The 113,277-nt window shown below is 71.2% G+C and carries 106 protein-coding genes and 2 tRNA genes (2 of these 108 cut by a window edge); 51 read left to right on the top strand and 57 right to left on the bottom strand.

Annotated elements, in window-relative coordinates:
* Positions 1-767, bottom strand: partial view of a sensor histidine kinase gene (locus tag EDD29_RS03365; RefSeq protein ID WP_123662156.1) — the 5' portion only. Its footprint begins 766 nt before the window's first position; only the first 767 of its 1,533 coding nucleotides appear in the window; its start codon is at positions 765-767; its stop codon lies off the left edge, out of view.
* A 41-nt stretch (positions 768-808) separates the two neighbouring features.
* Here EDD29_RS03365 and EDD29_RS03360 point away from each other — a divergent pair, with 41 nt between their 5' ends.
* Together EDD29_RS03360 and EDD29_RS03355 are read left to right on the top strand one after the other, a co-directional pair.
* Positions 809-1,984, top strand: a complete 1,176-nt coding sequence (locus tag EDD29_RS03360; RefSeq protein WP_123662154.1) for an 8-amino-7-oxononanoate synthase — start codon at positions 809-811, stop codon at positions 1,982-1,984.
* Positions 1,985-2,092: 108 nt separating this feature from the next.
* Positions 2,093-2,830: a GntR family transcriptional regulator gene (locus EDD29_RS03355; RefSeq protein WP_123670248.1), complete on the top strand. Its 738-nt coding sequence runs from the start codon at positions 2,093-2,095 to the stop codon at positions 2,828-2,830.
* Between the two features lie 267 nt (positions 2,831-3,097).
* On the opposite strand, the gene bioB is transcribed toward EDD29_RS03355, so the two are convergent.
* The 5 genes from bioB to EDD29_RS03330 all read right to left on the bottom strand — a co-directional run bounded on the left by bioB (position 3,098) and on the right by EDD29_RS03330 (position 6,172).
* Complete coding sequence (bioB, locus tag EDD29_RS03350) at positions 3,098-4,093, bottom strand: biotin synthase BioB (protein WP_123662152.1); 996 nt, start codon at positions 4,091-4,093, stop codon at positions 3,098-3,100.
* Position 4,094: 1 nt separating this feature from the next.
* Positions 4,095-4,817 (bottom strand): dethiobiotin synthase, encoded by a 723-nt coding sequence (gene bioD, locus EDD29_RS03345; protein WP_123662150.1) that lies wholly within the window; start codon positions 4,815-4,817, stop codon positions 4,095-4,097.
* Positions 4,818-4,893: 76 nt separating this feature from the next.
* Positions 4,894-5,091 (bottom strand): biotin synthase auxiliary protein BsaP, encoded by a 198-nt coding sequence (bsaP, locus tag EDD29_RS03340; RefSeq protein ID WP_246052486.1) that lies wholly within the window; start codon positions 5,089-5,091, stop codon positions 4,894-4,896.
* A 32-nt stretch (positions 5,092-5,123) separates the two neighbouring features.
* A complete protein-coding gene (locus EDD29_RS03335; protein WP_123662146.1) occupies positions 5,124-5,336 on the bottom strand; it encodes a biotin/lipoyl-binding carrier protein in 213 nt (70 codons plus the stop codon).
* A gap of 89 nt (positions 5,337-5,425) precedes the next feature.
* Positions 5,426-6,172 carry a class I SAM-dependent methyltransferase gene (locus tag EDD29_RS03330; RefSeq protein ID WP_123670247.1) on the bottom strand — a complete coding sequence of 249 codons (747 nt, stop codon included), beginning with the start codon at positions 6,170-6,172 and terminating at the stop codon, positions 5,426-5,428.
* Between the two features lie 292 nt (positions 6,173-6,464).
* Here EDD29_RS03330 and EDD29_RS03325 point away from each other — a divergent pair, with 292 nt between their 5' ends.
* The 5 genes from EDD29_RS03325 (at position 6,465) to EDD29_RS03305 (ending at position 11,273) form a co-directional block, all read left to right on the top strand.
* On the top strand, positions 6,465-7,082 hold the full coding sequence (locus EDD29_RS03325; protein ID WP_281281014.1) for a sigma-70 family RNA polymerase sigma factor: 618 nt from the start codon (positions 6,465-6,467) through the stop codon (positions 7,080-7,082).
* Positions 7,079-7,345, top strand: a complete 267-nt coding sequence (gene rsrA / locus EDD29_RS03320; RefSeq protein ID WP_123662142.1) for a mycothiol system anti-sigma-R factor — start codon at positions 7,079-7,081, stop codon at positions 7,343-7,345. Before EDD29_RS03325 ends, rsrA begins: the two co-directional genes overlap by 4 nt.
* 68 nt (positions 7,346-7,413) lie before the next feature.
* Positions 7,414-8,328, top strand: a complete 915-nt coding sequence (locus EDD29_RS03315; RefSeq protein ID WP_123662140.1) for an NAD-dependent epimerase/dehydratase family protein — start codon at positions 7,414-7,416, stop codon at positions 8,326-8,328.
* 315 nt (positions 8,329-8,643) lie between these two features.
* Positions 8,644-9,969: an HD-GYP domain-containing protein gene (locus EDD29_RS03310; RefSeq protein WP_123662138.1), complete on the top strand. Its 1,326-nt coding sequence runs from the start codon at positions 8,644-8,646 to the stop codon at positions 9,967-9,969.
* Positions 9,963-11,273, top strand: a complete 1,311-nt coding sequence (locus EDD29_RS03305; protein WP_246052485.1) for an HD domain-containing protein — start codon at positions 9,963-9,965, stop codon at positions 11,271-11,273. Before EDD29_RS03310 ends, EDD29_RS03305 begins: the two co-directional genes overlap by 7 nt.
* Positions 11,274-11,280: 7 nt before the next feature.
* On the opposite strand, the gene EDD29_RS03300 is transcribed toward EDD29_RS03305, so the two are convergent.
* Genes EDD29_RS03300 through cydB form a run of 4 tightly spaced genes read right to left on the bottom strand, consistent with a single transcriptional unit; the run spans position 11,281 to position 16,396 of the window.
* Positions 11,281-12,090: an SOS response-associated peptidase gene (locus EDD29_RS03300; protein ID WP_123662137.1), complete on the bottom strand. Its 810-nt coding sequence runs from the start codon at positions 12,088-12,090 to the stop codon at positions 11,281-11,283.
* Between the two features lie 9 nt (positions 12,091-12,099).
* Complete coding sequence (cydC, locus tag EDD29_RS03295) at positions 12,100-13,761, bottom strand: thiol reductant ABC exporter subunit CydC (protein ID WP_170201276.1); 1,662 nt, start codon at positions 13,759-13,761, stop codon at positions 12,100-12,102.
* Positions 13,758-15,371: a thiol reductant ABC exporter subunit CydD gene (gene cydD / locus EDD29_RS03290; protein ID WP_123662135.1), complete on the bottom strand. Its 1,614-nt coding sequence runs from the start codon at positions 15,369-15,371 to the stop codon at positions 13,758-13,760. The genes cydC and cydD overlap by 4 nt, the downstream gene beginning before the upstream one ends.
* Positions 15,368-16,396 (bottom strand): cytochrome d ubiquinol oxidase subunit II, encoded by a 1,029-nt coding sequence (gene cydB, locus EDD29_RS03285; protein ID WP_123662133.1) that lies wholly within the window; start codon positions 16,394-16,396, stop codon positions 15,368-15,370. Before cydB ends, cydD begins: the two co-directional genes overlap by 4 nt.
* A 202-nt stretch (positions 16,397-16,598) precedes the next feature.
* On the opposite strand from cydB, the gene EDD29_RS03280 reads away from it, so the two are divergent.
* Both EDD29_RS03280 and EDD29_RS03275 read left to right on the top strand, forming a co-directional pair.
* Complete coding sequence (locus EDD29_RS03280; protein WP_123662131.1) at positions 16,599-16,931, top strand: helix-turn-helix domain-containing protein; 333 nt, start codon at positions 16,599-16,601, stop codon at positions 16,929-16,931.
* Between the two features lie 24 nt (positions 16,932-16,955).
* On the top strand, positions 16,956-18,014 hold the full coding sequence (locus tag EDD29_RS03275; protein WP_123662129.1) for an RNA-guided endonuclease InsQ/TnpB family protein: 1,059 nt from the start codon (positions 16,956-16,958) through the stop codon (positions 18,012-18,014).
* A 73-nt stretch (positions 18,015-18,087) separates the two neighbouring features.
* Here EDD29_RS03275 and EDD29_RS03270 read toward each other — a convergent pair whose 3' ends face one another.
* The gene (locus tag EDD29_RS03270) at positions 18,088-19,470 is read right to left on the bottom strand and encodes a cytochrome ubiquinol oxidase subunit I (protein ID WP_123662127.1); all 1,383 of its coding nucleotides are present in this window, start codon (positions 19,468-19,470) and stop codon (positions 18,088-18,090) included.
* 144 nt (positions 19,471-19,614) lie between these two features.
* Here EDD29_RS03270 and aroA point away from each other — a divergent pair, with 144 nt between their 5' ends.
* Both aroA and rsgA read left to right on the top strand, forming a co-directional pair.
* Entirely contained in the window at positions 19,615-20,895 is a 1,281-nt protein-coding gene (aroA, locus tag EDD29_RS03265) for a 3-phosphoshikimate 1-carboxyvinyltransferase (protein ID WP_123662125.1), read from the top strand.
* The gene (rsgA, locus tag EDD29_RS03260; protein ID WP_246052484.1) at positions 20,868-21,917 is read left to right on the top strand and encodes a ribosome small subunit-dependent GTPase A; all 1,050 of its coding nucleotides are present in this window, start codon (positions 20,868-20,870) and stop codon (positions 21,915-21,917) included. Before aroA ends, rsgA begins: the two co-directional genes overlap by 28 nt.
* A gap of 3 nt (positions 21,918-21,920) precedes the next feature.
* Here rsgA and EDD29_RS03255 read toward each other — a convergent pair whose 3' ends face one another.
* Together EDD29_RS03255 and EDD29_RS03250 are read right to left on the bottom strand one after the other, a co-directional pair.
* Positions 21,921-22,706 (bottom strand): MHYT domain-containing protein, encoded by a 786-nt coding sequence (locus EDD29_RS03255; RefSeq protein ID WP_246052483.1) that lies wholly within the window; start codon positions 22,704-22,706, stop codon positions 21,921-21,923.
* A 46-nt stretch (positions 22,707-22,752) separates the two neighbouring features.
* Positions 22,753-23,589 carry a hypothetical protein gene (locus tag EDD29_RS03250; protein WP_123662123.1) on the bottom strand — a complete coding sequence of 279 codons (837 nt, stop codon included), beginning with the start codon at positions 23,587-23,589 and terminating at the stop codon, positions 22,753-22,755.
* Positions 23,590-23,741: 152 nt separating this feature from the next.
* Here EDD29_RS03250 and hisN point away from each other — a divergent pair, with 152 nt between their 5' ends.
* The 3 genes from hisN (at position 23,742) to EDD29_RS03235 (ending at position 25,646) form a co-directional block, all read left to right on the top strand.
* Positions 23,742-24,524, top strand: a complete 783-nt coding sequence (gene hisN, locus EDD29_RS03245) for a histidinol-phosphatase (protein WP_246052482.1) — start codon at positions 23,742-23,744, stop codon at positions 24,522-24,524.
* Between the two features lie 62 nt (positions 24,525-24,586).
* Positions 24,587-24,778: a hypothetical protein gene (locus EDD29_RS03240; protein ID WP_123662119.1), complete on the top strand. Its 192-nt coding sequence runs from the start codon at positions 24,587-24,589 to the stop codon at positions 24,776-24,778.
* 100 nt (positions 24,779-24,878) lie between these two features.
* Positions 24,879-25,646, top strand: coding sequence for a VOC family protein (locus tag EDD29_RS03235; protein ID WP_123662117.1), 768 nt, complete (start codon positions 24,879-24,881; stop codon positions 25,644-25,646).
* A gap of 61 nt (positions 25,647-25,707) precedes the next feature.
* On the opposite strand, the gene EDD29_RS03230 is transcribed toward EDD29_RS03235, so the two are convergent.
* The 7 genes from EDD29_RS03230 to EDD29_RS03200 all read right to left on the bottom strand — a co-directional run bounded on the left by EDD29_RS03230 (position 25,708) and on the right by EDD29_RS03200 (position 36,282).
* Positions 25,708-28,848, bottom strand: a complete 3,141-nt coding sequence (locus EDD29_RS03230) for a polysaccharide deacetylase family protein (RefSeq protein ID WP_211359544.1) — start codon at positions 28,846-28,848, stop codon at positions 25,708-25,710.
* Positions 28,845-29,351 carry a hypothetical protein gene (locus tag EDD29_RS03225; RefSeq protein ID WP_148085865.1) on the bottom strand — a complete coding sequence of 169 codons (507 nt, stop codon included), beginning with the start codon at positions 29,349-29,351 and terminating at the stop codon, positions 28,845-28,847. The genes EDD29_RS03230 and EDD29_RS03225 overlap by 4 nt, the downstream gene beginning before the upstream one ends.
* Before the next feature lie 295 nt (positions 29,352-29,646).
* Positions 29,647-30,432 (bottom strand): SDR family oxidoreductase, encoded by a 786-nt coding sequence (locus EDD29_RS03220; protein ID WP_123662114.1) that lies wholly within the window; start codon positions 30,430-30,432, stop codon positions 29,647-29,649.
* Positions 30,429-31,772 (bottom strand): cytochrome P450, encoded by a 1,344-nt coding sequence (locus EDD29_RS03215; protein WP_123662112.1) that lies wholly within the window; start codon positions 31,770-31,772, stop codon positions 30,429-30,431. The genes EDD29_RS03220 and EDD29_RS03215 overlap by 4 nt, the downstream gene beginning before the upstream one ends.
* Positions 31,773-31,943: 171 nt before the next feature.
* On the bottom strand, positions 31,944-33,593 hold the full coding sequence (locus tag EDD29_RS03210; RefSeq protein WP_123662111.1) for an AMP-binding protein: 1,650 nt from the start codon (positions 33,591-33,593) through the stop codon (positions 31,944-31,946).
* Positions 33,594-33,702: 109 nt separating this feature from the next.
* Positions 33,703-34,887 (bottom strand): winged helix-turn-helix domain-containing protein, encoded by a 1,185-nt coding sequence (locus EDD29_RS03205; protein WP_123662109.1) that lies wholly within the window; start codon positions 34,885-34,887, stop codon positions 33,703-33,705.
* A gap of 309 nt (positions 34,888-35,196) precedes the next feature.
* Positions 35,197-36,282, bottom strand: a complete 1,086-nt coding sequence (locus EDD29_RS03200) for a VldE C-terminal domain-containing protein (RefSeq protein ID WP_123662107.1) — start codon at positions 36,280-36,282, stop codon at positions 35,197-35,199.
* A gap of 44 nt (positions 36,283-36,326) precedes the next feature.
* On the opposite strand from EDD29_RS03200, the gene EDD29_RS03195 reads away from it, so the two are divergent.
* The 3 genes from EDD29_RS03195 to EDD29_RS03185 all read left to right on the top strand — a co-directional run bounded on the left by EDD29_RS03195 (position 36,327) and on the right by EDD29_RS03185 (position 39,706).
* Complete coding sequence (locus EDD29_RS03195) at positions 36,327-37,697, top strand: MFS transporter (protein WP_123662105.1); 1,371 nt, start codon at positions 36,327-36,329, stop codon at positions 37,695-37,697.
* A gap of 59 nt (positions 37,698-37,756) precedes the next feature.
* Positions 37,757-38,779, top strand: a complete 1,023-nt coding sequence (locus EDD29_RS03190) for a glycosyl hydrolase (RefSeq protein WP_211359543.1) — start codon at positions 37,757-37,759, stop codon at positions 38,777-38,779.
* A 357-nt stretch (positions 38,780-39,136) separates the two neighbouring features.
* Positions 39,137-39,706 (top strand): hypothetical protein, encoded by a 570-nt coding sequence (locus EDD29_RS03185; RefSeq protein ID WP_123662103.1) that lies wholly within the window; start codon positions 39,137-39,139, stop codon positions 39,704-39,706.
* Positions 39,707-40,279: 573 nt separating this feature from the next.
* Here EDD29_RS03185 and EDD29_RS03180 read toward each other — a convergent pair.
* The 5 genes from EDD29_RS03180 to EDD29_RS03160 all read right to left on the bottom strand — a co-directional run bounded on the left by EDD29_RS03180 (position 40,280) and on the right by EDD29_RS03160 (position 45,453).
* A tRNA-Met gene (locus EDD29_RS03180) sits at positions 40,280-40,356 on the bottom strand.
* A gap of 83 nt (positions 40,357-40,439) precedes the next feature.
* A complete protein-coding gene (locus EDD29_RS03175; RefSeq protein WP_123662101.1) occupies positions 40,440-41,204 on the bottom strand; it encodes a 3-oxoacyl-ACP reductase in 765 nt (254 codons plus the stop codon).
* A gap of 44 nt (positions 41,205-41,248) precedes the next feature.
* Complete coding sequence (locus EDD29_RS03170; protein ID WP_123662099.1) at positions 41,249-42,607, bottom strand: aldehyde dehydrogenase family protein; 1,359 nt, start codon at positions 42,605-42,607, stop codon at positions 41,249-41,251.
* Positions 42,608-43,951: a glutamine synthetase family protein gene (locus EDD29_RS03165; RefSeq protein ID WP_246052481.1), complete on the bottom strand. Its 1,344-nt coding sequence runs from the start codon at positions 43,949-43,951 to the stop codon at positions 42,608-42,610.
* A complete protein-coding gene (locus tag EDD29_RS03160; RefSeq protein ID WP_211359542.1) occupies positions 43,948-45,453 on the bottom strand; it encodes an amino acid permease in 1,506 nt (501 codons plus the stop codon). Before EDD29_RS03160 ends, EDD29_RS03165 begins: the two co-directional genes overlap by 4 nt.
* Before the next feature lie 168 nt (positions 45,454-45,621).
* Between EDD29_RS03160 and EDD29_RS03155 the strand changes: the two genes are divergently transcribed.
* Positions 45,622-46,326, top strand: a complete 705-nt coding sequence (locus EDD29_RS03155; protein ID WP_425455006.1) for a FadR/GntR family transcriptional regulator — start codon at positions 45,622-45,624, stop codon at positions 46,324-46,326.
* A gap of 103 nt (positions 46,327-46,429) precedes the next feature.
* Positions 46,430-48,097 carry a carotenoid oxygenase family protein gene (locus tag EDD29_RS03150; RefSeq protein ID WP_123662094.1) on the top strand — a complete coding sequence of 556 codons (1,668 nt, stop codon included), beginning with the start codon at positions 46,430-46,432 and terminating at the stop codon, positions 48,095-48,097.
* A 297-nt stretch (positions 48,098-48,394) separates the two neighbouring features.
* On the opposite strand, the gene EDD29_RS46670 is transcribed toward EDD29_RS03150, so the two are convergent.
* Positions 48,395-48,544 (bottom strand): GPGG-motif small membrane protein, encoded by a 150-nt coding sequence (locus EDD29_RS46670; protein ID WP_281280837.1) that lies wholly within the window; start codon positions 48,542-48,544, stop codon positions 48,395-48,397.
* Between the two features lie 129 nt (positions 48,545-48,673).
* Between EDD29_RS46670 and EDD29_RS03145 the strand changes: the two genes are divergently transcribed.
* Both EDD29_RS03145 and EDD29_RS03140 read left to right on the top strand, forming a co-directional pair.
* Positions 48,674-49,108 (top strand): nitroreductase family deazaflavin-dependent oxidoreductase, encoded by a 435-nt coding sequence (locus EDD29_RS03145; protein ID WP_123662093.1) that lies wholly within the window; start codon positions 48,674-48,676, stop codon positions 49,106-49,108.
* 105 nt (positions 49,109-49,213) lie between these two features.
* Positions 49,214-50,047 (top strand): siderophore-interacting protein, encoded by an 834-nt coding sequence (locus EDD29_RS03140; RefSeq protein WP_123670239.1) that lies wholly within the window; start codon positions 49,214-49,216, stop codon positions 50,045-50,047.
* A gap of 495 nt (positions 50,048-50,542) precedes the next feature.
* Here the strand turns inward: EDD29_RS03140 and EDD29_RS03135 are convergent.
* Together EDD29_RS03135 and EDD29_RS03130 are read right to left on the bottom strand one after the other, a co-directional pair.
* A tRNA-Met gene (locus EDD29_RS03135) sits at positions 50,543-50,619 on the bottom strand.
* A gap of 43 nt (positions 50,620-50,662) precedes the next feature.
* Positions 50,663-53,515, bottom strand: a complete 2,853-nt coding sequence (locus EDD29_RS03130; protein WP_425454940.1) for a UPF0182 family membrane protein — start codon at positions 53,513-53,515, stop codon at positions 50,663-50,665.
* A gap of 176 nt (positions 53,516-53,691) precedes the next feature.
* Between EDD29_RS03130 and EDD29_RS03125 the strand changes: the two genes are divergently transcribed.
* Positions 53,692-54,186: a PPA1309 family protein gene (locus EDD29_RS03125; RefSeq protein WP_246052478.1), complete on the top strand. Its 495-nt coding sequence runs from the start codon at positions 53,692-53,694 to the stop codon at positions 54,184-54,186.
* Positions 54,187-54,239: 53 nt separating this feature from the next.
* On the opposite strand, the gene EDD29_RS03120 is transcribed toward EDD29_RS03125, so the two are convergent.
* The 3 genes from EDD29_RS03120 to EDD29_RS03110 are packed head-to-tail and all read right to left on the bottom strand — an operon-like array spanning position 54,240 to position 56,868.
* Positions 54,240-55,331 (bottom strand): YlbL family protein, encoded by a 1,092-nt coding sequence (locus EDD29_RS03120; protein WP_123662087.1) that lies wholly within the window; start codon positions 55,329-55,331, stop codon positions 54,240-54,242.
* A gap of 21 nt (positions 55,332-55,352) precedes the next feature.
* A complete protein-coding gene (locus EDD29_RS03115; protein WP_123662086.1) occupies positions 55,353-55,793 on the bottom strand; it encodes a molybdenum cofactor biosynthesis protein MoaE in 441 nt (146 codons plus the stop codon).
* Between the two features lie 16 nt (positions 55,794-55,809).
* On the bottom strand, positions 55,810-56,868 hold the full coding sequence (locus EDD29_RS03110) for an NAD-dependent epimerase/dehydratase family protein (RefSeq protein WP_123662084.1): 1,059 nt from the start codon (positions 56,866-56,868) through the stop codon (positions 55,810-55,812).
* 90 nt (positions 56,869-56,958) lie between these two features.
* Here EDD29_RS03110 and EDD29_RS03105 point away from each other — a divergent pair, with 90 nt between their 5' ends.
* On the top strand, positions 56,959-58,317 hold the full coding sequence (locus EDD29_RS03105; protein ID WP_123662082.1) for a zinc-dependent metalloprotease: 1,359 nt from the start codon (positions 56,959-56,961) through the stop codon (positions 58,315-58,317).
* Positions 58,314-58,853: an NUDIX hydrolase gene (locus EDD29_RS03100; RefSeq protein WP_246052477.1), complete on the top strand. Its 540-nt coding sequence runs from the start codon at positions 58,314-58,316 to the stop codon at positions 58,851-58,853. Before EDD29_RS03105 ends, EDD29_RS03100 begins: the two co-directional genes overlap by 4 nt.
* 6 nt (positions 58,854-58,859) lie before the next feature.
* Here EDD29_RS03100 and EDD29_RS03095 read toward each other — a convergent pair whose 3' ends face one another.
* Positions 58,860-59,294, bottom strand: a complete 435-nt coding sequence (locus EDD29_RS03095; protein ID WP_342774383.1) for a M48 metallopeptidase family protein — start codon at positions 59,292-59,294, stop codon at positions 58,860-58,862.
* 306 nt (positions 59,295-59,600) lie between these two features.
* On the opposite strand from EDD29_RS03095, the gene EDD29_RS03090 reads away from it, so the two are divergent.
* Positions 59,601-60,950, top strand: coding sequence for an ABC1 kinase family protein (locus tag EDD29_RS03090; RefSeq protein ID WP_123662078.1), 1,350 nt, complete (start codon positions 59,601-59,603; stop codon positions 60,948-60,950).
* A gap of 89 nt (positions 60,951-61,039) precedes the next feature.
* Here EDD29_RS03090 and EDD29_RS03085 read toward each other — a convergent pair whose 3' ends face one another.
* The 5 genes from EDD29_RS03085 to EDD29_RS03065 form a co-directional block, all read right to left on the bottom strand.
* Positions 61,040-61,237, bottom strand: a complete 198-nt coding sequence (locus EDD29_RS03085; protein WP_123662076.1) for a hypothetical protein — start codon at positions 61,235-61,237, stop codon at positions 61,040-61,042.
* 98 nt (positions 61,238-61,335) lie between these two features.
* Complete coding sequence (locus EDD29_RS03080) at positions 61,336-61,614, bottom strand: WhiB family transcriptional regulator (protein ID WP_123670237.1); 279 nt, start codon at positions 61,612-61,614, stop codon at positions 61,336-61,338.
* A 152-nt stretch (positions 61,615-61,766) separates the two neighbouring features.
* Entirely contained in the window at positions 61,767-62,012 is a 246-nt protein-coding gene (locus tag EDD29_RS03075; RefSeq protein ID WP_123662074.1) for a hypothetical protein, read from the bottom strand.
* Positions 62,013-62,168: 156 nt separating this feature from the next.
* On the bottom strand, positions 62,169-63,032 hold the full coding sequence (tesB, locus tag EDD29_RS03070) for an acyl-CoA thioesterase II (RefSeq protein ID WP_123662072.1): 864 nt from the start codon (positions 63,030-63,032) through the stop codon (positions 62,169-62,171).
* A gap of 37 nt (positions 63,033-63,069) precedes the next feature.
* A complete protein-coding gene (locus tag EDD29_RS03065) occupies positions 63,070-65,166 on the bottom strand; it encodes an ATP-dependent DNA helicase UvrD2 (protein ID WP_123662070.1) in 2,097 nt (698 codons plus the stop codon).
* Positions 65,167-65,325: 159 nt separating this feature from the next.
* Between EDD29_RS03065 and EDD29_RS03060 the strand changes: the two genes are divergently transcribed.
* On the top strand, positions 65,326-65,589 hold the full coding sequence (locus tag EDD29_RS03060; protein ID WP_123662069.1) for a glutaredoxin domain-containing protein: 264 nt from the start codon (positions 65,326-65,328) through the stop codon (positions 65,587-65,589).
* 42 nt (positions 65,590-65,631) lie between these two features.
* On the opposite strand, the gene nudC is transcribed toward EDD29_RS03060, so the two are convergent.
* On the bottom strand, positions 65,632-66,534 hold the full coding sequence (gene nudC, locus EDD29_RS03055; RefSeq protein ID WP_123662068.1) for an NAD(+) diphosphatase: 903 nt from the start codon (positions 66,532-66,534) through the stop codon (positions 65,632-65,634).
* Positions 66,535-66,597: 63 nt separating this feature from the next.
* Here nudC and EDD29_RS03050 point away from each other — a divergent pair, with 63 nt between their 5' ends.
* Positions 66,598-66,864: a DUF4031 domain-containing protein gene (locus tag EDD29_RS03050; protein ID WP_123662067.1), complete on the top strand. Its 267-nt coding sequence runs from the start codon at positions 66,598-66,600 to the stop codon at positions 66,862-66,864.
* An 8-nt stretch (positions 66,865-66,872) separates the two neighbouring features.
* Here the strand turns inward: EDD29_RS03050 and EDD29_RS03045 are convergent, their stop codons facing one another.
* On the bottom strand, positions 66,873-67,475 hold the full coding sequence (locus EDD29_RS03045; protein ID WP_123662066.1) for an HD domain-containing protein: 603 nt from the start codon (positions 67,473-67,475) through the stop codon (positions 66,873-66,875).
* A gap of 114 nt (positions 67,476-67,589) precedes the next feature.
* Here EDD29_RS03045 and EDD29_RS03040 point away from each other — a divergent pair, with 114 nt between their 5' ends.
* The 5 genes from EDD29_RS03040 (at position 67,590) to EDD29_RS03020 (ending at position 73,809) form a co-directional block, all read left to right on the top strand.
* Entirely contained in the window at positions 67,590-68,672 is a 1,083-nt protein-coding gene (locus EDD29_RS03040; protein ID WP_123662065.1) for an ATP-grasp domain-containing protein, read from the top strand.
* Positions 68,665-70,056, top strand: a complete 1,392-nt coding sequence (locus EDD29_RS03035) for an IucA/IucC family protein (RefSeq protein WP_123662064.1) — start codon at positions 68,665-68,667, stop codon at positions 70,054-70,056. The genes EDD29_RS03040 and EDD29_RS03035 overlap by 8 nt, the downstream gene beginning before the upstream one ends.
* Positions 70,047-71,561, top strand: coding sequence for an IucA/IucC family protein (locus EDD29_RS03030; RefSeq protein WP_123662063.1), 1,515 nt, complete (start codon positions 70,047-70,049; stop codon positions 71,559-71,561). Before EDD29_RS03035 ends, EDD29_RS03030 begins: the two co-directional genes overlap by 10 nt.
* An 87-nt stretch (positions 71,562-71,648) precedes the next feature.
* Complete coding sequence (locus EDD29_RS03025; RefSeq protein ID WP_246052476.1) at positions 71,649-73,247, top strand: AMP-binding protein; 1,599 nt, start codon at positions 71,649-71,651, stop codon at positions 73,245-73,247.
* Between the two features lie 40 nt (positions 73,248-73,287).
* A complete protein-coding gene (locus tag EDD29_RS03020) occupies positions 73,288-73,809 on the top strand; it encodes a hypothetical protein (protein WP_123662062.1) in 522 nt (173 codons plus the stop codon).
* 68 nt (positions 73,810-73,877) lie between these two features.
* Here EDD29_RS03020 and EDD29_RS03015 read toward each other — a convergent pair whose 3' ends face one another.
* The 6 genes from EDD29_RS03015 to EDD29_RS02990 form a co-directional block, all read right to left on the bottom strand.
* The gene (locus EDD29_RS03015) at positions 73,878-74,543 is read right to left on the bottom strand and encodes a hypothetical protein (RefSeq protein WP_148085864.1); all 666 of its coding nucleotides are present in this window, start codon (positions 74,541-74,543) and stop codon (positions 73,878-73,880) included.
* An 891-nt stretch (positions 74,544-75,434) separates the two neighbouring features.
* Positions 75,435-75,737 carry a hypothetical protein gene (locus EDD29_RS03010; RefSeq protein WP_246052475.1) on the bottom strand — a complete coding sequence of 101 codons (303 nt, stop codon included), beginning with the start codon at positions 75,735-75,737 and terminating at the stop codon, positions 75,435-75,437.
* A gap of 52 nt (positions 75,738-75,789) precedes the next feature.
* Positions 75,790-76,308, bottom strand: a complete 519-nt coding sequence (locus tag EDD29_RS03005; RefSeq protein ID WP_123662059.1) for a class I SAM-dependent methyltransferase — start codon at positions 76,306-76,308, stop codon at positions 75,790-75,792.
* Positions 76,309-76,757: 449 nt separating this feature from the next.
* Positions 76,758-80,018: an ATP-dependent helicase gene (locus EDD29_RS03000; protein WP_123662058.1), complete on the bottom strand. Its 3,261-nt coding sequence runs from the start codon at positions 80,016-80,018 to the stop codon at positions 76,758-76,760.
* Between the two features lie 171 nt (positions 80,019-80,189).
* Positions 80,190-83,327, bottom strand: coding sequence for an ATP-dependent helicase (locus EDD29_RS02995; RefSeq protein WP_246052474.1), 3,138 nt, complete (start codon positions 83,325-83,327; stop codon positions 80,190-80,192).
* A gap of 195 nt (positions 83,328-83,522) precedes the next feature.
* A complete protein-coding gene (locus EDD29_RS02990; RefSeq protein WP_170201275.1) occupies positions 83,523-85,181 on the bottom strand; it encodes a serine/threonine-protein kinase in 1,659 nt (552 codons plus the stop codon).
* 252 nt (positions 85,182-85,433) lie between these two features.
* On the opposite strand from EDD29_RS02990, the gene EDD29_RS02985 reads away from it, so the two are divergent.
* Together EDD29_RS02985 and moeZ are read left to right on the top strand one after the other, a co-directional pair.
* Positions 85,434-86,360 carry an ROK family protein gene (locus tag EDD29_RS02985; protein ID WP_123662055.1) on the top strand — a complete coding sequence of 309 codons (927 nt, stop codon included), beginning with the start codon at positions 85,434-85,436 and terminating at the stop codon, positions 86,358-86,360.
* Positions 86,361-86,435: 75 nt separating this feature from the next.
* Positions 86,436-87,617 (top strand): adenylyltransferase/sulfurtransferase MoeZ, encoded by a 1,182-nt coding sequence (gene moeZ / locus EDD29_RS02980; protein WP_123662054.1) that lies wholly within the window; start codon positions 86,436-86,438, stop codon positions 87,615-87,617.
* Positions 87,618-87,713: 96 nt separating this feature from the next.
* Here moeZ and EDD29_RS02975 read toward each other — a convergent pair whose 3' ends face one another.
* A complete protein-coding gene (locus EDD29_RS02975) occupies positions 87,714-88,025 on the bottom strand; it encodes a winged helix-turn-helix domain-containing protein (protein WP_123662053.1) in 312 nt (103 codons plus the stop codon).
* Entirely contained in the window at positions 88,022-88,483 is a 462-nt protein-coding gene (locus tag EDD29_RS02970; protein ID WP_123662052.1) for a hypothetical protein, read from the bottom strand. Before EDD29_RS02970 ends, EDD29_RS02975 begins: the two co-directional genes overlap by 4 nt.
* Before the next feature lie 156 nt (positions 88,484-88,639).
* On the opposite strand from EDD29_RS02970, the gene EDD29_RS02965 reads away from it, so the two are divergent.
* A complete protein-coding gene (locus EDD29_RS02965; RefSeq protein WP_123662051.1) occupies positions 88,640-88,984 on the top strand; it encodes an MGMT family protein in 345 nt (114 codons plus the stop codon).
* Between the two features lie 39 nt (positions 88,985-89,023).
* Positions 89,024-90,085, top strand: coding sequence for a serine hydrolase (locus EDD29_RS02960; protein WP_123662050.1), 1,062 nt, complete (start codon positions 89,024-89,026; stop codon positions 90,083-90,085).
* On the opposite strand, the gene EDD29_RS02955 is transcribed toward EDD29_RS02960, so the two are convergent.
* Together EDD29_RS02955 and ku are read right to left on the bottom strand one after the other, a co-directional pair.
* Positions 90,007-92,184, bottom strand: a complete 2,178-nt coding sequence (locus EDD29_RS02955) for an MMPL family transporter (RefSeq protein WP_246052473.1) — start codon at positions 92,182-92,184, stop codon at positions 90,007-90,009. The two genes, EDD29_RS02960 and EDD29_RS02955, sit on opposite strands and share 79 nt — an antisense overlap.
* Positions 92,185-92,361: 177 nt before the next feature.
* On the bottom strand, positions 92,362-93,261 hold the full coding sequence (ku, locus tag EDD29_RS02945; RefSeq protein ID WP_123662048.1) for a non-homologous end joining protein Ku: 900 nt from the start codon (positions 93,259-93,261) through the stop codon (positions 92,362-92,364).
* 40 nt (positions 93,262-93,301) lie between these two features.
* Here ku and ligD (EDD29_RS02940) point away from each other — a divergent pair, with 40 nt between their 5' ends.
* From ligD (EDD29_RS02940) to EDD29_RS02920, 5 genes are all read left to right on the top strand, one after another.
* Positions 93,302-94,276, top strand: coding sequence for a non-homologous end-joining DNA ligase (gene ligD / locus EDD29_RS02940; protein ID WP_246052472.1), 975 nt, complete (start codon positions 93,302-93,304; stop codon positions 94,274-94,276).
* Positions 94,269-95,123 carry a non-homologous end-joining DNA ligase gene (gene ligD, locus EDD29_RS02935; protein ID WP_123662047.1) on the top strand — a complete coding sequence of 285 codons (855 nt, stop codon included), beginning with the start codon at positions 94,269-94,271 and terminating at the stop codon, positions 95,121-95,123. The genes ligD (EDD29_RS02940) and ligD (EDD29_RS02935) overlap by 8 nt, the downstream gene beginning before the upstream one ends.
* 73 nt (positions 95,124-95,196) lie before the next feature.
* Entirely contained in the window at positions 95,197-96,432 is a 1,236-nt protein-coding gene (locus tag EDD29_RS02930; RefSeq protein ID WP_246052471.1) for an FAD-dependent oxidoreductase, read from the top strand.
* A 20-nt stretch (positions 96,433-96,452) separates the two neighbouring features.
* Entirely contained in the window at positions 96,453-96,632 is a 180-nt protein-coding gene (locus EDD29_RS02925; protein WP_123662046.1) for a hypothetical protein, read from the top strand.
* A 183-nt stretch (positions 96,633-96,815) separates the two neighbouring features.
* Positions 96,816-97,445: a TetR/AcrR family transcriptional regulator gene (locus EDD29_RS02920; RefSeq protein ID WP_123670233.1), complete on the top strand. Its 630-nt coding sequence runs from the start codon at positions 96,816-96,818 to the stop codon at positions 97,443-97,445.
* 31 nt (positions 97,446-97,476) lie between these two features.
* Here EDD29_RS02920 and EDD29_RS02915 read toward each other — a convergent pair whose 3' ends face one another.
* Complete coding sequence (locus EDD29_RS02915; protein WP_170201274.1) at positions 97,477-99,147, bottom strand: serine/threonine-protein kinase; 1,671 nt, start codon at positions 99,145-99,147, stop codon at positions 97,477-97,479.
* Between the two features lie 142 nt (positions 99,148-99,289).
* Here EDD29_RS02915 and EDD29_RS02910 point away from each other — a divergent pair, with 142 nt between their 5' ends.
* Both EDD29_RS02910 and EDD29_RS02905 read left to right on the top strand, forming a co-directional pair.
* Positions 99,290-100,117: an alpha/beta fold hydrolase gene (locus EDD29_RS02910; protein ID WP_123662044.1), complete on the top strand. Its 828-nt coding sequence runs from the start codon at positions 99,290-99,292 to the stop codon at positions 100,115-100,117.
* A complete protein-coding gene (locus EDD29_RS02905) occupies positions 100,110-100,673 on the top strand; it encodes a TetR-like C-terminal domain-containing protein (RefSeq protein ID WP_123662043.1) in 564 nt (187 codons plus the stop codon). The genes EDD29_RS02910 and EDD29_RS02905 overlap by 8 nt, the downstream gene beginning before the upstream one ends.
* A gap of 265 nt (positions 100,674-100,938) precedes the next feature.
* Here EDD29_RS02905 and EDD29_RS46665 read toward each other — a convergent pair whose 3' ends face one another.
* Positions 100,939-101,154 carry a hypothetical protein gene (locus EDD29_RS46665; RefSeq protein ID WP_246052470.1) on the bottom strand — a complete coding sequence of 72 codons (216 nt, stop codon included), beginning with the start codon at positions 101,152-101,154 and terminating at the stop codon, positions 100,939-100,941.
* On the opposite strand from EDD29_RS46665, the gene EDD29_RS02900 reads away from it, so the two are divergent.
* The 3 genes from EDD29_RS02900 to EDD29_RS02890 all read left to right on the top strand — a co-directional run bounded on the left by EDD29_RS02900 (position 101,080) and on the right by EDD29_RS02890 (position 104,566).
* The gene (locus tag EDD29_RS02900) at positions 101,080-102,471 is read left to right on the top strand and encodes a DEAD/DEAH box helicase (RefSeq protein WP_425455005.1); all 1,392 of its coding nucleotides are present in this window, start codon (positions 101,080-101,082) and stop codon (positions 102,469-102,471) included. The genes EDD29_RS46665 and EDD29_RS02900 overlap by 75 nt on opposite strands.
* A 360-nt stretch (positions 102,472-102,831) precedes the next feature.
* Positions 102,832-103,524 carry an alpha/beta fold hydrolase gene (locus EDD29_RS02895; RefSeq protein WP_425454937.1) on the top strand — a complete coding sequence of 231 codons (693 nt, stop codon included), beginning with the start codon at positions 102,832-102,834 and terminating at the stop codon, positions 103,522-103,524.
* A gap of 136 nt (positions 103,525-103,660) precedes the next feature.
* A complete protein-coding gene (locus EDD29_RS02890; RefSeq protein WP_123662040.1) occupies positions 103,661-104,566 on the top strand; it encodes an oxygenase MpaB family protein in 906 nt (301 codons plus the stop codon).
* Here EDD29_RS02890 and EDD29_RS02885 read toward each other — a convergent pair.
* From EDD29_RS02885 to EDD29_RS02875, 3 genes are all read right to left on the bottom strand, one after another.
* Positions 104,563-105,450: a RecB family exonuclease gene (locus EDD29_RS02885; protein WP_123662039.1), complete on the bottom strand. Its 888-nt coding sequence runs from the start codon at positions 105,448-105,450 to the stop codon at positions 104,563-104,565. The genes EDD29_RS02890 and EDD29_RS02885 overlap by 4 nt on opposite strands.
* Before the next feature lie 3 nt (positions 105,451-105,453).
* Positions 105,454-106,152 (bottom strand): MBL fold metallo-hydrolase, encoded by a 699-nt coding sequence (locus EDD29_RS02880; RefSeq protein WP_123662038.1) that lies wholly within the window; start codon positions 106,150-106,152, stop codon positions 105,454-105,456.
* Between the two features lie 61 nt (positions 106,153-106,213).
* Positions 106,214-106,864 (bottom strand): DUF6758 family protein, encoded by a 651-nt coding sequence (locus EDD29_RS02875; protein WP_123662037.1) that lies wholly within the window; start codon positions 106,862-106,864, stop codon positions 106,214-106,216.
* Between the two features lie 80 nt (positions 106,865-106,944).
* On the opposite strand from EDD29_RS02875, the gene EDD29_RS02870 reads away from it, so the two are divergent.
* Both EDD29_RS02870 and EDD29_RS02865 read left to right on the top strand, forming a co-directional pair.
* Positions 106,945-107,316, top strand: a complete 372-nt coding sequence (locus EDD29_RS02870) for an NUDIX hydrolase (protein WP_123662036.1) — start codon at positions 106,945-106,947, stop codon at positions 107,314-107,316.
* A gap of 44 nt (positions 107,317-107,360) precedes the next feature.
* Positions 107,361-108,056, top strand: coding sequence for a hypothetical protein (locus EDD29_RS02865; RefSeq protein WP_148085863.1), 696 nt, complete (start codon positions 107,361-107,363; stop codon positions 108,054-108,056).
* A gap of 15 nt (positions 108,057-108,071) precedes the next feature.
* Here EDD29_RS02865 and EDD29_RS02860 read toward each other — a convergent pair whose 3' ends face one another.
* Both EDD29_RS02860 and EDD29_RS02855 read right to left on the bottom strand, forming a co-directional pair.
* On the bottom strand, positions 108,072-109,730 hold the full coding sequence (locus EDD29_RS02860; protein ID WP_170201273.1) for a CPBP family intramembrane glutamic endopeptidase: 1,659 nt from the start codon (positions 109,728-109,730) through the stop codon (positions 108,072-108,074).
* 34 nt (positions 109,731-109,764) lie between these two features.
* Positions 109,765-110,709 carry an HpcH/HpaI aldolase/citrate lyase family protein gene (locus tag EDD29_RS02855; protein ID WP_123662033.1) on the bottom strand — a complete coding sequence of 315 codons (945 nt, stop codon included), beginning with the start codon at positions 110,707-110,709 and terminating at the stop codon, positions 109,765-109,767.
* Positions 110,710-110,789: 80 nt separating this feature from the next.
* Between EDD29_RS02855 and EDD29_RS02850 the strand changes: the two genes are divergently transcribed.
* From EDD29_RS02850 to EDD29_RS02840, 3 genes are read left to right on the top strand one after another with little or no spacing between them, the layout of a single operon-like run.
* On the top strand, positions 110,790-111,305 hold the full coding sequence (locus tag EDD29_RS02850) for a hypothetical protein (protein WP_123662032.1): 516 nt from the start codon (positions 110,790-110,792) through the stop codon (positions 111,303-111,305).
* 33 nt (positions 111,306-111,338) lie between these two features.
* Positions 111,339-112,607 (top strand): magnesium transporter MgtE N-terminal domain-containing protein, encoded by a 1,269-nt coding sequence (locus EDD29_RS02845; protein ID WP_123662031.1) that lies wholly within the window; start codon positions 111,339-111,341, stop codon positions 112,605-112,607.
* Entirely contained in the window at positions 112,604-113,104 is a 501-nt protein-coding gene (locus EDD29_RS02840) for a DUF1003 domain-containing protein (protein WP_123662030.1), read from the top strand. Before EDD29_RS02845 ends, EDD29_RS02840 begins: the two co-directional genes overlap by 4 nt.
* Here the strand turns inward: EDD29_RS02840 and EDD29_RS02835 are convergent.
* A protein-coding gene (locus EDD29_RS02835; RefSeq protein WP_246052469.1) for a MarR family winged helix-turn-helix transcriptional regulator crosses the window boundary here: on the bottom strand, positions 113,080-113,277 show its 3' portion. It continues 285 nt past the right edge of the window; the window shows 198 of its 483 coding nt (coding positions 286-483); its start codon lies beyond the right edge, outside the window; it ends in the stop codon at positions 113,080-113,082. The genes EDD29_RS02840 and EDD29_RS02835 overlap by 25 nt on opposite strands.

Raw genomic sequence — 113,277 nt, 5'->3', positions numbered from 1 at the left:
TCCCGGTGGGCCTTGCCGCTGAGCATCCCGACGAACGACTCGTCTATCGGCTGGCGCGTCTCCGACAGCGCGGCGGTCGTCTCCCCCAGGTGGTCACCCACGAGGTCGGTGGCCAGGCCGAGCCGCCGGTAGGCCGACAGCGCGTTCGGGCTGGCGTACACCACACGTCCGGTGCGGTCCACCCGCAGCAGGCCGTCGCCGACGCGCGGGGACCTGATGAGGTTCGCCTCCGCCCCCGGCACCGGGAAACGGCCCTCGGCGATCATCTGGGCGAGGTCACTGGCGCTCTGGAGATAGGTCAGCTCCAGCCGCGACGGGGTCCGCGCCGAACTGAGGTTGGTGCTGCGCTGGATGACGCCGAGCATCTTGGACTGGCTGCCGTGCCTGGACAGGATCGGAATCGACTCCTCCCGGACGGGGATGCCGCTCCCCCACTCGGGATCGCCTTCGCGCACTATGCGCCGCTCCCGCCAGGCGACGTCGATGAGACCGCGCTTGCCCGTCCGGACGACCTTGCCGACGAGGTCGTCGGGATAGGCGGTCGGGCCGGTGGTCGGGCGCATCTGGGCGACGCACACCCACTCCTCGACCGCCTTGGGCGGCCAGTTCCCACCCCCGTCGGCGCGTTTCTGCGGTACCCACAGGACCAGGTCGGCGAACGACAGGTCGGCCAGCAGCTGCCAGTCCGAGACCAGCGCGTGCAGCCATTCGAGGTCGCGCTGATCCAGATCGGTCTGCTTGCGGACGAGGTCGGGCAAGGTAGGCACCTGCCCATCATTCCAGCCCGGCCTCCTGCGAGGATGGGCAGGTGAGCGCGACCGACCGCACAGACCGTCCCGGCCCCCTTCTCCGGCTGACCGAGGCGACCGCGCGGCGCGACGCCGCCGGCCTGCGCCGCCATCTGCGGCCCCGTACCGGCGACTTCGACGGGCTCGTCGACCTCGCCTCCAACGACTACCTGGGCCTCTCCCGGGACCCGCGCCTCATCGACGGGGCGGTCCGCGCGCTGCACGGCTACGGCACCGGATCGACCGGCTCCCGGCTGGTCACCGGCACGACCCGGCTGCACGACGAACTCGACAGCAGGCTCGCCGCCTTCTGCGGCGCCCCCTCCGGGCTGACCTTCTCCTCCGGCTACCTCGCCAACCTCGGGGCGGTGACCGCGCTGTCCGGCGCCGGCGCCCTGGTGATCTCCGACCAGGTCAACCACGCCTCGATCGTCGACGCCTGCCGGCTGTCCCGCGCCCGGGTGAAGATCGTCCCGCACCGGGACGTCGCCGCGGTGAAGAGGGCGCTCGCCGAACGGGAGGAGGAGACCGCGGTCGTCGTCACCGACGCGGTGTTCTCCGTGGACGGGGACGTCGCGCCGCTCGCGGAGCTGCACCGGGCCGTCCGGGCGCACGGGGCGCTGCTCGTCGTGGACGAGGCGCACGCCCTGGGCGTCGTCGGGGAGCACGGGCGCGGGGCCTCCTGGGCCGCGGGCATCGCGGGCGAACCGGACGTGGTCCTCACCCTCACCCTGTCGAAGTCCCTGGCCTCCCAGGGCGGGGCCGTCCTCGGCGCCCCCGAGGTCCGCGAGACGCTCATCGACACCGCGCGCAGCATGATCTTCGACACCGGGCTGAACCCCGCGGCGCTCGGCTCCGCCCTCGCCGCCCTCGATGTGATCGAGAACTCACCCGAGCTGCCGGGACGGGCCAGGGCCGTCGCGCGGCGGGTCGTGAAGATCGCCGAAGCGCACGGGCTGGAGACCAGGATTCCGGACGCCGCGGTCGTCCCGGTCTTTCTCGGACAGCCCCAAAAGGCCCTTCGTGCTGCGGAGATCTGCCTCGAGCACGGATTGCGGGTTGGCTGTTTCCGGCCACCCTCGGTGCCCGAAGGACGCGCGTGCCTGAGAATCACGGCGCGGGCGAGTCTCGGCGAGGCGGAACTCACACGCCTCGACCAGGCACTCGCGGCGGTCGCCCGCACTGTGGCCCCGTAACCTGCTCGCGTAACATCGAGCCAAACCGGCGGTGAACAAGGAGCTTCGTTGACAGCCGAACACGCACTGGGCGACTTCGGGCTCGCGTCCCCTCCCGGCAGGCCGCAGATGCCCGGGAACCCCCTCGCGAGCTCGCCCCGCGTGCCCAAGTACTACCGGCTGAAGGAACTGCTCGTCGAGCTGATCACCTCACTGCCGGCCGGCAGCCCGCTCCCGCCCGAGCGGACCCTCGCCGAGCGGTACGGCACCTCCCGTACGACCGTGCGCCAGGCGCTCGCCGAGCTCGTCGTCGAGGGACGGCTCCAGCGGATCCAGGGCAAGGGCACCTTCGTGGCCAAGCCGAAGGTCCCGCACCAGCTCCAGCTCGTCGGCTACACCGAGGACATGCGGCACCACGGCCTCCTCCCGGAGACCCGGATGCTCGACGTGGCCTACCTGACCGCCGACGAACGGCTCGCGACGCTCCTCGGCATCCGCCCCGGCGGCCGGGTCCTGCGCATCCACCGGCTCCGCCTCGCCGACGGCGACCCGATGTCGATCGACTACACCCACCTGCCCGCACGGCGCTTTCCCGGCCTCCGCAAGGAACTGTCCCGGAACCTGTCGCTGTACGAGACCCTCGCCGCCGCCTACGACGTCCACCTCGCCGAGGCCGAGGAGACCATAGAGACGGTCCTGGCCACCCCCTACGACGCCCAGATCCTCGGCGTCGACGTGGGCCTCCCCCTCATGCTGATCTCCCGCCAGTCCTTCGACACCACCGGCGAACCCGTCGAATGGGCCCAGTCCTTCTACCGCGGCGACCGCTACAAGTTCGTCACGCGCCTGCGACGACCCGGCAATTAGATCGCTCGGGACAGCCCAGGATTCCGGGGAAAAGGACACTCGTCGCAGGCGCTGGTTTTGCATTGCCGCGCCTCCGGCGCGGCGTGATCGGGCGCTTGAAATCCCTGGACTGCCCCTGCGGCCCTAGGGGCCTACGGGGCGGCCCAGGGGTGCCCGATCACCGGTCCTCGGCCCCAGGGGGCCTGCGGCGTGCGAATTGCCCGATGCGGTCTCTCTTGGGCGCTGCCCGGGTTCCGCCGATACGGATCTCGGCCGAGCTCCCGAGGATCAGAGCGTTTGCGACAGGGCCTTGATCGGCATCTGGAGTTCCGTGAGGAGGTCCAGGTCCTTGGTGGCGGTGCGGCCGAGGGTCGTCAGGTAGTTGCCGACGATCATGGCGTTGATGCCGCCGAGGAGGCCGTCCTTGGTGCCGAGGTCGCCGAGGGTGAGCTCGCGGCCGCCGGCGTAGCGGAGGATCGTGCGGGGGAGCACGAGGCGGAACGTGGCGATGGTCTTCAGGGCCTCGGGGCCCTCGACCAGGGGGAAGCTCTCGAAGGGGGTGCCGGGGCGGGGGTTGAGGAAGTTCAGGGGGACCTCGTGCGGGTCCAGCTCGGCGAGCTGCGCGGCGAACTCGGCGCGCTGCTCCAGCGTCTCGCCCATGCCGATGAGGCCGCCGCAGCACACCTCCATCCCGGCGTCGCGCACCATCTGGAGGGTGTCCCAGCGCTCTTCCCAGGTGTGGGTGGTGACCACGTTGGGGAAGTGGGAACGGGCCGTCTCCAGGTTGTGGTTGTAGCGGTGGATCCCCCAGGACGCCAGGTCGTCGACCTGCTCCTGGGTGAGCATGCCGAGCGAGCAGGCGATCTGGATGTCGACCGCCGCGTTGATCGCCTCGACACCCTGCTTGACCTGGTCCATCAGCCGCTTGTCCGGGCCGCGGACCGCGGCGACGATGCAGAACTCCGTCGCGCCGGTCTTGGCCGTCTCCCTGGCCGCCTCGACGAGCGACGGGATGTCCAGCCACGCGGCCCGCACCGGGGAGGAGAACTGGCCGGACTGCGAGCAGAAGTGGCAGTCCTCGGGGCAGCCGCCGGTCTTGACCGAGACGATGCCCTCGACCTCGACCTCCGGCCCGCAGTGCCGCATCCGCACCTCGTGGGCGAGGCCGAGCAGCTCCTCAAGCCGTTCGTCGGGGAGGGACAGGCATTCAAGAGCCTGCGCGGCGTCCAGGCCCCTGCCCTCTTCGAGCACCTGCTGCCTGGCTATCGCAAGGATGTCAGTCACGCTATGCGCCTCTCGCTTGAGTCTGACGGAACGTACCAGCGTCGAAAATCCCGCCGAACACCGGGGAGAGCCCGGTTCTGGCGGCGAGCAGGAACTCGGGGGCGTCCATCCGGCCGGCCCCGGCGGGCAGGACTCCGCCGAGCGGGCGGGCGGCGAGCGTCTCCAGGTCGCGCAGGTTGCTGCGCATCGCCAGGTCGGGCTCGTCCGGCCACGATCCGACGACGAGCCCGGCGAGCTGGACCCCGCGGTGCGCCAGCGCCTCAAGGGTGAGCGCGGTGTGGTTCAGGGTGCCGAGGTCGGGCCGCACCGTGACGACGACGGGCGCGCCGAGCCAGCGCGCCAGATCCGCGATCGTGTTGCCCTCTTCGTCGAACCTGACGAGCAGGCCGCCGGCGCCCTCGACCAGGACGAGGTCCCGGGATCCCGCGAGATCGCGGATCAGCGGCACGGCCTGCGGCAGCTGCGCGGGCGGCAGCCCGCTCGCCCGTGCGGCGGCGGCCGGCGACAGCGGATCGGGGAACCGCGCCCCCTCGTGCAGATCGGTGATCCCGGCGAGCCGGCCCACCTCGAAAAGATCACCTGGTTCGTCCGGGGCGACACCGGTCTGCGCGGGTTTGACCACGGCGACCTTCGCTCCCCGCGCCGCCGCGAGCGCCGCCAGCGCCGCCGTCACAACGGTCTTCCCCACACCGGTGTCAGTACCGGTGACCACGAGCACACTCACGACACCCGACCCTAGCGCCGCCCCCTCGGCCCGCCCGCTCGCGGAATCCCACAGAAAAAGGCGGGCGCCTTTGTTCTCAGGGGGAGGTCAGGGCGCCGTGCTGGGAGCAGGTGGCGCGCCAGCCGAGCGGGGTCACCTGGACGACCATCCGGCGGCGGCACGCGGTGCAGTAGCGGGGCGGCTCCATCCGGAGGGCGGTCCGGCAGGCCGCGTGATCGCCGCCGGACTCCGTACCGCAGTGCGCGCAGAACACGTCGATGACCCGATCTTCCACGGCCCGATTCTCCATGGCCGAGAACCTATCCGCTAGGCGATGACGGCGATGAGGTCGCCCTCCTGGATGACGTCCCCCTCGGCGACGTCGAGGCTCGCCACGACCCCGGGCCCCTCCGCCAGCACCGGGATCTCCATCTTCATCGACTCGAGGATCACCAGCGCGTCCCCCTCCGCGACCTGATCCCCGGCGGCGACCAGCACTTTCCACACATTCGACACGATCTCCGCCCGTACCTCACCCACAGCAGCCCCCTTCAGGCCCGCACCCCGCTGACCTCCCGAACCTACCGAGCGCCCCTCCCCCGGTCCCCGAGACGCGCTGGGACCGGAGATCAGAAGGTCTTGATCGCACTCGCCAGGAGGTGGATGCCGACGGATTCGTCTTCGACGCGGGTGTCGTAGGGGGTCTGGAGCTCGGTGCGGACGAGGCGGTTCAGGGCGTCGGGGTCCTTGGTGAGGACGTGTTCCGCGGTGGAGGGGGAGACGACGGTGCGGGGGCGGATCCACTCGACCTCCAGCCCGGCGTCGGCGAGGAACTCGCGGAGCTGGTCGGACCAGAAGCAGCGGGTGATCGTCCCGTCGGGCCAGGGCACGAGGACGACCTCGGCCTGGGTCACGTCGGACAGGTGGGGCCACAGGTTCTGTTCGGCGAGCACGGCGAGGCCGAGCGTCAGGGAGTCGACGCACAGCAGGACGCGGCCGCCGGGCCGCAGGACCCGGGCGATCTCGTGGACGGTCTGCTCGGTGGCGAGGCTGCGGGACAGCACCCCGTCCTCGGCGATGACGGCGTCCATGCCGCCGTCGACGAGGAAGTCGAGCGCGAACGGGTCGGCGACGACCCGCTGATGGGCGGCCGGCCCCGAGGGCCGCGCGACGACCTCGAGCACATGGTGCCCGGCCGCGGCGGCCTGCTCGGCGGACCGGCTCACCCCGCCGGAGACGTCGAGGATCACCGAACTGTGCCGTGGCAGCCAGCGTGCCAGCTGGGCGTGCGCGACGGCCCGGTAGAACTTCCAGTAGCCGACGTGGGGATCGTCGGCGGGCGAGCGCAGCGTGTGTGGCCTGCCCGGGAGCGGCAGCAAGGCGGGAACTCCTTAGAAAAGCGTGCCGCTACATCTTCCCCCCTCCAGCCACCAAAGTAACCCTCCGTAAGAGAAGGGATTACTTTGTCGCCTGATCATCACCGCCGCGACACCTCCGCGGGGCCCCGCGCGACCGCGCCGGGAATGCCCGGCCCCCCTCCGATGTTGCCCCAACACGTACATCGAGGAGGGGGATGGCATGCCGGTGCTGACCGGGGCCGCCGACACGTTCGGTAAGGGCGTACCGCTATTGTCGTACAGACCGAAAGTGGGTCTGGATCATCCGATGATGGTCCCTGCACAGGGGGTGGGTACCGTACCGGGCACCGCGGAGACCGGAGCGCAGCGCCAAGAGCGCTTCCAGCGTGATGTGCTTCCGTTCCTGGACCAGCTGTATCCGGCGGCGCTGCGGATGACCCGCAACCCCGCCGACGCCGAGGATCTCGTGCAGGAGACGTTCGCGAAGGCGTTCGCGTCGTTCCACCAGTTCAAAGAGGGCACGAACCTCAAGGCGTGGCTGTACCGGATCCTCACCAACACCTTCATCAACTCCTACCGCAAGAAGCAGCGGGAGCCGAAGAACTCCGGCACGGAGGAGATCGAGGACTGGCAGCTCGCGCGGGCGGAGTCGCACACCTCGTCGGGGCTCAAGTCGGCCGAGGCCGAGGCGCTGGAGCACCTTCCCGACTCCGATGTGAAGCAGGCCCTGCAGGATCTGCCCGAGGATTTCCGCATCGCCGTCTATCTCGCCGACGTCGAGGGCTTCTCCTATAAGGAGATCGCCGACATCATGAACACGCCTATCGGTACCGTGATGTCCCGGCTCCACCGCGGCCGGCGGCAGCTCCGTTCCATGCTGGAGGACTACGCTGCCGATCGCGGCCTCACGCGGGAGGGTTCGAAATGAGCTGCGGCAACGAGCACGCGACGCCATGTAGCGAGGTGCTCGCGAAGGTCTACACCTACATCGACGGCGAGCTGGCCGACGCGAGCTGCGCCGAGGTGACCGAGCACCTCGACGAGTGCGGGCCGTGCCTGCGCGAGTACGGCCTCGAAGAGGTGGTGAAGAAGCTGGTGAGCAAGTCCTGCGGCTGCGATCCGGTGCCCACCGACCTCAAGGCCAAGGTGCTGGGCCGCATCGAGAGCGTCTTGGCGGGCGAAGAAGGCTAGTCCCCGCCCAGGGCGCGCCCGGCGCGCGGAGCAGGGGTCGCCTGCCCGTCGCGGGGTAGGGTGAATCGGTGCGCATCCTCGTCACCGGCGCCGCCGGGTTCATCGGATCTCATCTCGTCGATCGTCTGCTCGGCGACGGGCATGAGGTCGTGGCGGTCGACACCCTGGTGTCGGGGCACCGTGCGAACCTCGCCGACTCCGTCGAACTGCACGAGGTCGACGTCGCCGATCCGGCGTTCACCGCCCTGGCCGTCAAGACCGAACCCGAGGCCATCTGCCATCTCGCCGCGCAGGTGAGCGTCCGGGTGAGCGTGTCCGATCCGCTGCTGGACGCCCGCACGAACGTGCTCGGCACCATCAACGTGCTGGAGGCGGCCCGCACGGCGGGTTCCCGCAAGACGGTCTTCACCTCTTCCTGCGCCGTGTACGGCGTCCCGGACTCCCTGCCCGTCGGGCCGGACGCCCCGCTGCGCCCACGCTCCCCCTACGCGGCCTCCAAGACGACGGGCGAGACCTATATGCAGGCCTACCGCGACCTGCACGGCCTGGACTTCACGACGCTGACCCTCGCCAACGTGTACGGGCCGCGCCAGACCCCGGAGGGCGAGGCGGGCGTCATCTCCATCTTCACCGCGGCGCTGCTCAAGGGCGAGCCGACCATCGTGTTCGGCGACGGGAGCCACACCCGCGACTACGTGTACGTGCTCGACGTCGTCGACGCCTACGCCCGCGCCCTGGCCGGCGGCCCTTCCGGACGCTTCAACATCGGCACAGGTGTTCAGACGTCGGACCGTGCGCTGCACACGCTCGTCGCGCGGGCGGCGGGCGCGCCCGACGCCCCGGGCTCCGCGCCCTTCAGGCTGGGCGACCTGCCCGCGATGGCCCTCGACCCGGCTCCGGCCCGCGAGGAGCTCGGCTGGCGCCCCACGACGGCGCTGGCGGACGGCCTGGAGGCCACCGTGGAGTGGGCGCGCTCGCACTGAGCCCGTCACACCCGGCCCGCCCATACCACGAACACAGAGTGACGCAGAGTTCACGCTTTGCTCTCGATTTCCTTTGTTCCTGTAGGACGATCACCGGGTTGGCTAGTCTTGTCATTGGCCAGTGGCCGGGAGCAAGGACGGAATCCGGGGAAGACTCCCCGGATTCACTTCGGGGGGAGTACATCGCCATGCTCAGGTACTTGATGGTCGCCGTCACTACAGCGGCGTCCGCGATGGTGCTGCTGACCGATCCCGCGGGCGTTTCCTGGGTCTGACCCCGGCGGCGTCGGTCACCTCGTCACACCGGAGGCGGCATTGCCGGTCGCAGGTCTTCCCCTCGCTGCCTGGACGTACGTGGGCACCGTGGTCGCGCTCGCCGCGACCCTCGTGGCCACCGCGTCCTACACCGACGTCCGATGGACGACGCTGGCGGCGATGGCGGTCCTCTTCCTGATCTGCGACTCCGTGCCCGCACTGCTCAGTCTGGAGCGGGCACGGGTCTCCCTCAGTTTCTCCGCCTGCCTCGCCTCGGTCGTGCTGCTCGGCCCGGCCGGCGCGGGGCTGGTCGGCGCCTGCGCGCTGTTCACGTGGCAGCGGGCCGCGCTCGTCAAGCGGGTCTACAACGGCGCGCAGTTCGCGCTGTGCGGATTCGTCGCCGGGTTCGTCTTCGACGCGCTCAGCCCGGGCCCGGACACCGAGACCGCCGACCAGATCCTGCCGTTCGCCGTCTCGCTGCTCGTCTACGTCACCTGCAACCTGACGCTGGTGTGGGGCATCCTGCTGCTCACCAAGTCCGCGACCGTCCGGGAGCTGCGCGCCGAGACCCGGCTGCTCGCGCCCGGCCTGCTCGGATACGGCTCGTTCGGGCTGCTCATCGCCGAGCTCTACACCACGATCGGGGCGTTCGCCGCGGTGCTGGTGCTGCTGCCGCTGCTGGTCGCGCGGTGGGCGTTCGCGCAGGCCCTCGCCCAGCAGCGCGCGCACGAGGCGACCCTCGCCACGCTGTGCCAGGCGGTGGAGACCAAGGACTACTACACCCGCGGCCACAGCGAGCGGGTGTCGCGCGGCTCGGTGATGATCGCCGAGGAGATCGGGATGAGCCGGGCCAGGGTCGACGCGATCAGGTTCGCCGGGATGCTGCACGACGTCGGCAAGCTCGGCGTGCCGACGAAGGTCCTCCAGAAGGAGGGGCCGCTGAGCGAAGAGGAGTTCGCCGCCATTCAGCTCCACCCGATGCGCGGGCTGGAGATCATCAGCGAGATCGGCTTCCTCGACGAGGCCCTGGCGGGGATCATGCACCACCACGAGAAGCTCAACGGGCGCGGCTACCCGAACGGCCTGGCCGGGGACGAGATCCCCGAGTTCGCCCGCATCATCGGGGTCGCCGACGCCTTCGACGCGATGACGTCCACCCGGTCCTACCGGCCCGCCAAGTCCCTCGCCGACGGGGTCGCGGAATTGGAGCGGTGTAGCGGCGTCGATTTCGACCCCGAGATGGTCACGGCGTTCCTGCGCGCGCTGGACAAGGCCGGGTGGGTCTCCCCCGACCAGATCGTCCCGCCCGCCGAGGCGCAGACGACCCGGCAGGACCACGACGACCCCAGCACGCCGATCCAGGTCTCCGGGGAGGGCGCGTGGTAGCGGGCAGCAGGCTCCAGGCGACCCGGGAGAAGTCCGCCTGGCAGCATCTCGACTCGGCCCAGCTCGTCGTCATGGGCGCGGCCGCCGCGCTGGTCGTCGCCGCGCTGGCGTGGCTCGCCGCCAACGGCGGGGTCGACGACCTGGAGCCCGCCATCATCTTCGGCGTGCTCATCGCGCTCGGCGAGCTGTTCCGGATGAACATGCCGGGCGGCCGGGAGGTCGCCCCGATCAGCCGGGCGGGCGCGCTGGCGTACGGGATGCTGCTGAGCGTGGGCGGGGAGCCCGTCGTGCACTCTCCGTTCCAGGTCGTCGCGGTGACGGCGTGCGGCATGGCCGCGGGAACGCTCCCGCACGTCGCGGTGAACCGCTCGCCGAAGATCGACGCGATGGCGCGGCGGCTGGTGGCCGCCGCGGTCGTGGCGATCCTCTTCCGGCCGCTCACCGACGTGCTGTTCACCGGCGAGCCGCTGACCCACCGCGAGTGGCTGACGGCGCTCGGGCTGATGACCGCGATCTCGGCGGCGGCGGCGCTGGCGGACATGACGGTGGCCGCGCTCATCCGGTCCGAGGCGGTGCGGGCCAGGTTCGGCATCGCGTTCGTCGACGAGTTCCGCGCGAGCGCGCTGCTGTGCGCGGCGTCGTCGGCGACGGGCATGCTCATCGCGGTCGCGACCTCGGTGATGGGGCTCGCGGCGCTGCTGCTGTTCACCGCGCCGATCCTCACCACCCAGTTCGCGTTCCGCCGCTACGCCGCGGTACGCACCACCTACCTCCAGACCGTCCGGGCGCTCTCGCGGGTGACGGAGGTCGGCGGCTACGTCGAGGCCGAGCACTCGCTGCGGGTGAGCAAGCTGTCGGTGGCGATGGGCCGGGAGCTCGGCATGGCCGAGGCGGAGCTGCTGGAGCTGGAGTACGCGGCGCTCATGCACGACATCGGGCAGCTGTCCCTGCCCGACCCGATCCCCGGCGGCGCGACGGTGCTCGCCGCGCCGGAGGACCAGCGCCGGATCGCCGACCTCGGCGCGGGCGTCATCGAGCAGACCGGCGTGCTGGACATGGTCGCCCGGATCGTCCGCGCCCAGTGCGACCCGTACCGGGACCCCGCGGGGGTCCGGCCGGGGCCGCCCCTGGCGAGCCGGATCATCAAGGCCGCCAACGCCTACGACGACCTCATGGGCGACTCCCGCGACCGGGACCGGGCGGCCGCGGTGCTGGACAGGCTGCGCGCCGACTCGGCGTTCCAGTACGACCCGGCCGTCGTCGAGGCGCTGGCGCGGGTGCTGGACCGCAGGGTCCTGCGCTGAACGACGGTCAGAAGAGCGTGTCGCCCTCGGCCGGGTCCGGGTCGTCGGAGGCGTCTCCGGCGGGGACGCCGGGTTCGGCGATCGGGCGGATGAGCTGAGGGCCGCTGCTGCGCACGTTGCCGACCTCCTTGCCGACGGGGTAGGCCTCGAGTCTCCGTGACATCGCGGGCACGAGGAGGCGGCCCGCCGCCGCGGTGTCGGTGCGCGCCGGGTCGAGCCAGGCGTCGGGGTCGGTGACGGTCATCGGCATCCGGTCGTGGATGTGGCCGAGTTCGTCGGCGGCCTGGGCGGTGATGACGGTGCAGGTGAACAGCCACTCGCCCTCAGGGGACTTCCACAGCTCGTACAGGCCCGCCATGGGCAGGACGCCGCCGTCGTCCGGCCGGATGAAGAAGGGCTGCTTCTTGCCGTCCTCGCCCTTGTACCACTCGTAGTAGCCGTCGGCGGGCAGCAGGCAGCGGCGGCGGGCGAAGGCGCGGCGGTACGCGGGCTTCTCGGCGAGGGTCTCGACCCTCGCGTTGATCATCCGGTTGCCGATCCCGGGATCCTTCGCCCAGGACGGGACGAGGCCCCACCTGACCATGCGCAGGGTGCGCAGGGCCTCTTCGGGGGTGTCCTGAGCGCCCGGACCTTGGCCGCCGTGGCCGTGGCCGTGCGGTGGACGGACCAGGACGGCCGGGACGTCCTTGGTCGGGGCCGCGTTGTAGTCCGGCTGGAGGAGGTCCCTGCCGTCGTCGGCCACGGTCTCGTCGACCTCGATCCGGAACTCGTCCAGGAGTTCCTGGCGCGCCCGCGCCGTCGCGTATCGCCCGCACATGCCGTCAGCCTACGCAGCGGCGCCGACAGGATCGGCGGGTTCCGGCTCGGGCGCGGTGAGGGTGACGACCTCGTCGACGTGGCGCAGCACCGGATCCGCGCCGGGCGCGCCGGGCCGGTGGGTGATGAGCAGGACGGTCCGGTCGCCCGCGGCGTTGAGCAGGTCGGTGAGCACCTTGTCGGCGGTGTCCTCGTCCAGGTGGGCGTCGGGCTCGTCGAGGATGAGGACGGGGAAGTCGGCGAGCAGGGCGCGGGCCAGGGCGATGCGCTGGCGCTCCCCGCCGGAGACCGCGGCGCCGTGCTCCCCGACCCGGCGGTCGAGCGGCAGGTCGAGGCCCGCGCGGCGGAGCACCGCGGCGACCTCGGCGTCCGACGACCCGGGCCTGGCCAGCCTGACGTTCTGGGCGACCGTGGTGTCGAAGACGTGGGCGTCCTGGGCGCACAGGCCGATGACGCGCCGGACGTCGTCGCCCGCGAGGTCGGCGAGTTCGACCCCGTCGAGGGTGATCGACCCCTCGTACCCGGTGAAGCGCAGGAGTGCCGCGGCGAGGGTGGACTTGCCCGCGCCGCTCGCGCCGAAGACGGCGACCTTCCTTCCGGGAGGGAGATCGAGGTCCAGCCCGGCGAGGGCGTCGTGGTCGGCGTCCGCCCAGCGCACCCGCAGGTCCCGGACGCGCACCGCGACGCCCTTCGGGAGGGGCGCGGGGGTCTCGGGGTCGCGCACCGGCGGCTCGGCCTCCAGGACGCGGGCGAGGATCGTGTCCTCGGCGCGGGAGCGCAGCAGTTGCTGGGCCGAGGCCGACAGCGCCGAGATCGCCTCGAAGGCGGCCAGCGGGGTGAGCGTGAGCACCGCGACGAGCAACGGGTCGAGGGTGCCCGCGCGGGCCGCCGGGACGGCCAGGGCCAGCGCGCCGAAGACCGCTGCCCCGCAGGACAGGACGGTCATGCCGTCGGCGACGCCGAGGGACCAGGCCGATCTGCCGCTCGCCCGGTTCAGGTCCGCGTCGGCCTCCTCCAGCTCCGCGAGCCGCTCGGGCACCGCCCCGTAGGCGACGAGTTCAGGCAGCCCGTGCAGGGTGCGGGTGGCGACCTCGGACATGCGGTCCCGGCCGCGCGCCTCGCGGACCGCGGCCCGCCGGGTGGCGGCCGCCGCGACGAGCGGGGCGGCGACGCCGCCGAGGGCGAGCGCGGCCAGCAGGACGAGCCCGGCCCGGGGCAGCAGCCAGGTCTGGAGCACCAGGGCGGCGAGGCCCGCCGCGGCCGCGGAGAACATCGGGATCCTGCCGCGCAGCCACCGGTCGGCGACCCCGTCGACCCCGGAGACGACGAGGCCGAGGGTGCGGGAGGCGCCGAGCCGCCCGGGGGCGAGGTCGGCGAGCCGGTCGAAGACCGCGACGCGGGTGCGGGTGAGCAGCCGCAGCGCCGCGTCGTGGGAGGCGAGCCGCTCGCTGTAACGCAGGACGCCGCGGCCGACGCCGAAGGCGCGGACCGAGGTGATGGCGACCATCAGGTAGAGCACGGGCGGCTGCTGCTCGGCCCGCGAGATCAGCCAGCCGGAGGTGGCCATGAGGCCGATCCCGCAGATGAGGGCGCCGGCGCCCAGGCCGGCGCCCAGGGTGAGCCGGGACCGCACGGTGTCCGTTCGTGCGGTGTCCGTTCGCGCGGTGGTCACAGGAACGCTCCCGTCTTGGTGTTCTCGTTCGCCTGGGCCGCGGCGTCCCAGACGACGGTCCGGTCGGCGTGGTCGGCGAGGCCGCGCCGGTGGGTGATGAGCATGGCGGTGCGCCCTTCGGCGAGCCGCTCGATCCCGTGGGCGAGGTCGAGCTCGGTGCCGGTGTCGAGGTGGGCGGTGGGCTCGTCTAGCAGCAGCAGGGTGATCGGCAGGAGCGCGCAGCGCAGGTGCACCCGGGCGAGGGCGACGCGCTGGCGCTGTCCCGCCGACAGCCCGTGGCCGTTCTCGCCCAGCACCTTGTCCGGGTCCGCGCCGGTGGCCAGGGCCGCGGCCCGGACGGCGTCGGCGGGCGCGCCCGGCACGGCGAGCGCGATGTTCTCCGCGACGGTCCCGGGGAACAGGTAGGGCCGCTGCGGCATCCAGGCGACGGTCCTGCGCAGCCCTTCCCAGTCGGTGCCCTCCCCCAGCTCCACGCCGTCGAGGCGGACTCGTCCGGCGTGCGGGACGAGCAGCCCGAGCAGGACCGCGGCGACGCTCGACTTGCCCGTCCCGGACGGGGCCATGAGCGCGGTGCCCGTCCCCGCCTCCAGGACTAGGTCGAGCGGCGGCAGCCCCGGCCGGGCGACGAGCCCCTCGACGGCGACGCGCGGCGGCCCGTCCTGGACCGGGAACGGCACGGGCGCGGCCTGCCCCCCGGCGCCGTCGGGCAGGGCCGCGAAGATCTCCTCCGCGGCGGCCAGGCCCTCCTGAGCGGCGTGGAAGTGGGTGCCGACCTGGCGCAGCGGAAGGTACGCCTCGGGCGCGAGGATCAGCACGAACAGGGCGGTCTCGAACGGCAGGCCGCCGTGCACGAGCCGCAGGCCGATGGAGACCGCGACGACCGCCACCGACAGCGTCGCGGCGAGTTCCAGCACCAGCGCGGAGCTGAAGGCGATCCGCAGTGACGACATGGTCGCCTTGCGGTGCTCCTCCGACACCCGCTCGATCTCGCGGAGCTGGGCGCGGGCCCGGCCGAAGACCTTCAGCGTGGCCAGCCCCGCGACGACGTCGCCGAAGTGCCCGGCCAGCAGGCTGAGCGTGCGCCACTGCCGCCGGGTCCGCGCGGCGGTGTAGGTGCCGATGAGGAAGCCGAACATCGGGATGAGCGGCAGCGTCACCGCGACGATGACGGCCGAGGCCGGGTCCAGGGTGAACAGCGCGGCGACCACCGCGACGGGCACGACCAGGGCCAGCACGAGCTGCGGGAGGTAGCGGGAGAAGTACGGGTCGAGGGCGTCGACGCCGCGCGTCACCAGGGCGGCGAGCGCACCCGACGGGCCGGGCGCGCTCCCCTCGCGGGTGACCGCGCGCAGCACCGCCGCGCGCAGCTGCGCCTTGACCCCCGCCGACGCGCGGTGCGCGGCGACCTCCTGGAGCCAGGCGAGCACGGCCCGCCCGGCGAACACCGCGAGCAGCGCCGCCGGGACGGTGAAGGCCGCGATCGCGTGCGCGAGCAGCCACGACTGGGCGATGACGAGCGCCGCGGCGGCGGCGCCCAGCACGACGCAGACCAGGAGGTAGGGGACGGTGGCCCGGGCGTACCGCGCCAGCCTCGGATCGAAGGGCCTCATGACGTCGCCGGGTGCGTCGCGGGTTCGGCAGCCGGGATCTGGTCGACGTGGATGCGCTTGCGGAACACCCAGTACGTCCAGCCCTGGTAGATGAGCACGATGGGCAGGAAGATGCCCGCGACCCACGTCATGATGCCGAGCGTCTTGGCCGTGGACGAGGCGTTCTGCACCGTCAGGCTGTTGGACGCCTCCGCGATCGTCGAGGGCATCACGTACGGGTAGAGCGACAGGAACAGCGTCGCCACCGCGAAGACGATCGCGAGGCCCGAGAGCAGGAACGCCCAGCCCTCGCGGACCCGCAGCGACACGAGGATCGCCGCGGCGAGGAACACCGCGGCGAGGACCGCGGCGACGACGGTCCAGCCGTCGGAGCGGTGCAGCAGGGTCCACAGCAGGAAGACCCCGGCCAGGACGAGGGCCGCCACGCCGATGCCGATGGAGAACCGGTTGGCGCGCGCCCGGATCTCGCCATCGGTCTTCAGCGCGGTGAAGACCGCCCCGTGGAAGGTGAACAGCACGAGGGTGACGACGCCGCCGAGCAGCGCGTACGGGTTGAGCAGGTCCCAGAAGGACCCGACGTAGTCGTGGTTCTCGTTGAGCTTCACGCCGCGCACGATGTTGGCGAACGCCACGCCCCACAGGAAGGCCGGGACGAGCGAGCCCCAGAAGATGGCCCGGTCCCAGTTGGCGCGCCACCGGTCGGTGTGCCCCTTGCCGCGGTAGTCGAAGGCGATGGCGCGGAAGATGAGCGCGACGAGGATGATCAGCAGCGGAATGTAGAAGCCGCTGAACAGCGTCGCGTACCACTCGGGGAACGCCGCGAAGGTCGCGCCGCCCGCGGTGATGAACCAGACCTCGTTCCCGTCCCAGACGGGCCCGATCGTGTTGATCATCACGCGGCGCTCCCGCTCGTCGCGCGCGAGGAACCTGGTGAGGACGCCGACCCCGAAGTCGAACCCCTCCAGGAAGAAGTAACCGATCCACAGCACCGCGATGGCGATGAACCAGAGGTCGTACAGATGCATGTCCCCGTCCTCAGTGCCTGTTGCCGAAGGGCTTCTGTCGCCAGATCGGCCACGCCCTGGAATTCACCTGTCCGTGCCGCCACCGCGCGTCGGCGGGTTCCCCCGCCGGATGCAGACACGCCGCCGAAAACGCTTGGCGGTGGGCGTGGATTATTCGAAGTTTCGCTGACACGTTCGACTCCATCGACTTAAGGTCACTGTCATGTCGCGGATGGTGGCGTTCCGGTTCACACTGGAGCCTTCTGGAGAGCAGGAGGCTCTGTTGCGCACGGCCGCGGGGGCCTCCCGCGCCGCTTACAACATGCTGCTCTCGTTGGTGAAGGACCGCGTGACCGCCAGGCAGAGTGACCCCGGTGTCGTGGTGCCGTGGTCGGCGTTCGATCTGATCAACGCGGTGAACGCGTGGAAACGCCAGGTGCTGGACGCCGCCGGAGCATCGTGGCACCGGACGATCCCTGCCGTGGTGTTCGAGGAGGCAGCGGTCGATCTCGCCCGGGGACTGGCGGCGTTCACCGAATCCCGATCCGGCGAGTAGAGCGGGCCCCGAGTCCGGTTTCCGGTGTTCAAGAAGAAGAACCGCACCCCCTACGCGTTCCGGGTCCGCGCCCAGAAAGGCAGCGTCCGCCTCGGCGCCCCTGGCCGCCCTCGGACCGTCAGGATTCCGAAGGTCGGTGTGGTGCGGGTACGGGAGGACACCCGCGGGCTGCGCAGGATGCTGCGTCCTTGTTCGGATGGCACCACCAGAGCCAGGATCACCGCCGTCACAGTCCGCACGCATCGAGGCAGGTGGATCGCCTCGATCACCGTGCAGGCCGCCGACCTGCACCCCTCCCTCCGGCACCCGAGCTCTTCCCCGCGAGGCGCAGGTGATACCGCCGACTGGGTCGGCATCGACCGGGGCCTGATCGATCTGGTCGTGGCCGCCACCGGCGACGGCAGGCCAGTCGCCCGGGTCTCGGCGGGCCGCACCTACCAGCGCCGCCAGGACGGTTTGGCCGCCCGGCAGCGCCGCCTGACCCGCGAACAGTCCGGCTCCAAGCGCCGCGCGCGGGCTGTCGAGCAAGTGCGGGAGTTTCAAGCGCGCACGGCGGCGATCCGGGAACACCGACTGCATCAGGTGACGAACCTGCTGGTCAAGAACCACGACCGGCTGGTGATCGAAAATCTGCACGTCGTCGGGATGCTCGCCGACCACCGCCTTGCGAAAGCCCTGACCGACGCGTCGTTCGGGAACCTTGCCCGAATGCTCACGTACGAGAGCGAGTGGCGCGGCGGCGTACTCGTCGAGGCCGACCGGTGGTTCCCCTCCAGCAAAATCTGCTCGGCCTGCGGGCACCGTGCCAACAGGCTCGGCCTGGCCGAGCGGACCTACCGATGCGGCGAATGCGGCCTGCACATCGACCGGGATCTGAACGCCGCGATCAACCTCGCCGCACAAGGACCACACCTCCTTCGCACTCCACATCGAACGTCCGGGCCGAATCCCGGGCCCCGGACCCGCAAGCAGCGGGCCGGGTCACCAACGCGCGCCCAGGTCCCGGAGCGCCGCCGGCCCCGCCCCACGGGTGGGGCCGCCGCCAAGGGACCGTCCACGGCGCGAACCGGACTCCCCACCTGAATGCTGTTCAGGCGGGAGGAACGGACTCCCGAGAAGGGAGCTGTCCGCAAGCCAGACCCTTGTGAGCAGGTTGTTAGTACGCGAACTCGAGCTTGGATTCGTCGGGTGTCTTCGGTTCCTCTGGGGGGTCCTTGCGGGCGAACTTGATCATCAGGCCGAGTTCGACGACGGCGAGGATCCCGTAGAGGGCGGTGAAGACGAGGAACGAGGCGAGGACCGTCCCGCCGGGCACGGTCGGGGACACTCCGTCCTCGGTCTTGAGCAGGCCGAACACCAGCCACGGCTGGCGGCCCATCTCGGTGAAGATCCAGCCGAAGGAGTTGCCGATGAAGGGCAGCACCACGGCCCAGATGGCGAGGGTCCACACCCACTTGCGCTGCGGCAGGCGGCCCCGCCTGGTGAGCCAGAGCCCGACGACCGAGACGAGGCCGATCAGCAGGCCGGCGGTGATCATGATCCGGAATCCCCAGTAGGTGATGGGAATGTAGGGGCGGTAGTCACCGGGACCGAACTCGGCCTCGTACTGCGCCTGGAGGTCGTTGATGCCCTTGACCTCGCCGTCGAGGGTGCCCGTCGCCAGGAACGACAGCAGGTCGGGGATCTCGATCGAGAACGTCGGCGCGGTCCCGTCCAGAGTGCCGATGGTGAACAGCGAGAACGAGGCGGGCTGGCTGGTCTCGTAGAGCGCCTCGGCGGCGGCCATCTTCATCGGCTGCGTCTCGGTCATCGCCTTGCCGAGCCCGTCACCGGTGAACAGGAAGCCGAAGGTGCCGATGAGGGTGACGACCAGGCCGAGCCGCAGCGACGGTCGCATCGTGTCGAGGTTGCGGCCCCGCTTGAGATGCCAGGCGGAGATCGCGGCCATCAGGATGCCGCCGGTGACGAGGCAGCCGGTGAGCGTGTGCGGGAACGCCCAGACCAGCACCTGGTTGGTCAGGACGTCGGTGAAGCTGGTGAGTTCGGCGCGCTGGGCCTGCTCGTTGAAGGTGTAGCCGACCGGGTTCTGCATCCAGGAGTTGGCGGCGAGGATGAAGTACGCCGAGAGCATCGTGCCGATCGACACGAGCCAGATGCACGCCAGGTGGACGAGCTTGGGAAGCCTGTCCCAGCCGAAGATCCAGATCCCCAGGAACGTGGACTCAAGAAAGAAGGCGAGCAGCGCCTCAATGGCGAGCGGTGCCCCGAAGATATCCCCGACAAACCTTGAATAGTCACTCCAGTTCATCCCGAACTGGAACTCCTGCGTGATCCCCGTCGCCAGGCCGAGGGCGAAGTTGATGAGGAACAGCTTTCCCCAGAACTTCGTGGCCCGCTTGTAATGTTCCCGTCCCGTGCGCACCCAGGCAGTCTGGAGCAGCGCGATCAGGAGCGAGAGGCCGATCGTGACCGGCACGAACAGGAAGTGGTACACCGTCGTCACGCCGAACTGAAGGCGCGCGAGGAGTAGCTCATCCATTGAAGCACCCTTCCCCAAAAGTGGTCAGGACAAGCGTTTACCCGATCCACTCCAAAAAGGTGAGGACCTAAGTTCTCTTCGACCCTACATTGGTCCTTTCAACACCCCGATCCACCCCCGTCTCCACCCCGATAGGCTTGCGGTATGACCACCAGCACGGCCCCCTGGGCCGCTCCGGCCGCCGAAGGCCCGGTCTCCGCGGTCGTGGAGCTGCCCGGCTCCAAGTCCATGACGAACCGTGCCCTGATCTTGGCCGCGCACGCGCGGGAGGGCGCGGTCCTCACCGGCGCTTTGCGCTCGCGCGACACGCTGCTGATGGCGGCGGCCCTGCGCGGGCTCGGCATCGGCGTGGAAGAGGACGGCACCACCTGGCGGGTCCTGCCGGGTGAGCCGGCCGCCCCCGCGGCGGTCGACTGCGGGCTGTCGGGCAACGTCATGCGCTTCGTCCCGCCGCTGGCCGCCCTCGCCGACGGGCCCGTCGCCTTCGACGGCGACCCGCACGCCCGCACCCGGCCGATGGGCCCGCTGCTGGGCGCGCTGCGCGACCTCGGCGTGCGGATCGAGGACGACGGCCGCGGCCTCCTTCCCTTCACCCTGCACGGCACGGGCGCGGTGGCGGGCGGCACCGTGGTGCTGGACGCCTCGAGCTCGTCCCAGCTGGTCTCCGGGCTGCTGCTGAGCGCGCCGTCCTTCGGCAAGGGCGTCGAGCTGCGGCACGAGGGGCCGCCCGTGCCGTCGGCGCCGCATCTGGAGATGACGGTGCGGATGCTGCGCGAGGCCGGCGCCGAGGTGGAGACCGGGCAGGACGTGTGGCGGGTGGCGCCCGGCGCGCTGCGCGGCGGCGAGTGGCGGATCGAACCCGATCTCTCCAACGCCGCCCAGTTCCTCGCCGCGGCCCTGGTCACCGGCGGCGAGGTGACCGTGCGGCACTGGCCGGAGCACACCACCCAGCCGGGAGACAGGCTGCGCGATCTGCTGGCCCGGATGGGCGGCGAGGTGTCCTGGTCGGCCGAGCGCGGGCTGACGGTCCGCGGCACCGGCGTGATCCACGGCATCGAGGCCGACCTCAGCGCGTGCTCGGAGCTGGCCCAGGTGCTGGCGATGGTCGCCGCGCTCGCCGACTCCCCGTCCCGGTTCACCGGCATCGCGCACATCCGCGGCCACGAGACCGACCGGCTCGCCGCGCTCGTCGCGGAGCTCACCCGGCTCGGCGGCGACGCCGAGGAGACGCCCGACGGCCTGGTGATCCGGCCCCGCCCGCTGCGCGGCGGCCTGTTCCACACCTACGACGACCACCGGATGGTGATGGCCGCGGCCACGCTCGGCCTCGCCGTTCCGGGAATCGAGGTGGAGAACCCCGCGACCGTGGGCAAGACCCTCCCGACGTTCACCGAACTGTGGACCCGGATGTTGGAGCGGTCATAGCGCGCGACTGGAAGCATCTCGACGAGGACGACGTCCGGGTCAGGCCCGGCCGCGGCTCCCGTCCGCGTACCCGTCAGCGCCCCGCCCACGAGGACGCCGTGGAAGGGCTGGTCGTCGCGGTCGACCGCGGCCGCTACCGGGTCCTGGTCCGGCACTCGCGGCGCAAGCAGACCGCGGTCACCGCGATGCGGGCCCGCGAACTGGGCCGCAAGGGCGTCGTGGTGGGCGACCGGGTGGGCCTGGTCGGCGACACCTCCGGGCAGCCGGACGCGCTCGCCAGGGTCGTCCGGGTGGAGCCGCGCACTTCGGTGCTGCGCCGGACCGCCGACGACACCGAGGACGTCGAGCGGGTGATCGTCGCGAACGCCGAGCAGCTCGTGATCGTCACCGCGCTGGCCGATCCGGAGCCGCGCATCGGCATGATCGACCGCTGTCTCGTCGCCGCGCGGGACGCGGGCATGGAGGCGCTGCTCTGCCTTACCAAGGCCGACCTCGCCTCCCCCGAGAAGCTGCTGTCCATCTATGAGCCGCTGGGCGTACGGTCGTTCTCCACCCAGAGGGGCGGGGAGCTCACCGGGCTGCGCGAACTGCTCGCCGATCGGATGAGCGTGCTCGTCGGGCACTCCGGCGTCGGCAAGTCGACCCTGGTCAACGCGCTGGTCCCGGAAGCGGACCGGGCCGTCGGCCATGTCAACGCGGTCACCGGCCGGGGCAGGCACACCTCGTCGTCGGCGCTCGCGCTGGAGCTGCCGGAAGGCGGCTGGATCATCGACACGCCGGGCGTGCGCAGCTTCGGGCTCGCGCACATCCCGCCCGCCGATCTCATCCTCGGCTTCCCCGACCTCGTCGAGGGCTCCGTGCGCTGCCCGCCGCAGTGCTCGCACCTGGAGGAGGCGTGCGCGCTGGACGCCTGGATCGCCTCGGGGCACTCCTCCCCCGAGCGGCTCGAGTCGTTCCGGCGGCTGCTGACCAACCGGGACGAGACGGTCCGCGAGGACAACCGGGATGAGACGGGCGCCTGACCGTCAGTCGAGCAGCCGCATCTGCCGGTCGAGGCGGTCCCTGAACTCCTTGTCGCGTTCGCGTTCGCGCTTGCTGGCCGAGCCGCCGACGGCGACGAGCAGCACCGCGGTCACCAGGCCGACGCTGGCGATCAGCGGCAGCAGCACGTGGGACATGCCGGTGCCCTCGACGGCGGCGTCGGTGACGTCCGAGACGCGCAGCGCCGCCATGCCGGTGTAGTGCATGCCGCTGATGGCGAGGCCCATGATCAGCGACGCGCCGAGCATCGTCGGCCAGCCGTTGAGCCGAACCGCGCACCACAGCGCGGCGGTGGCCGCGGCGATGGCGATGAGGACCGAGACGATCACGAGGTCGAGCGCGTACTCGATGGTGGCCCCGGTGTTCATAGCGGCCATGCCGGTGTAGTGCATGACCGCGATGCCGCAGCCCGCGAGCACGCCGCCCGGCAGCAGCGGCCGGTCGAACCCGACGAGGAAGAGGCCCGCCCCGACGACGGCGATGGCGAACAACGCGCTGAAGATGGTGAGCGGGACGTCGAAGCCGATGCGGGCGCCGGGAATGCTGAACCCCAGCATGCCGACGAAGTGCATCACCCAGATGCCCGTTCCCCCGAGGGCGACCGCGGCCCCGGCCAGCCACGCGCAGCGCTCCTGAAGGCTCCGCACGGCCCGCGCGCGGGCGGTGCACTGGAGGCCGAGCATCGAGCCGAGCACGGAGAACAGGTAACCGAGGACCGGGGTGACCGGGCCGTAGGTGAAGTGGGTGACATGGGCGACGTGATCATGCACGAACGGGCCACCGACCTTATGTCTCGGAAATCGGGACCATGGTCCCTTACCGGACTGATTCCGGCAAATCGCCCGACGATTCCGTGGTGAAACGCTCAAGAATGCGATGTTCCAGGTCGCCGAGCACCCTGATGTGCTCCGGTGCCAGCTCCGCGACCTCCCCGGCGAGGGCCCCGGTGACCTCACTGAACGCCGCCTCCTCCGCCGCCCGCAGGGCGGTGCGCGCCGCCGCCGCGCGCGCCCCCGCCATCGACCACTCCAGCTCCAGCCTGGCCAGGGTCTCGTCGGCGACCGCCGCGAGCCCGGCGGCCTCGGCGAGCACCCACGCGGGAACCTCACCGCGTCCTTGCGCGCGCACCCGTCCGGTGAGGCCGGAGATCCGCCCCGCGAGCGCGAGCCCTTCCTGCGCCGCGGGCAGCACCTGCCGGACCAGCACCGCGACCGATCCGGCCAGCTCCGCGGTCCGGTCGAGCAGGAGCTTGGCCGCGCTCTGCACGGCGGCCCCCGTGCACGCGCCGAGCCGCTCGGCGACCACCTGCTGCTGCGCCGTCAGCGCCGGGACGAGTTCGGCCCGGAGCGCCTCGCGCGCCTCCGGCGTCTCCCTGGCCAGCAGCCGCGTGAGGCGGGTCCGCGCGGTGCCCTCGATCTCGGCGTTCACCTCCGTGAACGCGGTCTCCGATCTGTGCTGGAGTCCATCGACGAGGGCGCGCAGCGCGTCGGTCTCGAAGGGCGCGTTGAGGTCGGCGAGCTGCTCCTGGAGGCGGCGCGAGACGTCGATGGCCTGCTCGGCGAGCGGGACGAGCCGATCGGCCAGCTCCTCGAGGGTCCGCGCGCGGCGGGGATCGGTGAGCTCGGCCACCCAGGCGGGGAAAACGTGCGGCATGCCGCCATCGTCCCACCGCGGCCCGGCCCTCACCCCGTTACTCACAAGTAGACAGCGTTTGCATTACAAGTGCTGATATGTCTCACCGCTTGACTGAGAGTCAGGTACCCGACCCCCCTCCCAAGGTCCCCGATACAGTAGGTTTTCCAGACGTGGCCGATGGATACTCAGATGATCTCCGCCTCGCCCACGTCCTGGCGGACGCGGCCGACGACCTGACCACGCGCCGGTTCAAGGCACTCGACCTGCGCGTGGAGACCAAACCCGACCTCACCCCGGTGAGCGACGCCGACCGCGCGGTCGAGGAGCAGATCCGCGGCACCCTCAAGCGCGCCCGTCCCCGCGACGCGGTGATCGGCGAGGAATACGGCAAGAGCGGCTTCAGCCAGCGCGTCTGGGTGATCGACCCCATCGACGCGACCAAGAACTTCGTGCGCGGGGTACCCGCCTGGGCGACCCTCATCGCCCTCATGGAGGACGGCGAGGTCGTGGTGGGCCTCGTGTCCGCGCCCGCCCTCGGCAAGCGCTGGTGGGCCGCCAAGGGCGGCGGAGCGTGGACCGGGCGGAGCCTGACCAAGGCCCAGCGCCTCCAGGTCTCCAAGGTCGGTTCCCTCGAGGACGCCTCCTTCTCCTACTCCAGCCTCAGCGGCTGGGAGGACCGCGGCAAGCTCGACGGCTTCCTCGACCTCACCCGGAACGTGTGGCGCACCCGGGCGTTCGGCGACTTCTGGTCGCACATGATGGTCGCCGAAGGCGCCGTCGAGATCTCGGCCGAGCCCGAGGTCAGCCTCTGGGACATCGCGCCGCTCAAGGTGATCGTCGAAGAGGCGGGCGGGACCTTCACCTCCCTGTCCGGCGAGCACACCGCGGAGGGCGGGAGCGTGGTCTGCTCCAACGGCCTCCTCCATCAGGAGGTCCTCGGCTACCTCTCGTGAGGGAGGACTTCGCCTCGGGGCCGACATAGTGTGGAGGGGACCCCGCGGGAAAGGCGGAGCACATGGCACCCCGTACCAAGGCAGTCGTCATCGGCGGCGCGACCGCGATCATCCTGTGGTGGATCCTGCCCACCTGGCTGGCCGTGCTGATCATCCTCGGCGTCATCGCGGTCCCCGCGGTCGCCTACCTCATGCTCGACCCCACCCAGAAGCGCAAGCTCCGCGAGCAGGGCCGCCGCCGCCTGGGCCCATGACGGCTCGGGCTCCGGGCCGCCGGGCCCGATGACGGACAGGGGCGGTAAAGCTTCTGAATAGCCCGGTTTCGCCCGGGGGCCCCGGTGCGACGATTGGGGTATGTCGCAACGTCACGGATTCGACCCGGGAACGCCCTGCTGGGTGGACGTGTCGGTGCCGGACACCGACGCCGCCGCGCGCTTCTACGACGCGCTGCTCGGCTGGCGCGCGGGGTTCGACGCCAGCCCGGAGGCGCAGGGGTACGGGCAGTTCCATCTCAACGGCAAGGTCGTCGCGGGCGTCGGGCCCACCATGAGCCCCGACTCACCGCCCCACTGGACCACCTACGTGGCGACCGACGACATCGAGGCCACCACCGCCCGGGTCCGGGAGGCCGGCGGCACCGTCGTGGTCCCGCCCATGCAGGTGCTCCAGGCGGGCAGGCTCGCCGGGTACACCGACCTCGAAGGCGTGTTCTTCATGGCCTGGCAGTCACTGGACCACCGGGGCGCCGAAGTCGTCAACGAGCCGGGCGCCTGGGCGTGGAACGAGCTCAACACCCGCGACCCCGCCGCCGCCCGCGAGTTCTACCCCAAGGTCTTCGGCTGGGAGCACGGCGGCAACGCCTACTACACCGAGTGGAAGACCGCCGACAAGACCATCGCCGGCATGATGCCGATCCCCCCGGATCTCCCCCCGGACGTGCCACCCCATTGGCTGGTCTACTTCGCCGTCGACGACGTGGACGCCTCGGTGAAGCTCGCCAAGGAACTGGGCGCCGAACAGACCGGTCCCTTCGTCGACAGCCCCGCAGGCCGCCTGGCCACCGTCCGCGACCCCCAGGGCGCCCTCTTCGCCCTGATCTCCGGCCTCCAAGAACACCACTGACCACCACCGCGGGTCGGGCCGCGAGCCCCGCCTGCCCGGAGACTCGGGCCGGGGCGGTGCGTCAGCGGGTTCGGGCGGGGTCGTCGTCCCGGTCCGGGTCGTCGGCGGGCGGGTCCGGCTCGTGGCGCTCTGCGGGAGCCTGGCGGACCGCTGCGGCCATCATGACGACCGAGGCCTGGCGCGGGGCGGGCTCGGCACGCAGGGCGGGCGGCTCCGGTGCCTCCTCGGCCTCGTCTTCGAAGAGCTCGGCGGCCGGCTCGTCCGGCTTCTCGGCCTCTACCGGCTTCTCGGCCTCTACCGGCTCGGCCACGCCGAGCACCTCGTCCGAGTCGTCGGACTCAGCGGTGTCGTCGGACTCGGCCTTGTCGTCCGGCTCGGCGAGTTCGAGCGGTTCGGTCGAACCGTCCGGCTCGGTCCTGGTGAAGTCGGGGAGGGGGAGGGCCATGGTGGCGTCGGAGAGGCGAGGGGAGGACGGGGTCAAGGGGGACCAGTCGGTGTCCTCGGCCTCCTCGTCGCTCTCGGCCGCCTCGTCGTTCTCGGCCGGGTCGGGGTCCGGTGCCGGGTCGTCGTCCTCCCACCAGGGCCTGGGTTCGGCGGGCGGGTCGGCGGGGTCTTCGGGGACGTCCTCCCACCACGGGCGGGCGACGGGCTCGTCAACGTCCACGTCGAAGCCGTCGGCGTGGGTGTCGTCCGTGTCGGTGACGTAAGGGGCGTCCGTGACCGTAAAGGTCGGGGCGGCGTCGTCGGGGGTCTCGGCGGGGCCGGGGAGGTCGACCGACGTGGCCAGGACCGGGGTGTCGGACGCGGACGACCGCGGGTTTCGCAGCGGGAGGAGCGAGGTCGCGTCGAGGAGGGTGCGGGTCGGATCGTCGCCGTCGCGCGGGGCGGGCACCGGGAGGGTGTGCTCCGCGGGCTCGACGGGCTCGGGCCGCTGCGGAGCGTCGGCGAAACCCGCGGCCTCGATGAACCGCTCCGCGGTCAAGGGCTCGACGGGCGCGACGGGCGTGCCGGCGACCTTGACCTCGACCGTGTCGGAGTCCTTCTTCGGCTTCCGGAACTCGGCGGGCACCGCGATCGGGCCGGTGTCGGTGACGACCATCGGCACGACCGCGCCCGGCTCGTTGAACGTGCCGGCCCGCTGGATGGTCTGCCAGCGCATCCGCGAGCCGAGCACCGCGGTGACCAGCGATTGGATGACGATCAGGTACATCAGCTGCCGGTAGACGAGCTGCTGGAGCGGCAGCGTCCACAGCGGGGTCAGCTTCTCCTTGTCCAGGATCAGCGCGAGCGCGCCGCCGAGCGCCTGCACGCCGACGAAGACCACCCAGATCAGCGCGATCTGCTTGCGGTCGCCGAACAGCAGCGTGTGCACGGCGAACACGTCGACGGCCGGGGCGAGCAGCGGGAAGAAGACCTGGAAGAGCGTGAGGTAGGACAGGCAGAGCCTGCCGTTCTTCTCGCGGAACCACGACTTGTGCTTCCACATCGCCTGCATGGTGCCGTAGCACCACCGGTACCGCTGCCGCCAGAGCTGGCCGAGGGACCCGGGCGCCTCGGTCCACGCGATCGCGGACTCCTCGTAGGCCACCCGGTAGCCGGCCCGGTTGATGGCCATGGTGAGGTCGGTGTCCTCGGCGAGGGTGTCCTCGCTGACGCCGCCGACCTGCTGGAGCGCGGCCCTGCGGAACGCGCCGATGGCGCCGGGGACCGTCGGCATGCAGTCGAACACGTCGAACATGCGCCGGTCGAGGTTGAAGCCGATGACGTACTCGATGTGCTGCCAGCGGCCGAGGATGCCGCGCCGGTTGGCGACCTTGGCGTTGCCGCTGACCGCGCCGACCTTCGCGTCCCGGAAGGGGCGGACGATCTTGCGCAGGGTGTCGCGCTGGAAGACCGTGTCGCCGTCGACCATGACCACGATCTCGCTGGTCGCGTGCGCGATGCCCGCGTTGAGCGCGGACGGCTTGCCGCCGTTGGCCTTGGTGATGAGCGTCAGGCCGGGGGCGGCGAGCTCCCGGACGATCTCCGAGGTCCGGTCGGTGGATCCGTCGTCGACCACGATGATGCGCAGGTCGCCCGCGAAGTCGGTGTCGCGCAGCGAGGTGATCGTCGCGGCGATCCCGACCGCCTCGTTGTACGCCGGGACGATGACCGTGAGCGAAGGCGGATCGTCGTCTATGCCCGGCGCCTTGCGGGCCTTCCGTGTCGCCCTGGCGTGCCGGACCGCGATGACCATGAGAAGGAAGAGGCGGAGCAGACCGAGCGCGCCGCCGATGAGGAAGAGGATGCCGAGGACGTCGACGGCGAAGTGCGCCACCCGCTGGCTGTTGACGACGAGTTTGCCCGCCGCCTGGCTGCGCACGGAGGCGGGCACCTCGGCGCGGGGCAGTTCGAGCGCCTCGGCGAGGGTGGTGAAGCGGTAGCCCTTGGCCTGGAGGAGCGGGATGAACTCCTTCAGTGCCTGCACGGTCTGCGTCCGGTCGCCGCCGGAGTCGTGCAGCATGATGATGGCGCCTTCACCGGATTCGGTGTTCTTGAGCGCCTCGTCGACCATGAACTTGACGCCGGGGCGCTCCCAGTCCCGGGTGTCGCGGTCGGTGTAGACCACGATGTAGCCCTCTTCGCCCGCGATCTGGGTGGCCCGCCACTGGCCCTCGGTCGCGCCGCCCGCGCTGCCGGAGTACGGCATGCGCATGAGCCGGGTCTTCACGCCGATCGCCCCGGCGAGCGCGCGCTGGGTGAGGCTCAGCTCCAGCTTGATCCGCCACTCGGGGGACGTGGCGAGGTCGACGTGCGAGTAGGTGTGGTTGCCGATCTCGTGGCCCTCGTCGAGGACCCTCCGCGCGAGATCAGGGTATTTGGCGACATGGCCGCCGATCATGAAGAAGCTCGCCTTGGCGTCGTGCTCGGCGAGGACGTCGAGGATCTGCGGGGTCCAGGTCGGGTCGGGCCCGTCGTCGAACGTCAGGGCGATGGTCTTGGCGGGCATCCGGGCCGACTGGGTGCTGCCCTGCCCTGTGTTGACGACCGGGCCGCCCTCGGTGACCTCGGCCGGGCCGAGCAGGCCGCCGCCGGCCGCCTCGGTGTCCTTGGTCTCGCCGACGACGCCCTGGACGAACCCGTCGAAGAGCAGGAGAAGGGCGAGCAGGAAGGAACCGAGCCCGATGACGATCCAATGGGCTCGGGGATCGCGGTGCTTCATCTCTCAGCGCCCACCGGGGGTTCTTCGACGGGGTCGACGGGGTCGACCGGTTCGGGTTCTGGCTCGGGTTCCGGTTCCGGTTCTTGCTCCGGTTCGGTTTCCGGCTCGGTCTCGGGTTCCGTCTCGGACGCGGTGGTGACGGGTCGTGGGCTGACCGGCTTGGTCGAGCCCTCGTCCGTGGGCGCCGTCGTGGACGGCTCGGGGCCGTCGGGTTCTGCGGGCTGCTGCACGGACCCTCCGGGGTTCTGCCGCCCCTGGCCGGGCTGCGCCTTGCGGGCGTCCTGGCTCCGCTCGGCGCCTGGGGTCTCGTCCGTGGGGCTCGCGGTCGGCTCGTCCTTGGGCAGTATCCAGGTCTTCATCGGCACATCGGAGCCCGCGACGACGCTCACCGCGAGCACGGCGACATAGCCGCACACCAGGACGCTCAGGATGATGCCCCCGATGCGCAGGAGGCGTCCCCGTCTGCCGCTGCCGTCAACGAAAACCGGCCGATCTTCACTCACGTTGCGAGTTTAGGGCGAATCCCTACCCAATCAGACTCCACTATTGGGATGAAAGGCATGTTGCCGACAGGGACGATCTTGACCACGACGACAATTCGTTAACACGGGCGTGCACACCGGAACGACAGAGACCGACAGAACAGGCGTCAGCGCGGGAAACCACCGCGGTGAAGCCGGTGATCACAGCCCCGCGGGCTGAAAATTAAGCTGTCGTAACGATCCTGGACGACCGAATCCGGCCGTCCGAATCCGGGCCCGCTCGGCGGAACGGGCCCGGTCGCCCGGCCGGGACGGATCAGGAGCGGATACGCGCGTCGTAGCCCTTGCGGGCGCTCTCGTCGAAGTCCAGGAAGATGGTGTCGAGCCCGAGCCTGGCGTTCAGCCTGTCCTGGACCGCCTGCGGCAGCAGGCTCGCCAGCTTGAGCTGTGCCCCGAACTTCGCGGGCACGGTGACCCGCGGCCGCGGCTTGGCGATGATCTTGACGATGGCCTGGGCGATGTCCTCGGGCTCGGCGTTCTTCTGCCCCTTCGGGCTGCGCGTCCCGGCCACCAGTTCGGTGTTGGTGAACGTCGGCAGCACCGCGCTCACCTGCACCCCGTGCTTGGCGACCTCCTGGCGGGCCGCCTCGGTGAACATGACGACGGCGCCCTTGCTGCCGTTGTACAGGGCGAGCCCCGGCGTCGGGAGGATGCCCGCGATGGACCCGACGTTGACGACGTGGCCGCGCCCTTCGGGGACGAACTTCGCCAGCGCGAGCTTGGTGCCGAGCATGACGCCGTGCACGTTGATGTCGATGCAGCGGCGGGCGTCGGCGTCGGACTCGTCGAGGATCGAGCCGATCGGCATGATGCCCGCGTTGTTCACCAGGACGCGGTAGTCCCCGGCCTCGGCGAGGAACGCCTCGAACGAGGCCCGGTCGGTGACGTCGAGGCGGACGCCCTTCAGGCCGTGCTCCTCGGCGGCCTTGCGCACCGCCTCCTCGTCGATGTCGCCGATGACGACGGTGGCGCCCTTGGCCTTGAACGCCTTGGCGGTGGCGAGTCCGATGCCGCGCGCGGCCCCGGTGATGGCGACGATCACTGCACACGCTCCAGAGTCACGGGGAGCCCGTCCTTCGGGACGGGGAGGGTCGACATGTCGAGCGGCCAGGTGTAGCCGTCCGGCACGGTCCAGGAGTACTTGAGCAGCACCTGGTGGAGGATCGACTTGACCTGCATGCCGGCGAAGTACAGCCCGATGCACTTGTGCACGCCGCCGCCGAACGGGTGCCAGGCGTACTGGTGCACCTTGTCCTCGCGGCGCTCGGGGGAGAACCGCTCGGGGTCGAATCGCTGCGGGTCGGGCCAGTACTCGTCGATGTAGTGGTTGGTGAAGGTCGCGAGGTTCACCATCGTGCCCTTCGGGATGTGGAACCCGAGTACCTGGGCGTCCTTGACGGCGATGCGCGGCAGGCCGGGCACCGGCGAGCAGAGCCGGAGCGCCTCCTTCATCACCAGGTCGAGGTCGGTGAGCGCGTCGAGGTCGGCGAACTCCAGCCGGTCCTTGCCGAGGGCGCGGGACTGCTCGCGGCAGCGCTCCTGCCACTCGGGGTGCTTGGCCAGGTAGTAGGCCATCGACGTCATGGTGATGGTCGTGGTGTCGTGCGCGGCCATCAACGCGAAGATCATGTGGTTGACGACGTCGGTGTCGGTGAAGCGGTGGCCGTCGTCGGTCTCGGCGGCGCAGAGCGCCGCGAAGAGGTCGTCGCCGCCTTCGGCGCGCTTGGCGGCGATGTTGCGGTAGAAGAACGTCTCGAGCTTCTTGCGCGCCTTGAGGCCGCGGCTCCAGCGCAGGCCGGGGACGGGGAAGCGGACGATCGACAGGCCGGCGCGGACCGAGTCGACGAACGCGGTGTTCACCTCGTCGCGTTCGCGGGGGTCGAGCTGGACGCCGACGAAGACCTCGAGGGCGAGGTCGAGCGTCAGCTTCTTCATCTGCGGCAGCACCTGGAACGGGCCGGGCCGCCAGGCGTCGATGCCGCGCGCGACCTCGGGGGCCATCATGTCGAGGTAGGTGACGAGCCTGTCGCGGGTGAAGGCCTGCTGCATGATCCTGCGGTGGTGCAGGTGCTCCTCGAAGTCCAGCAGCATGATGCCGCGCTCGAAGAACGGGCCGATGAAGAATCCCCAGGCCGGGCCGTTGGCGAACGCCTTGTCCTTGTTGGCGAGGACCTCGCGGACGGCGTCGGGGCCTTGGAGGGTCACCACGCGGCGGCCCAGGAAGTTGTTCCAGGAGACGTCGCCGAACTTCTCCCGGCGGTTCTTGGCGAACCCGACGGGGTCGCGCATCTGCTGGAGGATGAACCCCAGGTAGGGCAGCCCGGGTTCCCCGGGAACCGGCTTGAGGCCGGTGCCCTCGGGTGCGGGCGCGAGCAAGGCCATCGTCTTCCTACCTCCTGCCGACGTACGTCGTACGTGGGTAAGTCTCGACTTACGGCGTACGCCCGGTCAAGTGCCGGTGGAGGCTCATTCCCCACTCTAGGCTTCGTACCGCGAAAGAGCGCCCGGCCGCTTCACGCCGCCGGGCGCCCCTTTCGTGCGGGTGGTGCGGGGTCAGACCAGGACGCGGATGCCGCTGAGGGTGCCCGCCTGGAGGCGCTCGTACATGTGGCGGCGGCGCGGCTTGCCCGAGGAGGTCCGCTCGATGAGGCCGCGCGGGCCGGTGACGATGGTCAGGCTCGCGTCGTCGAGGCGGCGGGCGAGGAACCTGCGGGCCTCGGCGGTCCAGTCGCCCTCGTCGGCCTCGACGAACAGGGCGACGCCGCTGCTGCCGACCCCCGGCACCGCGACCACGGTGATCCGGCCCTTGTGCAGGCCGGTCAGCTCCGAGAGCTTGGCCTCCAGGTCCTCCACGTAGACCGAGCGGCCGCGCACCTTGAGGCTGTCGCCCATCCGGCCGAGCACGAACAGCTGCCCCTTGTAGAGGAAGCCCGCGTCGCCCGTCCAGACCTCGCCGTCGACGAAGCGGGTGGACTTGCCTTCGGCGCCCGCGTAGTACCCGTCGCACGCCGACGCGCCGCCCGCGACGATCTCGCCGAGGTGGCCGTCGGGCAGCGGCTTGCCGTACTCGTCGCAGATGCGGACGGGCAGGGCGGGGTCGGGCGCGCCGCAGCCGACCATCCAGCCCGACTCGTACTCCACCGCCGCGAGCCCGACCCGATGCTCCTCGGTGACCCGGACCCGCTCGCCGAAGTTCAGCGACTCCGGGTCCGGCCGGACCGCCAGCGGCGGCTCGCTGCCGTCGAACATGGTGACGCACAGGGTCGTCTCGGCCATGCCGTAAGCGGGCCGGAAGACCGTCGGCTTGAAGCCGGTGTCCTTGAGCAGCTCCGCGAACGCCGACAGCCCCGCGGGGTCGACGGGCTCGGCCCCGACGATCACGCTCTTCCAGCCCGTGAGGTCGAGCCCTTCGAGCTGGTCCTTCTTGAGCCGCCTGGCCATGTAGGTGAACGCGAACGGCGGGCAGCCGGCGAACTGGGCGCGGCTGAACCTGTCGAGCCAGCGCTTCGGGTCGCGGATCCACTGGTCGGGACGCATCAGGTGCAGCGTGCCCTGCCGGGTGACCGGGGTGAGGAACGCGCCGATGAGGCCCATGTCGTGATAGAGCGGCAGCCAGGAGTTGACCTCGTCGCCGTCCCCGAACTCCGCGAAGCGCGCGATGAGATCGGTGTTGGCCTCCAGGTTCTCCCAGGTGACCCGCACGCCGCGCGGCTCACCGCTGGACCCGGAGGTGAACTGGAGCAGCGCGAGTTCCGAGGCGGGCTTCACCGCGGCCTCGGTCTCGGCCTCGCGCGGCAGCCATGGCTCGCCCTCGATCCCGGCACGTTCCATGCACTGCTTGGTGAGCGGCGCGAGATCGGCGGAGGCGATGGTGAGCTTCGGCTCGGCCTGCCGCAGGATCGCCGCGACGTGGTCGACGTACTCCTCGCCGGTCTGGAACAGCGGCGGGGTGATGAGGCACATGACCGCGCCGGACGCCCACACCCCGAAGTAGGTGGAGATGAGCTGGTAGTCCGTCGGGATGATGGCGCACACGACGTCGCCCGTACCGACGCCCTCGGCCTCCAGCGCCGCGGCGACCCGCTTCGCGGACGAGGCGATCTCCGGGTAGGAGCGGTAGTCCCAGTCGCCCTCCTCGGTCGCCAGGTAAACGCCGCGATCGGGGTGGGGCTCGTCCAGCCAGTCCCGGAGCCACGAGGTCATCGAAGGGTCCTTCCGATGCAAGGAACGCAGTAGGTGCAGAGAGTGTCCGCGGGAGGTGCCGCGTACTTACCGGACCGTAGGGTAACGATGCGATGGCTCCGGATGTTACTCACCGGTGAGGTAGATCGACAGGGCTTGCTTCGTCTGCTTTTGACAACCTGTGCAGTAGTGGCCGGTACTCCTGCGGCACGACCTCTTCGACCCTGACGGAATCGCAGCCGACCCACGCCGCGGCCTCGGTGAGGGCGCGCATCGCGGGCTCGGCGTGGCGTGGGGCGTCCAGGGAGATCCGTTTGGCGACGAGGGTGCCGCCCTCCCGCGCCGGATCCACCCGCCCGACGAGCCTTCCCCCGGTGAGCAGCGGCATCGCGAAGTAGCCGTGCACCCGGTCCTTCTTCGGGGTGTAGGCCTCCAGCCGGTGCGCGAAGCCGAAGATTCGCTCGGTGCGCGGCCTGTCCCACACCAGGGAGTCGAACGGCGACAGCAGGGTGGTGCGGTGCCTGCCGCGCGGCTCCGCCGCCAGCGCGTCCGGATCGGCGTAGGCCGGGTCCTTCCAGCCCTCCACCAGGACCGGGACCAGGCCCGTGGCCTCCAGCACGCTCCGCACCTGGGCGGTGCGCAGCCGGTGGTAGTCCGCGAGGTCCTTCACCGTGGCCACGCCCATCGCCCGTCCGGCCAGGCGCACCAGTTCCGTCAGACAGGTCTCGTCGTCCGGCTCTTCGCCCAGCAGCCGCGCCGGGACGGCCCGGGAAGCCAGGTCGTAGACGCGCCGCCAGCCCCGGCGCTCCACACAGGCCACCTCGCCGATGTCCAGCAGCCACTCGACCGCGACCTTCGACTCCGACCAGTCCCACCAGGGGCCGCCGTTCTTCGCTCCCCCGAAATCGCCGGACGTCATCGGCCCCTCGTCGCGCAGCCTCGCGAGCAGCCTCCGCGCGGCGCCGTCCAGATCGTCGATCTTGTGCCAGCGGTGGCCGCGCGCGACGAACGCGCGGCGCCGGAACGAGAACAGCGGCCACAGCTCCATCGGCAGCACACAGGCCGCGTGCGACCAGTACTCGAACGCCGAACCGTCCCAGTAGGCGGACTCGACCGAGGCGCGGCCCACCGGCCCCAGCCGCGCGTACGGGATCAGCTCGTGCGAGCGCGCCAGCACCGAGATCGTGTCGAGCTGCACCGCGCCCAGCGACCGCAGCACCCCTGGCACCCCGGCCCTTCGATCGGGCGCCCCCAACAGGCCCTGTGCGCGCAGCGCGTACCGCCGCGCCTCGTCCGCCGACATCGTCTCCGCCATGCCCCGACCCTAGAAGGCGGCACCGACAGAAACGCGGCGCCCAGCGCACGTCACCCATGCTCACGCGGGTTCTGGCGTCGGTTCCGGCTCTGGCGTCGGCGGACCCGGCGGCGGCTGCGGCGGCGGGACCGGAATGGGCGGCCCCGGCGTCGGCTGCGGCCGCACCGGCATCGGCGGCGGCAACGGCGTCGGCTCAGGCTCCGGCAACGGCCCCGGCGGCAGTGGCGGAACTGTCATGTCCCATCTGTTCCCCGCCCGCGCCAGGCCCGGCCGATACCCGGGTAAAACCCCGGTCCCGATCCGCGCCGGTCAGTGCACCGAGATGTGCACGTGGTCGAAGTGGTTCTGGGTGATGGAGCCGCGATCGCCCATGAGCCGCCAGCACTTGCAGACGCTCGGGTTCCAGATGTGCTGACGCCAGATCACGTACTTGACGCCCAGGCGCTGCCAGTTGGAGATCGCGTAGTTCGCGGTCCGGTCGCCGACGGCCATCCAGGCGTTCGTCGGCATCCGGCCGCCGGAACTCAGCATGTAGTCGGTGGCCTGGCCGAGCCCGTGGTCCTGCGGATCGCCCGGGCGCATGCAGCCGATCACGGGGAACGGCCCGAACGTGGCGTCCAGCTCGTTGCGGACCGCCTGCATGTGCGGGGTGCAGCCGGCCGTCCCGGTGAGCGGGGAGCGGGCGGTCCCGGCGACCTGCACCGCGCCCGACACCTGCCGCGGCAGGACCGTGACCTTCACGCCCTTCGGCAGGACCTTCTTGAGCTTCGCGCCGAGCTTCTTCAGATCGGTGTCCGGTGCGCTCACCACCATGGCGTTGCCCGTCGCCAGGCCCAGCCGCTTCGCCTGGTCCCGCGAGACGATCGCCTGCACGCCGGGCACCCCGATCGGGGCGACCGCGCCGATCCTGGCGCTCGCCCCCATGCTCGTCGCGCCCGCCTTGACGACGGTGCCGAGCTCCGGGCCGGTGAACGAGATGACGACGTCGCCGCCCGCCACGTTGCGCCACAGGCCGTCGAGCTTCGCCGACTCCTTGGGCGCGAGGTTCCGGAACGAGGACGGGTCCACGCCGAGCAGCCCGACCTGACGGCCGGCCACCTGGGTGCGCGCCCCGTCGACCACCTCGGCGACCTTGACGCCCTTCACCTTCCGCACCGCCGCCGCGGCGTCCTCCGGCAGCGGCTTCGCGCCCGCGATCAGCAGATGCGGGGTGTACCGCCTCTTCAACGGGGCGACCGTGATGGTCTCGGCCTCCTCCGGGACGTGGGCGACCTCGTCGGACACCTCGAGGTCGACGTACTGCGCCTGGTTCCACTCCCCCGCGATGACCGCCACGTCGATCGAGAGGGTGAGGAGGGCCGCCACCCCGATGGCGGCCGGAACCGACACCCGCACTTCGCCGTCCTTCCTCCGGAGTTCCCGCTCGGTAACCTACACGCGTGAACGGCGTGCGGCTCGACTCGGCCACCGGCCGATCCATCATCCTCGCCACCGTCCTGGGCAGCGGGGTCGCCTTCCTGGACGGTACGGTCGTCAACGTCGCGCTGCCCGCGATAGGCCGTGAACTGGGCGGAGGTCTGTCCACCCTCCAATGGGTGCTCGACGGATACCTGCTGACCCTCGGCTCGCTCCTCCTCCTCGGCGGCGCGCTCGGCGACCGGTACGGGCATCGGAAGATCTTCGCGATCGGGCTCGTCGCCTTCACCGTCGCGTCCTGCGTGTGCGGGCTCGCCTGGGACGCGCCGTCCCTCGTCGCCGCCCGGCTGCTCCAGGGCGTCGGCGGGGCGCTGATGGTGCCCGGCAGCCTCGCGATCATCGAGGCGACGATGCACCCCGACGACAAGGGCCGCGCGATCGGCCGCTGGGCCGGGCTCGCGGGCGTCTCCACCGCGCTCGGCCCGTTCGTCGGCGGCTGGCTCGTCGACGCGGCCTCCTGGCGGTTCGTCTTCTTCATCAACGTCCCGATCGCCGCGGTGGCCTTCGCCGTGACGGTCATGAAGGTGCCCGAGACCTCGACCCGCGACCGGCGCCTGGACTACCCGGGAGCGGTCGCCGTGACCGTCGGGCTCGGCGGCTCGATCTACGCGCTCATCGAGGGGCCCGCGCGGGGCTGGCATCCCGTGACCGTCGTGGCCGGGGTCGTCGGGGTGGCGGCGCTCGCGGCGTTCGCGGTCATCGAGCGGCGGCACCCCGATCCGCTGCTGCCGCCCCGGCTGCTGCGGTCGCGTGTCTTCGTGAGCGTCAACCTGACGACCCTCGCGGTCTACGCGGCGCTGTCGGGCGGGCTGTTCATGCTGACCCTGCAGCTCCAGGAGACGATGGGGTACTCGGCCCTGGCCGCGGGCATGGCGACCCTGCCGCTCACCGTGGTGATCCTCCTGCTCTCCGGACGGATGGGGGCGCTCTCCCAGAAACTGGGCCCGCGCCCGCTGCTGACGGCCGGGCCGGTCCTCGCCGGGATCGGGATGGCGCTGCTGGCGCTCGCCCGTCCCGGGACGTCCTTCGCGGTGGGAGTCCTGCCCGGAATGCTGGTCTTCGCGCTCGGCATGTCCGTCACGGTCGCCCCGCTGACGGCGACCGTCATGGGGTCCGTGGAGGACACGTACGCGGGGGTCGCCTCGGGGACGAACAACGCGGTGTCCCGGATCGCGGGGCTCCTCGCGGTGGCCGTCCTCCCACTGGTCTCCGGGGCCGACACATCCCTCGCGGAGGGGTATCCGTCGGCGATGCTGGTCGCCGCAGGCGTGTGCATAGTGGGCGGATTCGTCTCTTGGTTCGGGATTGGTGGGAGAGCAGACGGATCACCCTGATCCGTGAGAGAGTGCCTGCCGTGACCCCCTCACAGAGGAATCGCCGGGCCTTCGAAGCCGTGGCCGTCGGTTTGTGCGCCGCGTCACTGGTCGGGCTCGCCGGATACGCGTACTTCGACTCCGACTCCCCCGAAGCGGAGGTCTCGGCCGAAGCGCCACCGTCCGTCAGGGCAGGTCAGGAGTCATCGCCCGCGCAGCAGCCGAAGCAGGCGGCCACGCAGACCGCGGCCCCTTCGGCGGCCGACACCACCGTGGCGCCGTACTCCGCGATGGACGTGCCGGAGCCCGTCGCCAAGACCGCGGCGGCCACCCCGGCGCAGTCCGCCGAGACGAAGGCCGGGAAGTCCTGCTTCAAGGGCGTCGCGACCTGGGCGGTCGCCAACTCGGCGAAGTCGATGAAGAAGTCGACGGCCTGCTGGTTCTACACGTGGGGCGCCGACCGGGCCGGGGTGAAGGCGCCCAAGGGCGTCGAGTTCGTCCCGATGATCCACCGGGCCGCGACGATCGGCGACGTCGCCAAGGCGAAGAAGGCCAAGAGCAAGTACCTGCTCGGCTTCAACGAACCCGACCTCGGCGCGCAGGCCAACATGCCCGTCGAGCAGGCCCTCGACCTGTGGCCGCGGCTGGTGTCGACCGGCAAGACGCTCGGCAGCCCCGCCGTGGCGACGAACGGCGCGACGGCCGGCGGCTGGCTCGACCGGTTCATGAAGGGCGCGAAGTCCCGCGGCATGCCCGTCCACTTCGTCACCCTGCACTGGTACGGCGCGGACTTCCGCGCGCAGCCCGCGGCCACCCAGCTCCGCGACTACCTGCGCGCCGTCCACAAGCGCTACAACAAGCCCATCTGGCTGACCGAGTTCGCCCTCACCGACTTCACCCAGGGCGCCCCGCGCTACCCCTCCCCCAAGCAGCAGGCCGCCTTCCTCAAGGCCGCCACCAAGATGCTCGCCAAGGAGAAGTACATCAAGCGCTACGCCTGGTTCGCGATGCCCACCACCCAGTCCCAGACCGGCCTCTTCCGCCCAGACGGCACCGCCACCCCCGCCGGCACCGCCTTCTCCACCCGCCCCACCTACAAGTAACGAGATATCCCGACTTACCCCCAAGAGGCCAAGTAGCCCCCCATAAGCCGGACTCACTTCATATCGTTACTGATCGACTCCGCATTGCGATCACCACCCCGCCTGTGTATCGTTAGCTTGACGACGTGGTTGCAAAAGAGATCGAGAAGCTGCTCGCAGAGCTGCGAAACCTGGGATGCACGATCCTCATGGGCGGGCCTCGCGCACATTGCTATGCGAAGGTGCGGTGCCCGGGCGGCAGGGGTTGCTGCGACGCCATCTCCGCCCCGGTACTCCCCGCGTACCGGAGCGGGTGTGCCGGAGGGTACTCAAACAGATCAGCAAATGCCCGGCGATCTACCCTCCGAGGGAGAGTTGATGAGCGTGAAGGTCTACGGGTTCGTAGTTCGGGTCGAAGGCTTTTCCGATGACGCGATGGATGGCATCTCGGATCGTCTCTATGGCCTGATGGCCGTGCAGGGCGGGGTGGACGCCGTTCTGTCAGGCGGTGAGAACGGCGGCACGATCTTCTTCGACCGCGAGGCCGAGGATGCCGTCGTGGCGGTCGTGTCGGCGATCGAGCAGGTGGAAGCGGCGGGGCTGCGGGTCCTGGGTGTCTCCGAGGACAACGTCACGGCCGAGGACATCGCCGAGCAGGCCGGGGTGACCCTGGGAGCCGTCTCGCACTGGGTCTCGGGCGTGCGCGGCGGGGGCGGATTCCCCGCTCCCGTGATCGAGCGGCAGCGGGGCAGCCTGTGGTCATGGGCCGAGGTCTCCCAGTGGCTCTCCACCCGGAACCTGGGCAAGGTAGACGAGGCCGCCGTCGAGGTCGCCCACGTCGCGAAATTCCTCAACGCCCTCATCACCGCCCACCACGAACGTGACCAGGCCGTCCCCGCCCACCGCCGCGCCGACGTCCGCCCCTTCGTCGACCGCCTCATCGCCTGACCCTCCAGTCCTTCGGCCCCGTGTATCCAGCTGCCGCTGATCACGGGGCGGGGCTCTTTGAAGACGCGGCGAGGGCGGGCGGTGGGCGGGAGCCCTTGGACAAGTGCGGCTGATCACGGAGCGGGGCTCTTCAAAAGCGCAGCGAGGACGGGCACGGGGCACAGGCCCTTGGTCGGCTGCGGGTGATCACAGGGCGGGGCTTCTCAGAGGCGCAGCGAGGACGGGCACGGGGTGTAGGCCCTTGGTCGGCTGCCGCTGATCACGGGGCAGGGCTTCTCAAAAGCGCAGCGAGGACGAGCGTAGGGCGGGGGCCGTCGTACGGCTGCGGCTGATCACAGGGCAGGGCTTCTCAAAAGCGCAACGAAGGCGGTCGGAACGCCGGGACCCTTGGACGAGCGCGGCTGATCACGGAGCCCGGAAACCTGACGGGAGCGGAAATCCCCTAGAGCGAACGGGGGGCGTGGGGGGGCGGAGCCCCACCACATCGGGGGTCTGGGGGTCGCCCCCCAGAAAGACCGAAGGGCCACCATGGAAGCTTCCGCTAGGAAGCGACCACGGCGGCCCTCGGACCTTTGGTAGCGGGGACAGGATTTGAACCTGCGACCTCTGGGTTATGAGCCCAGCGAGCTACCGAGCTGCTCCACCCCGCGTCGTTGTGTTTTTAGCTTATGGGGTGGGCGTGGCTTGCGCAAACCGGGGCTGGGCGGGGTCCTGTGGGTGCCTTGTGGGGCTTCTACAGGGGGGTCACGTAGGCACCTGAGATGCCGCCGTCCACGAGGAACTCGGCGGCGGTGATGAAGCTCGAGTCGTCGGAGGCGAGGAAGGCGGCGGCCGCGGCGATCTCCTCGGGTTCGGCGAAGCGGCCGACGGGGATGTGGACCAGGCGGCGGGCCGCGCGTTCCGGATCCTTGGCGAAGAGCTCCTGAAGGAGCGGGGTGTTGACGGGGCCGGGGCTGAGGGCGTTGACGCGGATGCCTTCGCGGGCGAACTGGACGCCGAGTTCACGGGACATGGCCAGGACGCCGCCCTTGGAGGCCGTGTAGGAGATCTGGCTGGTGGCGGCGCCCATGCGGGCCACGAAGGACGCGGTGTTGATGATCGAGCCCTTGCCCTGAGCCTGCATGTGCGGGATGGCGTACTTGCAGCAGAGGTAGACGCTCGTGAGGTTGACCTCTTGGACGCGCCGCCACGCCTCGATGCCCGTTTCGAGGATGGAGTCGTCGTCCGGCGGGGAGATCCCCGCGTTGTTGAAGGCGATGTCGAGGCGTCCGTAGGTGTCCCACGCGGTCTGGAAGAGGCCGCGGACTTCGTCCTCCGCGGTGACGTCGGTACGCACGAAGAGTCCGCCGACCTCTTCTGCGGCCGCCTTGCCGCCCGTCTCGTCGAGGTCGGCGACGACGACGCGGGCGCCTTCGGCGGCGAAGCGGCGGGCGGTGGCCAGGCCGATGCCTGAGGCGGCCCCTGTGATGACGGCTACGCGGTCTGCGAGACGCTGCATGTGGGCGAGTGCTCCCTCGGGTGGTGCGGTGCTGTGCGGTGTGCTCAGAGCTCGGTGGACAGGAAGACGTTCTTGGTCTCGGTGAAGGAGTCGAGCGCGTCCGGGCCGAGTTCCCGGCCGAGTCCGGACTGCTTGTACCCGCCGAACGGGGTCCAGTAGCGGACCGACGAGTGGGAGTTCACCGACAGGTTCCCCGCCTCGATCGCGCGCGCGGTGCGCAGCGCCCGGCCGACGTCACGGGTCCAGATGGAGCCCGAGAGCCCGTAGGCGGTGTCGTTGGCGAGGGCGATCGCGTCGGCCTCGTCGGTGAACGGCGCGACGGTGACGACGGGGCCGAACACCTCCTCGTGCCAGGCGGGGAAGCCCCGGACGTCGGCGGGGGCGAGGACGGTCGGCGCGAACCAGTACCCGGGCCCTTCGGGCGCGCTCCCGCGGAACGCGACGGGCGCGTCCGACGGCACGTAGGAGCCGACCTTCGCGAGGTGGGGCGCGCTGATGAGCGGCCCGACCTCGGTCTTCTCCTGCTCCGGGTCCCCGACGACGACGCCCGCGACGGCGGTCTCGAGCAGTCCCATGAACCTGTCGTAGACGTCGCGCTGGACGAGGATGCGGGAGCGGGCGCAGCAGTCCTGTCCGGCGTTCTCGAACACCGCGTAGGGCGCGGTCGCCGCCGCCTTCTCCAGGTCGGCGTCGGCGTAGACGATGTTGGCGCTCTTGCCGCCGAGTTCCAGCGTGAGCCGTTTGACGTTCGGGGCGCAGGCCGCCATCAGCTCCTTGCCGACGCGCGTCGAACCGGTGAAGACGATCTTGCGCACGTCCGGGTGGTCGGCCAGCCGCCGCCCGGCGACCGGCCCCTCCCCCGGGACGACCTGGAGCACCCCTTCGGGCAGCCCGGCCTCCAGCGCGAGTTCCGCCACGCGCAGCGCGGTGAGCGGCGTCCACTCGGCCGGTTTGACGAGCACGGTGTTGCCCGCGGCCAGCGCCGGCGCGACCCCCCAGCCGAGGATCGGCATCGGGAAGTTCCACGGGACGATCACCCCGACGACCCCGAGCGGCTCCTTGAACGTGAGGTCCACGCCCCCCGCGACGGGGATCTGGAGCCCCGTCAGCCTTTCGGGCGCCGCGGAGTAGTAGAAGAGCGTGTCCCGTAGGTTCCCCGCCTCCCAGCGCGCTTGCCCGATCGGGTGGCCCGCCTGGCGGACCTCCAGGAGGGCGAGTTCCTCGGCGTGGAGGTCGATCCGCTCGGCGAACGCGCGCAGCAGCCGTGCGCGGTCGCCGGGCGCGACCGCGCGCCAGGCCGGGAACGCCGCGCGCGCCCGCGCGACCGCTGCGTCGACCTCCTCGACGGAGGAGGCGGGGACGGTGGCGACGACCTGTTCGGTCGCCGGGTTGAGCACTTGCATCTACAGCCTTTCGAAGCCCCTGAACAGTTCCCAGTCGGTGATGGCCCGGTCGTAGGCGTCGAGTTCCACGCGTGCGTAGTTCGCGTAGTGCTCGACCACCTCGCCGCCGAACATCCCGGTGGTGAGCGGGCTGGCGGTCCAGTCCGCGGCGGCGTCCCGGAGCGTCCGGACGACGGTCGGGGCGTCGCTGGCATAGGCGTTCCCCTGGAACGGCTCTTCCAACTCGAGTTCCTGGTCGATGCCGTGGAGGCCCGCCGCGATGAGGCCGGCGACGGCGAGGTAGGGGTTCACGTCCCCGCCGGGGACCCGGTTCTCCACCCGCAGCGACGGCCCCGCCCCGACGAGGCGGAGCGCGCACGTCCGGTTGTCGAGCCCCCACTTGACGGCGGTCGGCGCGAACGAGCCGGGCTGGAAGCGCTTGTAGGAGTTGATGTTCGGCGCGTACAGGAGGGTGAGGTCCTTAAGGCACGCGAGCTGTCCGGCGATGAACCTCTCGCCGATCTCCGACAGCCCGTGCGGCCCGTCCCCGGCCATGATCGGGATGTCGTACTCGTCGCGGAGGGAGATGTGGATGTGGCAGGAGTTGCCCTCGCGTTCGTTCGGTTTGGCCATGAACGTCAGGGACATCCCCTCCTGCTGCGCGATCTCCTTCGCGCCCGTCTTGTAGAGGGAGTGGTTGTCGCAGGTCTGGAGCGCCTCGGCGTACCGGAACGCGATCTCGTGCTGGCCGAGGTTGCACTCGCCCTTGGCGGACTCGACGTACATGTCCGCGCCCGCCATCTCGTTGCGGATGCGGCGGAGCAGCGGTTCGACCTGGGCGCTGCCGAGCAGCGAGTAGTCCACGTTGTACCGGTTCGCCGGAGTGAGGTCGCGGTAGCCGCGACGCCACGCCGCCTCGTAGGTGTCGGCGTAGACGATGAACTCGAGTTCGGTGCCGACGCAGGCCCGCCAGCCCCGCGCCGCCAGCCTGTCGAGCTGGCGGCGCAGGATCTGACGGGGTGAGGCGACGACTTCGCTTCCGTCCTCCCAGTGCAGGTCGGCCATGACCAGGGCCGTCCCCTCGTGCCACGGCACGAGTCGCAGGGTGGACATGTCGGGCTTCAGCACGAAGTCGCCGTAGCCGCGCTCCCACGACGACATGGCGTACCCGTCGACCGTGTTCATCTCGACGTCCACGGCGAGGAGGTAATTGCAGCCTTCCGAGCCGTGCCCGGCCACCTCCTCCAGGAAGAAGCGCGCTGACAGGCGCTTGCCCTGAAGGCGGCCCTGCATGTCGGTGAACGCGATGACGACGGTGTCGACCCGCCCGGTGTCGGCGGCGACGCGCAGCTCTTCCAGTGTCAAACCGACCTCAGATCCTCTTCGATCGCGGCGAGCTCCTCGGCGGTGCCCTGCACCTTGGGCCCGGAGAACCACTTGCGGGCCGACACCACCCACCAGAGCGCGGCCCCGCCGAGGACGACGGCGAACGCCAGGGGCGCGTAGTTGAACGTGTCGACGTTGATCGGGCTCGCGGGCGGCAGCATGAACAGGATCGCGATGAAAGCTACCCAGACGACGGCGACGATACCCACGGGCCTGCTCCACTTCCCGAGGGACCAGGGTCCGGGCTCGAACGCGTCGCCCTGACGGAGCCGCAGGAACGTCGGGATGACGTAGGCGACATAGAGCCCGATGACGGCGATGGACGTCACCGCGAAGTAGGCGGTGAGGTTCCACAGTGCGGGCAGGGTGAGCACGAACGCGCCTCCGGCGGCGAGCCAGATGGCGTTGGTCGGCGTCCGTGTCCGGTGGTTGATCTTGTGCCAGAAGGCCGAGAACGGAAGCGCCCCGTCCCGGGAGAACGCGTAGATCATGCGGGAGTTGGCCGTCACCGAGGCCATGCCGCAGAAGAACTGGGCGCCGAAGCAGACGAGGATCAGGAACTTCCCGATGGTCTCGCCGGTCGCGTCGAGGAAGATCGCGGTGGGGCCGCCCGCGACGGCGTCGGCGTAGTCCTGGATGGCGAAGGTGACGCCGAGGAGCAGCACCCAGCCCGCGACGACCGAGACGAGCACGGAGTTCACGATGCCCTTCGGGCCGGAGCGCGCCGCGTCGCGGGTCTCCTCGGTCATGTGCGCGGAGGCGTCGTAGCCGGTGAGGGTGTACTGCGACAGCAGCAGGCCGATCAGCGCGGCGTAGGCGCCGTACTGCCAGCCGGTCTCGTTGGCGAACTCGGTGAAGACGAACGAGAACGACTGGTGCTCGGCGGGCTTGAAGACCAGCACCGCGACGACGATCGCGACGCCCAGCACATGCCACCAGACGCTCACGTTGTTCAGCAGCGCGACGAGTTTCACGCCGAACTGGTTGACGGTCGCGTGGATCAGCAGCAGCACCGCGAACAGCAGGAACGTGTGGCCGAGGGAGACCGCGAACCCGAACTGGAGGTCGAGCAGCGCGTTGAGGAACCCCGCGGAGCCGTAGGTGATGCCCGCGGTGACGGCCACCTGCCCGATGAAGTTGAACCAGCCGGTGAACCAGCTCCACGCGGCCTGGTTGCGCTTGGCGAGTTTGGCCGACCAGTAGTACAGGCCGCCCGCGGTCGGGAAGCTGGAGCAGACCTCGGCCATCGCCAGGGCGACGAGCAGGGTCATCGCGCCGACGAAGAGCCAGCCCCACGTGATGACGACGGGGCCGCCTCCCTTCAGCCCGATCGTGTAGGACGTCAGGCAGCCGGTGAGGACGGAGATGATGGTGAAGGAGACGGCGAAGTTGGAGAAACCGGACATAGAACGGCTGAGTTCCTGGGCGTAGCCCAGTTCGTGCAGCCTCTTCTCGTCATCGGACAGGGGCGTCTTGCTCATGGACGACCTCCGCGGCGGGGGTACCGCTCCCAGAAAGGGTCTGATGCCAGACCATTAATGATCGGCGGGGTCCGTCCGTCAAGACCTGAAACCGGGAAGTAACGTGGGCTGTCCCGATTCTTCGTCCCGAAGCAGGAGGCCACGGTCATCGACGGCGAAGCGCGCGCCCTGGCCGCCGTGCTGGGTCCCGTCCGGGCCGGGAACGCCTTCGAGGAGACCGTCGAGCGGCTCCTCCAGGTGATCAAGCTGCGCCTGGTCGACCACGGGGAGCGGCTGCCGCCCGAGCGTGAGCTCGCTCGCAGCCTCGGCATCAGCAGGGTGACGCTGCGCGAGGCGATCCGGGTCCTCACCGAGGAGGGCTACGTGGAGTCGCGGCGCGGCAGGACCGGCGGCACGTTCGTGACATACCGGCCGCGCGCGCCCGAAGCGGGCGACCTCGCCCGGGTGACCGCGGGACGGGCCGCCGAGCTGCGCGACGCGCTGGTGTTCCGGATGGCCGTCGAGACGGGCGCGGCGACGCATCTCGCGATGACCGGCCTCACCACCGAGGAGACCGAAAGGCTCCTCGGCGCCCTGCACGCGGTCAACGGGGCGGCGCCCGCCGACTACCGGCGGCTCGACGTCCGGTTCCATCTGACGATCGCGGAGCTGACCGGCTCGCCGCTGCTCGCGGCGGCCTGCGCCGAGGCCCGGCTGCGGGTGACCGATCTGCTCAACGCGATCCCGGTGCTGCGCCCGAACATCGCGCACGCCGCGGTCCAGCACGCCGCGGTCGTCACGGCGATCCTCGACCGCGACCCCGCCGCCGCGCACCGCGCGATGGCCGAGCACCTCGACGGGACCGCGTCGCTGCTGCGCGGCTTCCTCGGCTGAGGCGGAGGCGCGGCGCAACGCCACATCTCCCCGACGCGCAGGGGATGAATCCCGCTATCGAAGGTCATTGACGGAGTGTCCGATACGGAGTTGTCTGACGGACATGCCGATCCCCCGCTCGATCCTCGCCAAGGACGACCCCGAAGACCTCGACCTGACCGTCGTCTCCGGCGCCTGGCCTGCGGACGTGGGCGGGCACTTCGTCGTCAGCACGTCCGACCAGCGCACCCACCCGATCCACGCGTTCTTCGGCGACGGCATCCTCGTGCGCGTCCCGCTGCGGCCCGACGCGAACGGCGTCTTCGTGTGGCGGCCCCGGGTCGTGGAGACCCCGTCGGTGCTGCTCCGCCGCGCCTGCCCCGACCTGTTCGTCAACGGGCCCGTCGGCACGAGCTCGCCGTTCGGGATGGTCAACGCCGCCAACACCGCGCCGCTGCCCTGGGGCGACCGCCTCTTCGCGACGTGGGACGCGGGTCGTCCCGTCGAGGTCGACCCGGTGACGCTGGCGTTCGTCGCCGAGGTCGGGCACCGCGACGACTGGGCGCCGGCCCTCGACCAGCCCGTGCTGCCGCTCGTGTCGACGACCGCGCACCCCGTCGTCGACCCCGAGCGGGACTGCCTGTGGTCGGTCAGCCGGGACGTGATCTCCGGGGCGGTGTCCGTCATCCGGTACGACGGGACGAGTCCGCGCGTCGAACGCTGGCTCGTCGAGGGGGCCTCCCTTCCGCAGTCCACGCACACGATCACCCAGACGCGGGAGTGGCTGGTTCTCGCGGACACCGCGTACAAGGTGGACGTCCAGGAGATCTTCGGGGCGGACCGGACCGTCACCAACAACCCGGACGGGCCGGTCCTGCTGATCCGCAAGGACGACCTCGCCCCCGGCCGGCCGAGCGTCCCGTGCAAGGAGTTCCGCCTCGCCCCCGAGGTCAACCACTTCTACGCGCGCTATGACGACTCCGACGGCGTCGAGATCCTCATGGAGCACTCCCCCGGGGTGGACATCGGGATGTACCTGCGCGAAGACGACATCGACCTCTACGGCCGCCCGATCGATCCCGCTCTGCGCGGGATGTACTGCCACGGGATGAGCCCGACCGTCACGGCGCTGCTGCGGTTCGACCCGGAGACCGGGCGGATCACCGAGAAGGCGCGCGCCCACGACCCGGCGCGCTATTGGCAGGCCGAGCTATCGGCGATCGACTGGTCCCTGGAAGGCCAGCTCGCCCCTACCGTCCACCATCTGATCTACCTCGGGTTCCACCCCGAGGCGATCAACCAGCGGGCGCTGGCGAACTACGGCGACCGCGTCGACCGGTCGGCGTTCCCGGCCGCGGAGACCCCCGCGATCCTCGTCACGCACGACCGGGAGTCCCTGAAGGCGCTGCACGAGTGGACCTTCGCCGCGGACGACTACCCGACCTCGCCCTCGTTCGTCCCGCGCTCCCCCGGCGCGGAAGGCCGCTCCCGCTACGCCGGGACCTCCCCCGGCGGCCACGACGGGTACCTGCTCGTCCTCGTCCACAACGACGACAGGTTCCGCCTGGAGCTCTTCGACGCCGCCGACGTCGCGCGCGGACCCGTCGCCGTCCTCGCCCCGCCCCCGGGCCGCACCGTCCCCTTCATGATCCACTCGGCCTGGCTTCCCGAAGCCCGCCCCGCCCCCGACGTCCCGCGCCACAGCTTCCGCGCCGATCTCGACCACCGCCTCGACGCCCTGCCCGAACCCCTCCGCGCCGCCGCCCACCGCGTGGCCGACCGGCTCCCCTGAAACGACTGACGGGCGGACCGGGACGCCCTTGTCCCGTTCCGCCCGCCCATGCTCGGAGAAGCTCCCCCCTGAGTTCGCCTCTCCTTGCCCCTCAACACCCGGTACGACGCGACCCTCACCCCGAAGGTTCGGGATGTTCTCCACCGAACCGCCCGTGCGGCGTCCGTCCCGCTCGCACGCGTCCGCCCTCCCCGATCCATCCCGTCCAGCAGATGGGGATGATCAGGGAGGGCGGACGCGTTCGTCTACACCGGCGGCCGTCCAGGAGGGGTGCCGGAGTCCGGTCGGAGGGAGGCGCTACGGGTGGAAGATGCTCACGCCGCCGGGGCCGACGAGCAGGCCCAGGACGATGAGCACGATGCCCAGCAGAACGTTCCGCCGGGCGATCAGTACGTAGATCCCGTAAATCACCAGAACCACTGCAATAAGCCACAAAATAGTACCCATGCTTACTTTCGTAACCGTTTCGAGATCTGCCAAACGTCAATCGCCAACCCCGGCGAGAAAAGCGACGACGGTCACATGAAAGCGTGGGAGGGGCTCCGCACCGGAGCCGCAAACGACGAGGGAGCATCCATGCCTCTGGAAGGCGAGTACGCGCCTAGCCCGTTCACCCAGGCCGCCGAACAGGTGGAGCTGTACGAGCGGACGGGCGGGGCCGAGGGCAACACGATGGGCGGCAAGCCCATCATCATCCTGACGACCCGGGGCGCCAAGACCGGCAAGATCCGCAAGACGCCGCTCATGCGCGTCAACGACGGGGACAAGTACGCGGTCGTGGCGTCCATGGGCGGGGCGCCGAAGCACCCGGTCTGGTACCACAACATCGTCGCCGACTCCGAGGTCCTGCTCCAGGACGGGCCGGAGCCGCGCAAGTACATCGCCCACCTGGCCGAGGGCCTGGAGCGCGACCAGTGGTGGCGGCTGGCCGTCGAGGCCTGGCCCGCCTACGCCGAGTACCAGACGAAGACCGACCGGAAGATCCCGGTCTTCGTCCTCACCCCGGTCTGACGCGCCGGCGCGGGCACTCCCGGCGGGTGCCCGCGCAACTTGACACATCAGATACCTTCGATATATCGCTATCACATCGTTGACATATCGAAGGAGGCCATGGACATGGCCGAACGCCGCGTTCCGAACCCCTACCGCACCGTCGTGCTGCGCACGGAGCAGCTCACCCCGCACATGGTCCGCGTCGTCGTGGGCGGCGACGACCTGAAGCAGCGCTTCCACGCCGGGGACTTCACCGACCACTACGTGAAGCTCCAGTTTCCCCGACCCGGCTCCCCTACCCCGTTCGACCCCGCGGCCATCCGGCGGGAGCTCCCGCGCGACAAGTGGCCGATCACCCGGACCTACACCGTCCGCGAGTGGGACCCCGCGGCCGCCGAACTGACCCTCGACTTCGTCGTGCACGGCGACTCGGGCATCGCCGGCCCGTGGGCCGCCTCCGCGCGGCCCGGAGACGAGCTGTGGCTGGCCGGACCGGGCGGAGGCTACCGGCCTTCGGCCGACGCCGGCTGGCACCTCCTGGCGGGCGATGAGAGCGCCGTACCGGCCATCGCGGCCTCCCTTGAGCAGCTTCCGGAGGGTGCCACCGCGATCGCCCTCCTGGAGGTCGAGTCGGCCGAGGAGGAAGTCCCCCTTCCCTCCCTCCCCGGACTCACCGTCACCTGGCTGCATCGCGGCAGCGCCCCGGTGGGCGAACTCCTCACCGCGGCCTTCACCGCCCTGGAGTTCCCGAGCCAGGACGTCCAGGCCTTCGTCCACGGCGAAGCCGGTCTCGTCAAGGCGATCCGCCGTGACCTCCGCGTCACCCGTGAGATCCCCCTCGCCCAGCTCTCCATCTCCGGCTACTGGCGCCTGGGCGCCGACGAAGACGGCTGGCAGTCCTCCAAGTCCACCTGGAACGCCCAGGTGGAGGCCGAAGAATCCTCCGCCCTCTCCTGACTCTCCCGCCCCGCCCCTCGGCCCCGTGATCACGCACCGCAGATCACGGGGCCGAGCCCGTCAACGGCGCGACCACCACGGAACCGGCCCTTGGTCGGCTGCGGGTGGTCACGGGGCTTGACTTCCCAAAGGCGCGGCGAAGACGGGCGCGGGGTCCGGGGACGTGGGGACGTGCGGCTGATCACGGGGCGGGGCTTCTCAAAAGCGCAGCGAAGACGGGCGCGGGGTCCGGGGACGTGGGGACGTGCGGCTGATCACGAAGCGGGGCTTCTCAAAAGCGCAACGAAGGCGGTCGGAACGCCGGGACCCTTGGACGAGCGCGGCTGATCACGGAGCCCGGAAACCTGACGGGAGCGGAAATCCCCTAGAGCGAACGGGGGGCGTGGGGGGGCGGAGCCCCACCACATCGGGGGTCTGGGGGTCGCCCCCCAGAAAGACCGAAGGGCCACCATGGAAGCTTCCGCTAGGAAGCGACCACGGCGGCCCTCGGACCTTTGGTAGCGGGGACAGGATTTGAACCTGCGACCTCTGGGTTATGAGCCCAGCGAGCTACCGAGCTGCTCCACCCCGCGTCGTTGTGTTTAAAGACTATGGGGTGGAGCAGCTATATGCAAATCAGTTGGTGGGCGATGGGCTTGGCGTTGAAGTGGGTGCGGTGTCGTCAGCCTTGTTTTGGACTTCCACCAGGTTGTTGATGGCCTGGCTGAGCTTGTCCTGGGCTTCTGCGTACTTCTTCAGATCGCCGCTCTTGAGTGCGTCCTGCGATTCCTGGAACGCCTGTTTGACGGCGTTGATCGCCTGCTGAACCGAAGGCGACGTGCCGGGTGCCGTTTCCGGTTGTTCGGGCGTCTGGCCGGTCGTGGGGACCTCGGTGCCCGGTTGCAGAACCTGCTTGAGCGCGTCCTCGAAGGTCGTCGCGAAGCCGATCTGATCGCCGAAACTGACCAGGACCCAGCCGAGCACGGGATACTGCGCGCCGCTCGCGGACTGCTGGTAGACCGGCTGGACGTACATGAATCCGCCGCCGAACGGGAGCGTCAGCAGGTTTCCGTAGACCACCTGCGTCGTGCTTCCGGCCGGACGGTTCAGAACCGGTGCGACCTTGTCGTTGCCCTTGAAGGTGTTCTGCATCTGCCCCGGGCCGAGAATCGACACTTCACGGGGCACCTGGAGGAGGCGAAGCTCACCGAAGTTCGGCGAACCCGGATCGCTGTTCGCCGCCAGGAAGCCCGTCAGGTTCGTCCCGTTCCGCGACACATACGTGGACGTGAGGGAGAATCCGGGCTGCTCCGGCTCCTTCTCCTCCTCCCGCGACGGCATCTGGAGCGTCAGGTAGAACGGCGGCTCGGTGACCGACGCCTCCGTCGGGTCGACGGGGATCTCCCAGCTGTCCTGGCCGTCGTAGAACGCCGACGGGTCCGTGACGTGGTAGCTGCGCAGGACGCTGCGCTGCACCTTGAAGAGGTCCTCGGGGTAGCGGACGTGCGAGAACACCTCGCCGCCGAGGGTCTTCTCCAGCTCGGCCTTGGTCTTGACGGTGCCGGGGAACGCCTTCTGCCAGGTCTTGAGGACCGGGTCGCTCTCGTCCCAGGCGTACAGCGTGACGGTGCCGTCGTAGGCGTCGACCGTGGCCTTCACCGAGTTGCGGATGTAGTTGATCTCCGAGCCCGGCTGCCGGCCGACGGCCTGGCGGTTGCTGTTGGAGTCGCGCGTGGTGTCCTGGAGGTTGATCCGCTCGGAGTAGGGGTAACCGTTGGACGTCGTGTAGCCGTCGACGACCCACACGATGCGGCCGTCGGCGACGACCGGGTAGGCGTTGCCGTCGACCGTCAGCCAGGGGGCGGCCTTCTGGACGCGCTCGCGGGGGTTCCTGTCGTACAGGATGCGCGACTGCTCCGTGATGTCGCCGGACAGCAGGATGTTGCGGTCCCGGAACTTCAGCGCGTAGGACACCCGGTTGAAGAAGGAGTCCATGCGGACGCCGCCCGTGCCGTCGTAGGTGGTGCGGGGGCCGTTGGGGAAGTCGAGTTCGTCCTGCACGCCGACGATCGAGTAGTCCGGGGACTGCTCACCGAAGTACACCTGGGGCTTTTCAATGGAGAACTGGCATTCGTTCTCCTTGGTCTTCATCTCGCACGACTGGGGCATGTCGGAGGCGGTGTAGACCGGGCCCTTGCTCTGCGGGTCGACCGTGTTGCCGGGGGCGGCGACGAACCCGTAGCCGTGCGTGTAGGTCAGGTGCTCGTTGACCCAGCCGGACTGGGTGCCGGGCGGTCCCGTCAGCTCGCGGACGGCGACGAGGGTGTCCTGCATCTTGCCGTCGGCGTCGGGGTAGCGGTCGATGTCGAGCGGGTCGGAGAAGGTGTAGTAGCCCTGGAGCTGCTGGTTCTGGCGGAACGTCGGGGACAGCAGCGTCGGGTCGAGCAGCCGGACGTTCGGGATCGTCTCGGAGTACTTCTCGGCCTCTTCGGCGTCCGGCTGCTTGGTGGGCGCGTAGTTCTGCTCCTCCACGCCCCCGACGCCGAACGCCTCTCGCGTCGCCTCGATGTTGCGCTCGATGTAGACGCGCTCCTTGGCCAGCTCGTTCGGCTTGACCTGGAACTGCTGGATGATCAGCGGGTAGACACCGCCGATGAGGATCGCCGACAGGACCAGCAGGCCGAAGCCGACGCCCGGCAGCATCATGCCCCTGCGCCAGATGTTGACGAAGAACAGGATCGCGCAGATGAGCGCGATCGCCGCGAGGATCGTCTTGGCGGGCAGGACCGCGTTGACGTCGGTGTAGCCGAGCCCGGTCACCTTGCCGCGCTCGGAGTAGGCGAGGCCCCAGCGGTCCAGCCAGTAGGCGATGGCCTTCAGCAGGACGAACAGGCCGACGAGGACCGACAGGTGGGCGCGCGCCGAAGGCGAGGCCTTGTCTCCCGGGCCCTGGAGCCGCAGGCCGCCGTACAGGTAGTGAACGGCCACCGCGGCGATGATCGACAGCACCACGAGGACGAACAGGAAGCCCATGATGAGCCGCAGGAACGGATAGGTGAACACGAAGAACGACACGTCCATGCCGAACTGCGCGTCCTTCTCACCGAAGCTCGTCCGGTTCATGAAGGCGAGCCAGGTGCCTACCTGGCCTGCCGACGAGAGCCCGGTGAACAGGCCGATCGCGCCGAGCAGCGCGAAGAACACGGCCTTGCGGTGCGGGTCGACGGCGGCCCGGTACCGTTCCAGGCCCTGCTGCTCGACCGAGACCGGCCGGTAGGCGGGGCGCAGCCGGTAGGCGATCACCATGTTCAGGCCCACCGCGGCGGCCATCAGCAGCCCGCCGAGCACGAACAACAGCGCGCGGGTGCGCAGCTGGGTGGTGAAGACCCCGGAGAAGCCGTCGCCGAGCGACCGGTACCAGAGCAGGTCCGTCCAGAAGCCCGTGATGATGAAGAAAAGAGCGACGAGCACAGCCAGTGTTATCAACACCGGCGCGAGCAGCCGCGGTCTCCCTTCGGGGACACGCCGCCCGCCCGGGCGTGGGGTTCGGAAGCTCACCGCTTCCCTCCGATTCTTCAAGTTCCAGCCAGCACTAAGAGCAACTTACCGACATCCCGCGCGGTTCCCGATCCAGGCATCAGCTCGGCAACGGAAGAATGGTGGACATGACCCCTCTCGAAGAGACCGTGCGGAGCATCGAGGCGCAGACCGGCTGGGACGGCGCGCCGCGGCTGTTCGCACTCGTGGAGACCGGCGAGCTGCTGCGCGCGCAGCCCGAACTCGCCGGGCAGCTCGGCCTTTCCCCGGACGACGCGCTCACCGCCGTCGACCAGGGCGATCTGGAGGACGGCGACATCGGCGCGCTGCTGCCCGGCATCGTGTGGCCGTCGAGCGTCGCCGGGGTCGCGCTGGCGATGGTCCGGGTGACACTGCCGCCCGAGGTCGAGGAGGAGATCCCCGCCGAAGGCGACGCGGTGGCGTGGGCGATGGCCCATCCGCGGCACGAGGAGCTGCGGATCGTCGCCGGCGCGCTGCGAGACGGTTCCCGGCACGCGGTCCTGCGGATCCGCAGCCACGAGGAGGAACTGCTGTCGGCCGCGGACCTCGTCCCGGACGTCACCGAGGCGCTCGCCCAGACCCTCCTGCCCGAAGAAGGCTGACGGCCCGGCCGGATCACCGGGCGGGACCGTCGGAAGGGCCGTGGCGGCGGGGCTCAGCAGGCGGGGAGCTGGGTCTTCCCGCTCTGGATCGCCTGGAGGCTCTCGACCGCGCTGCCCATCGTCTCGGCCTTGATCAGGCGCAGGCCGTCAGGGGCCGCGGACTTCGCCTCGTCGCAGTTGCCGGCCGGGACGAGGAAGTCGGTGGCTCCCGCGTCGCGGGCGGCGATCATCTTCTGCTGGATGCCGCCGATCGCGCCGACCTGCCCGTCGGCGGTGATCGTGCCGGTGCCGGCGATGAACTTGCCGCCGGTGAGGCTGCCGGGGGTGAGCATGTCGTAGATCGCGAGGGAGAACATCAGGCCCGCGCTCGGCCCGCCGATCTCGCCGACGTTCATCTTCACGTCGATCGGCAGCACGAACTTGTCGACGAGCTCGACGCCGATGACCGCGCGCTTCTGGCCGTCGGTGGTGGTCTCCCCCATCGTCAGCTCGGCTTTCTGCTCCTTGCCGCCGCGCACGATCGTCAGGGTGACCTTGTCGCCGACGGCGAGGTGCGACAGCTTGTCGGTGACCTCGGTCGCCTTGGTGACCTTCGTCCCGTCGACCGCGGTGATCTGGTCGCCCACCTTGAGGACGCCCTCGGCGGGCAGTCCTTTCTTGACCCCGCCGACGTAGGTCTCGCTGCCGAGCGGCTTGCCCATCTGGGTGAGCGCGGCGGCGACCGACGTCTGCTGGGAGTCCGCCATGAGGGCGGTGTTGGCCTCTTCGACCTGCTCGGCGGTCTCGCCCGGCGGGAAGATCGTGTCCATGGGGACGACGGCGCGCTTCGGGTCGAGCCAGTCGCGCAGCGCCCGGTAGAGCGTCGGCGGGTTCTCGGGATCGCCCGTGTAGGCGACGGTGGTGAAGTTCAGGTGGCCGTCGTCGGGATAGGTCTTGGCGTCGACGATCTCGATGAGCGGCTTCTTGGTCTCGGGATTCACGCCGAGGGTGTTCATCGTCGGGCCGGGCTGGAGCGAGACGTACGGCACCGGGATGACGGCGCCGGCCAGCGCGAGGAGCAGCACGACCACCGCGACGACGGAGAGGGTCAGCGCCCGCCGGTGCGGGAGCTGCCCGCGGAGCGACTGAACGACGTTGGAGACCATGCGCGCAAGCCTAAGGGCACCTCAGCAGGCGCCGACCCACTCTGAGCTGCCATCGGTGAAGTGCTGGTGCTTCCAGATCGGCACCTCGTGCTTGAGGTCGTCGATCAGCCTCCGGCACGCCTCGAACGCCTCCGCGCGGTGCGGCGCGGAGGCGGCGACGATCACCGCGTGGTCGCCGATCGCGAGATCGCCGACCCGGTGGACGGCCGCGAGCGCCTCCACGGGGAAGTCGGCCGCGACCTTCTCCATCACCTCGCGGAGCCTGTCCAGCGCCGAAGGGTGCGCGCTGTAGGACAGGGCGGTGACGGCCTTGGGCTCGGTGCCGTCCTGGGCACGGTCGTGATCGCGCACGGTGCCCGCGAAGAACGCGGTGCCCCCTGCCGCGGCGTCCTGCACCGCGGCGACGACCTCGTCCACGGACAGGGGCGTCTCGCGGATGTCCGCCAGTCGAATAACAGTCACAGGGGAGAAACTACCTCTAGATCCTGCGCCGCTTGCGGGCGCGCCGGACCGCGGCAGCGGCGCCGATCACCGCGACGGTGGCGCCCGCCGCCGTCGCCATGGTGGCCTCCTTGCCGCCGACCCTGCGGCCGACGACCGCGTGGCGTCCCGCGGACTCCGCCAGCATGGCCCGCAGCGCCGCCTCGTTGTCGTGCTGGGGCTTCCAGCCGGAGGCGCGCAGCTTGGCGCAGTCGACCACCCAGGGATAGACGACGTAGTGCAGGTCGGTGGCCGGAGCCGGGGTGAGGCCGAGGCGGTGCAGGCGCTGGGCGGTGCCGAAGGTGAGCGAGGCGGGCAGTTCGAACCCGGATTTCCCGGTGATCTGCTCGACCTCTTCGCCGGTGAGGAACCCCTCGCATCCGACGGCGATCGCCCCGGACACCTCGCCGAGCGCGGCGAGTTCGAGCGCGGCGACGAGATCGTCGACATGGCAGAACTGCCAGCGCGGCTCGACGCCCTTGGCCCGGAGCAGCCGGGGCGCCTCGAAGTGGCGGGTGACGACGGTGTCGATCCCGGGTCCGGCCAGCGACGCGGGCCGGACGATGGAGATCCGCAGGCCGGGGTGCAGACGGCCGGCCGCGAGTTCCTCGATCTCCAGGAAGTCCCCGGCCACCGACGTGTCGGGCTCGGCCCGCAACGGCGCGTTCTCCGGCAGGGGCAGCGGATTCTCCGCGGACGCCCCGTAGACCGCCGCGGAGCTGAGCAGGATCGCGTCCCTGACGCCGGCCCCCGCCGCGCAGGCGATCACCGTCTGGGCGCCGCGGACGTTGTAGGTCCTGCGTTCCTTGGGATCGGTCTCGGGCGAGCGGTCGACGTCGACGTGCACCAGGACGTCGACGTCGTCGAGGCGGCGGGCGAGGGCGGGGTCGCGGATGTCCACGACCCTCCAGACGGCGCCGGGCACGTCGCCACGCCTGCCGTCGAGCGCGATCACCCGGGCGAACCTGCCGGACGCCACGAGGCGCTCGGTCAGCGCCTGTCCGATTCCGGACGCCGCGCCTGTGACGGCGACGGTCCGTCTGTCCCCTGTGCTCATGGCGAACGCCCCCCTATGCGGCCACGGCTCGCTCCGGAAAGCGACTACCTTTGAGGTTATGGCCTTTCCCCGCAGCCTAAGGCGATTCTGATGGGCGACACTCCTTTCGGCTTCAACCGGTCCTCCGATGACGACGACGGGGACAACAAGCCCAACGACCCGTTCGGTATGGGTTTCGGTCTGCCCGGCACGCCCGGCGGAGGTGACATGCGGCAGTTCGCCGACATGCTGCACCAGTTCGCCGACATGCTCGGCGGCATGGGCGCAGGCGGCTCCGGCCCGGTGAACTGGGAGATGGTGCGCAATATCGCGCGCCACCTTGTGGTGGAGGCGGGCGACCCGTCCGTCGTGGACGCCGAGCGCCGCCAGATCGTCGACGCCCTGCGCCTGGCCGACCTGTGGCTGGACGAGGGCACCACCCTGCCCGCGGGCATCCGCTCCCCCAAGGCGTGGAGCCGCTCGGAGTGGCTGGAGGAGACCCTTCCGGTGTGGGAGAAGGTCGTCGACCCGATCGCCGCGCGGATGACCGAGGCGATGGGCGGCGCCATGGGCGGCCCCGACAACATCCCGCCGGAGATGGCGGCGATGGCCGGACCGCTGATCGGCATGGTCCGCCAGATGGCCGGCGCGATGGTCGCGGGCCAGGCCGGGCAGGCGCTCGGCGAGCTCGCCAAGGAGATCATCGGCTCGGCCGACGTCGGGCTGCCGCTGGCGCCCGAGGGCGTCGGCGCGCTGCTGCCCGCGGGGGTCGCGGCCTTCGCCGACGGGCTGGAGATCCCGACCGACGAGGTGCGGCTGTACCTGGCGCTGCGCGAGGCGGCCCACCAGCGGCTGTTCGCGCATGTGCCGTGGCTGCGTCCGGCGCTGCTGAGCGCGGTCGGCGACTACGCGCGCGGGATCAGCGTCGACCTGTCGGGCCTGGAGGAGAAGATCTCCGGTCTCGACCTCAGCAACCCGCAGGCGATCCAGGAGGCACTGGGCGGCGGCGAGATCCAGCTGACCCCGGAGGAGACCCCCGAGCAGAAGCTCGCGCTCTCCCGGCTGGAGACCCTGCTCGCCCTGGTCGAGGGCTGGGTCGGCGTCGCGGTGGCCGCCGCGGCGGCGAACCGGCTGCCGAGCGCGGACCGGCTGGCCGAGGCGATCCGCCGCCGCCGTGCGACGGGCGGCCCCGCCGAGCACACCTTCGCCGCGCTGGTCGGCCTGGAACTGCGGCCCCGCAGGCTCCGTGAGGCCGAGGCGCTGTGGCAGTCGGTCACCGCGCTCAAGGGCGTGGACGGCCGGGACGCGCTGTGGAGCCACCCCGACCTCATGCCGACCGCCGACGACCTGGAGAACCCCGACGCGTTCCTGCACTCCACCGGCGACGAGTTCGACCTGTCCCAGCTGGAGGGTCTGCCCCCCGCGGAGGACCAGGGCGGGGACAAGGGCGACGAGCCGGGTCCCGCGTGAGCGACCTGCACACCGACGCCGTCGAGGTGCTGACGGGCTGGCGGGCGCCCGATCCCGGCCAGGAGGCGATGCGCGAGGACTTCCTCGGCCATCTGTCCCGGCATCAGGACGGGATGTGGCGTGCCTGCCGGCCCGGCCATCTGACGGCGAGCACCCTGGTGCTGAGCGCGGACCGTTCGCGGGTGCTGCTCACGCTGCACGGCAAGCTGAAGATGTGGCTCCAGATGGGCGGCCACTGCGAGCCCGGCGACGCCACGCTGGCCGCCGCCGCCCTGCGCGAGGCCACCGAGGAGTCCGGAATCGCGGGGCTCGCGCTCTCGGTGGCCCCGGTGCAGCTCGACCGGCATCCGGTGCCCTGCCATCCGGAGGGCTCCTGGCATCTCGATGTGCAGTACCTCGCCGTCGCGCCCGAGGGCGCACGGTATATGATCAGCGCGGAATCCGATGATCTGCGCTGGTTCGAGGTGGACGCACTGCCCGACCTCACCGACACGGCGCTGCGCTCCCTCGTGGCACGCGCGGCGCTCGCCGGTTAGGGCGGATCAGCCCGTGGCCTCCAGGTGCGGGGCCGCGGCGACGCCTTCGAGGTAGCCCCTGGCCCGCTCGGTCTTGGGGTAGCGGTTGACCAGGTTCCAGAAGTAGGCGTTGTGCGTGGGCTCCAGCAGGTGGGCGAGCTCGTGCACGATCACGTAGTCGACGACCCAGGCGGGCATGCCGCGCAGCATCGTCGAGATCCTGATCGTGGCGTCGTCCGGGGTACAGGAACCCCAGCGGCTGCGCTGGTTGGCGGCCCACCGGACGCTGCTGGGGCACGCTGCGCCGTCCAGGTAGCGGTGCGACAACCGCATGGCACGGTCCAGTAGCTCGTCGTCACCGGAGGGCGGGCGGGATTTGCGCTCACGGCCCTCCAGGCGCTGGAGGATGCGGGCGATCTCGTATTCCTCCTCGGCCTTGGTCAGGCGGGAGGGCACTAGCACGATCGTTTTGTCGCCGTCGCGATATGCCGAGACTGTTCTCCGGCGTCGGGCGCTGCGGCGGACCTCGACGTTGGGGGGCACATGCGCAACCGTAGCCGAAAGTTTCCGTTTTCCACAGGGTCCAACCAACGTTTGCCCAGGTAAAACCTGACAAACGCCCCAGAACCCCAAGGGTTTTCCACAACCTTCCGGCACCCTCTGGCTAAACGTGATATACAACACTCCCCGCACCCCAGGTAAACCCATACTTACGCCTTGGCCGTCACACTGTGGCGAGAACGAGGCGGGATCGCGGAGAATGAAGCCGTGAGCGACCTACCCCTGCGCGCCGTGACGCGAACCGCCAAGCTGGCCGCCCTCCCCCTGGGCTTCGCCGGCCGCACCGCTCTTGGCCTCGGCAAGAAGACGATCGGCCGGTCCGCCGAGGTCGTCGCCAACGAGATCCAGACCCGCACCGCAGAGCAGCTCTTCAAAGTCCTCGGGGAGCTCAAGGGCGGAGCCATGAAGTTCGGCCAGGTGCTGTCGATCTTCGAGGCGGCCCTGCCACCCGAGATCGCCGGACCCTACCGGGCCACCCTCACCCGCCTCCAAGAGTCGGCGCCGCCCATGCCCGTCACCACGGTGCACCGGGTGCTCGCCGAGAACCTCGGCGCCGGCTGGCGGGCGGAGTTCCAGTCCTTCGACGACAAGCCGGCCGCCGCCGCGTCGATCGGCCAGGTGCACAAGGCGGTCTGGAAGGACGGGCGGGAGGTCGCCGTCAAGGTCCAGTACCCGGGTGCGGGCAAGGCCCTGATCAGCGACTTCAACCAGCTCGCCCGGGTCGGCAAGCTCATCGGCGTGCTGTTCCCCGGCGCCGACGTCAAGAGCATCCTCGAAGAGCTCAAGGTCCGGGTCCGCGAGGAACTCGACTACACCGTCGAGGCCGCCTCCCAGTCCGCCTTCGCCAAGGCGTACTCCGGCGACCCCGACTTCCTGGTCCCCGAGGTGATCACCCAGTCCGGCAGCGTCCTGGTCACCGAGTGGATCTACGGCACCCCCCTGTCGCAGATCATCGCCAAGGGCACCAAGGCCGAACGGGACAGGGCGGGTCTGCTCTTCGCCAGGTTCCTGTTCTCCGCGCCCGTGCGCTGTGGCCTCCTGCACGCCGACCCGCACCCCGGCAACTTCCGGCTCATGGAGGACGGACGCCTCGGCGTCATCGACTTCGGCGCCGTCGACCGGCTGGAAGGCGGCCTCCAGGAGGAGATCGGCACCCTCATGCGGATCGGCACCCTCGGCTCCCCCGAGGAGATCGTCGAGGCGTGCCGCACCGAGGGCATCATCCGCGACGGCGTCGAGGTCGACGGCGCGGCGCTCGCTGCGTTCATCGAGCCGCTCGCGGTGCCGATGAAGGCCGAGACGTTCCAGTTCAGCCGCGAATGGCTGCGCGACCAGGCGGCCCGGGTCACCGACCTGCGGCCCGACAACGTGGTCCGCTACCTCAACCTGCCGAACGACTACGTCCTGGTGCACCGGACCATCGGCCTCGGCACCGGGGTGCTGTGCCAGCTCGAATGCGAAGGCCCCTTCCGGGCCGAGGCGATCCGCTGGGTCAAGGGTTTCGCGCCCGGCGAGCCCACCGGCGAGGGCACCGCCGCCGGCGACCCCTCGGCCTAGGCCGCGAGAGCCGACGAGCGCGGCTGATCAGGGCGATCCCGCAGAACGCGCCGAGGCGCCCGTCGCAGGACGGGCGCCTCGGTCTTCTCTCACCGGCCGATCAGGGACCGCAGCCGGCCCATCCTGATCCGCGCCTCCTCACGGGTGGCGCGGCCGGTGTCGGCGGCCGCCCTGCGCAGGGCCGCACGGCGCGAGCGCCGCACCTCCGCGGCCCACTGGATCGCGGCGACCTCCTCCTGGAGGAGTCGTATTCGTTCTCGGCTGAGTTCTACTTCGAGCAAGCTCATCTTCACTCCCGTACGGGGGGCGGGAGCCGGGCGGAAGCCCGGCACCCGCACTTCGGTGCGCCGTTCGGCGCGGAGGTCTGTGCGCGGTCCGTCGGACATCAGGCGGCCACTTCGGTCTGCGCGGGGTTCTTGCGCGGACGGCCGCGGGGCCGCTTGCGCGCGACGATCTCGCCGCGGACGAACAGCTCGCCACCCCACACGCCCCACGGCTCGTGCCGCTCGATGGCACCGGCGAGGCAGCTCTTGCGGACCGGGCAGTCCACGCAGAGCGCCTTGGCCAGCTCCACCTCGGCGGGCGCCTCGGCGAAGAACAGTTCGGGGTCGGTGCGGCAGGGCAGCTCGTCGGTGGCCGCGAAGCTCGGCTGGGGCCCCTGGATGAGGTTCACCCTCAGTCCTCTCGTTGGATCTCAACGTCTTTGTCGTCGGGGTATCGGGCGGCCGTTCCCTGGCGGAAGGAGCTTCCTTGGAAAACCAGAAAGGCCGCGGATCCGGTGCTCGGATCCGCGGCCTAGAAGCTCACACTCGGTCGTTAGACCGGTGGCCTCCAGCTATACGGAGCCTGTGCACCGAACTGGTCCTCACGGACACGCGTCAGCACGGATTCGCCGCCGAGGGTCGATCCGTAGCCGAACTGCTCACCATGCCTGGCGGCTGGGGCGCAGATGGCCTGCGGGAACGCGGCGACGCCAGTGGGCATGCCACCGATGGTCAAATCGACCATGGTCCGGCTGCTGACGTTCAGGTTGCCGTTAGGCGTTTTGATCGTGTTCCACATGACTGTCGCCACCTCCTTCAAGCTGTCCGGGCCCCCGCACAAGCGCGGGCTGTTTCAGTGCTGCGATGAGCCTACGAGAAGACTCCGAAACTCTTCAACCTATTTTTGAGCTGGGGTTTCTCACGTTCTTGAAAGAAAAACCGAACCCGTGGGGCCTCAGAGGTCGGTGACGCGGACGAGGCCCTCCTGCGCGACCGACACGACGAGATCACCGGCCTGGGTGAACACCTGGCCGCGCGCGAACCCACGGGCTCCGCTCGCCGAAGGCGTCTCCTGCACGTACAGCAGCCATTCGTCGGCGCGGAACGGCCGGTGGAACCACATCGCGTGGTCCAGGCTCGCCCCGATCGTCCGGTTGTCGCCCCAGGCGAGGCCGTGGTTCACCAGGACGGTGTCCAGGAGCGTCATGTCGGAGGCGTACGTCATGAGGCAGACGTGCAGGGTGAGGTCGTCCGGGAGCTTGTCGTTGACCTTGAGCCAGACGACGGACTCCGGAGTGGCCAGTTCCGGCTTGCCCTTGGCCTCCCACGTCAGGGGCGTGGCGTGCCGCAGGTCGAACGGGCGGTGCGCCATGAACTGCTCGGCGATCTTGGTGCCGAAGAGCTTCTCGAACCGCTCGAAACCGGTCGGCAGCGACTCCGGATCGGGCGCCATGGGCATCGGCGTGTGGTGGTCCGGGCCCGACTCGGGCACCTGGAAGCTCGCCGACAGGGTGAAGATCGCCTTGCCGTGCTGCACCGCGACCACCCGGCGGGTGGAGAACGACCTGCCGTCGCGCACCCGGTCGACGGTGTAGACGATCGGCACGAGCGGATCACCCGGGCGGATGAAGTAGGCGTGCAGCGAGTGCACCTGCCGGGCGATCGGCACGGTGCGCGTCGCGGCGACCAGCGCCTGACCCGCGACCTGGCCCCCGAACACGCGCTGCTGGCGGTCCTCGGGGCTTCTGCCGCGGAAGATGTCGTCCTCGATCTGTTCGAGGTCGAGGATGTCCAGCAGGTTCTGCAGAGCCGTGTTCACCCCGCCAGTGTGGCAAACCCCGCGGTACCGCCGCCTCTCAGGGGGGAGCGACGTACATCTCACCCGGGGCCTCGCCCCGGCACAGCGCGAGCACCGCGGTGTCGTACTTCTCCAGTTTCACCGCGCCGATCCCGCCGATCCCGGCGAGCTCCGCCCGGCTGGCCGGCCTGCGCTCCGCGATCGCCTGGAGGGTGGCGTCGGTGAACACCACGTAGACCGGCACCTTCTGGACCTTGGCCGTCTCGGCCCGCCACTCCTTGAGCGCTTCCAGCAGGGCCTCGTCCACCTCGGCCGGGCAGCTCTCACAGCGGCCGAGCTTGCGCTCTACCGCGCGCAGCAGTGATCTGCCGCACACCCGGCACGGCTGCGGCCCGCGCGAGGGCGCCGCTCGCGAAGCGCGTTCCGCCCGGGGCGGCAGCGGGGTGGCAGAGCCCGGCGCGATGCCGTCGAGGAACCGGCTGAGGCGCCGGTGCGCCCGCTGGCCCGGAGAGCGCGCCGCCGACCACGACAGGGTCAGATGCTCGCGGGCCCGGGTGACCCCGACGTACAGGAGCCGCCGCTCCTCCTCGATCTGCTCGGGGGTCTCGGCGTAGACGATCGGCAGGGTGCCGTCGGCGAGCCCGGCGAGGAACACCGCGTCCCACTCCAGGCCCTTGGCGGAGTGCAGCGACGCGAGCGTGACGCCCTCCAGCGGAGGCGCGTGCTGGGCCGCGGCCCGCTCCTCCAGCTCCGCGACGAACCGGGGCAGCCCGGCCTCCGGCTCCGCCATCGCCATGTCCTCGGCGAGCTGGGCGAGGGCGGCCAGGGACTCCCACTTCTCCCGGACGGTGCCGCGGCCGTCCGGTGGCCGTTCGGTGAAGCCGCACCCGGCGAGGACCGCGCGCACCTGGTGGATCAGGCCCATGCCGTCGAGGTCGGCGTCGCCGCCGGAGCGGGCCGCGCCGCGCAGCCGCACCACCGCCTCGCGGACGGCGGGGCGCTCGAAGAACCGCTCGGCGCCGCGCAGCACATAGGGCACGCCCGCGTCGGCGAAGGCCTGCTCGAACACCTCGGACTGGGCGTTGATCCGGAACAGCACCGCGATCTCGCGGGCCGGGACCCCCGACTCGATGAGACGGGCCGCGCGCCGCGCGATGTCCTCGGCCTCGTCCAGCTCGTTGTTGTAGGAGGCGTGCTGCGGAGGCGGGCCGGACGGGCGCTGGGCGACGAGTTCGAGTTTCTGCCGGGAGCCCTTCAGCACCTCGTTGGCCAGCCCGACGACCTCGGGGGTCGACCGGTAGTCGCGGACCAGGCGCACGACCGTCGCGTCGGGGTGCTCGCGGGTGAAATTGAGCAGGTAATCGGGGGTCGCGCCGGTGAAGGAGTAGATCGTCTGGCTCGGGTCGCCGACCACGCACAGCTCGCGCCGGTCCCCCAGCCACTCCTTGAGCAGCAGCTTCTGGAGCGGGTTGACGTCCTGGTACTCGTCGACGACGAACGATCGGTACTGGGAGTGGACCTCGCGCCGCATCTCGGGTGACTCCGCGAGCAGGCCCGCGGTCAGCTCCAGCATCCCCTCGAAGTCCAGGAGGTTGCGCTCGCGCCTCAGCTCCTCGTACATGACGTAGAGGCGGGCGATGTCCACGACGTCGACCCCTGGGCGGCGGCCCGACTTGGCGGCCGCGGCCGCGTAATCCTCCGGCCTGGTCTGGGTGACCTTGGCCCACTCGATCTCGCCCGCGATCTCGCGCAGCTCGGTGCGGCCCAGGGCGGTCAGCCGGCAGGCGCGGGCGGCGTCCCCGAGCAGCGGGAACTTCGACTCGATCAGCCGCGGCGGCTCACCGCCGACGGTCCGCGGCCAGAAGTAGAGGAGCTGCTTGTAGGCGGCGGCGTGGAAGGTGCGGGCCTGCACCCCGGGTGCCCCCAGCGCGCGCAGGCGGCCGCGCAGCTCTCCGGCCGCCCTGGTGGTGAACGTCACAGCCAGGACGTTCTGCGGCTTCACCACGCCGGTGACGACCGCGTAGGCGATGCGGTGCGTGATCGCGCGGGTCTTGCCCGTGCCCGCCCCGGCCAGGACGCAGACCGGCCCGCGGACGGCCTCGGCGACCGCCCGCTGCTCGGGGTCGAGACCTGCCAGCACCCGTCGCGCGTCCATGCGTCCCATCCTCCCAGCCGGTACCGACAGTACGCGCCCTGCCCCTGCCAGGAATTACGGCGGTCTTCGGCACGTTTGCTCGTCTGGCAGGATTTGCCGGGCCGTTCCCGATCCTTGACCCGGACGGTCCACCCGCCCCCGACCAGCGAAAGGACCCCGATGAGCGCCACCGGCCAGCTCACGATGTACACCACTCAGTGGTGCGGCTTCTGCAAGCGGTTGAAGGCCCAGCTGGCCCGCGACGGCATCGCCATGCACGAGATCGACATCGAGCGCGACCCGAAGGCCGCGGAGTTCGTCGCCAGCGTCAACGGCGGCAACATGACGGTGCCGACCGTGATCGCGATCACGCCGGACGGCGAGGAGCACGTCCTCACCAACCCCAGCGCCAAGACCCTGAAGGGCCTGATCGGGGCCGCCTGACCTCGGCCGTGATGTGCGGCGGGCGCGGTACGCGCCCGCCCGTCACAACCCCCAGCTCCCCGGCAGGTCCGCGCCGTACCAGTGCTCGATCAGCTGGCGCGCGATCGAGACGCGGCCGGGCAGCAGCAGGTCCTGGTTGAGCGCGGCGGCCTTCAGCTCGTCGCGCGTGTACCAGCGCGCCTCGACGATCTCCGCCTTGTCCAGCTTGAGCCGCGCGCCCGCCTCGGTCCGGCAGGAGAAACCGATCATGAGGCTCTGCGGCATCGGCCAGGGCTGGCTGCCCATGTAGCGGATGTCATCGACGTCAAGGCCGACCTCCTCCTTGACCTCCCGCGCGACGGCCTGCTCCATCGCCTCCCCCGGCTCGATGAACCCGGCGAGCACCGAGGCCCGCCGCTCCGGCCACGAGACGCCGCGGGCCAGCAGCACCCTGTCGTCGGTGTCGGCGACCAGCATGATGACCGCGGGGTCGAGCCGCGGGTACTGCTCACCGCCGTCGACGGTGCAGACCCGCACGTGGCCCGCCGCGATCGCCTTGGTGGGCGCGCCGCAGCGCGGGCAGAACCGGTGCGCCGAGTGCCAGGCGGCCATCGCGACGGCCTGCGTCATCAAGGTGGACTCGACATCGGCGAGCAGCGCCCCGATACGGCGCAGGCCCGTCGGCTCGGCGTCGGGCAGGTCCTCGGGGATCGGCGCGCAGACGGCGAAATAAGCGATCTTGTCCTCGTCGACGCCGAGGAGGATGCGCTCGCCCTTGGGGGCGGTCCGCGAGCGGACGTAGACCAGCTCCGGACGTTCGGTCAGCCGGACCGGGACCCTGCCCTGCTCGTCGACGACCAGGACGCGGGAGCCCGCCCAGGCGGCGGCCACCCAATCCTCGTCCCTGCGCCGCTCCGCCATCCGGTCAACGGCCCCACGGGCCAGTGCCAGCCACCCCAGCGTCATATCCCCAACTCCTTAAAGCCGCACCAAACCTAGCGCCAGCCCGGGAGTGTCTACGCTGGGCAGGTGGCTCTTTACATCGACCCGCCCATCTGGCGTGCCAGGGGGCTGCTGTGGTCGCACCTCATCAGCGATGTCTCCTTCGAAGAGCTGCACGCCTTCGCCGACCGGATGGGCGCTCCCCGCCGGGCCTTCGAACGCGACCATTACGACGTGCCCGAGGAGGCGTACGCGGCCGCCGTAAGGCTGGGCGCCCAGGAGGTCGGCTGCCAGGAGCTGCTCGGGCATCTGCGGCGGTCGGGGCTGCGGCGGCCCAAGTTCGCGGTGCGCTGACCCTCCGCTCAGCCGCGCAGCACCGCGAGCTCCGCGGCGAGGTTGGCGCGCGCGGCGGCGTCGAAGCGAAGGCGCGCTGTGCCGGTGTGGAAGAGCGCCGGTAGGCCGAGGAGCTGCTCCAGGACCGCCGTGCGGCCCAGAGCGAAGTAGTCGTCCGGGACGAAGGAGTACTCGGCGCGCACGGCCGCGGTGTAGGCGGTGTAGGCGGCTTCGTCCGCGGCGAGGATGGCGAGGTCGGCGTCGCACAGGACCCTGCCGTCGGGGTCCTGCGGGTCGTGCGTCTTGGTCATCCGCACCAGCGCGGCCACGTGCTCGGCCCGGGCGGGGTCGAGCGAGGTGTCGCCCAGCATCCGCTCGGCGAGGCGGGCGCTGCGCTCCTCGTTGTCGTCGCGCTGGGGGTCGTAGACGGCGTCGTGGAACCAGGCCGCGAGGCGGACCGCGTCGGGGTCGGCGGCCTCGGCGGCCAGCTCGTCGACGAGGTCGAGCACCGCGACCAGGTGCGCGGTCGTGTGGTAGTGCCGGTGGGGTTCGGCGTAGCGGACGAGGAGTTCCTCGCCGAGGGGGCGCGTCTCGGGGCCGGCGAGGGCCGTCCACCGCTCCAGGAGATCCATCGGGTCAATATCCCACGCGGGACGGGCGCGGCTCGTTAGAATTAGGCAAGGCTTACCTAAGGCGACTGGTAGGCCGGGCGAATCCATTTCGCCTCTCACATCCGAGGGGGACGGGTGCGGCTGTTCGTGATCGCGGGGAAGGCCACCGACTCGGTCTTGGCGGGCTTCCTGCCCGCGGCCGACCGGCTCGGCCTCGACGTGACGGTCCTCACCGACCGGCCGGAGCAGTATCCGGGCCGCACGGCCGTCGGCTGCGACGTCGCGGACTTCCGCGAGATCGTGCAGCACGGGAGGCCGGACGCCTACTTCTCCAACGGCGACTTCCTCCAGACGCCGACCGCACTCGCCGCCGAGTTCCACGGCCTGCCGGGCAAAGACTGGAAGGCCACCCTCCGCTGCAAGAACAAGAGCCTCATGCGGCGCCACCTCGGCGACGTATGGGCGGCCCCTTTCCCTGTCCCCGACGACGCGCCTTACCCGCTCGTCGTGAAGCCCAGGGAAGGCGTGGCCAGCGAAGACGTGGTCCTGGTGCGGACGCCGAGCGAACTCGCGGCCTTGTCCGACACCGGGCGGCCGATGGTCGCCGAGGAGTACCTGCCCGGACGCCTCCACACGCTGGAGACCCTGAATGGGCAAGTACTCGGCTCTTTCACCACCACCCTCTCCCCCGAGCCCTACTTCATCGAGGAGCGCCTGGATTGGGCTCCCCCTCCCCCGGAGACCCCTCAGGTCCTCGCCGCGCTCGACTCCCTCGGCGTCGGCTTCGGCGCCTGCCACACCGAGTTCGTCGTGCACGAGGGACGGGCCCGCATCATCGAGGTCAACTACCGGATCATCGGCGACCACTGCGACTTCCTGCTCGCCGAGCTCCTCCGCCGCGACATCTTCGCCGACGTCCTGCTGACCCATCTCGGACAGCCGCCGGCCTTCGTGCCCCGTCCGGCCGGCGCGGCGACCGTGGAGTACCTGGTCGCGGACAGATCCGGCACCCTGACCTCCGCGCCCGCGCCGGGGACGGTTCTGGACAGCGGTGTCTCGGTTACCTACCGCCCCCAGCGGAATATTGGTGATGTGATCATCCAGACCAATACAAACCGGGACTATCTCGGCACCGTCCAGCTGCTCGGTCCCGACCGCGCCGCCGTCGACGCGGCGCTCACCCGCTTCCGGCACGCCCGGACGTGGGCCGTTGACTGAGGCGGAGTTCGCGGCGCGGGTGCTCACCGCCCTCGTCCGCGAAGGCTATGTCCGCGCGCCCGCACACGCCGCCACCGAGCCCGACGGCTTCCTGTCCGACGCCAGAGTGTCCGGCGGGGTCTCGCTGGCCGAGGTGGCCGCCCTGGTCCGCGCCGAAGCCGCCGAGGACGACGACGTCGAGGGTTTCCTCGCCGAGTGCGGAGAAGCCTTCCTCGCAGAAGGCGCCGAGCTGCCTCCGGTCCGCCCCGGAGTCACCCGCCACGACGCCCTGGCCGCGCGGCTAGGGCACCCGGTCCATCCGCTGGGAAGGGCGAAGGCCGGTCTGACGTCCTCGGAGATCGCCGCGTACGCGCCGGAGTACCAGCCGACCTTCGAGCTCGCCTGGACCGGGGTCACCGGACCCGTCCTGCGGGGGGAACTCCCCTCGTGGTGGCCTACCCCGGGTTCCCTTGGACTGCCCGGCGACGCGGTGCCCTTCCCCGTCCACCCTTTGACGGCCGACAAGGGACTCGTCCCGACGGTCGCCGGACGCCGGGTCCCCGTCAGCCCCACCCTGTCGATGCGCACCCTCGCCGTCACGGCCGCCGAACACGTCAAGGTGCCCCTGCCGACGGCCACCCTCGGCCGCAGGAACGTGCGCTCCATCAAACCGGGCACCCTCGTGGACGGCGCCCGCGTGCAACGGCTGCTGTCCCGGATCGCCGAAGCCGAAGGGCTGCCCGTCCTGCTCGCCGACGAGCAGACCTACGGGCACGCCCACGACCCGAACCTCGCCTTCCTCGTCCGGAGGCTGCCCGTCTCCGACGCAGTCCCCGTCGCCGCCCTTCTGGCCCGTACTCCTGAGGGCCCTTACGTCATCGAAGAGGTGTCCTCCGGCGACGTCCGCAGGTTCTTCGACGCCTACCTGCACACCCTGTTCGCCTGGAACGTCGCGCTTTTCGAGCGGCACGGGATCGCGCTGGAGGCGCACCAGCAGAACGTCTCGGTCACCCCGCGCGGAGAACTCCTGCTCAAGGACAACGACGGGGCGATGCTCGCCTCCGGCGACTTCGAGGACCCCCGCATGGTCGGCGGCCCCGAGGCGCGTGCCCGCGTCTTCGTCACGATCACCCTGCACCTGTGCGCAGGGGCCGTCGCGTTCGGGCTCGCCCAACGCGGCCTGCTGCCGCTGCCCGACGCCTTGGGCCTCGTCCGGGACCGCCTGGCCGAGGCCGTCACCGACCCCTTCCTCCGCGCCCGCACGCTCGACGCCCCCCGGCTGCCCGCCAAGGCCATGCTCACGGCCGGCACCCTCGTGCCCAAGGCACGGACCGGCTCCGCCGACATCAACAAACACTACGGCCCGCCGGGCCCCAACTACCTGAGGGAGCTTCCGTGCCGCTGACCGCGACCGCACCGACCGGGACCAGCCCGGCGGACGCGGACGAGGCGACCGCCACCGCCCTGCTCCACTGCCTCGTCCGCGAGGTCAGCGGCCCCGCCGGGCGGGCCGTCGCCGACGGCGACAGGCTCCTCGTCCGGCTCGGCCGGACCACCCTGACCGCGCGGCTGCCCAGACCGTCCCATGGACCGTCCCTGCGGCTCTCAGGGCCGTTCCTGCGCGACGGCGAGGAGATCGGCTGGTACGAGGTCGCCGAACTCGTCGCGGCCGAACTGAGCCGCTGGACGGGCGCGGACAACCCCGAGTTCCTCGGCCAGGTCGTCAACAGCCACCAGGCGATGACCGCGATCCTGCGCGCCCGCACCGCGGTTCCGGCGAGCCCGCTCGTCGCGTCGGAGCAGGCGCTCGTGGCCGGGCACCGCTACCACCCGTCGCCCAAGGCCCGCCAGGGCGCGCCCGCGACCTGGCTGCGGTACGCCCCGGAGACCGGCGCGCGGTTCCGGCTCGGCCTGCTCGCGGCCGACCCCGGACTGCTGTGCGGCGAGGGCGACTTCACCCCGCTGGCCGCCGAAGGCACGCTCCCGGTGCACCCGTGGCAGTGGCGGCTGCTCGACGGCAACCCCGTCCTGCGCCGCGCTCTCTCCTCGGGGATGCTGCGCGACGCCGGGCCGGGCCCCGAGGCGGCCCCGACGTCGTCGGTGCGCACCGTGCTCACCCACGGTGAGCGGGTCTTCGCCAAGTTCAGCCTCGACGTGCGGATCACCAACTGCGTCCGCAAGAACGCCTGGTACGAACTCGCCTCCGCGCCCGCCCTCACCCGGCTGCTCAAGCCGCTGCTCGGCGCGGACCTCCTCGGCGAGCCCGCGTACCGCACCGTCGCGCTCGCCGACCGGAACCTGTACGAGGGGCTAGGGGTCATCCTCCGGGAGGCCGCCCCTTCCGAGGCCGTCGTGGCCGCCGCCTTGGCCGACCCCTGGGCGGGCTTCCTTCCCGAGGGCGTGGACCCGCTGGAGTACTGGACAGCGTATGTGCGGATCGTCGCGCTGCCCGCTCTGCGGCTCTTCTTCGACCACGGCGTCGTGCTCGAACCCCATCTCCAGAACGTCCTGATCCTTCACGATCCGGCGGGCCTCCCGTCACGGGCCGTCTTCCGCGATCTGGAGGGGACGAAGCTGCTTCCGGGGCCGTCCTTGGCCGAGCTGGAGCCCGCCGTCAGGGAGTCGGTCACCTATGACGAGGAGCGCGGCTGGAACCGGGTCGCGTACTGCCTGTTCGTTAACCACCTCGCCGAGATCGCCGCCGCGCTCGCCGACCGGGACCCTGCCTGCGAGCCCGACCTGTGGCGTGCCCTGCGCAAGATCCTGGAGGAGTTGCCCTCGCATCGGCGCCTTGCCGGCCTCTTCGCGGGGGACCCCTTGCCGGGCAAGGCGAACCTGCTGACCCGGTGGTCCCGGTCACCGGACCGAGCCGCCCAATACGTCCAGGTATTCAATCCAATGATCGATTAGCCGGGACTCATGTCACATGCGACGTCCGTCGCGGTATGACACTGTGGAAAGCGGAAGAAGGAACAGCCGCTCCCGAGGGGACCGACCGTGCTCGCACAGTTCCGCCCGGCCATCGACCTCCTTTCCGGCACCGCGCGGGTGATCCGCGACGTCGGCGCGCTCCACCCGATCGGGCCGCGCGGCCTCGCCCGGCTGCCCCTCCAGGCCGCCAGGTTCGGCGCCTCCCCCGCCCTCGCCGGAGCCGCGGCCGCCCTGCGCTTCCCCGCCCGGATCGCCGTCGTCGACGAGAAGGGCGCGGTGACCTTCGCCGAGCTCGAAGCGCGCGCGGCGGCCCAGGCGACCGCGCTCCGCGGCCTCCTGAACGGCGAGGCCCGGCTCGGCGTCCTGTGCCGCAACCACCGCGGGTTCGTCGAGGCGGTCCTCGCCGGATCGCGGCTCGGCCACGACGTCGTCCTGCTCAACACCGACTTCTCCGGCCCGCAGCTCGGCCCGGTCCTGGCCGCGGAAGGCGTCGGCGTGCTCGTGCACGACGCCGAGTTCGCCGACGCCGTCGCCGCCTCCGGATACGACGGCGCCCGCGTGATCGCCTGGCACGACGGCCCCGCCGACGCGCCCACCCTCGACGACCTCGCCGCCGGGCCCGCCGAACCCCTCGTCGCCCCCAGGACGGGCCGGATCGTCCTGCTCACGTCGGGGACCACCGGGCCGCCCAAGGGCGCCGCGCACTCCTTCGGCCCGTCCGCGCTCCTCGCCCAGGGACTCGGCCACCTCCTGCGGGTCCCGCTGCGCTCGGGCGAGCCGATCCTGATCGCGCCCCCGCTCTTCCACGGACTCGGCTTCACCTACCTCGCCGTCGCGCTCGGCCTCGGTTCCCCGCTCGTCCTGCGCCGCCGCTTCGACCCCGCCGACGTGCTCAAGACGCTCGACCGGAGGGCCGTCGCCGTCCTCGTCGCGGTGCCGCTCATGCTCTCCCGCCTCCTGGAGACGCCCGCCCGGCGCAGGCCGCAGGCGCTGCGGGTCGTGCTCAGCGGCGGCGCCGCCCTGCACCCCGGCCTCGCCCGGCGCTTCACCGAACGGTTCGGCGACGTCCTGTACAACGCCTACGGCGCCAGCGAGACCGGCTGGGCGGCCATCGCCACCCCGGCCGACCTGCGCGCCGCCCCCGGCACCGTCGGCCGTCCCACCTTCGGCACGACCGCGCGGGTCCTCGGCCCCGACGGCCGCGACGTGCCCGCCGGCGAGGTCGGCACCCTCCACCTGGACGCCGGACTCGACTTCGGCGGCTACACCGGCGGCGGCGACAAGAACCGGATCGACGGCCTCCTGGACACCGGCGACCTCGCCCACCTCGACGCCGAAGGGAGGATCTTCATCGACGGCCGCGCCGACGACATGATCGTCTCCGGCGGCGAGAACGTCTTCCCCGGCGAGGTCGAAGATCTGCTCGAAGCCCACCCCTCCGTCGCGGAGGTCGCGGTCTCCGGGGTCGAGGACGCCGAGTTCGGGCAGCGCCTCGCCGCCTGGGTCGTCCCCGTGGCCGGCGCCGATGTGACATCCGACATGCTCAAGGCCCATGTACGCGCCCGGCTGGCGCGCTACAAAGTCCCGCGAGACGTCCATTTCGTCACCGAGCTGCCGCGTACCACGACCGGAAAGGTCAAGCACGCGGTGCTCCAGGATCGGTGATCCGGTGGCGCTTTGCCGTCACTTGCGGTAGATCAGAGGCATGAGCGAGGTCACCGCGGAGTTCCCCGAAGACGTGCTGGAAGCCGGATCCGAGCTGGGAGAACCCGTAGCCGACCAGCCGGACCCCCGCAGCCGCACCCTGCTGCTGATGATCATCGTCGATCTCGTCGCGGTGGTCGTCCTCGGCGTCGGCGCGGCGTTCGCGCCGACCCTGCACCTGGCGGTGGCGGGCCTGTGGGCGGTGCTGACCCTCGCCCTGCTCGGCCACGCCGCGATCCAGGCCTCCCGGCGCCGCGCCCTCGCGGTCTCCTCCGTCGCGCTCTTCGAGAACGGCCTCGTGCACGCCTCCGAGTCCGGCCTGACCGCCCTTCCCTGGGCGTCGGTGAAGATCGCCTACCTGACCCCGGGCAAGCGCCTCCTCCTCCACCTGGAGGACAACACCTACTTCACCCTGAAGGCCCCGGTCCGCAACCTCGCCCTCATCGAGGCCGCGATCCGCGCCGGCGTCCCCCGCGACCAGATCCGCCGCGGCCTCCCCCCGAAGAACCTCGCCGCCCTCTGACGCCCCAGGCGGCCAGATCCCTAGCGCTCCCTCCAAGCCCGGCGTCCCCCACGCCGGGCCCGCTCCCCCTACTCCACGCGACCCTCGGAAAGCGCGCCGACCCGCGCCACCCGATGCCCGCCCTCCCCCGCGCACACCCAGAACGCCCCATCCGCGCGAGGCCCCCGCCGGTCCTCCGAGTCCACCGTCTCCAGATGCAGACCCAGCTCATGGTCTGGACAAACCGGCCAGACCTGCCAGGTCTTCTCCATCACGGCCTCCTGGAGCGCGTCGGCCGCCCCGAAAAGCCAGCTCTCCGGGTCCATGTCATGGGCGCGCAACCCCTGCCCGTGCCACGAGCCCGCGTAACAGACATGGGCCTCCACCTCTCCAGGCTCGTCATAGCGGACCGTCACCGGCTCGGTGAGACCCTGGACCCGCGCGTCACGGGCGACCACCTCCACAGCCGCCTCCAACGCCGCCCGTCGCTCCGGCGCGTCCGCGAACCCCGGCTCGAACGACGTCACTTTCAGCAACCGCGCGGCCGCCTCCCGGATCTCCTCCTCATCGAGATCCTCTTCGAGAATCCGCCGCACCACCGCGTACGCCTCCCGCGCCTCCTCGTCGTCCTCCCCCGCCCCGAACTCGAGCAGCGCCTCGAGCACCTCGCCCGCGAGCTCCACCGCCGCCGCGCGCACCGACCCCCGGTCCCGCAACGCCACGTACACCTCAGCCGCCCGATCCTCAACACCCACCAAAACCCTCCCGACCCGGTCCCGCCTGTCGGCCCCACCCAATCCAACCCGAACCATCCAGACAACCCCTTTTCCCACCTGCCCAACACCCGGTCCAGCCATCCCGTCCACCCACCACCGAGCCCCGCGGCCGGCCGCGCCCGGAAAGCCGCCCGAACGACACCCAAGGCCGCAGACGCGCCCATCGAGCCCGGTTCGGACGTACCCCGGACTCGACGCCGAGGCTCGGCGACAGCGGATCGGTCGAGCGCCCGGAGCAAGCACCCGGACAACTCCCAAGGAGCCGAAACCTCCCCCGACCACGCACACCACAGCTCAGCGCCACCCACCGAAGCCCCGACCGCGGGCACACCTAGGACGCGATTCAGGCGAACGTCCAGACCAGGCGCCCGCACAACGCCCAGCCCCCGCCATCGCGAACCGGGCAAGCGCCCAAGGCAGACACCCTGACGCCGCCTAAGGGACGCAGGCACGCACCCAGGGCAGGAGCCGGAAGATACCCGGGCCCGCCGAAGCGAATCGGACAAATGGGCGCCCCGGGTCACCGACACGATCCGAGCGGCCGCCCGAACAAGACCATGGTCCTGGGCTCGCCCATCGGGGCCGGTTCGGGCGCCGGACACGCCCAAGCCCATCGGCTGCGGATAGGGCGAGTGCTCAAGGCAGGCACCCGAACCACACCCAGGGCGCGGGCACACCTATCGCGGCCGACGTCGGCTGACGCGCGGGCAATGGCCGGGGCCAGGCGCCCGGACGACGCCTGAGAGCGCGGACACGCTTATCAGGACCGATGCGGGCGGAGCACCCGAAAGACAGGTACCCGGACGGAGTCTCAGGGGTACGGGCACGCCCACGCGGTCGATGTGGGCGGCCCGAGCGGGGCAGGAGGGGTCAGGCCACGAGGGCGGAGTCCCGGGCTGCGCGGCAGAGGCGGGCGAGGTCCACGAGGGCCTGGGAGCGGCGTTCCTCGAGGGGGCGGCGGTCGCCCGGGTCGGCGGCGGCGAGGGTGTCGAGGACCAGGGAGAAGACGGGCCAGTCCTCGGCGGCGATGAAACCGCGCAGGTCGTAGCCCTCTTCGGCGGCCTGCTCGAAGTCGACGTTGTGCAGGAGCGTGCTCAGGGCGCGCTCGGCCGCGACGACGCCGATCCGCATGGCGAGGGCGGCCGGCGAGGGGGACGTCTCGGTAGAACCCACGTTCGACACACTATCGAACATGGGTTCGCCCTTTCCACAGTACGTTCGAAGATCAGTGCGCGGTCGCATGGACGAACGCCCGCGAACCCGACGTCTTGGACCGCTTGATCTCGCCGCCCGCCGCGACGACCAGCGCACACAGGTCGGCCTCGGAGAAGTCCGGGTCTGCGACCACGATGCCCGCCCCCGGACGGCTCACCCTGACGAGTTCGCGCAGCACCGCGACCGGGTCCGCGACGGTGCCGAGCGCGTCGTTGCAGAGCAGAAGGGTGAAGGTGCGGTCGAGGTAGGGCAGCGCGGCGGCGTCGCCCCGCTGGAACGTGATGTTGGTGAGCGCGTCGCGGTCGGCCCGGCGCTTGCCGTCGGCCAGCGCCTCCAAGGACTCGTCCAGAGCCGTGATGTGCCGGACGCGCCGGGCCAGCGCCCGCCCGACCTCAGCGGCCCCCGCACGTACCTCGAGGCAGACGTCCTCAAGATCGAGTTCCGGCTCGGCGTACCCGCAGAACTCCCGCACGGCCGCCGTGACCGTTTCCTCGCTCATCACCGTCACGCCGCCTCCCGGGTTGTTCATTCAGAGGAATATGCCCCGAACCCACCAACAAAAGCTAGTCCGGTGAGCAGGATCACCCTTACCCCAGAAGCCACAACCGACCACCCACATCACCACCATTGCGCCAATAATCCCCCGAACACCACCCCCGTCCGGTTCCGGACACCCCCAACCCACCGGTGGCCTCCGCCCCCGACCCCCCGCCCCGCAAGCCCCCCGCGCCCTCCCTCCCGCTCCCCGATACGCCCTCCGCACTCCCCCACCCCGCACTCCCCCACCCCGCACTCCCCACCCCGGCCCCGAGCGCTCCGGGACGACCCATCGCGGGGACGACCCATCGCGCAACCCGGCGCCCCCACACCGCCCACTTTCCGGACATACCGCCCCCAGTCCCTCGACTGGACCGACCCGAATACCGAGCCGAGCCGAGCACGGCACGGACACACCGCCGACCCGACAGCGTGGGTGGGTCAGGGTGGGGTTTGGGGGAGGGCGGTGAAGAGGGCGGCGAGGGCGGTGGCGTCGGGGAGGTCGGTGGGGCGGAGTGTGGTGTTGGCGCGGACGTAGTGGAAGGCGGCGGAGACTCGGTCGAGGGGGACGCCGGCCAGGGCGGCCCAGGCCAGGCGGTAGGCGGCGAGCTGGATGACGAGGTGGGCGCGGGATTCCACCGGGGGTGGGGAGCCGGTCTTCCAGTCGACGACCTCGTAGCGATCTCCGTCGCGGAAGACCGCGTCCATCCGGCCGCGGACGAGGCGGTCGCCGATCCGGGTCTCGAAGGGGATCTCCACGTCGACGGGTTCGCGGGCGGCCCACTCCGATTCCTCGAAACGGGCTTGGAGGAGCGCGAGGTGGGCGTCGCCGTCCAGCGCGGCCTCGTCGAGATCGTCGTCGGCGGCGCCGAAGAGGTCGTCGGGGTCGACCAGGCGCTGCTGGCCCCAGCGGCTCTCCAGCCAGCGGTGGAAGGAGGTGCCGCGGCGCGCGAACGGCGCGGGCGGCCGCGGCATCGGGCGGCGGATCTGCGCGGCGAGCTCCGCCGGGTCGGCGGCGAGCGCGACCAGCGAGGTCACCGTGAGCTTGTCCGGGAGTTCGACGGTGAGACCGTTGACGCCGCGGCCTTTGTCCCGTTCGGCGAGCAGCAGCTCGACGTCGCGCGCCCACGCGCCCAGCCGGGCGCGGTGCGTGCCGTCGAGGTCCGCGGTGGACGTCCAGGGGGCGGGCCTGCCCGTCATCGCGTCCCGGACGAAGCGCGCGCCTTCCAGCAGCGGGCCTTCGCCGAGCGGCGGGGCGGGCCAGCTCTCGGTCTTCGGCTCCGCGAGCAGCGGGTTGTGCGCGGATTCCTCCGGCTCGGGGGTCCAGACCCACTCCGTGTCCGCGCCCTCCCGGATCTCCGCGAGGAAGGGCGAGGGCCCGAGCGGCTTCGCCGAGCCGCCCCAGCGGTAGCCGGTGGCCACCAGCAGATCGCTCGCGCGGGTGACGGCGACGTAGGCGAGCCTCCGTTCCTCTCGGAAGTCCCGCTCGGCGCACGCCTCGTCGAAGGCCGCCAGATCCTCCTTCTCCAGGCCGGGCAGCGCGGGCAGGTCGGCGTGGTCGCCGCGCAGTGGGAACGGGATCATCCGCGGGTTCGTGGTCCAGCGGGTGGAGCCCGCGGGCGGTGTGGGGAACACCGAGCCCTTGCCCGGATTTCCGTTCTTGAGCGGGGTGAACGACAGCCCCGGCACGAAGACCACGGGCCATTCCAGCCCCTTGGAGGCGTGCACGGTGAGCAGCTTGACGCTCTCGGCCTCGCTGACCCGGCCCGCCTCGAGGCCGAACTCCTCCGTCTCGGCCGCCGCGAGGTAGGCCAGGAAGGCGCCCGCCGTCGGATCCTCGTTGTCTCCCGCGAAGGACGCCGCGGCGTCCACGAAGGCGTCGAGGTCGGCGCGAGCGGTGACCGGATCGAGACCGGACCGCGCGGCGACCTCGATGTCGAGGCCGAGTACCCGTTCGATCTCCGTCACCAGGTCGGGCAGGGGAAGGTTCGCCTGCCGCCGCAGGTACCGGAGCTCGTCGCGCAGCCGCAGCAACCGGCGGAGACCGTCCGGCGAGTAGACCTCGGCGGGGCCGAGGTCGTCGAGCGCGTCGACCAGGCTGCCCTGCTCCTCGCCCAGTTCCCGGACGAGCTGGGCCAGCGGATCGGCGGCCTCGGCCGGGGCCTCGGGTTCCGGGAGGTCCTCCCGGGTGATGTCGCGGCGGGCCTCTCGCGCGAGGTCCCGTGCCCTCCGCCCGAGGGCGACGAGATCGCGTGGCCCGATCCGCCAGCGCGGGCCGGTGAGCAGCCGCGCCAGCGACGCCCCCGCCGACGGGTCCTGCATGACGCGCAGGGTGGCCACGACGTCCTGCACTTCCGGAACGGTGAGCAGTCCGCCGAGCCCGACCACCTCGACCTTGATGTCCCGCTCGATCAGCTTCTGCCTGATCAGCGGGAACTGGGCGCGTTTGCGGGCGAGGACCGCGATGTCCGAGGACTTCAGCTGCTCGCCGGTCTCCGGATCCACGGCCGCGAGCAGCCCCGAGATACGTGCGGCGATCTGCTCGGCCTCGTCCTCTACGGTCGGCAGCAGCGCGCACTCGACCCTGCCCCGGCCCCGCCGGGACTCCGCGGGCCGCAGTGGTGAGACCCGCCGCATGTCGGCCCGCAGTTCGGCCTGCACCCGGGCCGCGGCGTCCAGGATCCGCTCGCCGTTGCGGAAGCTGCGGGTCAGCTCCCGCATGGGCGCCTCGCCCCCGCCGGGCACGGGGAAGTCGCGCGGGAAGCCCAGCAGGTTGCCCGCCGAGGCGCCCCGCCAGCCGTAGATGGACTGGCAGGGGTCGCCGACCGCGGTGACCGCGTGCCCGCCGGCGAACAGCGACTTGAGCAGGACGAGCTGGGAGTGGCCGGTGTCCTGGTACTCGTCCAGCAGGACGACCGGGTAGCGCGAGCGCTCGATCGCCCCCACCTCGGGATGCCGTTCGGCGATCCTGGCCGCGAACGACATCTGGTCGCCGTGGTCGACGACCTCGCGGCGCCGCTTGGCCCGCGCGTAGGACTCGATGAGCGGGAGCAGCTGCTCTCGCGCGGCGTGCCTGTCCAGCACCTCACGCTGTTTGACCAGGGGCTTGGCGAGCGCCGTGAACCGCTCGGACAGCCATTCCCCCACCCGCCTGATGTGCTCGGGGCCGCGCAGGTGCTCGGCGAGGTCGCCGGAAAGGCCGATCACCGCCCGGGTGACGGTGTCGGGGGTCCAGTCGATGCGGTCCATCGGGCCGTCGTGGGAGTCCACCACCCGGGTCGCGATCTGCCAGGCGACGGCCGGGGAGATCAGCCGCAGGGTCGGTTCCAGCCCCTCGCGCAGCGCGTGGTCCCCGAAAAGCCGGGCGGCGTAGGAGTGGTAGGTGGAGACGGTGGGCTCGCCGTCGAGCAGTTCCGGTTCGACGAGATCGGGATGCTCGCGCAGCCCGTCCAGCCGCCTGCGGACCCGGGCGGCGAGTTCGGCGGCGGCCTTGCGGGTGAAGGTGAGGCCGAGGACGCGCTCCGGCCGCACGAGCCGGTTCGCGACGAGCCACACCACGCGCGCCGCCATCGTCTCGGACTTGCCGGACCCGGCCCCGGCGACCACCGCCATCGGGCCGAGCGGCGCGCGGATGACCGCGGCCTGCTCGTCCGTCGGCTCCGGCAGCCCGAGCCGCCGCGCCAGTTCCCCCGGTGTGATCACACCGCTCACCCCCTCTCCGCTCGCGCCGGTCACCCGACCGGCAGTCCCGATTCAACACCCCCGCGACGACAGCCGCAGAAAGTTATCCACAGGCTTCGAGCCGCGACTTGACCGCGAGTCAACACGAGGGGTCCGACAAAATCGCGCGCCCTTCGGGCACTTCCCAGCGCGCTAGGAGCCGACCTCGCCACCGTTCTCGTGGACCGGGCAGCAGGACTGGACGGGGCACGTCCGGCACTTCTCGTTGACCGTCGCCTGGAACACCGGCGAGGACATCCCCTCGGCCACGATCTCCACGAGCTTCTTCGGCCACGCGGGATCGGGATCGTCGGCGGGCGGCGGCTGGGACTGCTCCCTGGCCTTGCGGGTGAAGGCCGCCTTGCCCACCTGGACGAGCTTGGCCCCGCCGGGCTCCAGCAGCCCGTGCCGGGCGAACGCGCCGAGCATCACCGCGTACTGGTAGACCCCGAGCTGGGGATTGCGGGCGAGCTGGTCGGACGGCACGGGCTGTCCGCCGGTCTTGATGTCGATGATGACGCCGCGGCCGTGCACGTCCCGCTCGGCCCGGTCGATCCGCCCCCGGATGACGACCCGGCCCAGGTCGACCTTGAACGACTCCTCCAGCGCGACGATCTCGTTGGGGTTGTCCCGATGCCACGCCATGAACTTGTCGACCATCTCGGCGGCCTGCGCGCGCTGCTTCTCGCCGTACCAGGCGCTGCGGAAGTCCAGGTCCGACCAGATCTCGTCGAGCCGCTGCGCGAGGTGCCGCTCGGTCACCTCCGGGACCGAGCCCGCCAGCTCGGCGACGGCGTGGATGACCTTGCCCATCGTGCTGTACTCGCCGGGGCTGCCTTCCTGCGCGCCCACCGCCGAGGTGAGCAGCCAGCGCAGGCCGCAGGTGGTGAACGTCTCGACCTGCGACGGGGAGACGGCGATCTGCTCACCGGCCGGGAAGGCGGGGCCGGGGTCCGACAGGGGTGTGATGGCGTACCAGCCGTCCGGGCCCGCGCCGCGTACCTGCGCGCGTGCCAGCCGGGCGAGGTGCGCGGCCGCGGCACGGCGCAAGGCGAGCGGCCTGCCCGGATCGGCGACGGACGAGCGGAGGTCGGCGACGAGGGCGGGCAGGGAAAGCCAGCGGGTCTTCTCCTCCGGCCGTACCTCCTGCGCGCCTCCGGGCACCAGCTCGTTGAGGAACCTGGACGGCCGGTCCTCGGTGTCCTCGCCTCCGACGGCCGTCACGATGAGGCGCTTTCGCGCGCGCGTGACGGCCACGTAGAACAGCCGCCGCTCCTCGGCCATCATCTTGGCGGCCAGGGTCGCGCCGGACACCGGGTCGAGGAGGTCGGGGCCCTCGATCAGTTCCTCGACGCCCAGGAGCGAGCCCCGCAGCCGCAGGTCGGGCCACAGCCCTTCCTGGACCCCGGCGACGGCGACCACGTCCCATTCCAGGCCCTTGGCCCGGTGCGCGGTGAGGATCTTGACGGTCTCGCCGTCGGGGGCCCGGTCGGCGAGGGTGTCCCCGGCGATCTCCTGGTCGGCGAGGTCCTCCACGAAGACCAGCGGGCCGCCCTTGGGAAGCCGGTCGACGAACCGGGCGGCCCGGTCGAACAGGGCGACCACCGCGTCGAGGTCCCGGTCGGCCGCGGCGCCGCGCGCGCCGCCGCGCTGGCTCTCGGCGAGCCAGCGCTCGCCGAGGCCCGACTGCTCCCACACCGCCCACAGCACGTCCTCGGCGGTGCCGCCGGTCTCCCGCGCGGTCCTGATCAGCGCCGCGACCCGTTCGGCGGGGGCTCGGACCTTCTCGTTCACGAAGATCAGCTCACGGGCGTCGTCCAGCGCGGCGACGAGCGTCTCGCCGCCGCCCCGGGTGCCGTGGGCGAGTTCCTCGAGGTCGCGCAACGCGCGCCGCAGCCTCCGCATGCCGAGCGCGTCGGCGCCGCCGAGGGGGCCGGTGAGCAGTTCCTCGGCGATCCGCTCGGTGAGGTTGCCGGGCCGCAGCGCCGCCCTGAGCACCATGAGCAGGGGCCGCACCGCGGGCTCGTTGTAGAGCGGGACGTCCTCGGCCGACGCGCTGACCGGCACGCCCGACTGGACCAGGGCCCGGCGCAGGCCCGCCACCTGGTGGGCGCCGCGGACGAGCACCGCGCACCGGGACCACGGGACGCCCTCCAGCAGGTGCGCGTGGCGCAGCTCGTCGGCGACGACGGCGGCCTCCTGGCTCGCACCGTCGGCGACGACGACCCGTACCTCACCGGGATGGGCGCCCTCGGTTTCCGCCTCACCTTCGGGCGCCTCCTCGCCGGGCGCCAGTGCGCGGTGCTCGGCGGGACCGGGAAGGCGGCGCGCGACGCGGCGGCTGGCCTCCAGCAGGCGCTCGGGCATCCTTCGCGAAACGGTCAGCGGGAGAACGGGTGCGGGCGAGCCGTCATGGCGGGTGAAGCGGTCGGGGAAGTCGAGGATGCCGCGGACGTCGGCGCCGCGGAAGGCGTAGATGGACTGGTCGGGGTCTCCGACGGCGACCAGGTCGCGGCCCCCTCCGGCGAGTCCTTGGAGCAGCGCCTCCTGCGCCGGATCCGCGTCCTGGTACTCGTCGACGAAGACGGCGTCATAGGCGGCCCGCTCCCTTCGGCGGACGTCCTCGTCATGCGTGAGCAGGCCCGCCGCCTCGCGGATGATCTCGGCGTAGTCGTAGGACTGGACGGGGTCGAGCGCGAACCGCTGGTCGTAGCGGACCATGAACCGGGCCACCGCGGTCCAGTCGTCGCGGCCGTTCTCGATGCCCAGCTCGTACAGTCGGCGGGGGTCGATGCCGCGTTCCTGGGCACGGGAGACGAAGTCCCGCAGTTCCTCGGCGAACCCCCGGGTCTCCAAGGCGGGCAGCAGCCTTTCCGGCCAGCCCTTCGCGCCGTCGTCGACCTCTCCCTCCAGCATCCGCCGCACCTCGAGGAGCTGCTCCGGGCCGGTGAGCAGGCGCGGCGGCTCGAGATCGTCCAGGACCGCCTGACGCCGCAGCAGCGCCCACGCGTAGGAGTGGAAGGTCAAGGCCAGAGGCGAGCGGGTGGTCGCGCCGAGCCTGCCGGTGATCCGTTGCCGCAGCTCCTCGGCGGCACGACGGCTGAACGTCAGGACGAGGACCCGCTCCGGGTCTGTGCCGCGCCGCTCGATCCGGTCGACGACCGCCTCCACGATCGTGGTGGTCTTGCCCGTGCCGGGCCCCGCGAGCACCAGCAGCGGCCCGCCCGAGTGGGCGACGACCGCGCGCTGGGCGGCGTCGAGAGCGGGCGCCTCCGTCCGTGCCGGGCCCACGCCGGGACCACCGCGACGCACGAGCCGGTAGGGAGAGGAGACCACCCTGGAAACTCAAGCAGAAGATCCAGCCTCGTTGGGCCAATGTGCACCGACGCGCCAGGTTTCATCTCGGAAAAACCCCAGTGGCTCCCCGTCCGGAAGGGCGGCCCGCGACGGATGTGACGACCCGCGTCACACCCGTCGCCTGACGGCTCAGCGGTAGTACGGCGTTGGGGAGGGGGCGCTGAGGGAGGTCCACAGGGCTTCGGCGCGGGCGGTGAGCGGGTGCGCCGGGCCGAGGACCTTGTGGCAGTCGGTCTTGAGGGCCGTGGCGATCGCGTGGGCGCGCGGGAACTGGCCGACCGCCTGGTTGGCCAGGCCCAGCAAGAGCCGGGTCTCGAGGGTGTCGGGGTGCTCGTTGCCGAGCAGCCTGCCGCGGGCCGTCGCGGTGTCGAACGCGACGCCGAGCGCCTCCGGGTGGCGGCCGAGCGCGTGCAGGGACCAGCCCTCGGTGTTGCGCGCCTCCTGCGTCTCGGCGTTCTCGGGCCCGAAGATGCGGCTGCGGTCGCGGGCGACGCCCTGCGCGATCGGCAGCGATTCCAGCGGCCGGCCGACCGTGTAGAGGATCTTCGCGACGAGCAGCCAGCTGCGCAGGGTCCGCGGGTGCTCCCCGCCGAAGACGCGGGCGCGCGCCTGGGCGACGGTCCGCGCGACGGCCTCGGCCTCCTGGCCGCGCCCGCCCAGGTAGAGCGCGGACGCGAGGATGTTCCGGCTGCTCAGGGTGTCGGGGTGCTCGGGTCCCAGCAGCTGCGCGCGCCCGTTGGACGCCTGTTCCGCCGCGGTGATCGCGTCGGCGAACCTGCCCTCGTGGCAGTAGCGCGCGGCCCGGCTGTGCAGCTGGTCGTACTCGGCGGCGGGCGTGGGCGGCGGCGTGTGCGCGGAGACCGGCGGGAACGAGGGCGCGGACGGGAGCGACGGCGCCGAGTGCGCGGGGGGAGCCGACACGGGGTGGTGCGCGGCCGGGCCGGCGGCGGGCGGACCTGCCGGAAGGGCGCCGAGCGCCTTCAGGCGCCGGACGATCTCGGCGGCGTCGGCGGGCCGCTCGGCGGGCTCCTTCGCGAGCATGTCCAGAACGAGCCTGTCGACCTCCGGCGGCACCGCGGGGTTGTGGTGCCGCGGCCCCTTCGGCTGGTACCGCAGGTGCCCCTGGACGAGTTCCTCGAGGCCCTCGTCGATCGGGAACGGCGGCTTGCCGCAGAACAGCTCGTGGAACATGCCGCCGAGCAGGTAGACGTCGGTGCGCGCGTCGATCTCGCGGCCGAGGAACTGCTCGGGCGCCATGTAGACGGGGGTGCCGAGGACGCCGCTGCCGGTCAGCCCGGTCGCCGACGACAGGTGCTTGGCGATGCCGAAGTCGCAGAGCTTCGCCCGGCCGCCCTCCACGATCATGACGTTCGCGGGCTTGAGGTCGCGGTGGATCACCCCGCGGGCGTGGGCCGCGCCGAGCGCGTCGGTGATCTGAATCGCCAGGTCCACCGCCTGGTCGAGCGGGAGCCCGCCCGGCCGCGCCTCCAGCAGCTTGTGCAGGTCCCTGCCGTTCAGCAGCTCCATGACCAGGTAGAGCACGTTGTCGTCCACGTCGATGTCGTGGACGACGGTGATGCCCGGATGCTGGAGGGTCGCGGCGAGCCGCGCCTCGCGCAGGAACCTGGCGACGCCCACCGTGTCCTGCTCCGGCGCCTGCGGCAGCACCTTGACCGCGACCTCGCGCTCCAACCGGGTGTCCAAGGCCTTGAAGACCTGGCCCATCCCGCCCTTGCCGATCTGCTCGCCCAGCCGGTACCGGCCGCCGAGAACCACCCCGTCCGTCAACGCACTCTCCTCCCCGAGGGCCCAGAACGCATGATCGCACCAACCAGGCGCCACATGGGCTGCCATCGTGAAACATCCGACTTGGCTGCCCCGCACCGTTTCGACGCCGAATCTTCCCTCCGGGATCGCTCCCTCGTCCGGTGGGTTCCGGGGTCGCCGAAACCGCTCGACGGCTCCGATTACCCGCGGTCATCGGGGACAGGGCATGATGCGGCCGGGGGGTTCGCCCCACAGTAGAGGGGAGAGTCCTGCATGCCGGAGTCGCGTGAGTCGTGCGTGGTCGCGCTTGACGTGGGCGGCACTCGGATGAAAGCCGGGCTCGTCGGAACCGACGCGCGGGTGATCACCGAGCGGCTGTACGACACCGGCCGCGAGGACGGCCCCGCCGCGGTGACCGAACGCCTGGTCGGCGCGGTCCGCGATCTGTCCGCCCAGGCCGATGCGCGGGACCTGCGGCCCTCGGGGGCCGGTGTGGTGATCCCCGGCATCATCGACGAGGCCGATGGGGTGGTCCGCTCCTCGGCCAACATCGGCTGGACCGACTTCCCGCTGCGCGACCACCTCACCGCGCACACCGACCTGCCCGTCGCCATCGGACACGACGTGCGCGCGGGCGGGCTCGCCGAATCGGTGCTCGGCGCGGGCAAGGGCGAGCCCGACCTGCTGTTCCTCGCCCTCGGCACCGGCATCGCCGGCGCGATGATCCTCGAAGGGCGCCCGTTCAGCGGCAACGGGTACGGCGGAGAGATAGGCCACATGCTCATCGAGCAGGGCGGCCACCGGTGCGGCTGCGGATCGCGGGGATGCCTGGAGACCGTCGCCTCCGCCTCGGCCGTCGGCCGCCGCTACTCCGAGCGGGCCGGCCGCACCGCCGCGGCGCACGATGTCGCCGCCCTCGTGGAGGCGGGCGACCCGACCGCGCTCGGCGTCTGGAACGACGCCGTGGAGGCCCTGGCCACCGCGATCCTCGCCTATATGACGATCTGCGCCCCGGCGCGCGTGGTCATCGGCGGCGGCCTCGCCCAGAGCGGCGAGACCCTGCTGGCGCCGCTGCGCGATCTGGTGACGGCCAGGACGACCTACCACCGGCCCGTCGAGATCGTGCGCGCCTCCCTCGGCGACCGGGCCGGACTGCTCGGCGCGGCCCTGATCGGCGGGGCCGCCGCGCCCCACCGGTAGATTGGGAATGTCCCGGACCATGACTCGGTTATGGCTGGACGAACAGCGCGCCCCATCCCGGCATTGGAGTGAAACGTGTCCCTGCCACCGCTGGTCGAGCCTGCGGCCGACCTGACCCGTGACGAGGTGAACCGCTATTCGCGGCACCTCATCATCCCCGATGTGGGGATGACCGGGCAGAAGCGCCTGAAGAACGCCAAGGTGCTGGTCGTCGGCGCCGGCGGCCTCGGTTCGCCCGCGCTCATGTACCTCGCGGCCGCCGGTGTCGGCACGCTGGGCATCATCGACTTCGACATCGTCGACGAGTCGAACCTCCAGCGGCAGATCATCCACCGGCAGGCCACGCTCGGCCTGCCGAAGGCCGAGTCCGCCGCGGCGACCGTGCGCGAGATCAACCCGCTGATCGAGATCGTGGTCCACAACACCGCGCTCGACCGCGACAACGTGCTGGAGATCTTCGCCCAGTACGACCTGATCGTCGACGGCACCGACAACTTCGCGACCCGCTACATGGTCAACGACGCGGCGGTCCTGCTCGGCAAGCCCTATGTGTGGGGCTCCATCTACCGCTTCGACGGCCAGGCCAGCGTTTTCTGGGCCGAGCACGGCCCGTGCTACCGCTGCCTCTACCCCGAGCCCCCGCCCCCCGGCATGGTGCCCTCCTGCGCCGAGGGCGGTGTCCTCGGTGTGCTGTGCGCCTCGATCGGCTCCATCCAGGTCAACGAGGCCATCAAGCTGCTCGCGGGCATCGGCGAGCCGTTGGTCGGCCGGCTGATGATCTACGACGCACTGGAGATGACCTACCGCTCGGTCAAGGTGCGCAAGGACCCCGAGTGCCCGCTGTGCGGTGAGAACGCCACGATCACCGAACTGCTGGAGGACTACGAGGCCTTCTGCGGCGCGGTCTCGGTCGAGGCCGCCGACGCGGCCCAGGACTCGACGATCACCGTGCAGGAGCTCAAGGCCTGGCAGGACGCGGACGAGAAGATCTTCCTGATCGACGTCCGCGAGCCGAACGAGTACGAGATCGTCAGCATCCCGGGTGCGACGCTGATCCCCAAGGGCGAGTTCCTCAACGGGAACGCGCTGGAGAAGCTGCCGCAGGACCGCAAGATCGTGCTGCACTGCAAGTCGGGTGTGCGCTCGGCCGAGGCCCTCGCCGTGGTGAAGCAGGCCGGCTTCGCCGACGCCGTGCACGTCGGCGGCGGTGTGCTGGCCTGGGTGCGCCAGATCGACCCGAGCCTGCCGTCCTACTGACGGCCCCGGGCGCGGTGACCGCCGCGCCGGTGCGGCACAGTGGCCGATGCAGGTGAAAGAGCCCCGCGGGTGTTCCCGCGGGGCTCTTCTCGCTCTTCAGGGCACGCCGTCCTGGCCCGAGGCGATCGGCCGGCCGACGATCCGCTGCAGCTCGGCCACATAGGCGCGGAACTCCGCGCGCCCCTCGGGGGTGAGGGAGAGCCAGGTGCGCGGGCGCTTGCCGACGTGGCCCTTGCGGATGGCGACGTATCCCGCGTTCTCCAGGGCCGCCGCCTGCTTGGACAGCACCGAGTCGCTGACCTCGACGGAATCGCGGACGAAGGAGAACTCCGCCTCCTGCGCCGCCGCGAGCAGCGACATGATCTGCAACCTGACGGGTGCGTGGATCACCGGGTCGAGCGGGCTCATGAGATCACCTTCCCCTTGCTCAGCCGGATGACGATCCCTTCGGCGGGCCGGGTGGTGAGCAGCAGGTACACCACGGCGACCCCGCCCGAGGCGAGCTTGCGGACCGGCTCGGCGAGGTCGTCGACCACCAGGTAGTGCATGCCGAGCGCGAGGGCCACCGCGCCGAAGAGCCAGCCGACGTAGACGGCCGACGCGCGTGGCGTCCAGGTCTCCTTGGTCCAGCGCACCCGAGCCCACCGGTTGAGCAGCAGGTAGATGAGCGCGCCCATCCCCGCGATGCCGCCGAGGCCGAGCACGAAGAACCGCCAGCCGAACTCGTCGTCGAGGCCGATCTGGGAGACGGTCATCCACGCCGCGCAGCCCGCCGGGTACCAGACCGGCAGTTGCTGTCGGCTGTAGGCGCTCTGCTGTGTGTGCCCGACCTGGGCCAGGGCCTCCTCGGGCGACAGTTCACTCATCACACGTACCTCCTGGGGGGACGGCGCCCGCGGCGCCGACCTGCTCGGCACATCCACTTTCCACTCTGGAAACTACATTCCACTTTCCACATCGTCAAGTACTTTCCTCGAGTGTGCGGAGACGCCGCGCCCGGCCTCCCGTGGCAGGATCGGACCATGCCGGAGCACAACGAAGACGAGACGGCGGGCGGAGCCGCGACCGCCTACGCCGACCTCGTCCTCGACCTGGTGGACCGCATCCCATCGGGACATGTCATGACCTACGGCGACGTCGCCGAGTACCTCGGCGCCGGCGGCCCGAGGCAGGTCGGCCGGGTGATGGCCACCTCGGGCGGCGCGGTGCCGTGGTGGCGGGTGATCCGCGCGGACGGCCGGATGCTGCCCGGACACGAGCGGCGCGCCCTCACCGAGTACGCTCGCGAAGGCACTCCGCTGCGCGGCGAAGACCGCGTCGACCTGCGCCGGGCCCGATGGCAGGGCCCGCTCCCCCGCAGGCGGTGAGCGGGTTCCCGGAACCGTCCCGGTGGTGAGAAGGCGAACATGATCAAAGCTCCCCGCGCGACCGCCGTGCTGCTGGCACTCGCGCTGGCCGCGAATTGCAGTCCCGCCGCGCCGGACCGCTCGCCTGCCACCGCGACGCCTTCCGCCACGCCCGCCCCCACCGCGACGACCCCCGCCCCTCCTCTCAAGCTCGACTCCAGCGCGCTGAACAAGGACTTCAAGGCCTACCTGGCGGACCGGGCCAGCGCCGCGGGGATCATGGCCGTCGACCGGGTCACCGGGCAGTCCTACGCGTTCCGGGCGGACGACGAGTTCGTGACGGCGAGCGTCGCCAAGCTCGACATCGCCATGACGCTCCTGCTCCGCCACCAGAAGGCGGACGACGCCCTGACGGACTACGAACGCGACGATTTGAAGATCATGATCCGCAACTCCGACAACGAGGCCGCCGACCGCTCGTTCGTCCGGGCCGGGAGCGCCACCGGCGTCAACGCGGCGGACCGGCGCTTCGGTCTGGAGGACACGACCGCGATCGACGCCTCGTGCCTGGACCTGCTGTGCTGGAGCCTCACCACGACCACCCCCGCCGACCGCGTCAGGCTCCTCGAGCACCTGTTCACCGGCCCGTTGGACGAGGAGAACCGGGGTTTCGTCCTGGCGCAGATGAACGCGGTTCAGGAGGACCAGCGCTGGGGCCTGGAGGCGGGCGCGCTCGACGGAGACGGGCTCTACGTCAAGAACGGATGGATGACCCATGCCCGGGACGGCGAGCGCTGGGCCGTCAACAGCGTGGGGCGGATCGAGGGGCACGGCCACGACCTGCTGATCGCGGTGATGACCAAGCACAACCCGTCGCACGGCTACGGCATCGAGACCGCCGAGCACCTGGTGGCGAAGGTGGCCGACGCGTTCCGCGCCACCACCCCCGACGTCCTCGCCGCGCCGGCGCCCTCGACACCGACGGCCACGGCCACGGCCACGGCGTCCGCGACTCCGGACGCCGCCACCGGACCCGTGACGGGTCAGACCGGCTCCAACTCCGGCTCCGGCTCCGGCACGGGAGCCGGCGTCTCCTCCTCGCGGATGCCGTACCTGCGGTAGATCCCGACGAGCGGCCCGGGCACCCACCAGTTGGCCGAGCCGAGCAGCCGCATCGTGGCCGGGACGAGCAGCGCCCGGACGACCGTCGCGTCGATCGCGATCGCGATGACCATGCCGACCCCGGTGAGCTTCATGAAGCTGATGCCCGAGGTGGCGAACGCGCCTACGACCACCACGAACAGCAGCGCCGCGGTGGTGATGATCGACCCGGTGCGCTGGAGGCCGGTGGCGACGGCGAGGGTGTTGTCCTCGGTCAGGTCGTACTGCTCCCGGATGCGCGACAGCAGGAACACCTCGTAGTCCATCGAGATGCCGAACAGCAGGGCCAGCATGAGGATGGGCATCGAGGGCGAGATGTCGCCCGTGACGGTGAAGTCCAGCAGCCCGGAGAAGTGCCCGTCCTGGAAGATCCAGACGATCGCGCCGAAGGTGGCGGTGAGGGACAGCAGGTTCATGAGGATCGCCTTGACGGGCAGGAGCACAGATCCGAAGGCGAGGAACAGGAGCACGAAGGTCGCCGTGCCGACGATCCCGGCGAGGAGCGGGAGCCGTGAGGCGAGGCTGGCCAATTGGTCGTCAAGGGTCGCCGAGACGCCGCCGACGTACGTCGTGCCAGGGCCGGGGACGCCTCTCACCCTCTCGACGATGTCGCGGGCCCCGTCGGAGTAAGGCTTCGCGGCGTACGTGAGCTGGATACGGGTGACGTCTCCGGACACCCCGGTGATCCGTCCTCCCGTCACGCCGGGCACCTGGGTGAGGGCGGCGAGGTAGGACCGCGCGGTCCCCTTGTCCGCGCCCCGGGCGACCACCTCGATCGGGTTGACCGTGTTGCCCGTGAAGTCGTGCTCGAGCGCCTCGGCGACGACCCTGCTCTCGGTCCCCTCGGGCAGGACCCTGGTGTCGACGCCTCCCCAGGCGATGCGCAGGAACGGCGAGCCGACGGCCAGCAGCAGCGCGACGATCGGCAGGGCGACGAGGACGGGGCGGCGCATGACCGCGTCGGCGAGCCGCCGCCATCGCTGTCCCGAGTCCTCGGCGGGCTCGCCGACTCGGCGCGTGCGCCGGCTGTCGACCCGCGGCCCGAGGACCGCCATGAGCGCGGGCAGGACGACGACCGCGGCGAGCATCGCGACGAGGACGGTGCCGATGCCGCCCATGCCCATGGAGCGCAGGAAGGACTGCTCGAAGACCAGGAGCCCGGCGAGGGACGTCGCGACGGTGACGCCCGAGACCAGGACGGTGCGCCCCGCGGTGTTCATCGTCCGGACCGTCGCGGTCTCCGTGTCGCCGTCGGCGCGGGCCAGTTCCTCGCGGAAGCGCCAGACCATGAAGAGCCCGTAGTCGATGGCGAGGCCGAGGCCGAGGAACGTGGTGATGGAGATGGAGAACGTCGAGACGTCGGTGAGGTGAGTGAGGGCGTGGAGGGCGGTGAAGGACCCGAGGATGGCGATGCCGCCGATCACGAGCGGAAGCGAAGCCGCGACGACGCCACCGAAGATGACGAGCAGGAGGACGAGCAGGATCGGCAGGGAGATCGCGTCGACCGCGCCGATGTCCCCTGAGATGCGCGTGTTGATCGCGTCTTCCACCGCGACGGGGCCGCCGAGTTCGACCGTCAGCCCTCCGGCGTCGCGGAGCAGGGGTTCTATGGCGGCGTACTGGTCGGTCCGTTCCTGCGGGGTCTCTCCCGACAGGGTGAGCACGGCGTAGGTGGACTTCTTGTCCTCGCTCACGAACTGCGGGAACCCCGTGCTCCAGTACGTGGCCACCGTGGCGACCTTGTCCTTGGGCAGTTCGTCCAGCGAGAGCGTCACGGCGGCCTCGGTGGCGACGTCCGCGGGCGCGCCCTCGTACAGCACGACGACGTCCGGCTCCCCCCGGCCGAACGTGTCCTCAAGCAGTGTCGCGGCCTTGTGGCTCTGACTGCTCGGTGTGTCGAACCCTCCCGCGGTGGTCAGTCCTCCGAACACGCCGGTGCCCCAGCCCCCGAAGAACAGGACCACGGCGAGGGAGAGCCAGAGGATGGGCTTGCGGCGCCGGTGGACGAACCGTCCCCAGGTCTCGAACATCCCGCTGATCCCGTCTGTTTCGCCATCCATCGCCGCCACGATCATGGAGATCACCGAGACCGCGCGACGCCTGCTGGTGCAGGAAGGTAGCGAAGACGTCACCCTCCGTGCCACCGAGCGGGAGATGGGCATGACGGCGAGGACGCTCTACCGCTGCTTCCCGGGCCTCGGAAGGTCGCCGAACACCGGCCCCCCGGACCCGCCGGCTCAGGCCGACTTGCGGCGAGGCGCCTTGCGCGCCGCGGGCTTCTTGGCCGTCGTCGTCTTCTTCGCGGCCGTCCTGGTACCCGTCTTGGCGGCCGTCCCGGTGGAAGCCTTCCCGGCGCCCTCCGCGCGGCTCTTCTTGGCCGCCTCCACGCTGGCCCGCAGGGCGGCGAGCAGATCCGTGGCGGCGGGCTCCTCCGCCGGCATCTCGGGCTGGACGACCTCGCGGCCCTCGGCCTTGGCGTCGATCACCGCCTGGAGCGCCTCCCGGTAGGCGTCCTTGTACTCCGCGGGGTCGAAGTCCGCCTGCATCGACTCGATCAGCGAGGACGCCATCTTCAGCTCCTGCGGGCGCACCTCGATGTCCTCCTCCCGGAAGGGGAAGTCGGCCTCGCGCACCTCGTCGGGCCACAGCATCGTCTCCAGGACGAACACGCCGTCCCGGACACGGAGCGTCGCCAGCGCCTCGCGTGAGCGCAGCGCGACCTTCACGACGGCCACCTGTCCCGACCCCTCCAGGGCGTCCCTCAGCAGGACGTACGGCTTGGCTCCCAGGCCGTCGGGCTCGAGGTAGTAGCTCTTGTTGAAGTAGATCGGGTCCACCTGCTCGACAGGGGTGAACTGGAGGACGTCGATGCGCCTCGACGTCGTCAAGGGGAGGTCTTTGAAGTCCTCGTCCGTGAGGACCACCATCTCGCCGGAAGGCAGCTCGAACCCTTTGGCGATGTCCGCATACGGCACTTCTTCGCCGTCGACCTGACAGACCCTTTTGTACTTGATGCGGCCTCCGTCCGTGCGGTGCACCTGATGGAAGGCGACGTCACGCTGCTCGGTGGCCGAGTACAGCTTCACCGGGATCGTGACCAATCCGAAGGAGATGGCACCCTTCCAGATACTCCGCATATCGGGCACCTACCCACAGTAAGGCGTTCGATTCGGGCAGTTGGGTACGAACATCCCCGTGGATGTGCTGGAGCCCATGCTGGCCACCCCCGGAGAGCTGCCGGACGACCTCGACCGCTGGGCCCTGGAGCTCAAGTGGGACGGGGTCCGCGCCATCAGCAGACTTGAGCACGGCCGCGCCCTGATCTTCGGCCGCCGCGGCACCCCGATCACCGCCTCCTACCCCGAGCTCGGCGCGCTCGCCGACCTCCTGCCCGGACACAACGCGGTCCTCGACGGCGAGATCGTCGCCTTCGAGGGCGGCAAGCCGTCCTTCTCCCGGCTCCAGCGGCGGATGCACGTGCGCGCGCCCACGACGGCCCTGGTCCGCGCCGTCCCCGTCCGGTACGTCGTGTTCGACCTTCTGCGGCTGGACGACAGGTCGCTCCTCGACGTCCCGTACGTGGAGCGCCGCGCCGCGCTGGAGGAGCTGGAGCTCGCCGCGGGGCCGGTGGAGGTGCCCCCGCACCTGCTCGCCGAGGACCGCGAGCAGGTGAACGAGCTGCTCGCCTACACGGCGGAGGAGAACCTGGAGGGGCTGGTCGCCAAGCGGCTGGACTCCCGCTACACGCCGGGCCGCAGGAGCGGCGCCTGGATCAAGATCAAGAATCTGCGCACGCAGGAGGTCGTCATCGTCGGATGGCGCCCGGGGCAGGGCCGAAGGCACGGGTCCGTCGGCTCGCTGCTCTGCGGCGTGCACCTTGACGGGGAGCTGCGCTTCGCCGGGCACGTAGGCACCGGCTTCACTGACGACTTCCTCGACGAACTGGCCCTACTGCTCAAGCCCCTGGAGCGCTCCACGACGCCCTGCCACGGCGAGATCCCCCGGGCCGTCGAAAAGGACGCCCACTGGGTGGAGCCTCTGCTCGTCGGAGAAGTCGTCTTCACCGAGTGGACCCCCGAAGGACGCCTCCGTCACCCGTCTTGGCGCGGCCTCCGCTCGGACAAGGATCCCGCGGAGGTCGTCCGTGAATAAGGTCCATGTCGCGATCGAGGGCAAGAGCCTCGCTCTGTCCAACCTCGGCAAGCCGCTCTACCCGCACTTCACCAAGGGCGAGGTGATCGACTACTACACGCGGATCTCCCCCGTCCTGCTCCCGCACCTGCGCGACAGGGTCGCCACCCGTGTGCGCTTCCCCGAGGGCGTCGACGGGCTGCGCTTCTTCGAGAAGAACGCCCCGCGAGGCACCCCGGAGTGGGTGCGGACCGAGACCGTGGCGACGCCGGGGGGCCGGAGCGGGTCCGTCGAGTTCGTCGTCATCGACGACCTGCCGACGCTCGTCTGGTGCGCCAACCTCGCCGCGCTGGAACTGCACGTACCCCAGTGGCGCGTGGGCCGCCCGCCCGATCTGATGGTGTTCGACCTCGACCCCGGGGCCCCCGCGGCCTTCTCGGCCTCCTGCGAGGTCGGCCTCCTGCTGCGTGACCTCCTCGCCGAGGACGGGCTGGAGGCCTATCCGAAGAGCAGCGGCAAGAAGGGCCTGCACCTGTACGTCCCGATCAAGGACGGGCAGGTGGACGACACCAGCGCCTACGCCAAGCGCTCCGCGGAACGCCTCGCCAAGGAGCAGCCCGGGCTCGTGGTCAGCAAGATGGACAAAAGCCTCCGCGGCGGCAAGGTGCTCGTCGACTGGTCGCAGAACAATCCCTCCAAAACGACGGTCGCGCCCTACTCGCTGCGCGCGGCCGACGAGCCCCGCGTCTCCACGCCCCTCACGTGGGAAGAGGTCGAGAAGGGCGAGCCGGTGCCTTGCACCGCCGAAGACGTCCTGGTCAGGGTCGCCGAGAAGGGCGACCTCCTGGCACCCCTGATCGGCGGATGAGCGCCCGCACGAACACACCCGCTGTTGCGGAAAACCCGCGCACGATCGGTCACGCTCCGCCACCATGGCGAGCATGGACTTCGACGTCATCGTGCTCGGCGGCGGCACCTCCGGCTCCCGCATCGCCGCCGGTCTTGCCGACGCGGGCCGCGCGGTCGGGCTCGTGGAGTGCCGCACCGTCGGCGGCGACCGCATCCGGGAGCGCTGCGCCGCGCTCCAGCAGGCGGCCGAGCGGGGGGACGCCTGGTCGCAGGCGGTGGCGCTGCGGGACCTCGCGGGCCATCCACCGCGGCTCCCGGCGGGCGTGACGGTCCTGGAGGGCATCGGCCAGATCGCGGGGCCGGGCCGGGTGAAGGTCTTCGGGCCGGAGGACGCCGCCGGGCACGGCTGCCGCGACCTCGTGCTCGCCACCGGCAGCGAACCGTTGCTCCCCGTCGTCCCCGGCCTGCTCGACGTGCCCACCTGGACCACCGCCGAGGCGCTGGGCGGCTTCGGCGTCCCCCGCCGCCTGGTGGTGCTCGGCGATGACCCCGAAGGCTGCGAGCTCGCTCAGATCTACGCCACCTACGGCAGCCACGTCACCCTGGTGACCGATGAGCCCAGACTGCTCCCCCGCGAGGCCCCCTTCACCGGAGAGCTCCTGGCGGAGATCCTCCGCCGGACCGGCGTGCGGGTGCTCACCGACGTCCGCCCCGCGCAGGCCGAACTGACCGACCTCGGCGTGCGCCTCCTGCTGTCGGACGGCACCGACCTCTTCGCCGACCGCCTTCTGCTGGCCGCCGGACGGCGTCCCCGGGCGTCGGGGCTCGGGCTGGAGAACCTCGGCACGACCACCATGGAGGCCGACGAGCGCTGCCGCGTCCTGGAGGGCGTCTGGGCGGCGGGCAGCGTCACCGGGCACCGGCACGCGTCGCTGGAGCAGTCCCGGGTCGTCCTGGACAACCTTCTCGGCATGGAGCGCACCGCGGACTACCGGGCGCTCCCGCGCACCGTGCAGACCAGTCCGCCCGTCTGGGCGGCGGGCGCGGCGCCCTCCGAGGCGCTGACGACGGCGGGCCGCGACCTGTCGGCGACGGTCCGGGCCGCGCTGTCCCCGGGCGTCGTGGGCAGGGTGGAGCTCTACGCCGACGCCCGGCGCGGCGTCCTCGCCGGAGCCGCGGCCGTGGGCCCCGGGGCGCCGGACTGGATGGCCGAGATAGCCCTCGCCATCAGGGCAGAACTACCGGTGGCGGCCCTGGCCGACGTGGTCCGCGCCGTTCCGACGTACGGTGAAGCCATAGAGCCCTCGCTCCGGGAGCTAGCCAGGTGACCAGCGACGCAGGAGGACCGATGCCCGATCCGCAGATCTTCGACGCGACGCCCGAGGACGAGGCCGTCGAACTCCAGGAGGACGCCAGGGAGGACGAGCTGGAGCAGGAGGAGCCGGTGCCCATGGAGGCCGATCCCGCAGACACCCATGAGCAGCGCAAGGAGGTCGGCATAGACGAGGACGAGTACCGTTCGGGCTGAACCACGGCTCCGTCCGGGCTCTCCCGTCGGACGCCGGGGCGCACAGGCACTGGGACACAGGTGACCATCGCGTGCATTGCAGATAGGTGACCAGCTAGGTTACCGACGCGTAGGATGATGGGATTGGGCAGCGGCACACCCAGGGCCGCTCAAGTTTGTTCCAGTACCAAGAGGAGCATGGTCGTGACCGCAACTCCGGACGCCCGACCCCGGGGCACCCGGCTGCCGCGGATGGCCCGCAGGCGGCAGCTGCTCGGCGCCGCCCAGGAGGTCTTCGTGGCGCAGGGCTACCACGCCGCTGCGATGGACGAGATCGCGGAGCGTGCCGGAGTGAGCAAGCCCGTGCTCTACCAGCACTTCCCCGGCAAGCTCGAGCTGTACCTGGCCCTGCTCGACGAGCACGCCGAGGCCCTGGTGACGACGGTCCGCGACGCGCTGGCCTCCACGAACGACAACAAGATGCGCGTCCAGGCCAGCATGCAGGCCTTCTACGACTTCGTGGCGGGCGACGGCGAGGCCTACCGCCTGGTCTTCGAGTCCGACCTGCGCAACGTCGCCCAGGTGCGCGCGCGGGTAGAGCGTGCCAACCACAAGTGCGCCGAGATGATCGCCAAGGTGATCCAGGAGGACACCCGCGCGTCGGTCGACGAGGCCTACCTGCTGGGCATCGGCCTGGTCGGCATGGCCGAGGTCAGCGCCCGGTACTGGCTGGGGCAGCAGAAGTCGATCCCCAAGGAGACCGCCGAGAACGTCATCGCCCGGCTCGCCTGGCGCGGGATCTCCGGCTTCCCCATTCCCTCCGAGGCTCCCTGACGGCCCTCCGGCCCCCGAAGGGCCGCGGCGCCTAGCGGCCCGCGGCGGCGCGCACCAAGGGCGTCATCAGCTTCTCGACGCCCTTGTAGGGCAGTCTGACCGACACGACCCGGCAGGCCTGGGAGTGCTCCTTGGTGCCCAGATACAGATCGGCCCTGATCGCGTTCTTCTGGAGCACCGGCCGCAGCACCTCGTCCAGGGTCGCGGGGGTCAACCGCAGCGGCGCCTCGGCGAAGCAGGCCGCGGCCTGGTCGTCGGCCGCCGCGGTGATCCGCTCGGCGAGGGCGGGCAGCGAGGTCGCCGGGAACATCCGCCGGGGGCCGATGTCCGCCCCGCTGCGCAGGTCCACGGTGACCGCGAAGCGGGTCCAGAAGTTCTTCGCCCAGTTGCCGGTCGCGGTGTCGGCGGGCTCGATGCCGTACTCGTAGCCGACCGAGAGCAGGTCCTCGGTCTGGAGGCCCACCTTTGCCTCCAGGCGCAGGACGTCCTGGCCGGTCCGCATGCCTCTGGCCTCGGTGAGCTGCCGGTCGACCGGCGCGCGTAGGGTCGCGTTGACCTTCTCCGCGACGATCGGGTCCGCGATCCCGATGACGGTCGGGACGGTCACCCGCTCGGTCGTCGTGTCCTCCTGGACGAACTGGACCTCCACCTTCGCCACCGGCGCCGCCTGGACGAGGGTCGGCTGGGGCTCGGGCGCCTCGCCGGACGCCGAGTACACCAGGAATCCGGCGGTGCCCGCGATCACCGCGGCGGTGGTGACGATGCTGGCCTGGACCACCCCGATCTTGCCGAGCAGGCCGCGGCTGCCGATCTGGCTCGAGAAGCTCGTCACCGAGCCGACCGTCGTGCTCCCCGTGCCGGCCGCGAGCACGAGCCCTCCGGCGAACCCGCCCGCGGCGGCGAGGGCGGCGGCCCCGCGCCGCTCCCAGTGCCGGCCGTAGGCCTTGCGTGCCACCTTCTCGACCTGCCTGACGAAGGCGAAGGCGTCGACGGGCCGCTGGGCCGGGAACTTGGCGAGGCCGCGCACGGTCAGTTCGCGCAGGTACTGCGGCACCCGCTCGACGGGCGGCGCGGTGTTCTGGTGCTGCTGCTGGAGGTCGGCCAGGTCGTAGGCGTCGAACGGCTTCATCCCGGCGAGGCATTCGAAGAACACGCAGGTCGCGGCGTACACGTCGGTCGCGGGTGAGGCGGGGCCTCCGGTCCACTGCTCGGGCGCCATGTACGTGGGGGTCCCCGCCCGCCCGGTCTCCCCGTCGGGGACCGCGATGCCGAAGTCGACCAGCTTGCTGACCCCGTCCGGCCCCACGATGACGTTGGCGGGCTTGTAGTCCCGGTGCACGATCCCCGCGGCGTGCGCGGCGCCCAGGCCCAGCAGGGAGCCCTTGAGGACGTACAGGGCCGCCACGGGCTCGAGGTGGCCGTGCTTGTCGAGGACGGCGCGCAGGCTGTGGCCCTCGACCGCCTCCATGACGATCGCGGCCTCCTCCCCCGGGCCGTCGAGCACCTGGTGGACCTTGGCGACATGCGGGTCGTCCAGGGACGCGAGGGTGGCGGCCTCCGCCTTGAGCAGGTCGGGTCGACGGGTGACGTACTTGATCGCCCGGTAGGTACCGGTCATCTTGTCGACCGCGAGGACGACCCGCCCGTGGGCGCCGGTGCCCAGCTCGCGGATCTCGTCGTAACCGGGCGCCTGCCAGCTCATGGTCGTCCTCGGAAGGGGGAGTAGGGGATCTTGCGGGGTCCATTGTCCAGAAAATCCGGAACCGGTGTGGCCTAGATGACGGTTGACGAGTTTGGCTAAGTAGATTAGCTTTTTAGCTACAGAGATTAGCCATGGAGCTGACATGACCGAGTACCTCGCTGTCGAAGGCGGACGGATCGCTTACGAAGTCGCTGGAGAAGGGCCCCTTGTCGTGCTCAGCCACGGCATCGGCGACCGGCGGCAGACCTTCCGGCACCTCTCGGCGGCCCTGGTGAAGGCCGGATACCGCGTCGTCTCGACCGACCTGCGCGGCCACGGAGACAGTGAGATCACCTTCTCCTCCTACAAGCGGACCGACACCGCCAACGACCTCCTCGCCCTCGTCCGCCACCTGGGCTCCGGTCCCGCCGTCCTCATCGGCCAGTCGTTCGGGGCCGGCGCGGCCACCGTCGCGGCCGCCGACTCCCCCGAAGACATCGTCGCCATCGTGCAGATCGGACCGGGCGTCCGAGCCCCGAAGATCCGGCTCCGCGACGTCAACGGCCGCTTCGTCAAGGGCATCGCCCTCCTCGCCATGGCCGCGCTCCTGCGCAGCCTCGGCTTCTGGCGCCGCTACCTGGACTTCGCCTACCCCGGCGTCCGCATGGCCGACCATGACGCGGAACTGACCGCGCTGATGGCGAAGATGGGGGAACCCGGCCGGATGAAGGTCTTCTCGACCATGATGACCGGGTCCAGCGCCGATTCCGCGGCGGCCCTCGCGCGGGTCCAGGTGCCCGCGCTCGTCATCATGGGGACCATGGATCCCGATTTCCCGAATCCGCGCGCCGAGGCCGAGGATCTCGCCCGCGTCCTTCCGCACGGCGAGGTGTCGCTCATCGAGGGCGCCGGGCACTACCCGCACGCCCAGTACCCGGCCGAGACGGCCGAGGCCGTCCTGGGCTTCCTGAAGGCCCACGCCGTTGCCTAGGGCGGGCCTGTCGGCCGGGGCCGTCGTGGACGTCGCCGTGGCCCTCCTGGACGAGGAGGGCCCGGCCGCGCTCACCCTGGCGGCCGTGGCCGGACGGGCGGGCGTCGCCACCCCTTCGCTGTACAAGCACGTGCGCCACCTCGCGGAGCTGCGCGTCCTGATCTCCATCCGCGTGATGGACGAGCTGACCGGGCGCGCGACGGAGGCGCTGATGGGCCGTGCCGGGGACGAGGGGATCAGAGCCGTGATGGACGCCTACCGGAACTATGTCCGGGAGCATCCGCACAGGTACGCCGCCATGATCCAGCGACCCGAACCCGCGCTCGCCGAGGCCGGGGCCCGCCTTGTGGAGGTCTTCTACGCGGCGTTGCGATCCCGCGGCCTGGAAGGCTCCGACGCCGTCCACGCCACCCGCTGCGCCCGATCGGCGCTGCACGGCTTCGCGATGCTGGAGACTTCTGGGGGCTTCGGGCTGCCCGAGAAGATCGACGAGAGCTTCGCCCTGCTCACAGAGATGATCATCGCTGGGCTTCCCCGGGGTCAAGCGGGCGGTTGAGGGCCAATCGCCGTCCTGACAGCGTGATTTTCTGCTATGGCGGGGAGTGCGGGGCAAGAGGTACACTGTGTTGCAGAGTGTGACCGCGCGCCCCGCCGACCGTCTGCGATATGACCGTCTACGAATCGGTGCCACCCCGCGTACGCGGTCATGCCGAAACGAAGACCGACGGCAGGTCCCTCCCGCGCGAGCGCGCGGCCGGAAACCAAGGCCTTTGCAGCGCCGCGCTCCCACGGTGCTTCCGGGGTGAACGACCGCCGTCCTACTACGGAGGCTGGAAGCCCTGACTACGTTCACCGACCTTGGGGTCATCCCCGAAATAGCCGATGCCCTCGCGACAGAGGGCATCACCACACCCTTCCCGATCCAGGCCCTCGCGCTGCCCATAGCGCTCGGCGGCCAGGACATCATCGGCCAGGCGCGGACCGGCACGGGCAAGACGCTCGCGTTCGGCATCGCGCTCCTTCAGCGGATCACCCACGGCGGCAAGGCTCCCCAGGGCCTCGTCATCGTGCCGACCCGCGAGCTGGCCATCCAGGTCCACGACGACCTCACGTTGGCGGGCGGCAAGCTCGGCACTCGCGTGCTGTCGGTCTACGGCGGCCGGGCGTACGAGCCGCAGATCGAGGCGCTGCGCGATGGCGTCGACGTCGTCGTCGGCACCCCGGGCCGGATGCTCGACCTCATCAAGCAGCGCCACCTCGACCTCTCGCAGGTCTCGGTGCTGGTGCTGGACGAGGGCGACCGCATGCTCGACCTGGGCTTCCTGCCCGATATCGAGCGGATCCTGTCCAAGGTGCCCGCGGAGCGGCAGACCATGCTCTTCTCGGCGACCATGCCGGGCGAGATCACGGCGCTGTCGCGGCGGTACCTGACCCGTCCCACCAATGTCAGGGCCGAGGCTCATGCCGAGTCCGAGGCCCAGCCCAAGGTGCGCCAGGTCGTCTGGCAGGCCCACCAGATGGACAAGCCCGAGATGCTCTCCCGCATCCTCCAGGCCGACGGCCGGGGCCTGACCATGGTGTTCTGCCAGACCAAGCGCACCTGCGACAGATTGGCCGCTGATCTGGCCCAGCGCGGCTTCGCCGTCGCGGCGGTCCACGGCGACCTCGGCCAGGGCCAGCGCGAGCGGGCGCTGCGCGCGTTCCGGCACGGCAAGATCGACGTGCTGATCGCCACCGACGTGGCGGCGCGCGGCCTCGACATCGACGATGTCACCCACGTGGTCAACTACGAGTGCCCCGAGGACGAGAAGACCTACGTCCACCGGATCGGCCGCACCGGCCGGGCCGGTAAGGAGGGCATCGCGGTGACCCTCGTGGACTGGAACGACCTCCAGCGCTGGAAGCTGATCAACAAGGCGCTCGGGCTCGACTTCGCCGACCCGCAGGAGACCTACTCCACCTCCGATCACCTCTACGAGGCGCTCTCCATCCCCAGGACCGTCAAGGGCACGCTCCCCAAGGAGCAGCGCGAGCGGGAGGGGCTGAACGCCGAGGCACTGGAGGACATCGGCGAGACGGGCCGGCAGCGGACTCCCAAGTCCAAGGACAAGGACAGGGAGACCGTCGAGCGGGCGCCCCGGCCGCGCCGCGAGCGCACCCGGACCCGTACCCGCCGCAGCGGGTCGGCCGACGAGTCGGCTCCGGTCACCACCGAGGCCGTCTCCGCTCCGGAGAGCAAGGCCGAGGCGATCGAGCCGGTGCGCAACGAGTCGGCCGAGGCCAAGCGGCCGCGCCGCCGCCGCACCCGGACCCGGCGCACCGCCGGTGAGGGCCAGGTGTCGGAGAACACCTGAGACACCTGACCGGTTGGCCGGGTGAGTTACTCGGAATCCGCTTGATCCCTTTTCTTCGCGGGATCAGGCGGATTCTTTGCTTTTCCTGATAGATCAACGGATGCTTCGGACGTCCCGAAGCGCAAGCCCTTCCCTTTCGGGGACACCCAACGCGCCGCCCGGTTGGTAGGTTGAATCATCGTGAGTACGCCCCGGTTCCTCGAACTGCCCCCCGTCGTTCGCCGTACCACCCTGAGAACGACGCGCGGCGAGTTCGCCGTGCTCGAAGCTCTGCCGGTCGGTGAGCCCGAGCGCCAGCCGGCGCTCCTGGTACCCGGATATACCGGGAGCAAAGAGGACTTCCTCGGAATTCTGCAGACTTTGACGCGGGTAGGCCGACGCGTCGTCGCCATGGACATGCGCGGCCAGTACGAGACCCCTGGCACCCCGGACGACCCCGACGCCTACCGGATCGCCGCTCTCGGCGCCGACATCCTCGCGGTGGCCGAAAGACTCGGCCCCGAGCCCGTCCACCTGGTCGGCCACTCCTTCGGCGGCCTGGTGACCCGCGAGGCGGTCCTGGCCGAGCCGACGGCCGTCGCCTCGTTCACCCTGATGTCGTCGGGCCCCGGCGCGATCACCGGCCGGTCCGCGGAGCGCGCGACCATGCTGCGCGACGCCCTCGGGGTGCTCAGCATGAACGACGTCTGGGAGATCAAGCTCGGCCCGGACGCGGTGGCCGCGGGCCAGCCGGGACCGGTGATCTCCTTCCTGCGCGGCCGCTCGCTGCGAACCTGCCCGCGCGGCCTGATCGAGATGGCCGGGGAGCTGACCACCGCGCCCGACAAGGTCGAGGACCTGTGCAAGGTCTGCGACGACGCCGATCTGCCGATCATGGTCCTGTTCGGCGAGGACGACGACGCCTGGGACCCGCGCGTCCAGGCGGCGATGGCCGACAAGCTGGACGCCGTCCGCGTGGTGATCCCCGGCGCGGCCCACTCGCCCGCGTGGGAGGCCCCGGAGACCACCGCGCACGCCCTCACCGACTTCTGGAACTCCGCGGAGCGCCGCTGACGGCCTGTGCCCGTGCCCGTCCGGCCCCGCGCCCCTCCGGGTGCGGGGCCTCGGTCTTTTCCGGACCGCGGAGCCCCTGTCGCGGACGAACGCCGTAACGATACACTTACCCCACTTTGTCTCATGGAGGTGTGGGATGGCGGCTTCGGTGGCGGCTCCGGAGAGCGTGACGTGGCGGGTGCACATCGACCGGTCCATGTGGATCGGCGGAGTACGGAGCCTCATGCTCCAGGCACTCCACCCCATGGCGATGTGGGGCGTGTGGCAGAACAGCAACTTCCAGGAGGACCCCTTCGGACGGCTCCAGCGGACCGCCGACTTCGTCGGGGTGGCGACCTTCGGCAGCACCGAGGAGATCGAGACGCTCGCGGCCCGGGTGCGCGGCATCCACCGCAGCCTGCGCATCCTCAACCACGACACCGGCAAACGCGAGCGGCTCGACCAGCCGGAACTGCTGCTGTGGGTGCACTGCGCGGAGGTCTACTCCTACCTGGAGACCGCCCGCAGGGCGGGGCTGCCCCTCACCGACGCCATGGCCGACCGCTACCTCGACGAGCAGCGGCACACCGCCGAGCACGTCGGCCTGCACGCCGAGGATGTGCCCGGCAGCGTCAAGGAGATGGAGGCCTACTTCCGGGAGATGCGGCCCCGGCTCCGCGCCACCCGCGAGGCCCTGGAGACCGTGAAATTCCTGGTGTGGCCGAACATGCCGGAGAACCTCAAGTTCCTCACGCCCGGCAAGCCCGCCTACTTCCCGTTCGGCGCGCTCTGCTATTACTCGCTGCCCAAGTGGGCGCGGGAGATGTACGGGACGCTCCCGGAGGTCCCGCAGCCCCTGGTGACCGCGGCGCTGCGCTCGTTCCGGCTCGCCGTGAACTCCGTCCCCGAGAGAGTCCACGACTACGCGTTCATGAAGCCGACGCGCGAGATGCTGGAACGCACCCGGCAGAACCTCGCCGCCGAAGGCTACGACCTGTCCAAGGGCCTCATCGGGCTGCGCGACCCGCGCCGCTGGCCGTCCGGACGGCTCACCCACGCCTAACCTTCGGCGCGTGCGCCTTCCAGCGCCGCCCAGGGCTCCTTGCGCGGCGCGGCCGCCTGTCCCTCGGGGCAGTGCCTGGCGTAGTCGCACCAGCCGCACAGGGGCCCGGGGCGGGGCGGGAAGACCTCGTCGTGCCCCGCGTGCTCGACCCCGCCTTCCGGCGACCTGCGCGGCGCCGGGATGCGGGTCTTGTACGCCTCGTCGGCATCGGCGCACTCCATGGCGACCTGCTCGGCCCGGCGAAGGTGCCGTCCCAAGGACTCCTCGGTGTGGTCCCACGCCGCCACCGTGCCCGTGGGCAGGTGGTGGAGTTCGACGGTCCGGCACGGCCGCCGCAGGACCCTGGAGGCCGCGACGGCGTAAAGGGCGAGGGCCAGGGAGCCCCGCGCGTCCTCGGGGCCGAGCGCGCGGCGGCCGGTCTTGTAGTCCACGACGGCCAGGGCGGCGCCCCGGTGGTCGAGCCGGTCGATCCGGCCGGAGACCGCGATCACCTCGGTGCGGGTGGCCACGGTCCGCTCGACGCCGGCCGGTTCCTGCTCGGGGTCGAGCCCCGCGGCGTAGTCCTCGACCATCGTGCGGGCCCGCGCACGCCACTCCTGTGCCTGCGCGGCGTCGCGGAACCCGTCGGTGAGCCAGCCGCGCGCCAGCAGGGCGCCCGCCGCCTCAGGCGTGCGCTCGGCGAGCGGGAGCCGCCAGTAGGCGGCCAGCGCGTTGTGCACCGCGGCGCCCATGCTGTTGTGCGCCCAGGGCAGCCCTTTGGCCGGTTGCGGACGGTCCAGGTAGGTCATCCGGTACCGGCGCGGGCAGTCCAGCCAGGTGTTGAGCCGGGACGGAGTGCACGGATAGAGGCGGCGCGGCATTCCTTCCAGGCCGAGCTGCTCCACCCGTCAGGACTCGTCGGACTCGGTGTCGTTGCGCGACAGCTCGTACCAGGACTCCCAGCGGTCGGCCTCTTCGCCGACGGTGGTCTCCGCGCCCTGGCCGGTCAGCACACGGGTGTCGCGCGGCAACTGGCCGAACTGGGCGCTGATGGAGTTCAGCTGGGTGTGCAGCTCGGGGTAGTCGTCGCCGTAGGCGCCCGGACGGCCGCGCCACAGGGTGTTGCCGGTGAACAGGATGGACTCGCCCTCGCCGTACAGCGTGATGCTGCCGCCGGTGAAGCCCGGCGTGTGCAGGACCTCGAGCTGGACGTCGGCGATCTCGAAGGCGCCGCCCTCCTCCAGGAACTGGTCCGGCTCCAGCGAGCGGAGGTCCTCGTCCTCGGTCTCCTGCGCGAGCTTGCGGAAGTAGGTGCGCCACAGCGGGCGGTCGGCGCGGTGCAGCATGATCGGCGCGTCGCCGCGCTCCTCGTCGGCGGAGACCTCCAGCACCGTGGACAGGACGTTGTCGCGTCCATGGGTGCAGACCACTGCCATGACCTCACGCCCGTCGACGGCCTTGAGCACGGCCTCGGCGTCGTTGGCCGGGTCGATGACGATCACCGCCTCGTCGTCGCCGACGATCCATGTGTTCGCCTCGACGGTCAGGGTCTCGTCGTCGACCGTCACCGGTCCGCTGGTCACCACAGATTCAATGCGCGCAGTCACGGCGGAAGCCTATCCCCCCTTCGCCCGGAAACGCACGGTCTCCGGGGAGCCCGCGCGGCCGTCAGCCGCGGTCCTCGTCCGGCGGCGGGCCGGCCAGTCGGGGGCAGGGGGCGCCGAACGGCAGATCAAGGTCCATGCCGGGCTCGCGCAGGTCGGTGAACTGAAGCCGGTCGAGGATCATCACGCCCGCCTCGGCGGGCCAGAGCACCGCCCACAGCCAGCGGCCCAGGGCCTCGCCCGCGTAGACCGCGCGGTCAGGGGGCGCGTCGACGGCCCACAGAGGCACCGGACGGCCTTGCGCGGTGACCTTCGCGTTCGGAGGTCCGTCGTCGAACGCGGGGCCGGGGTCGGTCCCTTTCAGGCCCGCGTAGTGGGCGCCGAGGCCCACACCCACCTCCTCGGAGACCAGGAGCATGTCCGCAGGGCCCGCGGCCAGGCCGGGGCCCGAAAGTGCCACCCCCGCCGCGCGAGTGCCTGAGCGTTCGTCTCCGGCCCGCAGGAAGCCGGTGACGAGCCAGCCGGACGGCAGCGGCCAGGGCAGCCACAGCGGCACCTGGGCGTCCTCCCGGACCGTCGCGAGGCCCTCCTCGCCGGGCGGAACGGGCGGATCCAGCGGGAGCACCGGGCCGTGCAGGACACAGCTCCACTCCCCGCCCTCGCCGGGCGGGACCGCAGTTCCGCCGCAGCGGGGACAGAAGCGTTCAGATCCCACGACTACTCACGGTCGCCGTTCGGCGGCGGCAAGTCAAGGCTGATTGCCTATCGAGTCCGGAAAGTCTTTTACTGGGATGTATGCGATGTGTGGGGGCGGTGATCGTGCAGGACGGGGCGCTGCTGCTGGTGCGGCGCGGCCGCCCGCCGGGCGAGGGGCTGTGGTCGATTCCCGGCGGGCGGGTCGAACCGGGCGAGACCGACCACGCCGCCGTCATCCGGGAACTCGCCGAGGAGACCGCGCTCACGGTCGAACCCGGGGCGTTGCTCGGCTCCGTGCGGATCGGCCCCTATGACGTCTTCGACTACCGCGCGCGGGTTCTTTCCGGCGAGGCGAGGGCGGGTGACGACGCCGCCGACCTGCGATGGGTCCCGCTCACCCGGCTCGGCGACCTGCCCTTGACCGACGGATTGCGCGACGCGCTCCTGCTCTGGCGGGTCATCGACGGGTAAAATCAGACGCCCACCGAAGCGTTCCACCCGAGGGGGCACCGCCGATGCAGCGTCTGGAATTCCGGATGGAACCGGGACAGCGCAAGATGTATCTCATCCTGGCCGGCGCCTATGTGATCATCGGCCTGCTCCAGTTCACCGTCTCGGCGCCCGGCCTCGGTGTCCTGTTCCTCATCCTCGCGGGCGTCTTCGTCTTCTACTACTTCCAGTTCGCGAAGTACGGCCTCACGCTGACGCCCCAGGGCATCACCATGAACGGCTGGCAGACCCGCGCCCACGCCTGGTCCGAGGTCGCCGCGGTGGAGTCCGGCAAGTTCTGGTTCGCCGACCGCGTCACCCTGCGGCTGACCGACGGCACGAAGCGCCGCGCCTGGGCACCGGTGAACGCCGCGGGCATGCGCGACCCGCAGTTCCCGCTCAAGGTCCAGGGCATCCAGCAGTGGCACGCCCAGTTCGCGGGCGTCGCGCCGCAGCCGCAGCAGGGCGCGCCCGGACCGCAGGGCCTGCCGGGTCGGCAGCCCCAGTACGGGCAGCCGCAGCACGCGTTCGGGCAGCAGTTCGGCCAGCCCGCCCAGCCGCAGCCCGCCCAGCCGCAGCAGGGCCAGTACGGCGGGCCGCAGGTCCCGCCGCAGGGCCAGCAGCCGCCTTACGGGCAGCCCGCCCCTCAGCAGCAGCCGGCCGGGGACTGGACCCAGGTCTTCGGCGTCGGCGGTCAGCAGAATCCCGACGACCGCCGCTGAGCCGCCTTCCGCCCCTCAGGAACCCGGCTGCGGCGCAGATGCGTAAGGCCCCGGCTTCGGCGGGGGCAGCGGTTCTCCGGGGGTGACCACGGCGACGCCCGTCCGGCGCCGCAGCCACAGCACCATCCCGGCGAAGAAGATCAGGGGCGGGACGTCGGCGAGCAGGATGTAAGCCGGTGCCCCGCCCTGGACCAGCGCGTCGTCGAGTTCGCCCGCGAAGACCGGGGCGGCGAAGGCGACGAGGTTGTTGAGCACGTGCAGCGCGATCGGCGCCTCCAGGCCGCCGGTCTTCACCGCGAGCCAGCCGCAGGTCACCGCCCACAGCCCGATGTCGAGCATCGCCCAGCCGGTGTAGCCGTGGCCCGCGACGAAGACCGCGCTGCTGATGATGATCGCGGGCCACGGCGTGGCGAACACCTTGCCCAGCGCGCTGGTGAACCCGCTGCGGTAGCCGCCGTCGGGACGGGCGAGGGTGCAGCCACCGATGGCCTGGAGCAGCCAGCCGCGGAAGACGAACTCCTCGGCCGCGGCCTGGAACGGCACGAGCAGCACGATGACGACGAGCGGCGCCACCACGGCCGACCAGCCTGGGAAGCCCGTGCCCTTCGCCGGCTCGTCGTCGCCGAAGGCCGCGGTGACGACCACCAGCAGCGCGTAGGAGATCACGACGTACCCGACCGCGACCAGCGCGCAGACGCCCAGCCACTTCCAGCGCATCCGGCCGAGCACGGACACCACGGTCCCCGCGGGCCTCCGCGCGATCCACCAGACGACGAGGGGCACCAGCGGCAGCCAGACGGCGATCAGCGTGAGCTGGGCGGCCAGGTCCTCCACGACCCCGCCGAAGAGCTGGGTGCCGCCCTCGAGGAGCTTGGGCTCCTCACCGGTGATGATCCAGTGCGCGGCCATCCAGAGGACGAAGACGAGGATGGACACGGCGAAGATCAGCGCGGCGAGCGTGAGCGTGCCGACGAGCGGCCGCCACCAGCTGTGCAGACGGGTGCGGTCCATCCGGTGGAAGGGCGTGCCCGGCCCGGGAGCCGCCAGCCAAGGCTCCGACTTGACGGGAAGGTGCACACCCGGCACGAGATACCCCGGACCGGGCGGCGGCGCGTAAGGACCCGTCGCATAGGCGCCCGTCGCGTACGGCTGCCCGGGGACTCCGGGAACACCGCCGTAGGGCTGACCTGGATAAGCCCCCGGTGCGGCGCCTGGCTGCGGGGCTCCGTAGCCGTAAGGCGAAGGAGCGGCCTGGCCCTGCGCAGGCGGAGCCTGGCCGCCGTAGCCGTAGGGCGGAGGCACAGGCGGGCCTTGCGCGGGAGGACGGCCGCCGTAGCCGGGCGGAGGCGGGGGTGCGTAGCCGTAGGGGCCTTGCGCGGGCGGGTGGCCGCCCGGCTCGGGCAGGCGGTAGCCCGGGCCTGCGGGCGCGCCCCAGGAGGGGACCTGGTAGCCGGGCGCCTCCGGGCCGGACCCTGGCACGGCGGGCGGCGGCTCCGAGTGCTGCACGGGGTAGGTGTGCTCGGCGGGCCAGGACGCCTGCGGCTCGGGCGGGCCGAACACGGGCCCCGGATCCACCGGCGCCCAGGACGTGGTCCCCGACGTGGCTCCCTGCGCGTCCCGCGCGTCCTGCGTGCCCTCGCGGTCCGGGGGCGGCACGTCCTCGGGTGGCTCCATCCCAGCAGCGTAACCGGCCGCCATAAGGCGGTGATCAGTTCCCCGGACGTTCGAACGACTTCGTGCGCGCCAGCCCCGCGGCCCTGCCCTTGGCCGCGATGACGAGCGCCATCTTGCGGGACGCCTCGTCGATCATCTCGTCGCCGAGCATCGCCGCACCGCGCTTCTCCACGGTCGTGTAGTAGTCGTAGGCCTCGAGGATCAGCTCGGCGTGGTCGTAGTCCTCCTGCGCCGGGGAGAAGACCTCGTTGCCCGCCTCGATCTGCGATGGGTGCAGCACCCACTTGCCGTCGTAGCCGAGCGCCGCGGTGCGGCGGGCGGCCCGGGTGAACGCCTCGGTGTCGCGCACGTTGAAGTAGGGGCCGTCGATGGCCTGGAGGCCGAACGCGCGGCACGCCATGAGGATCCGCATGTAGATGTAGTGGTAGGCGTCGCCTTCGGTGTAGCCGGGCGGCTGCTCGCCGACGACGAGGGTCTTCATGTTGAGGGACGCCATGAAGTCGCCGGGGCCGAAGACGAGGGTCTCCAGCCGGGGCGAGGAGGCGGCGATCGCGTCGACGTTGATGAGGCCGCGCGCGTCCTCGATCTGGGCCTCGATGCCGATGCGGCCCGGCGCGAGGCCGTTGGCCCGCTCGATCTGGGTGAGCAGCTTGTCGAGCCACTGCACGTCCGACGGCTCGGTCACCTTCGGCAGCATGACGCAGTCGAGCGCCTCGCCCGCGCCTTCGACGACCTCGATGACGTCCCGGTACGTCCACTCGGTGTCGAGGGCGTTCACGCGGACCACCTTGACCTTGTCGCCCCAGCCGCCCTCGCGCAGGGCCGCCACGACGAGCTTGCGGGCCTCGGCCTTGGCGTCGGGCGCGACCGCGTCCTCCAGGTCGAGGAAGATCTCGTCCGCGGCGAGGCCCCTGGCCTTCTCGATGAAGCGCGGGTTGCTTCCGGGCACGGCGAGGGTGGTGCGTCGCGATCGCTGCATGAGCCGGAGGCTACCGATCCGCCTCCGGCGCCGTCACGGCAGGTTCCCCCGACGCGCCCCGTCTCCGTCATGATGAGGCCATGACGGAGACCCCGGTGGACGCGGCGGCAACCCTGGACGAGGCGATGAAGAAGTCCTCGCTGGTCTGGATCGGGCTGCCCCCCGAGCGGCCGCGGCCGGCCTGGTACGTGTGGCTGAAGGGCGTCGCGTACGTGCTGACGGGCGGCGAGGGAGAGCAGCCTCTTCCCGGCCTTCCCGAAGCCTCCTCGGCGGAGGTGACGGTGCGGAGCAAGGACAAGGGCGGCCGCCTGATCACCTGGACGGCCGATGTCGCCGAGGTGGAGCCCGGCTCTCCGGAGTGGGAGGAGCTGATGCCGCACCTGTTCAAGGCCCGGCTGAACGCCTCCCCAGAGCGCGGCCCCGCCTATTGGGCGCGCGAGTCCTACCTGATGCGGCTCACCCCTGACGGGACCCATCCCGAGCTGCCCGGCGCCTACCGGGACTCCCCCGCCGTCCGGACCGTCGAGACGCCCGCGACGAACAGGACCGCACGGCCGTTCATGGTCGGCGGCCGAGGTCGCCCGGCCGACCGGTGATCGCCGCCCCTATCCGTGGGTAGGCACCAGACCATGAACTCCGGGCCTTCCAGGGTGTACCTCGCCCGTCTGACGGGCATCGGCGTCTTCGACCCGATCGGCGACCAGGTCGGCCGGGTCCGCGACGTCGTCGTGGCCCTGCGGCCGCTGGAGCGGCCGCGCGTGCTCGGGCTCGTGGTGGACGTGCTGCCCGGCCGCCCCGTCTTCCTGCCGATCACCCGGGTCACCATGTTCGACGCGAAGGCCGTCATCTTCAACGGCAAGCTCAACATGCGCAGGTTCGCCCAGCGGCCCGCCGAGACGCTGGCGATCGCGGAGATCCTCGACCGGCGCGTGTCCGCGGAAGGCGCCGACTACGTGCTGGTGGACCTGGCGATGGAGCGGATGCGCACCCGCGACTGGGAGATCACCAAGGTCGCCGTCCGGCGGGACAAGGGGTCGCGCAGGGCGCGCGCCGAGACGCTGGTCTTCGACTGGGAGGAGATCAGCGGCCTGGAGGTGCCCACAGAGCAGCAGGGCGCGGTCCAGCTGATCACCGCGTTCGAGCGGATGAAGCCCGCGGACCTCGCCAACGTCATGCACGAGCTGCCTTCCAAGCGGCGCGGCGAGGTCGCCGCGGCCCTCGACGACGAGCGGCTCGCCGACGTCCTGGAGGAGCTGCCGGAGGACGACCAGGTCGAGATCCTCGGCAGCCTCGACGCCGACCGCGCCGCCGACGTCCTGGAGGCCATGGGCCCGGACGACGCCGCCGACCTCCTCGGCGAGCTGTCCGTCGAGCAGCGGGAGCAGCTGCTCGCCCTGATGGAGCCGGAGGAGGCCGAGCCGGTCCGGCGGCTGCTGAAGTACGCCGACAACACCGCGGGCGGCCTGATGACGACCGAGGCGGTGATCCTGCCGCCGGACGCGACGGTCGCCGAGGCGCTGGCACAGATCCGCAACCCCGACCTCAACCCGGCGCTCGCCGCGCAGGTGTACGTCGTGCGGCCGCCCACCGAGACCCCCACGGGCCGTTACCTGGGTACCGTCCACTTCCAGCGGCTCCTGCGCGATCCGCCTTCGACGATGGTCGGCGGGATCGTGGACCGGGCGCTGTCTCCGCTCCGCCCGACGCTGCCGCTGGCCGCCGTCTCAGGGCACCTCGCGACCTACAACCTCGTCTCGGCCGCCGTCGTCGACGAGGACGGCCACATGCTCGGCGCCGTGACGATCGACGACGTGCTCGACCATCTGCTGCCCGATGACTGGCGCGAGTCGCTCATGGACGAAGAGGACGCCGCCGACGACTCCCGGAGCACCCCATGAGCACGCCCCGGTACCGCCTCGACCAGCCGCGCGAGCAGCGCAGGTCGCTCCGCACCCCGCGCTACAACGCCGAGGCGTTCGGCGTGGCCGCCGAGAGGATCGCCCGCTTCCTGGGGACGGCGAAGTTCCTCGTCTACATGACGGTCTTCGTGGCCCTGTGGATCGCCTGGAACGCCCTGATGCCCGCCTCCTGGCGGTTCGACCCGTACCCGTTCATCTTCCTCACCCTGATGCTGTCGCTCCAGGCGTCCTACGCGGCCCCGCTGATCCTGCTCGCGCAGAACCGGCAGGACGACCGGGACCGGGTGCAGGGCGAGCAGGACAGGGCCCAGGCCGAGCGGACCATGGCCGACACCGAGTACCTGTCACGGGAGATCGCGGGCCTGCGCCTGGGCCTCGGCGAGGTCGCGACCCGCGACTTCATCCGCTCCGAACTCCAGCAGCTGCTGCGGGACATGCGGCCGGACGACCGTCAGGCCGACAGCGCCACGGGGTAGTCCGGGGCCAGCTTGCGCAGGATCACCTCGAACTGGTCCATCTCGGCGGCGTCGAGGCGGCCGAGGAGGAGTTCGCGCACCCCGCGGTGGTGGGTGATCGTCGCCCGGTGCAGCCGATCCCGTCCGGCGATGGTGATCACCGCGAACAGGCCGCGGGCGTCGCTCGTGCACGA

This window comes from Actinocorallia herbida (genome assembly GCF_003751225.1).
In the GTDB taxonomy this organism is placed as follows: domain Bacteria; phylum Actinomycetota; class Actinomycetes; order Streptosporangiales; family Streptosporangiaceae; genus Actinocorallia; species Actinocorallia herbida.
This window is presented reverse-complemented; position numbering and strand designations above follow the sequence as displayed.

What these genes read in the sequence shown, in the direction of transcription:
- EDD29_RS03355 (WP_123670248.1), top strand. Translation starts at nt 2,093, where the DNA reads ATGCCCGGGAACCCCCTCGCGAGCTCGCCCCGCGTGCCCAAGTACTAC.
- EDD29_RS03325 (WP_281281014.1), top strand. Translation starts at nt 6,465, where the DNA reads ATGGTCCCTGCACAGGGGGTGGGTACCGTACCGGGCACCGCGGAGACC.
- rsrA (WP_123662142.1), top strand. Translation starts at nt 7,079, where the DNA reads ATGAGCTGCGGCAACGAGCACGCGACGCCATGTAGCGAGGTGCTCGCG.
- EDD29_RS03300 (WP_123662137.1), bottom strand. Translation starts at nt 12,090, where the DNA reads ATGTGCGGGCGATACGCGACGGCGCGGGCGCGCCAGGAACTCCTGGAC.
- cydD (WP_123662135.1), bottom strand. Translation starts at nt 15,371, where the DNA reads ATGAGGCCCTTCGATCCGAGGCTGGCGCGGTACGCCCGGGCCACCGTC.
- cydB (WP_123662133.1), bottom strand. Translation starts at nt 16,396, where the DNA reads ATGCATCTGTACGACCTCTGGTTCATCGCCATCGCGGTGCTGTGGATC.
- EDD29_RS03280 (WP_123662131.1), top strand. Translation starts at nt 16,599, where the DNA reads ATGTCGCGGATGGTGGCGTTCCGGTTCACACTGGAGCCTTCTGGAGAG.
- EDD29_RS03270 (WP_123662127.1), bottom strand. Translation starts at nt 19,470, where the DNA reads ATGGATGAGCTACTCCTCGCGCGCCTTCAGTTCGGCGTGACGACGGTG.
- aroA (WP_123662125.1), top strand. Translation starts at nt 19,615, where the DNA reads ATGACCACCAGCACGGCCCCCTGGGCCGCTCCGGCCGCCGAAGGCCCG.
- EDD29_RS03250 (WP_123662123.1), bottom strand. Translation starts at nt 23,589, where the DNA reads ATGCCGCACGTTTTCCCCGCCTGGGTGGCCGAGCTCACCGATCCCCGC.
- EDD29_RS03240 (WP_123662119.1), top strand. Translation starts at nt 24,587, where the DNA reads ATGGCACCCCGTACCAAGGCAGTCGTCATCGGCGGCGCGACCGCGATC.
- EDD29_RS03235 (WP_123662117.1), top strand. Translation starts at nt 24,879, where the DNA reads ATGTCGCAACGTCACGGATTCGACCCGGGAACGCCCTGCTGGGTGGAC.
- EDD29_RS03230 (WP_211359544.1), bottom strand. Translation starts at nt 28,848, where the DNA reads ATGAAGCACCGCGATCCCCGAGCCCATTGGATCGTCATCGGGCTCGGT.
- EDD29_RS03215 (WP_123662112.1), bottom strand. Translation starts at nt 31,772, where the DNA reads ATGGCCTTGCTCGCGCCCGCACCCGAGGGCACCGGCCTCAAGCCGGTT.
- EDD29_RS03210 (WP_123662111.1), bottom strand. Translation starts at nt 33,593, where the DNA reads ATGACCTCGTGGCTCCGGGACTGGCTGGACGAGCCCCACCCCGATCGC.
- EDD29_RS03205 (WP_123662109.1), bottom strand. Translation starts at nt 34,887, where the DNA reads ATGGCGGAGACGATGTCGGCGGACGAGGCGCGGCGGTACGCGCTGCGC.
- EDD29_RS03185 (WP_123662103.1), top strand. Translation starts at nt 39,137, where the DNA reads ATGAGCGTGAAGGTCTACGGGTTCGTAGTTCGGGTCGAAGGCTTTTCC.
- EDD29_RS03175 (WP_123662101.1), bottom strand. Translation starts at nt 41,204, where the DNA reads ATGCAGCGTCTCGCAGACCGCGTAGCCGTCATCACAGGGGCCGCCTCA.
- EDD29_RS03170 (WP_123662099.1), bottom strand. Translation starts at nt 42,607, where the DNA reads ATGCAAGTGCTCAACCCGGCGACCGAACAGGTCGTCGCCACCGTCCCC.
- EDD29_RS03160 (WP_211359542.1), bottom strand. Translation starts at nt 45,453, where the DNA reads ATGAGCAAGACGCCCCTGTCCGATGACGAGAAGAGGCTGCACGAACTG.
- EDD29_RS03150 (WP_123662094.1), top strand. Translation starts at nt 46,430, where the DNA reads ATGCCGATCCCCCGCTCGATCCTCGCCAAGGACGACCCCGAAGACCTC.
- EDD29_RS46670 (WP_281280837.1), bottom strand. Translation starts at nt 48,544, where the DNA reads ATGGGTACTATTTTGTGGCTTATTGCAGTGGTTCTGGTGATTTACGGG.
- EDD29_RS03145 (WP_123662093.1), top strand. Translation starts at nt 48,674, where the DNA reads ATGCCTCTGGAAGGCGAGTACGCGCCTAGCCCGTTCACCCAGGCCGCC.
- EDD29_RS03140 (WP_123670239.1), top strand. Translation starts at nt 49,214, where the DNA reads ATGGCCGAACGCCGCGTTCCGAACCCCTACCGCACCGTCGTGCTGCGC.
- EDD29_RS03125 (WP_246052478.1), top strand. Translation starts at nt 53,692, where the DNA reads ATGACCCCTCTCGAAGAGACCGTGCGGAGCATCGAGGCGCAGACCGGC.
- EDD29_RS03120 (WP_123662087.1), bottom strand. Translation starts at nt 55,331, where the DNA reads ATGGTCTCCAACGTCGTTCAGTCGCTCCGCGGGCAGCTCCCGCACCGG.
- EDD29_RS03110 (WP_123662084.1), bottom strand. Translation starts at nt 56,868, where the DNA reads ATGAGCACAGGGGACAGACGGACCGTCGCCGTCACAGGCGCGGCGTCC.
- EDD29_RS03105 (WP_123662082.1), top strand. Translation starts at nt 56,959, where the DNA reads ATGGGCGACACTCCTTTCGGCTTCAACCGGTCCTCCGATGACGACGAC.
- EDD29_RS03085 (WP_123662076.1), bottom strand. Translation starts at nt 61,237, where the DNA reads ATGAGCTTGCTCGAAGTAGAACTCAGCCGAGAACGAATACGACTCCTC.
- EDD29_RS03075 (WP_123662074.1), bottom strand. Translation starts at nt 62,012, where the DNA reads ATGTGGAACACGATCAAAACGCCTAACGGCAACCTGAACGTCAGCAGC.
- EDD29_RS03065 (WP_123662070.1), bottom strand. Translation starts at nt 65,166, where the DNA reads ATGGACGCGCGACGGGTGCTGGCAGGTCTCGACCCCGAGCAGCGGGCG.
- EDD29_RS03060 (WP_123662069.1), top strand. Translation starts at nt 65,326, where the DNA reads ATGAGCGCCACCGGCCAGCTCACGATGTACACCACTCAGTGGTGCGGC.
- nudC (WP_123662068.1), bottom strand. Translation starts at nt 66,534, where the DNA reads ATGACGCTGGGGTGGCTGGCACTGGCCCGTGGGGCCGTTGACCGGATG.
- EDD29_RS03045 (WP_123662066.1), bottom strand. Translation starts at nt 67,475, where the DNA reads ATGGATCTCCTGGAGCGGTGGACGGCCCTCGCCGGCCCCGAGACGCGC.
- EDD29_RS03020 (WP_123662062.1), top strand. Translation starts at nt 73,288, where the DNA reads ATGAGCGAGGTCACCGCGGAGTTCCCCGAAGACGTGCTGGAAGCCGGA.
- EDD29_RS03005 (WP_123662059.1), bottom strand. Translation starts at nt 76,308, where the DNA reads ATGAACAACCCGGGAGGCGGCGTGACGGTGATGAGCGAGGAAACGGTC.
- EDD29_RS02985 (WP_123662055.1), top strand. Translation starts at nt 85,434, where the DNA reads ATGCCGGAGTCGCGTGAGTCGTGCGTGGTCGCGCTTGACGTGGGCGGC.
- EDD29_RS02975 (WP_123662053.1), bottom strand. Translation starts at nt 88,025, where the DNA reads ATGAGCCCGCTCGACCCGGTGATCCACGCACCCGTCAGGTTGCAGATC.
- EDD29_RS02970 (WP_123662052.1), bottom strand. Translation starts at nt 88,483, where the DNA reads ATGAGTGAACTGTCGCCCGAGGAGGCCCTGGCCCAGGTCGGGCACACA.
- EDD29_RS02965 (WP_123662051.1), top strand. Translation starts at nt 88,640, where the DNA reads ATGCCGGAGCACAACGAAGACGAGACGGCGGGCGGAGCCGCGACCGCC.
- EDD29_RS02960 (WP_123662050.1), top strand. Translation starts at nt 89,024, where the DNA reads ATGATCAAAGCTCCCCGCGCGACCGCCGTGCTGCTGGCACTCGCGCTG.
- EDD29_RS02955 (WP_246052473.1), bottom strand. Translation starts at nt 92,184, where the DNA reads ATGGATGGCGAAACAGACGGGATCAGCGGGATGTTCGAGACCTGGGGA.
- ku (WP_123662048.1), bottom strand. Translation starts at nt 93,261, where the DNA reads ATGCGGAGTATCTGGAAGGGTGCCATCTCCTTCGGATTGGTCACGATC.
- EDD29_RS02930 (WP_246052471.1), top strand. Translation starts at nt 95,197, where the DNA reads ATGGACTTCGACGTCATCGTGCTCGGCGGCGGCACCTCCGGCTCCCGC.
- EDD29_RS02925 (WP_123662046.1), top strand. Translation starts at nt 96,453, where the DNA reads ATGCCCGATCCGCAGATCTTCGACGCGACGCCCGAGGACGAGGCCGTC.
- EDD29_RS02915 (WP_170201274.1), bottom strand. Translation starts at nt 99,147, where the DNA reads ATGAGCTGGCAGGCGCCCGGTTACGACGAGATCCGCGAGCTGGGCACC.
- EDD29_RS02910 (WP_123662044.1), top strand. Translation starts at nt 99,290, where the DNA reads ATGACCGAGTACCTCGCTGTCGAAGGCGGACGGATCGCTTACGAAGTC.
- EDD29_RS02890 (WP_123662040.1), top strand. Translation starts at nt 103,661, where the DNA reads ATGGCGGCTTCGGTGGCGGCTCCGGAGAGCGTGACGTGGCGGGTGCAC.
- EDD29_RS02870 (WP_123662036.1), top strand. Translation starts at nt 106,945, where the DNA reads ATGCGATGTGTGGGGGCGGTGATCGTGCAGGACGGGGCGCTGCTGCTG.
- EDD29_RS02865 (WP_148085863.1), top strand. Translation starts at nt 107,361, where the DNA reads ATGCAGCGTCTGGAATTCCGGATGGAACCGGGACAGCGCAAGATGTAT.
- EDD29_RS02860 (WP_170201273.1), bottom strand. Translation starts at nt 109,730, where the DNA reads ATGGAGCCACCCGAGGACGTGCCGCCCCCGGACCGCGAGGGCACGCAG.
- EDD29_RS02855 (WP_123662033.1), bottom strand. Translation starts at nt 110,709, where the DNA reads ATGCAGCGATCGCGACGCACCACCCTCGCCGTGCCCGGAAGCAACCCG.
- EDD29_RS02850 (WP_123662032.1), top strand. Translation starts at nt 110,790, where the DNA reads ATGACGGAGACCCCGGTGGACGCGGCGGCAACCCTGGACGAGGCGATG.
- EDD29_RS02845 (WP_123662031.1), top strand. Translation starts at nt 111,339, where the DNA reads ATGAACTCCGGGCCTTCCAGGGTGTACCTCGCCCGTCTGACGGGCATC.
- EDD29_RS02840 (WP_123662030.1), top strand. Translation starts at nt 112,604, where the DNA reads ATGAGCACGCCCCGGTACCGCCTCGACCAGCCGCGCGAGCAGCGCAGG.